The sequence below is a fragment of the Gracilibacillus timonensis genome (assembly GCF_900086715.1).
Taxonomy (GTDB): Bacteria; Bacillota; Bacilli; order Bacillales; family Amphibacillaceae; genus Gracilibacillus; species Gracilibacillus timonensis.
Map to the genome: position 1 here is coordinate 403,700 of NZ_FLKH01000012.1, position 115,343 is coordinate 519,042.

114 protein-coding genes, 3 tRNA genes and 1 pseudogene (2 of these 118 running past the window's edge) are annotated in these 115,343 nt (G+C 40.7%); 93 read left to right on the forward strand and 25 right to left on the reverse strand.

Annotation, left to right across the window (positions count from 1 at the left end; all coding sequences use genetic code 11):
- Both dhaL and dhaM read left to right on the forward strand, forming a co-directional pair.
- Positions 1–542, forward strand: partial view of a dihydroxyacetone kinase subunit DhaL gene (dhaL, locus tag BN6556_RS12925; protein WP_066192182.1) — the 3' portion only. Its footprint begins 79 nt before the window's first position; 542 of the gene's 621 nt are visible here — the last part of the coding sequence; the start codon falls outside the window, past its left edge; its stop codon occupies positions 540–542.
- 2 nt (positions 543–544) lie between these two features.
- Positions 545–934: a dihydroxyacetone kinase phosphoryl donor subunit DhaM gene (dhaM, locus tag BN6556_RS12930; protein WP_066192184.1), complete on the forward strand. Its 390-nt coding sequence runs from the start codon at positions 545–547 to the stop codon at positions 932–934.
- Positions 935–972: 38 nt separating this feature from the next.
- On the opposite strand, the gene BN6556_RS12935 is transcribed toward dhaM, so the two are convergent.
- Positions 973–2,157: a Gfo/Idh/MocA family protein gene (locus tag BN6556_RS12935; protein WP_066192186.1), complete on the reverse strand. Its 1,185-nt coding sequence runs from the start codon at positions 2,155–2,157 to the stop codon at positions 973–975.
- 166 nt (positions 2,158–2,323) lie between these two features.
- On the opposite strand from BN6556_RS12935, the gene BN6556_RS12940 reads away from it, so the two are divergent.
- The 4 genes from BN6556_RS12940 (at position 2,324) to BN6556_RS12955 (ending at position 6,416) form a co-directional block, all read left to right on the forward strand.
- Entirely contained in the window at positions 2,324–3,136 is an 813-nt protein-coding gene (locus BN6556_RS12940; RefSeq protein ID WP_066192187.1) for a helix-turn-helix transcriptional regulator, read from the forward strand.
- Positions 3,137–3,252: 116 nt separating this feature from the next.
- Entirely contained in the window at positions 3,253–4,404 is a 1,152-nt protein-coding gene (locus tag BN6556_RS12945) for a Gfo/Idh/MocA family protein (RefSeq protein ID WP_066192189.1), read from the forward strand.
- Between the two features lie 12 nt (positions 4,405–4,416).
- Positions 4,417–5,595, forward strand: a complete 1,179-nt coding sequence (locus tag BN6556_RS12950; RefSeq protein WP_066192191.1) for a dihydrodipicolinate synthase family protein — start codon at positions 4,417–4,419, stop codon at positions 5,593–5,595.
- Positions 5,592–6,416, forward strand: a complete 825-nt coding sequence (locus tag BN6556_RS12955) for a sugar phosphate isomerase/epimerase family protein (protein ID WP_066192193.1) — start codon at positions 5,592–5,594, stop codon at positions 6,414–6,416. The genes BN6556_RS12950 and BN6556_RS12955 overlap by 4 nt, the downstream gene beginning before the upstream one ends.
- A 633-nt stretch (positions 6,417–7,049) precedes the next feature.
- Here the strand turns inward: BN6556_RS12955 and BN6556_RS12960 are convergent.
- The gene (locus tag BN6556_RS12960) at positions 7,050–7,577 is read right to left on the reverse strand and encodes a GNAT family N-acetyltransferase (RefSeq protein ID WP_066192194.1); all 528 of its coding nucleotides are present in this window, start codon (positions 7,575–7,577) and stop codon (positions 7,050–7,052) included.
- 224 nt (positions 7,578–7,801) lie between these two features.
- Between BN6556_RS12960 and BN6556_RS12965 the strand changes: the two genes are divergently transcribed.
- The 3 genes from BN6556_RS12965 (at position 7,802) to BN6556_RS12975 (ending at position 9,703) form a co-directional block, all read left to right on the forward strand.
- On the forward strand, positions 7,802–8,320 hold the full coding sequence (locus tag BN6556_RS12965; RefSeq protein ID WP_066192196.1) for a DoxX family protein: 519 nt from the start codon (positions 7,802–7,804) through the stop codon (positions 8,318–8,320).
- Between the two features lie 62 nt (positions 8,321–8,382).
- A complete protein-coding gene (locus BN6556_RS12970) occupies positions 8,383–8,901 on the forward strand; it encodes a DoxX family protein (protein WP_066192200.1) in 519 nt (172 codons plus the stop codon).
- 328 nt (positions 8,902–9,229) lie between these two features.
- Positions 9,230–9,703, forward strand: a complete 474-nt coding sequence (locus BN6556_RS12975) for a hypothetical protein (RefSeq protein WP_066192202.1) — start codon at positions 9,230–9,232, stop codon at positions 9,701–9,703.
- Positions 9,704–10,005: 302 nt separating this feature from the next.
- Here the strand turns inward: BN6556_RS12975 and BN6556_RS12980 are convergent, their stop codons facing one another.
- Positions 10,006–11,181, reverse strand: a complete 1,176-nt coding sequence (locus BN6556_RS12980) for an ROK family transcriptional regulator (protein WP_066192205.1) — start codon at positions 11,179–11,181, stop codon at positions 10,006–10,008.
- Positions 11,182–11,719: 538 nt separating this feature from the next.
- Here BN6556_RS12980 and xylA point away from each other — a divergent pair.
- From xylA to BN6556_RS13005, 5 genes are all read left to right on the forward strand, one after another.
- Positions 11,720–13,039 carry a xylose isomerase gene (xylA, locus tag BN6556_RS12985; protein ID WP_066192207.1) on the forward strand — a complete coding sequence of 440 codons (1,320 nt, stop codon included), beginning with the start codon at positions 11,720–11,722 and terminating at the stop codon, positions 13,037–13,039.
- Positions 13,040–13,135: 96 nt separating this feature from the next.
- Positions 13,136–14,635, forward strand: a complete 1,500-nt coding sequence (gene xylB, locus BN6556_RS12990; RefSeq protein ID WP_066192209.1) for a xylulokinase — start codon at positions 13,136–13,138, stop codon at positions 14,633–14,635.
- 202 nt (positions 14,636–14,837) lie between these two features.
- Positions 14,838–15,854: a Gfo/Idh/MocA family protein gene (locus BN6556_RS12995; protein WP_066192210.1), complete on the forward strand. Its 1,017-nt coding sequence runs from the start codon at positions 14,838–14,840 to the stop codon at positions 15,852–15,854.
- 142 nt (positions 15,855–15,996) lie between these two features.
- Positions 15,997–16,650: an SGNH/GDSL hydrolase family protein gene (locus BN6556_RS13000; RefSeq protein ID WP_066192213.1), complete on the forward strand. Its 654-nt coding sequence runs from the start codon at positions 15,997–15,999 to the stop codon at positions 16,648–16,650.
- Positions 16,651–16,802: 152 nt separating this feature from the next.
- Positions 16,803–17,432, forward strand: coding sequence for a hypothetical protein (locus tag BN6556_RS13005; RefSeq protein ID WP_066192214.1), 630 nt, complete (start codon positions 16,803–16,805; stop codon positions 17,430–17,432).
- A gap of 24 nt (positions 17,433–17,456) precedes the next feature.
- On the opposite strand, the gene BN6556_RS13010 is transcribed toward BN6556_RS13005, so the two are convergent.
- Entirely contained in the window at positions 17,457–18,422 is a 966-nt protein-coding gene (locus BN6556_RS13010) for a LacI family DNA-binding transcriptional regulator (protein WP_066192216.1), read from the reverse strand.
- A gap of 172 nt (positions 18,423–18,594) precedes the next feature.
- On the opposite strand from BN6556_RS13010, the gene BN6556_RS13015 reads away from it, so the two are divergent.
- The 4 genes from BN6556_RS13015 to BN6556_RS13030 all read left to right on the forward strand — a co-directional run bounded on the left by BN6556_RS13015 (position 18,595) and on the right by BN6556_RS13030 (position 23,254).
- Entirely contained in the window at positions 18,595–21,696 is a 3,102-nt protein-coding gene (locus tag BN6556_RS13015; RefSeq protein WP_066192219.1) for a glycoside hydrolase family 2 TIM barrel-domain containing protein, read from the forward strand.
- A gap of 62 nt (positions 21,697–21,758) precedes the next feature.
- A complete protein-coding gene (locus tag BN6556_RS13020) occupies positions 21,759–21,941 on the forward strand; it encodes a cold-shock protein (RefSeq protein ID WP_066192221.1) in 183 nt (60 codons plus the stop codon).
- 195 nt (positions 21,942–22,136) lie between these two features.
- The gene (locus BN6556_RS13025; RefSeq protein ID WP_161485707.1) at positions 22,137–22,778 is read left to right on the forward strand and encodes a DUF624 domain-containing protein; all 642 of its coding nucleotides are present in this window, start codon (positions 22,137–22,139) and stop codon (positions 22,776–22,778) included.
- 188 nt (positions 22,779–22,966) lie between these two features.
- Positions 22,967–23,254, forward strand: coding sequence for a hypothetical protein (locus BN6556_RS13030; RefSeq protein ID WP_066192224.1), 288 nt, complete (start codon positions 22,967–22,969; stop codon positions 23,252–23,254).
- A 124-nt stretch (positions 23,255–23,378) separates the two neighbouring features.
- On the opposite strand, the gene BN6556_RS13035 is transcribed toward BN6556_RS13030, so the two are convergent.
- Genes BN6556_RS13035 through pxpB form a run of 3 tightly spaced genes read right to left on the reverse strand, consistent with a single transcriptional unit; the run spans position 23,379 to position 25,745 of the window.
- Positions 23,379–24,113 carry a 5-oxoprolinase subunit PxpA gene (locus BN6556_RS13035; RefSeq protein WP_066192226.1) on the reverse strand — a complete coding sequence of 245 codons (735 nt, stop codon included), beginning with the start codon at positions 24,111–24,113 and terminating at the stop codon, positions 23,379–23,381.
- A complete protein-coding gene (locus BN6556_RS13040; RefSeq protein WP_066192227.1) occupies positions 24,110–25,072 on the reverse strand; it encodes a 5-oxoprolinase subunit C family protein in 963 nt (320 codons plus the stop codon). Before BN6556_RS13040 ends, BN6556_RS13035 begins: the two co-directional genes overlap by 4 nt.
- The gene (gene pxpB, locus BN6556_RS13045) at positions 25,062–25,745 is read right to left on the reverse strand and encodes a 5-oxoprolinase subunit PxpB (protein ID WP_066192229.1); all 684 of its coding nucleotides are present in this window, start codon (positions 25,743–25,745) and stop codon (positions 25,062–25,064) included. Before pxpB ends, BN6556_RS13040 begins: the two co-directional genes overlap by 11 nt.
- 221 nt (positions 25,746–25,966) lie before the next feature.
- Here pxpB and BN6556_RS13050 point away from each other — a divergent pair, with 221 nt between their 5' ends.
- On the forward strand, positions 25,967–27,664 hold the full coding sequence (locus BN6556_RS13050; RefSeq protein WP_066192231.1) for a methyl-accepting chemotaxis protein: 1,698 nt from the start codon (positions 25,967–25,969) through the stop codon (positions 27,662–27,664).
- A 57-nt stretch (positions 27,665–27,721) separates the two neighbouring features.
- On the opposite strand, the gene BN6556_RS13055 is transcribed toward BN6556_RS13050, so the two are convergent.
- Positions 27,722–28,783, reverse strand: coding sequence for an FUSC family protein (locus tag BN6556_RS13055; protein ID WP_066192233.1), 1,062 nt, complete (start codon positions 28,781–28,783; stop codon positions 27,722–27,724).
- A 322-nt stretch (positions 28,784–29,105) separates the two neighbouring features.
- Here BN6556_RS13055 and BN6556_RS13060 point away from each other — a divergent pair, with 322 nt between their 5' ends.
- The 4 genes from BN6556_RS13060 (at position 29,106) to BN6556_RS13075 (ending at position 30,706) form a co-directional block, all read left to right on the forward strand.
- Positions 29,106–29,549: an IDEAL domain-containing protein gene (locus BN6556_RS13060; RefSeq protein ID WP_066192234.1), complete on the forward strand. Its 444-nt coding sequence runs from the start codon at positions 29,106–29,108 to the stop codon at positions 29,547–29,549.
- A 70-nt stretch (positions 29,550–29,619) separates the two neighbouring features.
- Positions 29,620–30,369, forward strand: a complete 750-nt coding sequence (locus BN6556_RS13065) for an SDR family oxidoreductase (RefSeq protein WP_066196374.1) — start codon at positions 29,620–29,622, stop codon at positions 30,367–30,369.
- 112 nt (positions 30,370–30,481) lie between these two features.
- Positions 30,482–30,554, forward strand: a tRNA-Thr gene (locus BN6556_RS13070).
- A gap of 59 nt (positions 30,555–30,613) precedes the next feature.
- Positions 30,614–30,706, forward strand: a tRNA-Ser gene (locus BN6556_RS13075).
- Positions 30,707–30,734: 28 nt separating this feature from the next.
- Here BN6556_RS13075 and BN6556_RS13080 read toward each other — a convergent pair.
- From BN6556_RS13080 to BN6556_RS13090, 3 genes are all read right to left on the reverse strand, one after another.
- The gene (locus BN6556_RS13080; protein WP_066192237.1) at positions 30,735–31,247 is read right to left on the reverse strand and encodes a hypothetical protein; all 513 of its coding nucleotides are present in this window, start codon (positions 31,245–31,247) and stop codon (positions 30,735–30,737) included.
- A gap of 234 nt (positions 31,248–31,481) precedes the next feature.
- A complete protein-coding gene (locus BN6556_RS13085) occupies positions 31,482–33,485 on the reverse strand; it encodes a penicillin-binding transpeptidase domain-containing protein (protein WP_066192240.1) in 2,004 nt (667 codons plus the stop codon).
- A 72-nt stretch (positions 33,486–33,557) separates the two neighbouring features.
- Positions 33,558–34,133, reverse strand: a complete 576-nt coding sequence (locus BN6556_RS13090; protein ID WP_066192241.1) for a class D sortase — start codon at positions 34,131–34,133, stop codon at positions 33,558–33,560.
- A 480-nt stretch (positions 34,134–34,613) separates the two neighbouring features.
- On the opposite strand from BN6556_RS13090, the gene BN6556_RS22140 reads away from it, so the two are divergent.
- Positions 34,614–34,760, forward strand: a complete 147-nt coding sequence (locus BN6556_RS22140; protein ID WP_161485708.1) for a hypothetical protein — start codon at positions 34,614–34,616, stop codon at positions 34,758–34,760.
- Between the two features lie 151 nt (positions 34,761–34,911).
- On the opposite strand, the gene BN6556_RS13095 is transcribed toward BN6556_RS22140, so the two are convergent.
- Positions 34,912–35,553 (reverse strand): YigZ family protein, encoded by a 642-nt coding sequence (locus BN6556_RS13095; protein WP_066192245.1) that lies wholly within the window; start codon positions 35,551–35,553, stop codon positions 34,912–34,914.
- A 180-nt stretch (positions 35,554–35,733) separates the two neighbouring features.
- Here BN6556_RS13095 and BN6556_RS13100 point away from each other — a divergent pair, with 180 nt between their 5' ends.
- The 24 genes from BN6556_RS13100 to pseI all read left to right on the forward strand — a co-directional run bounded on the left by BN6556_RS13100 (position 35,734) and on the right by pseI (position 56,756).
- Entirely contained in the window at positions 35,734–36,879 is a 1,146-nt protein-coding gene (locus tag BN6556_RS13100; RefSeq protein ID WP_066192247.1) for a sensor histidine kinase, read from the forward strand.
- Positions 36,880–36,965: 86 nt separating this feature from the next.
- Positions 36,966–37,667: a response regulator transcription factor gene (locus BN6556_RS13105; protein WP_066192249.1), complete on the forward strand. Its 702-nt coding sequence runs from the start codon at positions 36,966–36,968 to the stop codon at positions 37,665–37,667.
- A gap of 180 nt (positions 37,668–37,847) precedes the next feature.
- Positions 37,848–38,177, forward strand: a complete 330-nt coding sequence (locus BN6556_RS13110; protein WP_066192251.1) for a hypothetical protein — start codon at positions 37,848–37,850, stop codon at positions 38,175–38,177.
- 167 nt (positions 38,178–38,344) lie between these two features.
- Positions 38,345–39,187: a DegV family protein gene (locus BN6556_RS13115; RefSeq protein ID WP_066192253.1), complete on the forward strand. Its 843-nt coding sequence runs from the start codon at positions 38,345–38,347 to the stop codon at positions 39,185–39,187.
- Positions 39,188–39,246: 59 nt separating this feature from the next.
- Positions 39,247–40,581, forward strand: coding sequence for a DEAD/DEAH box helicase (locus BN6556_RS13120; RefSeq protein ID WP_066192255.1), 1,335 nt, complete (start codon positions 39,247–39,249; stop codon positions 40,579–40,581).
- On the forward strand, positions 40,581–41,279 hold the full coding sequence (locus tag BN6556_RS13125; RefSeq protein ID WP_066192257.1) for a ComF family protein: 699 nt from the start codon (positions 40,581–40,583) through the stop codon (positions 41,277–41,279). The genes BN6556_RS13120 and BN6556_RS13125 overlap by 1 nt, the downstream gene beginning before the upstream one ends.
- Positions 41,280–41,321: 42 nt before the next feature.
- Positions 41,322–41,729 carry a TIGR03826 family flagellar region protein gene (locus BN6556_RS13130; RefSeq protein WP_066192259.1) on the forward strand — a complete coding sequence of 136 codons (408 nt, stop codon included), beginning with the start codon at positions 41,322–41,324 and terminating at the stop codon, positions 41,727–41,729.
- 149 nt (positions 41,730–41,878) lie between these two features.
- The gene (gene flgM, locus BN6556_RS13135; RefSeq protein ID WP_066192261.1) at positions 41,879–42,133 is read left to right on the forward strand and encodes a flagellar biosynthesis anti-sigma factor FlgM; all 255 of its coding nucleotides are present in this window, start codon (positions 41,879–41,881) and stop codon (positions 42,131–42,133) included.
- A gap of 59 nt (positions 42,134–42,192) precedes the next feature.
- On the forward strand, positions 42,193–42,678 hold the full coding sequence (locus BN6556_RS13140) for a flagellar protein FlgN (protein WP_066192263.1): 486 nt from the start codon (positions 42,193–42,195) through the stop codon (positions 42,676–42,678).
- Positions 42,679–42,693: 15 nt separating this feature from the next.
- Entirely contained in the window at positions 42,694–44,355 is a 1,662-nt protein-coding gene (flgK, locus tag BN6556_RS13145; RefSeq protein ID WP_066192264.1) for a flagellar hook-associated protein FlgK, read from the forward strand.
- Positions 44,356–44,359: 4 nt separating this feature from the next.
- The gene (gene flgL, locus BN6556_RS13150) at positions 44,360–45,259 is read left to right on the forward strand and encodes a flagellar hook-associated protein FlgL (RefSeq protein WP_066192269.1); all 900 of its coding nucleotides are present in this window, start codon (positions 44,360–44,362) and stop codon (positions 45,257–45,259) included.
- Between the two features lie 59 nt (positions 45,260–45,318).
- On the forward strand, positions 45,319–45,909 hold the full coding sequence (locus BN6556_RS13155) for a DUF6470 family protein (RefSeq protein ID WP_066192270.1): 591 nt from the start codon (positions 45,319–45,321) through the stop codon (positions 45,907–45,909).
- A 13-nt stretch (positions 45,910–45,922) separates the two neighbouring features.
- Positions 45,923–46,369 (forward strand): flagellar assembly protein FliW, encoded by a 447-nt coding sequence (fliW, locus tag BN6556_RS13160; protein ID WP_066192272.1) that lies wholly within the window; start codon positions 45,923–45,925, stop codon positions 46,367–46,369.
- Between the two features lies 1 nt (position 46,370).
- Positions 46,371–46,601 carry a carbon storage regulator CsrA gene (csrA, locus tag BN6556_RS13165; RefSeq protein ID WP_066192275.1) on the forward strand — a complete coding sequence of 77 codons (231 nt, stop codon included), beginning with the start codon at positions 46,371–46,373 and terminating at the stop codon, positions 46,599–46,601.
- Between the two features lie 127 nt (positions 46,602–46,728).
- Positions 46,729–47,562: a flagellin N-terminal helical domain-containing protein gene (locus BN6556_RS13170; RefSeq protein WP_066192277.1), complete on the forward strand. Its 834-nt coding sequence runs from the start codon at positions 46,729–46,731 to the stop codon at positions 47,560–47,562.
- Between the two features lie 70 nt (positions 47,563–47,632).
- Positions 47,633–48,700 (forward strand): DUF2920 family protein, encoded by a 1,068-nt coding sequence (locus BN6556_RS13175; RefSeq protein WP_066192279.1) that lies wholly within the window; start codon positions 47,633–47,635, stop codon positions 48,698–48,700.
- Positions 48,701–48,831: 131 nt separating this feature from the next.
- Entirely contained in the window at positions 48,832–49,431 is a 600-nt protein-coding gene (locus BN6556_RS13180) for a hypothetical protein (RefSeq protein WP_066192283.1), read from the forward strand.
- A complete protein-coding gene (locus BN6556_RS13185) occupies positions 49,421–51,268 on the forward strand; it encodes a motility associated factor glycosyltransferase family protein (RefSeq protein WP_066192286.1) in 1,848 nt (615 codons plus the stop codon). The genes BN6556_RS13180 and BN6556_RS13185 overlap by 11 nt, the downstream gene beginning before the upstream one ends.
- On the forward strand, positions 51,268–52,239 hold the full coding sequence (pseB, locus tag BN6556_RS13190) for a UDP-N-acetylglucosamine 4,6-dehydratase (inverting) (protein ID WP_066192287.1): 972 nt from the start codon (positions 51,268–51,270) through the stop codon (positions 52,237–52,239). The genes BN6556_RS13185 and pseB overlap by 1 nt, the downstream gene beginning before the upstream one ends.
- An 8-nt stretch (positions 52,240–52,247) precedes the next feature.
- Positions 52,248–53,429, forward strand: a complete 1,182-nt coding sequence (gene pseC, locus BN6556_RS13195; RefSeq protein WP_066192289.1) for a UDP-4-amino-4,6-dideoxy-N-acetyl-beta-L-altrosamine transaminase — start codon at positions 52,248–52,250, stop codon at positions 53,427–53,429.
- Positions 53,426–54,160 carry a cytidylyltransferase domain-containing protein gene (locus tag BN6556_RS13200; protein WP_066192291.1) on the forward strand — a complete coding sequence of 245 codons (735 nt, stop codon included), beginning with the start codon at positions 53,426–53,428 and terminating at the stop codon, positions 54,158–54,160. Before pseC ends, BN6556_RS13200 begins: the two co-directional genes overlap by 4 nt.
- 16 nt (positions 54,161–54,176) lie before the next feature.
- A complete protein-coding gene (locus BN6556_RS13205; RefSeq protein WP_066192294.1) occupies positions 54,177–55,145 on the forward strand; it encodes a PseG/SpsG family protein in 969 nt (322 codons plus the stop codon).
- 14 nt (positions 55,146–55,159) lie between these two features.
- On the forward strand, positions 55,160–55,636 hold the full coding sequence (locus BN6556_RS13210) for a GNAT family N-acetyltransferase (RefSeq protein ID WP_066192296.1): 477 nt from the start codon (positions 55,160–55,162) through the stop codon (positions 55,634–55,636).
- Positions 55,637–55,712: 76 nt separating this feature from the next.
- A complete protein-coding gene (gene pseI / locus BN6556_RS13215; RefSeq protein WP_066192299.1) occupies positions 55,713–56,756 on the forward strand; it encodes a pseudaminic acid synthase in 1,044 nt (347 codons plus the stop codon).
- Positions 56,757–57,167: 411 nt separating this feature from the next.
- On the opposite strand, the gene BN6556_RS13220 is transcribed toward pseI, so the two are convergent.
- Entirely contained in the window at positions 57,168–57,596 is a 429-nt protein-coding gene (locus tag BN6556_RS13220; RefSeq protein ID WP_066192301.1) for a hypothetical protein, read from the reverse strand.
- Positions 57,597–58,056: 460 nt separating this feature from the next.
- Positions 58,057–58,512 carry a DUF2188 domain-containing protein gene (locus tag BN6556_RS13225; RefSeq protein WP_066192303.1) on the reverse strand — a complete coding sequence of 152 codons (456 nt, stop codon included), beginning with the start codon at positions 58,510–58,512 and terminating at the stop codon, positions 58,057–58,059.
- A gap of 718 nt (positions 58,513–59,230) precedes the next feature.
- On the opposite strand from BN6556_RS13225, the gene BN6556_RS13235 reads away from it, so the two are divergent.
- The 4 genes from BN6556_RS13235 to BN6556_RS13250 all read left to right on the forward strand — a co-directional run bounded on the left by BN6556_RS13235 (position 59,231) and on the right by BN6556_RS13250 (position 61,996).
- A complete protein-coding gene (locus tag BN6556_RS13235; protein ID WP_066192312.1) occupies positions 59,231–59,755 on the forward strand; it encodes a hypothetical protein in 525 nt (174 codons plus the stop codon).
- Between the two features lie 56 nt (positions 59,756–59,811).
- A complete protein-coding gene (gene tnpA / locus BN6556_RS13240) occupies positions 59,812–60,282 on the forward strand; it encodes an IS200/IS605 family transposase (protein WP_066192315.1) in 471 nt (156 codons plus the stop codon).
- Positions 60,283–60,461: 179 nt separating this feature from the next.
- Positions 60,462–61,367, forward strand: a complete 906-nt coding sequence (locus tag BN6556_RS13245) for a hypothetical protein (protein WP_066192317.1) — start codon at positions 60,462–60,464, stop codon at positions 61,365–61,367.
- Positions 61,368–61,387: 20 nt separating this feature from the next.
- Positions 61,388–61,996 (forward strand): hypothetical protein, encoded by a 609-nt coding sequence (locus BN6556_RS13250; RefSeq protein ID WP_066192319.1) that lies wholly within the window; start codon positions 61,388–61,390, stop codon positions 61,994–61,996.
- A gap of 25 nt (positions 61,997–62,021) precedes the next feature.
- On the opposite strand, the gene BN6556_RS13255 is transcribed toward BN6556_RS13250, so the two are convergent.
- On the reverse strand, positions 62,022–62,780 hold the full coding sequence (locus BN6556_RS13255) for an EAL domain-containing protein (RefSeq protein WP_066192321.1): 759 nt from the start codon (positions 62,778–62,780) through the stop codon (positions 62,022–62,024).
- A gap of 187 nt (positions 62,781–62,967) precedes the next feature.
- On the reverse strand, positions 62,968–64,029 hold the full coding sequence (locus BN6556_RS13260; protein ID WP_066192323.1) for an NAD(P)/FAD-dependent oxidoreductase: 1,062 nt from the start codon (positions 64,027–64,029) through the stop codon (positions 62,968–62,970).
- A gap of 238 nt (positions 64,030–64,267) precedes the next feature.
- On the opposite strand from BN6556_RS13260, the gene BN6556_RS13265 reads away from it, so the two are divergent.
- The 9 genes from BN6556_RS13265 to BN6556_RS13300 all read left to right on the forward strand — a co-directional run bounded on the left by BN6556_RS13265 (position 64,268) and on the right by BN6556_RS13300 (position 72,967).
- Positions 64,268–65,224 (forward strand): AAA family ATPase, encoded by a 957-nt coding sequence (locus tag BN6556_RS13265; protein ID WP_066192325.1) that lies wholly within the window; start codon positions 64,268–64,270, stop codon positions 65,222–65,224.
- 7 nt (positions 65,225–65,231) lie between these two features.
- Positions 65,232–66,335 (forward strand): DUF58 domain-containing protein, encoded by a 1,104-nt coding sequence (locus BN6556_RS13270; protein ID WP_066192327.1) that lies wholly within the window; start codon positions 65,232–65,234, stop codon positions 66,333–66,335.
- Positions 66,325–67,626, forward strand: a complete 1,302-nt coding sequence (locus tag BN6556_RS13275; protein ID WP_066192329.1) for a DUF6042 family protein — start codon at positions 66,325–66,327, stop codon at positions 67,624–67,626. Before BN6556_RS13270 ends, BN6556_RS13275 begins: the two co-directional genes overlap by 11 nt.
- 85 nt (positions 67,627–67,711) lie before the next feature.
- Positions 67,712–69,778, forward strand: a complete 2,067-nt coding sequence (gene fliD / locus BN6556_RS13280) for a flagellar filament capping protein FliD (RefSeq protein ID WP_066192331.1) — start codon at positions 67,712–67,714, stop codon at positions 69,776–69,778.
- Between the two features lie 19 nt (positions 69,779–69,797).
- On the forward strand, positions 69,798–69,974 hold the full coding sequence (locus BN6556_RS13285) for a YjfB family protein (RefSeq protein WP_066192333.1): 177 nt from the start codon (positions 69,798–69,800) through the stop codon (positions 69,972–69,974).
- An 82-nt stretch (positions 69,975–70,056) separates the two neighbouring features.
- Positions 70,057–70,197: a hypothetical protein gene (locus tag BN6556_RS22145; RefSeq protein WP_161485709.1), complete on the forward strand. Its 141-nt coding sequence runs from the start codon at positions 70,057–70,059 to the stop codon at positions 70,195–70,197.
- A gap of 147 nt (positions 70,198–70,344) precedes the next feature.
- Positions 70,345–70,998, forward strand: coding sequence for a hypothetical protein (locus tag BN6556_RS13290; RefSeq protein ID WP_148436783.1), 654 nt, complete (start codon positions 70,345–70,347; stop codon positions 70,996–70,998).
- Between the two features lie 192 nt (positions 70,999–71,190).
- The gene (locus tag BN6556_RS13295; protein WP_066192337.1) at positions 71,191–71,439 is read left to right on the forward strand and encodes a type II toxin-antitoxin system Phd/YefM family antitoxin; all 249 of its coding nucleotides are present in this window, start codon (positions 71,191–71,193) and stop codon (positions 71,437–71,439) included.
- A 355-nt stretch (positions 71,440–71,794) separates the two neighbouring features.
- Positions 71,795–72,967 carry an IS256 family transposase gene (locus BN6556_RS13300; RefSeq protein WP_066190544.1) on the forward strand — a complete coding sequence of 391 codons (1,173 nt, stop codon included), beginning with the start codon at positions 71,795–71,797 and terminating at the stop codon, positions 72,965–72,967.
- A 129-nt stretch (positions 72,968–73,096) separates the two neighbouring features.
- On the opposite strand, the gene BN6556_RS22150 is transcribed toward BN6556_RS13300, so the two are convergent.
- Positions 73,097–73,270: a hypothetical protein gene (locus tag BN6556_RS22150; RefSeq protein ID WP_161485710.1), complete on the reverse strand. Its 174-nt coding sequence runs from the start codon at positions 73,268–73,270 to the stop codon at positions 73,097–73,099.
- Positions 73,271–73,457: 187 nt separating this feature from the next.
- On the opposite strand from BN6556_RS22150, the gene flaG reads away from it, so the two are divergent.
- The 11 genes from flaG (at position 73,458) to BN6556_RS13355 (ending at position 86,230) form a co-directional block, all read left to right on the forward strand.
- The gene (flaG, locus tag BN6556_RS13305; RefSeq protein WP_066192338.1) at positions 73,458–73,817 is read left to right on the forward strand and encodes a flagellar protein FlaG; all 360 of its coding nucleotides are present in this window, start codon (positions 73,458–73,460) and stop codon (positions 73,815–73,817) included.
- A 28-nt stretch (positions 73,818–73,845) separates the two neighbouring features.
- Complete coding sequence (gene fliS, locus BN6556_RS13310; RefSeq protein WP_066192339.1) at positions 73,846–74,244, forward strand: flagellar export chaperone FliS; 399 nt, start codon at positions 73,846–73,848, stop codon at positions 74,242–74,244.
- Positions 74,241–74,597, forward strand: a complete 357-nt coding sequence (locus BN6556_RS13315) for a hypothetical protein (RefSeq protein WP_066192341.1) — start codon at positions 74,241–74,243, stop codon at positions 74,595–74,597. Before fliS ends, BN6556_RS13315 begins: the two co-directional genes overlap by 4 nt.
- 156 nt (positions 74,598–74,753) lie before the next feature.
- The gene (hpf, locus tag BN6556_RS13320) at positions 74,754–75,314 is read left to right on the forward strand and encodes a ribosome hibernation-promoting factor, HPF/YfiA family (RefSeq protein ID WP_066192343.1); all 561 of its coding nucleotides are present in this window, start codon (positions 74,754–74,756) and stop codon (positions 75,312–75,314) included.
- Positions 75,315–75,720: 406 nt separating this feature from the next.
- Positions 75,721–78,228 carry a preprotein translocase subunit SecA gene (gene secA / locus BN6556_RS13325; protein WP_066192345.1) on the forward strand — a complete coding sequence of 836 codons (2,508 nt, stop codon included), beginning with the start codon at positions 75,721–75,723 and terminating at the stop codon, positions 78,226–78,228.
- A 14-nt stretch (positions 78,229–78,242) separates the two neighbouring features.
- Positions 78,243–79,347, forward strand: a protein-coding gene (gene prfB / locus BN6556_RS13330; RefSeq protein WP_130859715.1) for a peptide chain release factor 2 whose coding sequence is annotated in 2 segments (ribosomal slippage) — positions 78,243–78,314 and positions 78,316–79,347 — 1,104 coding nt in all. Because the reading frame shifts where the segments join, the coding sequence is not laid out codon by codon here.
- Between the two features lie 567 nt (positions 79,348–79,914).
- A complete protein-coding gene (ftsE, locus tag BN6556_RS13335; RefSeq protein ID WP_066192348.1) occupies positions 79,915–80,601 on the forward strand; it encodes a cell division ATP-binding protein FtsE in 687 nt (228 codons plus the stop codon).
- Positions 80,591–81,484: a permease-like cell division protein FtsX gene (ftsX, locus tag BN6556_RS13340; RefSeq protein ID WP_066192349.1), complete on the forward strand. Its 894-nt coding sequence runs from the start codon at positions 80,591–80,593 to the stop codon at positions 81,482–81,484. The genes ftsE and ftsX overlap by 11 nt, the downstream gene beginning before the upstream one ends.
- Positions 81,485–81,520: 36 nt before the next feature.
- A complete protein-coding gene (locus BN6556_RS13345) occupies positions 81,521–83,101 on the forward strand; it encodes a murein hydrolase activator EnvC family protein (RefSeq protein ID WP_066192351.1) in 1,581 nt (526 codons plus the stop codon).
- 169 nt (positions 83,102–83,270) lie between these two features.
- Positions 83,271–84,749, forward strand: a complete 1,479-nt coding sequence (locus BN6556_RS13350; protein ID WP_066192353.1) for a S41 family peptidase — start codon at positions 83,271–83,273, stop codon at positions 84,747–84,749.
- Between the two features lie 323 nt (positions 84,750–85,072).
- The gene (locus BN6556_RS13355) at positions 85,073–86,230 is read left to right on the forward strand and encodes a PDZ domain-containing protein (RefSeq protein WP_130859718.1); all 1,158 of its coding nucleotides are present in this window, start codon (positions 85,073–85,075) and stop codon (positions 86,228–86,230) included.
- A gap of 18 nt (positions 86,231–86,248) precedes the next feature.
- Here BN6556_RS13355 and BN6556_RS13360 read toward each other — a convergent pair whose 3' ends face one another.
- Positions 86,249–89,491: a DEAD/DEAH box helicase gene (locus BN6556_RS13360; RefSeq protein ID WP_066192356.1), complete on the reverse strand. Its 3,243-nt coding sequence runs from the start codon at positions 89,489–89,491 to the stop codon at positions 86,249–86,251.
- A gap of 212 nt (positions 89,492–89,703) precedes the next feature.
- Between BN6556_RS13360 and BN6556_RS13365 the strand changes: the two genes are divergently transcribed.
- The 7 genes from BN6556_RS13365 (at position 89,704) to BN6556_RS13395 (ending at position 98,461) form a co-directional block, all read left to right on the forward strand.
- Complete coding sequence (locus tag BN6556_RS13365) at positions 89,704–91,287, forward strand: peptide chain release factor 3 (RefSeq protein ID WP_066192358.1); 1,584 nt, start codon at positions 89,704–89,706, stop codon at positions 91,285–91,287.
- A gap of 211 nt (positions 91,288–91,498) precedes the next feature.
- The gene (gene uvrB, locus BN6556_RS13370; protein ID WP_066192360.1) at positions 91,499–93,484 is read left to right on the forward strand and encodes an excinuclease ABC subunit UvrB; all 1,986 of its coding nucleotides are present in this window, start codon (positions 91,499–91,501) and stop codon (positions 93,482–93,484) included.
- Between the two features lie 5 nt (positions 93,485–93,489).
- Positions 93,490–96,342, forward strand: a complete 2,853-nt coding sequence (uvrA, locus tag BN6556_RS13375; protein WP_066192362.1) for an excinuclease ABC subunit UvrA — start codon at positions 93,490–93,492, stop codon at positions 96,340–96,342.
- Between the two features lie 467 nt (positions 96,343–96,809).
- Entirely contained in the window at positions 96,810–97,163 is a 354-nt protein-coding gene (locus BN6556_RS13380) for a YojF family protein (RefSeq protein WP_066192364.1), read from the forward strand.
- Between the two features lie 20 nt (positions 97,164–97,183).
- Positions 97,184–97,843: a bacillithiol biosynthesis deacetylase BshB2 gene (gene bshB2, locus BN6556_RS13385; RefSeq protein ID WP_066192365.1), complete on the forward strand. Its 660-nt coding sequence runs from the start codon at positions 97,184–97,186 to the stop codon at positions 97,841–97,843.
- A 76-nt stretch (positions 97,844–97,919) separates the two neighbouring features.
- A complete protein-coding gene (locus tag BN6556_RS13390; RefSeq protein ID WP_066192367.1) occupies positions 97,920–98,120 on the forward strand; it encodes a PspC domain-containing protein in 201 nt (66 codons plus the stop codon).
- Positions 98,120–98,461: a phage holin family protein gene (locus BN6556_RS13395; protein ID WP_066192369.1), complete on the forward strand. Its 342-nt coding sequence runs from the start codon at positions 98,120–98,122 to the stop codon at positions 98,459–98,461. Before BN6556_RS13390 ends, BN6556_RS13395 begins: the two co-directional genes overlap by 1 nt.
- A 105-nt stretch (positions 98,462–98,566) precedes the next feature.
- Here the strand turns inward: BN6556_RS13395 and BN6556_RS22850 are convergent.
- Together BN6556_RS22850 and BN6556_RS13405 are read right to left on the reverse strand one after the other, a co-directional pair.
- A pseudogene (locus BN6556_RS22850) lies at positions 98,567–98,797 on the reverse strand (PH domain-containing protein); the annotation flags it as partial.
- 200 nt (positions 98,798–98,997) lie between these two features.
- Positions 98,998–100,314: a uracil-xanthine permease family protein gene (locus BN6556_RS13405; protein WP_066192373.1), complete on the reverse strand. Its 1,317-nt coding sequence runs from the start codon at positions 100,312–100,314 to the stop codon at positions 98,998–99,000.
- Between the two features lie 237 nt (positions 100,315–100,551).
- Between BN6556_RS13405 and BN6556_RS13410 the strand changes: the two genes are divergently transcribed.
- The 11 genes from BN6556_RS13410 (at position 100,552) to BN6556_RS13465 (ending at position 110,692) form a co-directional block, all read left to right on the forward strand.
- Positions 100,552–101,532 carry an aromatic ring-hydroxylating dioxygenase subunit alpha gene (locus BN6556_RS13410; RefSeq protein ID WP_066192374.1) on the forward strand — a complete coding sequence of 327 codons (981 nt, stop codon included), beginning with the start codon at positions 100,552–100,554 and terminating at the stop codon, positions 101,530–101,532.
- Positions 101,533–101,696: 164 nt separating this feature from the next.
- Positions 101,697–102,659 (forward strand): HPr(Ser) kinase/phosphatase, encoded by a 963-nt coding sequence (gene hprK, locus BN6556_RS13415; RefSeq protein ID WP_066192376.1) that lies wholly within the window; start codon positions 101,697–101,699, stop codon positions 102,657–102,659.
- A 20-nt stretch (positions 102,660–102,679) separates the two neighbouring features.
- Positions 102,680–103,522, forward strand: coding sequence for a prolipoprotein diacylglyceryl transferase (gene lgt, locus BN6556_RS13420; protein WP_066192378.1), 843 nt, complete (start codon positions 102,680–102,682; stop codon positions 103,520–103,522).
- 456 nt (positions 103,523–103,978) lie between these two features.
- Complete coding sequence (gene ppaX / locus BN6556_RS13430) at positions 103,979–104,620, forward strand: pyrophosphatase PpaX (RefSeq protein WP_066192382.1); 642 nt, start codon at positions 103,979–103,981, stop codon at positions 104,618–104,620.
- A 2-nt stretch (positions 104,621–104,622) separates the two neighbouring features.
- Positions 104,623–105,150, forward strand: a complete 528-nt coding sequence (locus BN6556_RS13435) for an acyltransferase (RefSeq protein WP_066192383.1) — start codon at positions 104,623–104,625, stop codon at positions 105,148–105,150.
- Between the two features lie 83 nt (positions 105,151–105,233).
- The gene (locus BN6556_RS13440) at positions 105,234–106,229 is read left to right on the forward strand and encodes a tetratricopeptide repeat protein (RefSeq protein ID WP_066192384.1); all 996 of its coding nucleotides are present in this window, start codon (positions 105,234–105,236) and stop codon (positions 106,227–106,229) included.
- 78 nt (positions 106,230–106,307) lie between these two features.
- Complete coding sequence (gene trxB / locus BN6556_RS13445; RefSeq protein ID WP_066192386.1) at positions 106,308–107,258, forward strand: thioredoxin-disulfide reductase; 951 nt, start codon at positions 106,308–106,310, stop codon at positions 107,256–107,258.
- A gap of 293 nt (positions 107,259–107,551) precedes the next feature.
- Positions 107,552–108,433: an RNase adapter RapZ gene (gene rapZ / locus BN6556_RS13450; RefSeq protein WP_066192388.1), complete on the forward strand. Its 882-nt coding sequence runs from the start codon at positions 107,552–107,554 to the stop codon at positions 108,431–108,433.
- Between the two features lie 2 nt (positions 108,434–108,435).
- Positions 108,436–109,392 (forward strand): gluconeogenesis factor YvcK family protein, encoded by a 957-nt coding sequence (locus BN6556_RS13455; protein ID WP_066192390.1) that lies wholly within the window; start codon positions 108,436–108,438, stop codon positions 109,390–109,392.
- A 21-nt stretch (positions 109,393–109,413) separates the two neighbouring features.
- Positions 109,414–110,361: a DNA-binding protein WhiA gene (gene whiA, locus BN6556_RS13460; protein ID WP_066192393.1), complete on the forward strand. Its 948-nt coding sequence runs from the start codon at positions 109,414–109,416 to the stop codon at positions 110,359–110,361.
- Positions 110,362–110,437: 76 nt separating this feature from the next.
- Positions 110,438–110,692 (forward strand): HPr family phosphocarrier protein, encoded by a 255-nt coding sequence (locus BN6556_RS13465; RefSeq protein ID WP_066192399.1) that lies wholly within the window; start codon positions 110,438–110,440, stop codon positions 110,690–110,692.
- A gap of 359 nt (positions 110,693–111,051) precedes the next feature.
- Here the strand turns inward: BN6556_RS13465 and clpP are convergent, their stop codons facing one another.
- Positions 111,052–111,648 carry an ATP-dependent Clp endopeptidase proteolytic subunit ClpP gene (gene clpP / locus BN6556_RS13470; protein WP_066192401.1) on the reverse strand — a complete coding sequence of 199 codons (597 nt, stop codon included), beginning with the start codon at positions 111,646–111,648 and terminating at the stop codon, positions 111,052–111,054.
- A 396-nt stretch (positions 111,649–112,044) separates the two neighbouring features.
- Positions 112,045–112,117, reverse strand: a tRNA-Arg gene (locus tag BN6556_RS13475).
- Positions 112,118–112,277: 160 nt separating this feature from the next.
- Here BN6556_RS13475 and BN6556_RS13480 point away from each other — a divergent pair.
- Positions 112,278–113,315, forward strand: a complete 1,038-nt coding sequence (locus tag BN6556_RS13480; RefSeq protein ID WP_066192402.1) for a tyrosine-type recombinase/integrase — start codon at positions 112,278–112,280, stop codon at positions 113,313–113,315.
- Here the strand turns inward: BN6556_RS13480 and BN6556_RS13485 are convergent.
- The 3 genes from BN6556_RS13485 to BN6556_RS13495 form a co-directional block, all read right to left on the reverse strand.
- The gene (locus BN6556_RS13485) at positions 113,240–113,890 is read right to left on the reverse strand and encodes a DUF3102 domain-containing protein (RefSeq protein WP_066192404.1); all 651 of its coding nucleotides are present in this window, start codon (positions 113,888–113,890) and stop codon (positions 113,240–113,242) included. The two genes, BN6556_RS13480 and BN6556_RS13485, sit on opposite strands and share 76 nt — an antisense overlap.
- Before the next feature lie 161 nt (positions 113,891–114,051).
- Positions 114,052–114,300 (reverse strand): hypothetical protein, encoded by a 249-nt coding sequence (locus tag BN6556_RS13490; RefSeq protein ID WP_066192405.1) that lies wholly within the window; start codon positions 114,298–114,300, stop codon positions 114,052–114,054.
- A complete protein-coding gene (locus BN6556_RS13495; protein WP_078060099.1) occupies positions 114,297–114,614 on the reverse strand; it encodes a helix-turn-helix domain-containing protein in 318 nt (105 codons plus the stop codon). Before BN6556_RS13495 ends, BN6556_RS13490 begins: the two co-directional genes overlap by 4 nt.
- 155 nt (positions 114,615–114,769) lie before the next feature.
- Here BN6556_RS13495 and BN6556_RS13500 point away from each other — a divergent pair, with 155 nt between their 5' ends.
- Together BN6556_RS13500 and BN6556_RS13505 are read left to right on the forward strand one after the other, a co-directional pair.
- Positions 114,770–115,039 (forward strand): hypothetical protein, encoded by a 270-nt coding sequence (locus BN6556_RS13500; protein ID WP_066192407.1) that lies wholly within the window; start codon positions 114,770–114,772, stop codon positions 115,037–115,039.
- Positions 115,040–115,133: 94 nt separating this feature from the next.
- Positions 115,134–115,343, forward strand: the 5' portion of a protein-coding gene (locus BN6556_RS13505) for a hypothetical protein (RefSeq protein WP_066192409.1). It continues 18 nt past the right edge of the window; the window shows 210 of its 228 coding nt (coding positions 1–210); the start codon lies at positions 115,134–115,136; the stop codon falls past the right edge of the window.

The following is a 115,343-nucleotide window of genomic DNA, read 5'->3' on the forward strand; positions in this document are numbered from 1 at the left end:
TAACGTCCTTGGATCAGGCCATCGGAGACGGGGATCACGGGACGAATATGGTGAGAGGTTTCCAAGAGGTAGTGCATAAAACGGAAGACACCGATTATGAGAATGTAGCAGATGTTTTGAAATCAGCTGCCATGACATTAACGGCGAAGGTAGGAGGAGCATCAGGACCGCTATATGGTACGGCTTTTCTTCAAATGGCTATGTCATTGCAGGGCAAGGATGTGACAGACAAGGCATTTATCGAGGCCATGGACGCTGCTACAGAAGGTATTCAATCGAGAGGGAAAGCAGAATTTGGAGACAAGACGATGTATGACGTCTGGTTTCAGGTTGCCTCTTTTCTCCATTCGGAGCCTTATGAGACATGGAGAGATATGCTGGAAGTATGTCAGGCTATGATTGAAGATACCCGTGAAATGGTCGCCAAACGCGGTAGAGCTTCTTATTTGAAGGAACGCTCTAAAGGTCATATTGATCCGGGCTCCATGTCTTCTTTTTATATTTTTGAGGCGTTAGTTGCCGTACTAGATTTGGAGGGATAAAGGTGGCAGACAAAGTAGGGATAGTCTTGATTTCCCATAGTGCGCAGATTGGGCAAGGTGTATTTGATCTTGTTCAGCAAGTAATCACAGAGGTACCCATTGCAGTAGCGGCAGGTACAGATGAAGAAGAGATAGGCACAAGTATGGAAAAAATTCAACAGGCCATCGAGCAGGTGGATCAAGGGCAAGGCGTGTTATTGCTTTATGATTTAGGCAGTGCGAAGATGAATGCCGAAATGGCGATCGAGTTTACGGAAGTAGAAAATGTCCAGATCGCTGAACACGTCGCGCTTGTAGAAGGAGCATATATTGCCGCGGTGGAGGCGAATATGGGGAAATCACTGGCGGAGGTCCGCCAAAGTCTGCGTAAATTAGAAATAGCTGAAATGTGAAGGAATCAGGGGGGCCTGATTCCTTTGTGTTTTTTCATTTAAAAGGTGATTGTTTTCCCTGCTGAACTCCAAGGCACATCGAGTTCATGCGGTAAGCAGAATTGTAAATAACAGTTCTTCCACAACCCTTCCAGACCATCAACGGTTGTTAACTTATTGGAGGGGTGATAATGAATCAAATGATCCGGAAAGCTTGGTACATTCGGTACGGACTGGTGCATGGCATAAATGGCCTCCACGTGAGTGCTTGCAGCTTCAGGTCCACATAATATCGAATCATCATCATTTTTCATTGCACTTAACATCACGTCCAGCTTGGCCAAATGGTCTTTTTCTGGATCCTCATAGGTTGTTTCCGTGCCATCTTTCCACTGAACAACGATTTGATCATCTTCTTCAACAGGTTCATAGTGTATCACTGCCTTTTCAAATACAAGCTTGTATCTCGGTCGATGCTCGTTGGCTACGGCATGGGAAGCAAGATAAAGGATATTTACGTGATTGGTTGTTTGTATTTCTACAGCGCACGTGTCAAAGGTCTCAATTGGATTGGCACGATAAAGCTCGCATGTCAGTTCTTTGATGGAGGCACTTGTTTCCATCGTGTCACCAGCTAAATAGAATAAGTGGTGCAGGAAGTGTGCCGTGGCATTGTTCGCTACACTATCAAAAATCCAGTCCCCATCAGAGCTATATTGTTTACCTGCCCAGCTGGAACGATTAAAATAGTCCGCGTTGCGAGGCCATAATACTAGGCTTTTCATGCTGATCGCACGCCCGAACGTCCCTTTTAGAATGTCGTGTTTTAATTGCTGTATCGTGTTGGTAAATGACCAATTAAAGCCAATCGCCAGTTTTTTTCCTGTACGATCTCTTGTCTGGATCATCTCTTGCAGTTGTTGAGGGTTGCCTGTTGCTGGTTTTTCACACAGGACATGGCTTCCTTGTTCCATCGCTAAACATGCTTGACTTTTATGTAAATGAATCGGTGACGCAATAATGGCCAAATCAGCCGTTTGTTCTTGGTAAAAATCTTCTAGTGTGTGATAAATAGGTATTTCTTGATTCATAACCTCTTGATAAAAACGAGATCGCTCAGGGGCTATATCTACAAGACCTGTAACGTATACGTTTTCATAATGTCCGGAAAAAATTCGCTCCAAGTAAATTTGTCCATAGCCACCCATGCCTACAAGCACGATCGATATTTGTTGATTAGTCATTCATTTGTCCTCCCTTTTGCTTTTTAGAAAAACTATATCATATAATATGACTATAGCAAAATAAATCTATTTATCTGGCTTATAAGAATACTAGTATGTATTTTCCTATTACTGTAAAAAGCGCAGCCGCTTAACGATATGAAAAAAAGAGAGGGATGGTTCACCGATGCTTAAACCTATTAACTTAGATCCCTTTGGTGTACAGCTGTACGAAAGCAAACACCATGCAGGAAATCGAATTGATGAACACCATCATGATATCTATCAACTGATCTATACACTGGAAGGAAGCGGTAAGATCATGTTGGATGGCGAGGTCTACCAATTAAAACAGGATCATCTAACCTTTATTACCCCATTCACACATCATGCGATTATAGCAGATCACAAATTGACGGTTTTGGTATTGGCCTTGGATCACCGAGCCATCAACGTTAGTACCGAAAAGCTATTTGAACACTCGTTGTCTGAGTCGAAGTTGATCGGGTTAAACCCATTTATTAGCAGTGAGGTGCGCCCATTGTTACGTACCATGTTATATGAGCAAGCCCATGCAACTCTCTATCAAGAATCGGCGTTACATATTTATTTGTCGCAGTTACTGCTATTGATTTCCCGAAGCGAACAACATCAAGAAAACTTTGATGCGAATTCTCTGCGTGCGGAAAGATTAAGGGAATATATCGATACACACTATTATAAAGCCTTACACGCGGAGAATCTGGCTGCCAAATTAGCGATTAGTACACGGCATATGAACACCATATTCAAAGAGACGTTTCATATGACGCCTATGCAATACTTAACCGAGATACGTATTCAGCTATCAAAAAAAATGCTCATGGAAACAGATAAAGAAATCGCCGTTATTTGTTTTGAAGTCGGGTTTGAATCGTTATCCACTTTTTATCGCACATTCAAACATCATACGTCGCTGTCACCTCATAAATATCGAATCAATCAAACGGGAGTATCTTGATAAAAAGAAACAGTATTCAAATTCCGAAATTGAGAATTTTATTCTTAGATTAATAAGACAATTTTTTTTCAATGCCTTAGAATAGAAATATCTAAAGAAAAGAGAGGAGAAAGCAGATGGCACAGCATAAAATAGGAATCATTATGAATGGGGTAACCGGCCGAATGGGGACCAATCAACATCTCATTCGTTCCCTTAAAGCGATTAGAGAGCAGGGAGGGGTCTTGTTACAAAACGAAGATACCTTAATGCCAGATCCCATTCTGGTAGGGAGAAACGAGAAGAAATTGAAAGCGTTAGCAGAGGAGCATGGAGTAGAGCGCTATACAACAGACCTAGAGGCTGCCTTAGCAGATGAATATAACGAAATTTATTTTGATTCACAGACCACCGTACGCAGGGCAGAGGCAATCAAACAGGCAATTGCTGCTGGCAAGCATATCTATTGTGAGAAGCCTACTGCAACTAATTTAGAAGGTTCCATTGAATTGGCAAGATTGGCAAGAGAGGCAGGAGTGAAAAACGGAGTTGTCCAGGATAAGTTGTTTTTACCAGGATTACTTAAGTTGAAGCGATTGATTGACTCAGGCTTTTTCGGGGAGATGTTAGCTGTCCGCATGGAATTTGGCTATTGGGTATTTGAAGGTGATTGGCAAGAGGCGCAACGACCTTCATGGAATTATCGTAAAGAAGATGGCGGTGGAATTATTGTCGACATGTTTGCCCATTGGCGTTATGTGATTGACAATTTATTCGGTAATGTGAAGGCTGTTTCTTGTATTGGTGCCACCCATATTCCCGAGCGTATCGATGAACATGGCGAGCCTTATCAAGCAACAGCGGATGATGCGGCTTACGGCACTTTTGAATTAGATAACGGTGTGATTGTACAAGCTAACTCATCCTGGGCTGTAAGGGTCAATCGCGATGATTTATTGACGATTCAAGTCGATGGTACGGAGGGAAGTGCCGTTGCCGGTTTAAGAGATTGTAAGGCACAGCACCGTGTTCATACGCCGAAGCCAACTTGGAATCCTGATATTGACAATCCTTTTGACTTCCAAGCACAATGGCAGGAAGTACCAGCTAACGATGTGTTCGATAACGGATTTAAAGTACAGTGGGAATTATTCCTAAAACATGTCCATGCCGATGAGCCATTCCCGTGGGATTTATTAGAAGGGGCGAAAGGAACACAACTATCTGACCTTGGTTTGCAATCATGGGAAGAGCGTCGCTGGATTGATGTACCGGAGATAAAATTGTAGGAGGTATGCGGTTTGACTAAATTACTTTTACCAAGTCAAGAAGGGAAATTGTATAGCTATCAGCCAAGTGCGGCAACCTCATTCCATATACCTGAAAATCGACCTTTTTCCAGCCGTATCGCTTATTCGGCTGCACATGTGGTAGCTGATCCACTTGCCAATGTGGATCCAACATTAGAGGTCGCCATTGATTGGGACAAAACAATGGAGTATCGTCACTATTTATGGTCGCTAGGTCTATCGGTTGCCGAGGCAATGGATACGGCGCAACGTGGAATGGGATTGAATTGGGAAGGGGCTAAACAGCTTATCTCGCGCTCGATTCAAGAAGCGAAAACAGTTGGCGGTCAAGTTGCTAGTGGAGTAGGTACGGATCATTTAGCACCTTCTGCTGATGTAACCTTAGCAGATGTCGAGCAGGCGTATGAAGAGCAAGCGGCATTTGTTGAAGGGGAAGGCGGCCGGATCATTCTGATGGCAAGCCGTGCATTGGCTGCTTGTGCTCAAGGACCTGAAGATTATCAACGTGTGTATAATAAGATTTTAAGTAGTGTTTCCCAGCCTGTTATTCTCCACTGGCTTGGGGATATGTTTGACCCTGCTTTAAAAGGTTACTGGGGCTTCACGGATCTGGATCAAGCCATGGAAGTATGTCTGCAGATTATTCGTGATAATGAAGATAAGATTGATGGTATAAAGATTTCATTGCTGGACGATCAAAAAGAAATCGACATGCGCCGTATGCTGCCTGACAGTGTGCGTATGTATACTGGAGATGACTTTAATTATCCGGATTTAATCAAAGGCGATGAACAAGGATACAGTCATGCCTTACTAGGAATCTTTGATGCGATTGCGCCAGCTGCCTCTGCCGCCTTGCATGCCTTAGATCAAGGGGATGAGGCAACATATGATCAATTATTAGAGAAGACCGTGCCATTATCACGCCATATTTTCCAAGTACCTACTTTTTCTTACAAAACAGGCGTCGTCTTTATGGCCTATCTAAACGGTCATCAAGACCATTTTCGGATGATCGGTGCAAAAGAAAGTGCCCGTTCGATTACCCATTTATCTGATTTATTTGTGATGGCTGATCAAGCAGGTTTGTTAAGAAATCCTGAGCTGGCGACAACACGTATGCAACAAGTGCTTGCTTTATCAGGTATCAAACAGGAGGGGATGAGATGACGGTAGATAGATCCTTATCCGATCGTCTAAGCTTGAATCAAATTACGACCGATCAATGGAATCTGGAGCAAGCCGTTGATGGTTGCTTAAGACATGAGATACCGTGGATATCGGTATGGCGACATAAAATAGAAGAGATAGGTTTAAAGCAGGCAAAAAAACTGATTCAGGATGCCGGTTTGTCAGTCTCCAGCATCTGTCGTGGCGGGATGTTCCCCGCTGCCACCGCTAAGGAAAGAGGAGAGCGATTGGATGATAACAAACGTGCCATTGAAGAAGCCGCTGAATTGGGAACAGACACCCTGGTTTTAGTATGTGGCCCAAGTGCAGGCCGCGATATCGCAACTGCTCGCCTCCAGGTGGCCGAAGGAATCGATCATTTAGTACCTTATGCAAAGGATTATGGGGTAAAGCTTGCGATCGAGCCATTACATCCTATGTTTGCTGCCGATCGATCGGTGATTAATACGTTGAATCAAGCATCGAATATTGCTGAAAGATATCAACCTTCTGAGGTAGGGGTGATTGTCGATGTGTACCATGTCTGGTGGGATCCCCAGTTATATCAAGAAATGGATCGCGCCAAGGGGAGAATTCTAGGTTTCCACGTTTCCGATTGGAAAGTGCCAATGCCAGATATGTTCAAGGGGCGAGCAATGATGGGAGACGGTGTCATCGAAATTAATCGCATGCGTCAAGCTGTTGAGCAAGCCGGTTACCACGGCCCGATTGAAGTAGAAATTATTAATCAGTCACTTTGGGATCGACCAGGTGATGAGGTATTAGCCGAAGTAAAGCAGCGTTTTTTAGAACACGTGTAAAACGTAAAACTCTCAGTGATCTGGGAGTTTTGTTATGTTTTAATGGAAAGAATCAGTCGAATCGTGAAATATTGTCCATAAGAATGAATGTCGCGGACTGAGGAGAGAAAGTCTCATTCTTGGGTCCATAAGAATGAATCTCGCGGACTGAGGAGAGCCAGTCTCGTTCTTGGGTCCATAAGAATGAATCTCGCGGACTGAAGAAGAGCAAATCGTATTCTACAGTCTGTAAGAACGAATCTCACGGACAAAAAAACGCCAAATCACGAAATACTGTCCGTAAGAATGAATCTAACGGACAAAAAACCGTGGAATCGCAAAATTATGTCCGTAAGAACGAATCTCACGGACAAAAAAACGCCAAATCACGAAATACTGTCCGTAAGAATCTAACGGACAAAAAAACGCCAAATCACGAAATACTGTCCGTAAGAATAACCCTAAACAGTAAAAAAGATCAGCTAAAACCACTTCATTTTACCCACTAGATTGGATGACTACCCGTATGTAATAGTTATGAGAGGGAACTATTGGATCAGCGCAAAGCAATCAAACTGTGTTCCAGAAAAATAAGCTATCATTGTTTTCGCTACAATCTTCAAACTAGTTACCCATTTTATCTTGCGCCTCAGGTTATTCAGCTAAATATTCCGCTCTACCAATGGAGAAACCGTAATGGGGCATATCCATTCCATAGTAATGACGAGTGAATCTTCCTTTTATTGTCATGCCATTACGGATGGCGACATTCATGGAAGCAATATTGTTGTCACGAATAATAGAATAAACTTCATCCACATCCAGTGATTCAAAGGCATATTTTTTGGTAGCTTTCGCCGCTTCAACTGCAAATCCCTGATGCCAACAATCCCGTCTTAGCAGGTAACCAATTTCCAATACAGACTCTCCAGCGAAATCTTGATAAGTTAAGCCGCATTGACCAATCATTTCATCCGTATCCTTGTGTATCAATGCCCATAGCCCATGGCCATCTTTTCGGTAGCGATCGATTTGACCATCCAACCACTCGATTGTTTCTTCATCACTAAACGAATGTTCATAGGCGTACATCGTTTGTGGATCTTGCAGAATCCTGGATAAAGCACGCAAATCACTTGCTGCCATTTCTCTTGTGTATAATCGTGTGCTTTCAAAAATCATTGATCATTCCACCTTTCTATACTAGAATATCATGGCTGGAGAATCACCAGAAGTGATAAGAACTGTATAAAACCTATCCATTCACAATTCAGACACAATTATATGTGAAAATATACACAAACTTATTGACGTATTAAAAAGGGGATGATATGATATACATGTAATAGTTAATAACACATTAAAAACTATTATGTGAATAATTGAACAAAAGGGAGTGGGGAGAAATGTTTGTACAGTTTTTAAGGGGTAATCGTTATGTAGCAGCAGTCTTGGCGGTGATTCGAGTGTATTTGGGGTATCAATGGCTCACGGGGGGCTGGCACAAAATAACCGGAGGGTTTGACGCAAGCGGCTATCTACAAGGGGCAGTAGCCAATGCTGGCGGCGAGAATCCAACCGTGCAAGCGTGGTGGGGTGTTTTCTTAGAAAAAGTAGCCTTACCTGGCGCTGATATCTTTAGTATTTTGGTAATGTGGGGTGAATTTCTTGTTGGTATAGCATTAATCTTAGGTTTATTCACTAATTTTGCAGCACTAATGGGAATCATGATGAATTTCGCTTTCTTATTCAGCGGTACCGTCAGCACCAATGCTCAAATGGTATTATTGACCGTCTTCTTATTAGTGGCAGGCTATAACGCTGGCAGATATGGACTAGATCGCTATGCTTTACCATTTTTGAAAGCAAAACTATTTCACAAAGATCCAAAAGAACCGTTCCAAAAACCAGTTATTACTCATTAATAGACGGAATCGTTCACCATTTTATGTGAAGTATTGAACAAAAATAAAAGGGAGTGGGAGAAATGTTTGTACAATTCTTGAGGGAGAACCGTTATGTAGCTATCGTGTTAACTTTTATTCGAGTATATTTGGGGTATCAATGGCTCACAGGGGGCTGGCACAAAATAACCGGAGGGTTTGACGCAAGCGGCTATCTACAAGGGGCAGTAGCCAATGCTGGCGGCGAGAATCCAACCGTGCAAGCGTGGTGGGGTGTTTTCTTAGAAAAAGTAGCCTTACCTGGCGCTGATATCTTTAGTATTTTGGTAATGTGGGGTGAATTTCTTGTTGGTATAGCATTAATCTTAGGTTTATTCACTAATTTTGCAGCACTGATGGGAATCATGATGAATTTTGCTTTCTTATTCAGCGGTACCGTCAGCACCAATGCTCAAATGGTATTATTGACCGTCTTCTTATTAGTGGCAGGCTATAACGCTGGCAGATATGGACTAGATCGCTATGCCTTACCATTTTTGAAAGCAAAACTATTTCATAAAGATCCCAAAAACGTCGTTCCTAACACAGTAGAAGCACATTAAATATAAATAAAGTAAAGCACCTCTTTCCATTAGGAAGAGGTGCTTTTTGCATAAAAAAAGACACCCTATTATTAAATAGGATGCAAAGGGGGACAATCTATTTTGAATCAAAACACTGTACACTTTGTTCATCAGATGAAACAAAGTATGTACAAAACAACTAATATTGCAACTGAATTTATTATATAAAATAAAGAAAGCGATTACAATAGGTAATTAGAACTATTTGTATAAAAAATGAATAACATGAAGATTAATAAATGAACATGAATTGGAATATAGTGTAGAAAACCCGCTTTTTTTACTTTGAAATTTATTAGGTGATGACATGCGTAGAAGAAGGCTAAACAAACAATCAAAAAGGCTCATCCTGCTATCTATTGTGCTGGTTATATTGATCTTGTTGTTCGTTTTTTTGCTGTTATATCTTTTTTCTGATGAACGGCAGGCGGTCAAGGTAGCTGACACCTTTTATCAACATGAACAGCAGGGCGATTTTGGTGACTCTTGGGGATTGTTCCATTCATCCATGAAGGAGCGGTTTAGTAAAAGTGAGTATGTGCAAGATCGTGCCCATGTGTTTTTAGAGCATTTTGGGGTGACCGCTTTTGATTATCAATTGAGTGAAGCGGAAAAGGTAAAGGATTATCAAGTCAATGAGAACACCTCTTTACAAACGGCCTATCGTCTGACAGCTACCTACATATATGAGAGTAAATATGGGTATCTAGAAATAAGCCAGCCCGTTTTTTTGGTGCAGGAAGAAGGGGAATGGTGCGTTACTTGGGAGTATAATCAATAACCAATGACTGATGTTTTTTTAATGAACGGAGGAAGGGAATTCGCTCCTCCGTTCGCAACCAATCTTATGGACTGAAGAATTGAAATGGCGTTCTCCAGACCGAGAGAATGAATCTGATTCATTTCATCATCCTATTTCTCCATGAAGGGTAGTTCCTGTATCTAGAACTGTTCATTCTAAAATGTTGTTGTACGGTTGTACAGTTTTGATGTAGCATATTCCCTTAGCCTCCTATCGTCCATTGTAAGGCTAGCAGATAGGCCATTATGGCTCGTTATAAGTGACTAATCCACCTGTTCTTTCTAACTAGTGACAACCTGGTCACCAGTTGTTTCAAAAAACTTTTCAATCGTAAAGGCTGCCATTCCTAGTACGGTAGAATGCTTGGTCAACTGGGCACTATTGATATGCACATCATCTTTATTAAAGCCGATTGCATTTTGTTCAATTCTTTTCTGAATGGCTGGAAAAATATATTTCTCCGCTTTTTGTAAAATATTTCCGATAATCACTTGTTCTGGATTGAAAATATGAATAATATTAGTGATACCAACACCCAAATAGTCGCCAATCTCCTCAAACAATGACAATACATTGGCATCACCTCGATCGGCGTCTGCAATGAGTTGTTCGATGGTTGGATGGACATATCCAAGGGCTTCAGCCTTATTAAGCAAAGCCTGCTGTGAGGCATATAATTCCCAACAGCCTTGATTACCACAACGGCAGATCAGTCCATCCTTTTCAATGGTCATATGCCCTAATTCACCAGAAAAACCTCGTAATCCTTTATAAAGCTTACTGGCTAGAATAAGCCCTACTCCAATTCCGATGCTGGCACTGATATAAACGATCTCATTGGATAGCCTGCCTGCACCATAAACCCTTTCTCCATAAGCACCTGCATTGGCTTCATTTTCTACAATAACCGGTACTTGATAACGTTCGAGCAGTTGTTGCTTTAACGGTACTTGTTTCCATCCTAAATTTGGCGCCAAAAGAATTTCTCCCTCATTGGTAACCACCCCAGGAACTCCAATACCAATCCCCACAATGCCATAAGAAGAGGCGGGAGCCTGACTCTTTAATTGATCAATGCATTCAAACAAAAGTTTATGTACAACTTCCACCTCACTGTTTTCGAACTCGACTCTTTGTTCGGCAATGAGTTGACCACGTAAATCAGTGAGTACCGCTAATATACTATGTACCCCTAAATCAACGGAAATCGTATAACCGGCTTTTTCATTTAGTAACAGCATGACGGGTCTTCTGCCACCGCTGGACTCTCCCGTGCCAGATTCATAAATAAAATGTTCTGTGATTAACTCACTAATCAGGGAAGAGACAGTTCCTTTATTTAAACCGGTGACCTGAGCAATCGAGGCCCGTGAGATGGGTGCCTTCTCTAGCACGGTTTGTAAAACAAGTGCTTTATTCTCTTTTTTTACGACGTATTGATTCCATGTTTGATTCAATCATTTCACTTCCTTCTATCATAGTTAGATGCGACCGGGCAGGCTAACGTCGCAATGTCTTGCGCACCTCTGAACCTCATTTATTGCACCGCCTGCATGTCGGGATGTGTAGGTGAAATCGAATAAGTAGGGGGGCGCTAGCATTTATGAACTTACGTTTTTGTTAGGTAATATATCTTGTAAAGACATTGAATATAGAACATTGTAATAAGATTGGTAACTTTGTCTCCCGTATAATATTCCAGTCCAATATGTCACCCTAGGTACATCAACGTGTCAATTCTAATGATGATTCATTATCATGTTGTAAAAAGTTGATACTCAAGAAAACGTCACTTCCCCATTTTTTGATAAATGTTTATCCAGCTTCTAGGATCTTCCTTCTATTGTAGCATACCGTGGAATGAATTTCTATTTCCTTAGTTTATCCGCTAGACAAACTAAGGAGAGATTGCTATACTAAAGGCAAGGTGTTGAAACAAAGCATGATGTTGGACACCGTATTTCAAATGAATGATTTAAAGATGGAGGGAATAAAATGGTATGGTTTGAAAACGTTAACAAGATTAAATATGAAGGAGCGACTTCATCCAATCCGCTTGCATTCAAATTTTATAATCCGGAAGAAAAGATCAATGGTCAAACGATGGAGGAATTTTTGCGCTTTGGAGTGGCTTATTGGCATACGTTTACCGAAGATTTGAGCGATCCATTTGGTACAGGGACAGCCATTCGTAATTGGGATACATATGGCGGCATGGATCGAGCCAAGGCAAGAGTGGAAGCGGCATTTGAATTATTTGAGAAGCTTGGAGTGAAATATTTCTGTTTTCATGATGTCGATATAGCACCAGAAGGCGATACATTAAAGGAAAGTAACGATAATCTCGATACGATCGTTGCTATGATCAAAGAATATATGAACACGAGCGATGTGAAATTGCTTTGGAATACGGCCAACAACTTTACGCATCCGCGTTTTGTGCATGGTGCTGCCTCTTCCAATAATGCGGACGTATTTGCTTATGCAGCAGCCAAAGTAAAAAAACAACTGGAAATAGGTAAAGAATTAAATGGAGAAAGCTATGTGTTTTGGGGAGGCCGTGAAGGATATGAAACGTTACTAAATACCGATCTAGGCTTAGAACAAGATAATTTGGCACGCTTTTTCAACATGGCGGTTGATTATGCCAAGGAAATTGATTTTGGCGCTCAATTCTTACTGGAGCCAAAACCGAAAGAGCCAACCACACATCAGTATGACTTTGATGCGCAATCATCGCATGCCTTTTTGTTGAAATATGGTTTGCAAAATGATTTCAAACTAAATATTGAAGCCAATCACGCTACATTGGCAGGACATACCTTTGAACATGAATTGCGTTATGCACGTGTCAATGGTATCTTAGGATCCGTTGACGCCAATCAAGGGGACCCATTGCTAGGCTGGGATACCGATGAATTCCCTGCTGATATTTATTCTACGACATTGGCTATGTATGAAATAATCAAAAATGGTGGACTTGGCGCAGGTGGTTTAAATTTCGATGCCAAGGTAAGGCGCGGTTCCTTTGAACAAGACGATTTATTCCATGCACATATTGCCGGGATGGATCACTTTGCGATTGGATATCGTGTCGCTAGTAAATTAGTCGAGGATCAAGTATTTGAAAAACTGATCGATGAACGCTATGCAAGCTTTAAAGAAGGAATTGGCAAGGATATCGTAGAAGGAAAAGCAGATTTCAAGTCATTAGAAGAGCATGCCTTGAACCTGCGAGAAATAAAAAATAAATCTGGTCGTTTAGAAGTTATTAAAGCAACGATTAATCGATATCTCTTAAATATGAATGCCTAAAAACGGCAGAAGGAATGGCTTAGTTGATTAAGCTCGACTAGGCCTTTCTTGTAGCTTAACACTGCATTTCAATGAAACGGAAGGATGAGTTGAATAGTGAGTTACGTAATAGGCGTAGATTTAGGCACTAGCGCAGTAAAATTGTTGTTGGTGAATAAATCAGGAGAAGTAGTAAAGGAAATAGCCAAAGATTATCCGCTATATCAGGATAAAACGGGGTATTCCGAACAGGAACCAGAGGATTGGGTGCGTCAAACGATTGCTGGTGTTAAAGAGCTGGTTCAATCATTTGATGGAGAAGTCAAAGACATTGAAGGGATTAGCTTTTCCGGTCAAATGCACGGGCTAGTATTATTAGACAAAGATAATCAGCCTTTACGTCGAGCCATTTTATGGAATGATACAAGAACAACCAAACAATGTCAGGAAATTTATCAAAAGGTAGGCAAGGACCATTTTATTGAGTTGACCAAAAATTTGGCCTTGGAGGGTTTTACTCTGCCCAAGCTGTTGTGGGTGAGAGAGCACCAACCGGCATTATTTGATCAGGCGACGACATTTGTATTGCCGAAAGATTATTTGCGGTACCGGTTAACGGGCAAGATACACATGGATTATTCGGACGCTGCGGGAACTAGTCTGTTGGATATTGCAAAACAAGATTGGAGTCAAGAAATTTGTGATTTGCTTGATTTAGACGTTTCGCTTTGTCCTCCATTAGTAGATTCTCATGCGAATGTGGGATCAATAATGCCAGCTATCGCTGATGAGATGGGGCTTGATCCAGCTACCCAGGTATTTGCCGGTGGTGCTGATAATGCCTGTGGCGCTATTGGGTCCGGTATTTTATCAGAAGGGAAAACCTTTGTCAGTATTGGTACATCTGGTGTGATATTATCTTATGAAGCGACAGGTGATAAGGATTACCAAGGAAAAGTGCATTACTTTAACCATGGGGAGTCCAATCGTTATTATTCCATGGGCGTTACATTGGCGGCGGGATATAGTCTTGACTGGTTTAAGAAGACCTTCGCCCCAGAAAAAGGATTTGATGAATTGCTAGCAGATGTAGGTGACATATCAGTTGGTGCCAATGGATTACTATTTTCTCCATATATTGTTGGAGAAAGATCACCGCATGGGGATTCGAGTATTCGCGGCAGCTTTATCGGGATGGATAGCTCCCATACCCTTAATCATTTCACCCGTGCGGTGCTAGAAGGAATCACCTTTTCTTTAAACGATTCCCTGGCCATTCTGCGCGAAAAGGGAAAACGCATTGACGCCATTTATTCAATTGGCGGTGGTGCGAAGAATACAACTTGGTTGCAAATGCAAGCAGATATATTTAATGCAGATATTATCCGATTAAAAAGTGAGCAAGGACCTGGTATGGGAGCGGCGATGCTAGCCGCATATGGCTCAGGCTGGTTTGATTCATTACAGGCGTGTGCAGATGTCTTTTTAGAAGAAGCTGATACCTATTATCCGATCCCAGAGAATGTCGAAGCCTATCAGCAATTGTTTCCTTTATACCAGGGTGTATATAACCAAACCAAGCAATTAAGCCAACAGTTGATGGCATTTCGTCAGTGAAAATGAATGTGAACGGACAAACTCGGAACCGTTGATGCAGTCAGAGGTTTCGAGTTTTGTGCGTAGGAAAGGAATGTGCAATTACTATCTATCAGATGTTTACCATCCTTTTCTGATTCCCCTATTTCTTTTTCCAGTTTATCAGAAAAACATTGGAAATTGACCAATTAATCCGCTATCATAAATAAAGGGGTGAAGAAATATGAATATACATAAAGTGATCATGGTTGGCTGTGGTGGCATGGCTAATATTTGGCTGGATTATGCAGACCAGCAAGAAACTATAGAATTAGCAGGTCTGGTTGATGTAAAGAAAGAGGCTGCTCAGCAAAAGGCAGAAGAAAGGGAATTACAAGTCCCTATTTTTACAGATTTACAGGTAGCTATCGAGACAACAGGGGCAACGATTGTTTTTGATGCAACGATCCCCGCTGCTCATCCACACATTGTTTCTACTGCGTTACAGGCGGGCTGTCACGTCTTCGGAGAAAAACCGATGGCCGAGAGTTTAACAGATGCAAACCAAATGCTTGAATTGGTAGTGAAAACAGACAGAGCCTATAATGTCATGCAAAACCGTCGTTATCTGCAGGAAATCAGGACATTGCGTGCTGCTGTGGAACAAGGGCTGTTGGGCGAGGTTCATACGATCAACAGCGATTTTTATTTGGGTCCCCATTTCGGTGGATTTCGAGAAAAGATGGAGCATCCGCTGCTGGTGGATATGGCGATTCATACGTTTGATCAGGCGAGGTTTATTTCAGGATGTAATGCTACCTCTGTCTATTGTCATGCCTTTGATCCGGCTGGATCTTGGTATGATGGTTATGCCTCGATGACTTGTATATTTGAAATGGAGAATGGTTCTGTTTACACTTATCGAGGTTCTTGGGCGGCAGAAGGCTTGCGCACGTCATGGAATGGAGATTGGCGCATTATTGGCACAAAAGGAACGGCTACGTGGGATGGTTTTGATAAGGTAGAGGCAGAAGTAGTTCAAGAAAAGAAAGACATGCAATTTTTGCGGGAAATGGAAAGATATTCGTTGCCTAACAGCTGGCAAGGTCGCGAAAGTCATTTTGGCTGTTTGGATGAGATGTTTGCTGCCTTGGATCAAGAACGTTCAGCCGAAACGAGTTGTTTCGATAATATAGAAAGTATGAAGATGGTATTTGCGGCGATGGAAAGTATAGAAACAGGTAAGAAAGTAAACCTGTAAGAAGTTGTTTAAAGCCGGTATTTAAAAGAGGAATCTCTTTGAATTTTCGACGTACAAGACGTTACAGTATTAGCCGGCGAGACCTTTTATCAGGATTGTGAACACGCACTATAAGAAAAAAACGATAAAAAGGATGAAAACAATGGATATTCCAGCAAGGAAAAAATTGTTGTTTATTGGCGATTCGATTACAGACTGCGACCGGGAAAAGCCAGTCGGTGAGGGGTTATTTGGTGCGTTGGGAAATGGCTATGTTTCTATCGTTGATGCCTTTTTGCAAGCGAGCTATCCAGAATTAGGTATTCGCGTTGTGAACAAAGGATTGTCAGGTAATACGGTAAGGGACCTGAGCGAGCGTTGGGAAATAGATGTCATGGAACAACAACCGGACTGGTTGGTGATCATGATTGGTATTAATGATGTGTGGCGTCAATTTGACTCGCCGTTTATAACGGAGAAGCATGTGTATCTTGACGAATATGAGCGGACATTAAATAGGCTTATCGAAGAAACGAAGTCGAAAGGAACAAAAATCGTTTTGATGACCCCGTTCTTTATCGAAACCAATTCAAACGATGCCATGCGTGCTGCAATGGATCGTTATGGGAAAGCGGTTGTACGGTTAGCGCTTGCGCATCAATTAACCTATGTGGACAGCCAAGCGGCGTTTAATGCCGTATTAGAGCATACACATCCTACTTTTCTAGCTTGGGATCGTATCCACCCTGGGGCGACGGGTCACACCGTACTGGCGAAGGCTTTTTTAAATAGTATAGGATTTGATTGGAATAAATAAAGCAGACCCAATCTTATTTTATCATGGTGGAAACTCTCATTCCTAGACAGGAAGAGAAATGAATGTAACGTCCCTAATAAGTCTCGCTTGATTCTATCAAACTATGTTATACTTGATTATCAGAGACAGAAACAAGGGGATGAGACAGGCGTATGAAGAAATTATGGGAAACATTGAAAACGATGTCTTTTAAGGAAGCGGTTGATTACATATGGGAATATTATAAACTACATATTATTGGTACCATATTGGGAGTGGCGTTTTTATGGTCGATCTTAGGAACGGTATTTGGCGAGAAAGAAGAAACCTTTCAGATCACTGTACTGGGACAGGTTCCTTATGATACTGCCGAGGCCTTTTCAACCGATTTAAATGATCATTATCTGAATGATTTTCGCGTCATAACAGATAGTATGATCACAGAAAGTGGTTCCCTGGAGGATGTGGACTACGCTCAGGTACAGAAATTTTGGGCAAATATGGGGGCAAATATGATCGATGTGATTATTGCTAGTGAGTCTTTGGCCGATCAATTTCAAGGAGAACAAGGATTAATGCCTGTCGATCAATATGTTGATCTTCCTTCGCTAGAAGAGCAGGAAGCGACATTATACCGTTTCGGCACCGAAGATGTATATGGCATAGCGACCGAAGATATCCCCATGTTTGAGGCTTACCCTGCCTTTCATGACCTGATTATTATGTTCCCCGTTAATTCAGAAAATCATGAAAGAACCGAGGAAGTTATGGACATATTAATGTCCGAGCCTCCATCCGAATAGGAAACAGAAATCACCTGATTGCACTCAGGTGGTTTCTCTTATGATCAGCTCCGTATCAAGATAGACCTTTTTAGCTACTTCCCGGTTATCCTTTATCCTTTCCATCATCAACTGCACGGCGGTTTTTCCCATCCATTCCTTTTCGATCCTTACACTTGTTAAGGCAGGATAGACATATTTCGATACGCTAATATCATTGATCCCAATCAGCTTTATTTGATGAGGGATGTCGATATCGGCTTGATGCATGGCCTTGAGGGCGCCGATCGCTAACGGGTCATTGGCCGCAATAAAGCCAAGTTTAGCAGGGGGAGTTTTTGTTAAGAACTGCTGCATAGCTTGATAGCCATCATCCACACTAAACGGTGTCTTTATGATCAATTCTTCTTTTAACAGATGATGGGCTTGTAAGTAGTCACGAAAAAACTGCTCCCGGATATCGATCTCGTCTTGCAGGTTACCTCCAATGAAACCGATCGTTTTGGTCTCATGACTAAGTAAATAATCAATCGCTTGCTTCATCACGGTTTGAAAATCAACCAAAACGGCATCACAGCCTGGATGCTGTACATCTGAGTCAATCAAAATAACATGTTTTGTAATTTTCTGCAAACGGTCCACTTGCTCTGCACTAAATCTACCCACAGCAATAACACCATCGATTTGTTTAGGTATTTTATTGATTTCTTTTACCGTATATTTTACTAAATGTAAATGTTCCTCTTTGGCTTGTTGTTCTACCCCATGTCGAATGCCCATATAATATAAATCCGTTAATTCCTCTTCCTCGGTTACCCAGTGAACGAAAGCAATTCTTCTCGTTATTTTTTTACGTGCGGCATTTTTTTGATAGGAGAGTGATTCCGCGATTTCAAATATTCTTTTTTTCGTTGCTTCACTGACGGATAAGCTGGGGTCATAGTTTAAAACACGGGACACTGTAGCGATAGAAACATTTGCCTTTTCTGCTATATCTTTAATTGTCGCCATTTATCACACTACCTTAAAGTAAAATTTAACTTGACTATTTTTACTCGTTATTTTATGATGCTATCAAAGAAAAATCAATCTTTTATCTCGATGTAAGCGTTTGGTATTTTTGGAGATTCACAGACACAGGCGCTAGTATCAGATAAATCATGCAGGAAGGGTGGTCAATATAATGTTAAACAAAGAGAAGTTAAATTACAAGCGTCCCGTCAATGGATACCCGGAATGGAATAACAATCCAGAGATTTTTTCATTGAATCGCTTACCACAGCATGCCCTAGCAATTCCATATCTTCATAAGCAACAAGCTTTTGAAAGAAAGAAAGCGGATTCGCCATTTTACCATTCCTTAAATGGACAGTGGTTTTTCCATTTTTCAGAGAGACCGGATCAGCGAATCCCTGATTTCTATCAAACCACATATGATCATACGGACTGGAATACAATCAAGGTGCCTGCCCACTGGCAGTTAGAAGGTTATGATTATCCGCAATACACCAATGTGACCTATCCATGGGTAGAACATGATGATATCAAGCCACCATTTGCGCCGACTAATTATAACCCAGTCGGTCAATATGTTACTCATTTTAGCATCACAGAGGCATGGGAGGAACTGCCTGTCATCCTGCATTTCGCTGGTGTGGAAGCGGCCTTTTATGTTTGGTTGAATGGAGAACTAGTAGGTTATAGCGAAGATAGTTTTACCCCTGCTGCCTTTAACATTACCCCATACCTTGTAAAAGGGGAGAATAAGCTGGCGGTAGAGGTGTATCGTTGGGCAGATGCCAGCTGGTTAGAGGATCAGGATTTTTGGAGAATGAGTGGCATTTTCCGCGATGTGTTTCTCTATGCCTTGCCCGATGTCCACTTGTATGATCATCGTATTAGAACAAATTTGGATAAAGATTATCAGCATGCAGCGTTAGAGGTGCAAGCAGAACTAGTAAACTATCATAAAAAGTCCATTGCGGCTTGTCGTTTGGAAATTGAATTGTTATCAGAAGAGCAAGAAACGGTCATCAAGCAATCCATTGATTTGGATATTTCTGATCAAGAAAAGATGGAAATAAAAACAACCGCAACCGTGGAGAACCCAAAGAAATGGAGCGCAGAAACTCCTTATCTTTATACCTTGCAGTTTACTATTTTAGATGAAAACCTCCAAATAATCGAAACATATTCGACAAGAATAGGTTTCCGTCAATTTGAATTAATCGACAACATCATGCACATTAACGGAGAAAGAATCATCTTTAAAGGGGTGAATCGTCATGAATTTACTGCAGATCATGGACGGGCGGTGACCGAAACAGATATGCTGGCAGATATTACTCTGATGAAACAATATAATATTAATGCTGTACGGACATCACATTATCCTAATCATCCTTATTGGTATGAACTATGCGATCAATATGGGCTGTACGTGATTGATGAGGTGAATTTGGAGACACATGGGACGTGGCGATATGGGCAGCAGGAGTTGGAGGATACAGTGCCAGGCAGCAAAGCGGAGTGGACGGCCAATCTACTGGATCGTTGCCAATCGATGTTTGAACGCGATAAAAATCATCCGTCTATCCTGATTTGGTCTTTAGGCAACGAATCGTTCGGCGGAGATAATTTCTTGCGGATGGCAGACTATTTTCGTGAGCAAGACCCTACACGCCTGGTACATTACGAGGGAACCTTCCATTACCGGCCTTCGGATGCGGCAAGCGATATTGAATCAACCATGTATATTCCGCCACACCGGGTAGAAGCGTATGCCAAACAACCTGGTGAGAAAAAACCGTATATTATTTGTGAATACAGTCATGCGATGGGGAATTCAAACGGAAATCTCCATAAGTATACCCGTCTGTTTGATCAATACGAGGTACTACAAGGCGGTTTTATTTGGGATTGGAAGGATCAGGCGTTAAGACATCAAATGGAGTCAGGCGAGTCGTTTTTGGCTTATGGTGGTGATTTTGGCGAATCACCTCATGATGGGAATTTTGCTGGTGATGGCCTTATTTTTGCAGACGGTCAGATTTCACCAAAATTAATGGAGACGAAGGCCTGTTATCAAAACGTCGATTTTCACTGTGAAGATAAAGAAAAAGGCAGATTTGTTATTCATAACAAGCACCTTTTTCAATCATTGACAGATTACCGGTTGATCTGGCTGGTGGAAGAAAATGGGGAAGAGCTCAAATCTGGTACCATGGTATTACATACAGCACCAGGGCAAGAAGAGAGCATTTCATTGGACTATGACACTTCAACATTTGCCGTGGAAAAAGAACAAGTGATTACCCTGCGCCTGGTATATCAGGAATCTCCAGTGTGGGCAGAGACGGATCACGAAATTGCCTTTGCACAGTTTTTTATTCCGGCAGCTAAACAGCGACCACTGGCAACAGGCACCATCCAATTAAACGAAACAGATCAAGCCTACTTGGTGCAGGCGGGAGATGCTTGCATCCATTTTGATAAGGAAATGGGTTGTTTAACGAACTACAGCCAAAAGGGGCAGCCTCTTGTTTCTACACCGCTTTTGCCTAATTACTGGCGAGCTACTACGGATAACGACCGTGGCGCTAAGATTGATCAAACGAGTCAAGAATGGTACCAGGCTAGTCTGTCAAGAGAATTGGTAAACATGCAGGCCAGTCAAACCGGTACAGAAGTAAAGATTACCGCCCATTTTCGAATGCCGACAGAGCCCATTTCAACAGCGCGTTTGACCTATTTGGTGGATAGTCAAGGAGAAGTGGAGATCGAACACCAGCTTATCCCTGGAGAAGGAACATCATTTATTCCTGAAGTAGGTCTGCGCATGGAGATGCCCGATGATTTTCAGACGTTAACATGGTTTGGTCAAGGCCCGCATGAGACCTACTGGGATCGGGAGACTAGTGGTAAAGTAGCGATTCATCATGCCGATGTGGCAAGTCAGCTACAGCCTTATTTGAAGCCACAAGAGAGTGGTAATCATCGCGGTGTTCGCTGGTTCCGCATCATCGATTCAACTGGTAAAGGACTACAAATTACGGGAGACCCTGTGGTGGACGTGAGTGCCGTACCATATAGCCCGTTTGAATTAGAAGCCGCCAGTCATCATTATCGCTTACCAAAAACAGATAAGGTATCGATCCGAATTAACGGTTGGCAAACTGGTGTTGGCGGAGATGATAGTTGGGGCCAGCTGCCACACACCGAGTATCGCTTGCATTCAAATCGAAGCTACCAATATCGCTTCTATTTAAGAGGTGTTTCGGAATAACTTTGAATTTAATGTCCAATAGGCGTATAATAAAGGTATCACCCATTGAAAGGGAGTGCCAAATGGCTTATTTTAATAATCAAAAAGAGCCTGTCAAAAATGTAGAAACCAATGTATGGGTTTGCGAAAGCAATGATTGCCAAGGCTGGATGCGGGAAAACTACTCATTCGATGAGAAACCAAAGTGCCCGATTTGCCAATCCAACATGGAAAAAGAAGTTAGGGTATTACCTGAAATGAAGTAGGGCTTTATAGAATAAACAAGCAAGCCGCTGGAATGTTTAGATTCCAGCGGCTTATTTGTGAGAGTGATTTGTGTAAGATGGAAAACAGCCAACCAAATAAGGAGGCTTTTTTTGATATGCTTCGCTGCGTTTAATCTAGCTACAAACGGATATACTATAAATAACGAATGATGGACAATGGGAAGGAGTGAGATAGTGATAAATTTGGATCAACCAGAATCCCCTCTGTTTCGTGTGCTGCAGATTATCGCAGCTTTCTTAGCGTTACAACTGTTGTGGCTGTTCTTTTCCTTAGGTGTGGTAACGGTTATTCCTGCAACCCTTGCCTTGTATACGGTAGCTTTGGATTGGTCCAAGCATGGCATAAACTTAAGAATTTGGAAGTCCTTCTACTATGCTTTCGTTAGTTATTTTAAAAGGACGATTTATGTAACCTTATTCATCCTTTCAATTTTGACTGTCTTTGGTTTGAAGCTGATAGTGCTTCCTCCATTTCTAAACAACGAATCCATTCTTTTTCAAGCAAGTGAGATATTTATAGGTATCGTCTTTTCCATGGTATTATTGGCTATGCTCCCATTATTAGTCAGCACCCATTTAAAAGGGAGGCTGTTATGGAAGAACGCGTGGGTCATCTCCCTAGCGGCTTTACCTGATTTATTATTGATTGCCTCATTTGCACTCGTGCTTTCACTGGTTATCTTTTATCTACCAGGTGCTTTAATGGTGGTGTTGTGTCCCTTTGTGTTTATTCATGTCAGCCTGTGGAAAAAGGCAGTAAATAAATTACCTCAAGATTTTTTAGATCGCTGCCTGCTCAAATATCATTATCGTTAAAACCCTTATCTGCATTTGGATAAGGGTTTTTTATAAAGGGAGTTTTTTGACGGATAGGGTAGGGGGTGAGTCTTAGTAGGGAGGCGGCTTATTTTTTCACAAGAACGTGGGCCGATCTAACAGACAAAAAAACGCCGAATCGTGTAATACTGTCTGTAGAATCTCGCGGACTGAGGAGAGCAAATTGCGTGCTACAGTCCGTAAGAACGAATGAATCTAACGGACAAAAAACCAGCGAATCACAAAGTTTTGTCCGTAAGAACGAATCTAACGGACAAAAAACGGCCGACTCACAAAGTTTTGTCCGTAAGAACGAATCTAACGGACAAAAAACGGCCGACTCGCAAAGTTTTGTCCGTAAGAATGAATCTAACGGACAAAAAACGGCCGACTCGCAAAGTTTTGTCCGTAAGAATGAATCTAACGGACAAAAAAACACCGAATCCCAAAATACTGTCCGTAAGAAACGAATCTAACGGACAAAAAACCACCAAATCGCAAAATGTTGTCCGTAAGAATCTCGCGGACTGGAGAAAGCAAAATCCGCCCCTGCGCCCATAACAATCCCAGCAATCCGCCTTTCATATCTGTGTAATGAAGTTAACGTGACGTCAGAATGGTTCGGATCTGCTTAACTAATTCCAAGGCGGCAGTATTGTCGCCATGTACACAGATAGTATCGGCTATAATAGGGATTTCGTTGCCTTCTTGTGTCATCACGGTTCCATTGTCAAGCATCTGCCTTACTTGTTGTATAACGCTTTCGGTATCATGGAGCAGCGATCCGGGAGTTCCACGGGCGACGAGTCTGCCATTGTTATGATAACGTCGATCAGCAAATACTTCATTGACAACGGCTAATCCCACTGTTGAACCCGCATGGATCAGCTCACTTCCCGATAGTCCAACTAATCGAAGGGATGGGTCTAGATCAAAAACAGCTTGAGCAATTGCCAGGGCTAACTGCTGATCTTGGCAAGCCATATTATATAAAGCTCCATGCGGTTTGATGTGGTGTAGTTTCACATGCTGGATCTCGGTAAATGCCTTGAGCGCCCCAATCTGATAAACGGTCCAATCGTAGACCTCTTGCGCCGTTACTTGCATCCGTCTCCGGCCAAAGCCTTGTATGTCTGGCAAGCCGGGATGCGCTCCGACTTCCACATGATGTTGTTTAGCAAGCCTTATCGTTTGGTTCATTGTATGTGCGTCACCGGCATGAAAACCACATGCCACATTGATTTCATCAACTAAGGGAATAATAGCCTGATCATTTCCTGTTTGGTAAACCCCAAAGCTTTCCCCAAGGTCACAATTTAAGCTAATTCTCCTCATAAGTGCTCTTCCTTCCATTTTTCGCGAATCAGCTTTTGTCTGACTCCCAAACTATATTGTCGTTGTTTCCATTTTCTAATGGCCTCTGCTAAGGAAACCTTCTTGAAATAAAAAGGACATCCGGGTTGAATCTGGCTTAGAGTGGCCAAATCCGTCCGAATCACTTGTCCAATTTTTGGGTAACCGCCCGTCGGCTGCCCATCCGCCATTAGAATAATCGGTTGTCCATTGGCAGGGATTTGAATTGCCCCAAAGCTGGTTGCCTCTGTTGCTAGTTGTTTTTGTTCATTTGCTGCAATGGCTTCTCCTTGTAAACGATATCCCATCCGGTTAGAAGTCGTGGAGATCTTCCATGGCTTATTTTCCAAAGCAGAAGGAGGGAACCAATCTGTTTGTGCACCCTCAAGGTAACGGATAACCTGGGGTTGGTTAGTTATATAAGAAAAAAACGAGGAATCCATTCCCCAATGAAAAGGGCATTTCCCTTTGTCCTGTGGAAGACAAGGAATCATATCACCGACAGCCAGGGGGCTGCCCAATAAACCTGTAATATTTGTACGCACTACCATGCTTTTGCTTCCTAAAACGGTCGGTATTTCGAAGCCATTTTTAACAGCGATATAACTGTATGTCCCCACTTTTGCGGTGCGAAGTTGTAAGGTATCACCTGCCATTATTTGAATGGGGCGCCCTAATTGAATCGGCTGTTGATTGAGATTAGCTGACATATCAGCACCAGTAATAGCGATAATCGCTGGATGATGAAATTGTAATGTTGGTCCAATAAAACTTAATTCCAACAGTTCCTGTTTCATTGGGTTACCTACTAGTATATTAGCTAATTGAGCAGCATATTCATCCATCGGACCGCTGAGCGAAAAGCCATAGGACTGGTAACCACTTCTTCCCGCATCTTGAATGGTACTATGTAAACCTGCCTCAATCACTTCAATGGTCACGGCTATCTCGCTCCTTTTTTTGGATGTTATGGTAGTCCTCGCTGCTGATAGCATAGAATTGTAGTTGATCACCTGGCTGCAGCAGGGTGGGATGTTCTGTATCCTCGAGAGTAAGTAAATTGATCGGTGTTTGTCCGATAATTTGCCAGCCACCAGGAGAAGAAGCTGGATAAATACCCGTTTGATGACCGGCAATTCCTACTGCACCTGTTGGGACATGGGTTCTAGGCGTTTCTTTCCTTGGGGTAGCCAATTCAGGATTTAACCCAGACAAAAAAGGAAATCCAGGAGAAAAGCCGAGAAAGCAAACATCGTATGTCGGCGTAGTATGCAGCCTGATGATTTGTTCAAACGTTAATTGATGGTACTCACTAAGATGTTCTATATCAATACCATAAGCTTGTTCATAACAAACAGGTATGCGATGGAGCACGCCTTGAACCGGCTTCTCCTTTTTTTGAGAAAAAAGGACTGTCAGCTCTTGCTTTAAGCTCGCATGATCGGACTGATCAATCCTGAAATAGACGGTGATGCTTTGATATCCTAATATGACTTCAGTTACGGCTGGGTGTTGACGAAGCTGTTGTCGGCAATTGAGCAGCTGGTTTACATCCGTTTCTTGTTCTGAGAAGACAGCCATTACGGCATATTCTGAAATATCGAATAGTTTCATAAGATTTCCTGCCTTTATGAGTATACTATCTATATTGTAACGAAAAAGCCTTATTTAGCACAATCATTTACCAGATTCATTGAGTTGAATTATAAAAATCACTTTCTAAATGTTACAAAATATTCACACCAAAAATAGGACAAAAGTATCTGTTGATGTTACAATGATTATGAGTTTTTACCTAAAAATATAGAAAAACAAGTACATCAAGGGGGAAACAAATGAAAATATTTAATAATTTAAAGCTTGGCAGAAAATACGGAGTCATACTTAGCGTTGTATTACTATTATTTTTCGCCTCGTCTATTATGGTTGGTATATTTCTAAATAATATGTATCAGGAAATTGACGTTATGGAGAATCGTGGGGAAAAGTCTGTTCAAGTCACCGAGTTAGGTTCTTTGATCCGGGCAAAGATGATCTGGATTTCCCAGTATAAGGATAACCCATCGTTAGAAACGGAGGCGGATTTTTCTGAGAGAAATGACAGATTCGAAAAAATAAAAGAGACACTAGAGCAGAACATCACGGATGCAGAACAAAAGAATCTGCTTCAAAGGGTAATTTCATTAAATTATGCCTTGAATGAGAGTTTTACCAATATTGTGTCTTATATGAATCAAGACGATCTGGAAATGGCAGAGGGGGAAGTTCAAAATGCTACTGCCTATCAATTGGAGGTGATCAATCAATTAGAAGAGCTGGAAGACATGGTTAACATGGAATTTATGGCTGCTTCCGAGCATGCCAAAGATAGTCAAAGAGAGGCCATGGTGACATTGGTCATTACGATTAGTGTTTCTGTTGTATTGAGTGTTCTCTTGATTTATGTGGTTACCCGCCGCATTTCCCGTCCTTTATCTCAGCTGCTTTACGTCAGTGAAGAGATTGCAGATGGAAACTTACAAGTAGAGCCAATTGATTATTCGTCAAAAGATGAAATTGGCCAATTATCCACCGCCGTTAATGTAATGAGTAATAACCTGAGAAATATACTCCAACAGGTAACATCGGTTTCGAATACCGTTACCAGTCAAAGTAATCAATTAAACCAGTCTGCTAATGAGGTGAATGCTAATGCACAACAGATTAGTGTTACCATGGAAGAGATAGCTTCTGGTACGGAAACACAAGCAAACCACGCTGGTGACGTCGCAAGCAAGATGGGAGATTTTTCTCAGAAATTAAAAGCTGCCAGTGAAGATGGGGAGAGTCTTGGCAAAACGTCAGCTCATGTATTAGATATGACGAAGGACGGCCAGAAAATGATGCGTTCATCGGTTGAACATATGGAACAAATTCATCATGTAGTTCACGAGGCCGTTGATAAAGTAAAAGTTTTGGATGCTCAGTCTCAAGAAATATCGAAGTTGGTTGCTGTTATTCGTGATATTGCGGAACAAACGAACCTGCTGGCACTAAATGCAGCGATTGAATCGGCTCGAGCGGGGGAGCATGGTAAGGGGTTTGCTGTGGTAGCAGATGAGGTTAGAAAACTTGCTGAACAGGTAACTGCATCGGTCAGCGACATTACGGGGATTGTCACGAATATTCAAACGGAATCATCAAATGTGTCTCAGTCATTGGAAGAAGGATACCAATCCGTTGATGACGGATCTGTTCAGATTGAGAAGACAGGATCGACCTTTGAATCGATTAATGAGGCGGTCAATGAAATGACTATGCACATTAAACATTCAACCAGTAATCTAACGTCTATTGCCCGTTCCAGTGAGGAAATCAATACCTCCGTGGAAGAAATTGCTTCTATTACCGAGGAATCAGCGGCAGGTGTGCAACAAACGTCAGCTTCAGCGGAAGAAGCCAGTGGAGCAATGGAAGAAATAACATCAAACTCCAAAGAACTGACCAGCCTGGCAGAACAGCTTAATGGTTTAGTAGGCAAATTCCGACTGTAGTGTGTCATTAACAGACAAACAGCGCCATGCCTATTTAAGGATTTGGTGCTGTTTTTATTAAGCTTTATCCTCGTCTTCGTAATAATGATATCTTTGCTCGCTAATCAATATCGCTTCAACAATGTTATAAATAGACACTAATTCATATAAAATGATGACCTCTGGTGTAAACATCGAGGTATGTGATTGTTCAGGCTGCTTGCTTTCCCAGAACTGCTCCATAAGTGCTTTTAACTGAAGCTTATAATCACTTGCCTTATAATGGTCTGGGTGTTTCATAAAATCAGTTAATGTTTCGACCATATTTGAAATATCTTCACATTGCTTATCGGACCAACATACATTATTAATAGACGTGTTAACCAAATTACCTATGTGATAATGAATCAGCCTTAATCGGGAGAGATTCTTTTTTTCAAAAGCAAACATTTTCTGCATCTCTTTCGAATGACGATGATATTTCGCTTCTTCCTCCTGAAACTGAAGCAGTCTCTCTGTTTGATCTAAACTTTTTTTCAATGTGTGAAATCGCCGAACCATTTCTTCTTTCTGTTTAGATTCATTATTTGTATGCAGCTTCTGTTTAATAATAATATCCAATTCTTCACCAATTTTCTGCAAAAGGTCATGGATATTTGTCATAATCTGTTTAGAATAATTCGGTGGAAAGACAAACATATTGACAAGCGTTGAAACGAGTAAACCAATGGTGGTTGTTCCCAATCTGGTAAAAAATGATATAAATAAATTCGTATCGATTACCTCAATCATCGCAACGGAAGTCAAGGTTGCCACCAACAGACCTGCATGCAGCTTTAATCGATAACAAGTGATGATCGTAAAGAAGGCTGCTAAGGCATAGGTAAGTGGTGAATTCTCAAATAAAAAGATAAATAATACTGCAAAGGCAGATCCAATGGCAGAGGCAGGGAAGCGCACGATCCCTTTTTTTATAGAAGCTGCCGCAGTTGGTTCAATCGTAACAATAGCCGTAATCACTGCAAAGACAGGGGGCCACCCTATCCATTGACAGATTAATGATGTTAAAAAAACCGCTAAAGCCGTTTTGATGACACGCCGCCCAAATAATTTTCGATTACGCCATATCTTCGCTTTCATGTTAAAGACTCCTTCAAATGATCTAAGGCTTAGTATACCGCAGATATCATACACTTTCCAATCCTTTTTTTGTTAGCAAAAGGAGTGCGATCTGTTTCATCAAAATAAGCTCTGCTTCATAAGATAGGAGAAAAAGGGGAGGTGGCCGTTGTAGTCATACGGTCTGTTAGAATATGATCCATTTCATTTTCTAAAACGTAATGATTGCAATCTGATGAGAAATTATATAAAATTGTCTGCAAACGCTTTCTTATTTTCGGTATATCATGTAAAATAAGAAGTATAGTAAAGTGCGTTGTGAATTCTTGAGGAGGTGCTCCATATGTTTTCAGTGAAAATGTTAAAGCCATATTACATTAAGGAAGAGCAAGAATATATAAGAGTGGTATTAGCATATCAATATTTTTCCCTGCTGATGGATGAGGAAGTTTATCATTTCGTCCCGCTTGAAGCACGAGAAATCCGAATCAAACGTGATACACAACAGATTGAGAATAAAGAGGCTGTCTTTGTTTTTCAAAAAGGAAAGCAGTTTCATCGAATTCATTTAGCTGATCTAATGAAAGTGAAGGACTTCCAGCAGCATTTATCAACGATTCTAAGCCCCTATATGATGCTCCCTAAACCAGAGGAGAAAAAGGATAATATTGATCAAGTCATCATGGAATTAGAACGCACCAATTTATTACGCTTAGTGGATCAAGCATTAGATGAGCAAAATGAAGCCCATTTTTATTTATATACAAATAAACTAACAGAAATGTAATATAATACATGATAGTCCCGTGTTACACTTTTGTGGCGCGGGATATACTTTGATGATGATAGGTGATGGAATGGATTTGCAGCTAAAAGGCAAGAAAGTTCTTGTAACAGCAGCAAGTAAAGGATTAGGTATGGCTTGTGCCCAATTATATGCGGAAGAAGGGGCACAGGTTTGGATAGCAAGCCGCAATAAACAACAGCTGGAACAAGCGAAACAAACAATCATTCATCAGACAGGCAATGCACAGGTTGAGGCTGTCATGTGTGATTTAACGAAAGAAGAAGAGATCAAGCAATTATTCGCTGAGACTGGTTCTATCGATATTTTGATTAATAATATTGGTGGGCCACCAGCGGGTGCATTTGATGAATTTGCTGATCAAGATTGGCAGCAAGCGTTTGAGCGCTTACTGATGAGTGTGATCCGAACTGTACGCGCAGCTGCACCTTCCATGAAGGACAGGCAGTTTGGCCGGATCGTGACAATCACCTCAAGCTCGATGAAACAGTCGTTAGATGGACTGCTTTTATCGAATACGTTTCGTCCTGCGATTGTGGGTTTATCCAAAAGTCTATCTCAGGAATTAGCGGGCGACGGCATTTTGATTAACTCAGTTGGCCCAGGTACGATGGAGACTGATCGCATCCGTGATCTTTATCAGCCAGCACAAATCCAACAGCTTGGCGAAAACATTCCCATCGGCAGAATAGGTCAGCCAGATGAATTTGCAAAGGCGGTTGTATTTCTTGGATCAGGTGCCAATACTTATATCACGGGACAGACATTAGTTGTAGACGGTGGTTCCATGAAAGCTTTGTAAGGATAAGGAAAACCATCCGTATGTATGGCGGATGGTTTTTGTGTGTTTTTTAATTCACAATGGTTGAAAAATCGTGTCATTCGTATTATGATATTTCTTGTGGTTAAAACATGCTGGTGTAGCACAGTTGGCAGTGCACTTCTCTCGTAAAGAAGGGGTCGGAGGTTCGAGTCCTCTCATCAGCATTTGGCTAACCAAGCTTATATTACCGAAGTGCGGTGATAAGCAATGACCATCAATAATTGGAGAAGTACCCAAGCTCGGCTGAAGGGGGCGCACTCGAAATGCGTTAGGGCGTGCAAGCGTCGCGTGGGTTCGAATCCCACCTTCTCCGCCATACATACCTTGCCGCATTTTTTATCCCTCTATTTCTTTGTAAAACATAACCTTATTTTTTCGCCGATCTTATCACTTTTTTCTTCATCAAGATAAACCTCCCAAGGCTCTGCAATTTCCAATGTGAATTTCTTTGGTACTTTTTTATTCATTGGAATGAGAATAAATGCCTCGACTACTTCATCAGGTGCCGATTCTTCAATCGCATAGGCTAAGTCTGTTTCTGTCTGTTCTTGTCGCTTTGTTATGATTTTTACGTCTCCGTTGAAATGAATGTTTGTCGCTGTGAGATTGATCGTTTCTCCTACAAGGGTGATATGATTCTTTTGGTTATGTAAGGATCTTACGGCAAGAACCGAAAATTGGAATGCATAGTGATCAAAATAAACGCAATTAAAACCATTTTCATCAGTGATGTTCGTTTGATAAGTATGAACGATTTTATACTTGTCCTGCCATTCATCCACAAAGTAATCGTACTTGTTCTTGGTATGCCCAAATTCCATGGTGGAATCGGTCACCCATTTTTTTTGGAATAACATTGGTATATCCTTTCTTTAATAAAATACACATAGGAAAATTGTATCATATCAATAGATAAAAAAACAGCTGTCTATTTATGCAAGAAGAAGGCATCAAACCAACCTTTATTGCAAAATCACGCTTGTTATGAAACTGCCGATAGTTTGCATGACGTAAACGATCCGGATTGTTACCAAAAAAAGCTACTTCATGGCAGCGATCATGCCTGCCATAAAGCAGCTTTCTACTTTTCTTTATTCACTTAATACCCGACCGACCTTTTCGGCGACGTAACCACTGCCGCCATTTTGATTTTCGATATGTTCTACCATCATTGCAACGATCAGGTTTTCATCTTCAGGATAACCGACAAACCAGCCATTCTCTGCTGCGCCTTCTTCATCCAATGATTGCTTCAATTCAGCCGTTCCCGTTTTGCCTAATATTGTTTTTTCTTCTATATTTGCTGGACTCCCTGTTCCTTCAGTGACAACACCACGCAGGGCATCATTCATAAGTGCGACATTGTCTTCTGATAGAAGATTCTCTTTCCAATTTACCCCTTGCTCCTCATCGGATAACAAGGTCGGTTGAATCATGTTCCCGTTATTTTTAAAGATCGAATAACTAGTGGCCAAGTGCAAGGCACTCATTTCAATTTGACCTTGACCATAGCTTGTATCTGCGAGCAATACTTCATTATCCAAGCTTCCATCTGCAGAGATGGTGCTAGAGGTGATCGGATAGGTGTAAGGCAGATCTTCTCCAATACCAAACTGTTGCAATCCTTCTACAAAAGTTTCTGCCCCCATGTCAATCGCCTGCATAGCAAAATAGATATTGTCTGAACGGACCAGTGCGTCCCTTAAATCAACAGGACCGTTTGATTCAGAAACACGACGTACGGAGTAATCACCCCAGTTTTCTTTCTGCCAAGTAAGTCCATTGATGGTGATTCCTTCATTTGGGTCCAGACTGCCATTCTGTAAACCGATTGCACTAGTAACAGGTTTAAAGGCAGACCCTGGGGCGAATGTAGCAGCAAAACGGTTCAATAAAGGGTTTTGCTCATCATTTTGCCATTCTTCCCATTGTTCATTGCTTAATCCATATAGAAAGGCATGCGGATCAAAGGCGGGACTGCTAACTAATGCGAGTGTTTCTCCGGTAGTAGGATCAATTGCCGCTGCAGTTCCAGCATCATCGCCTAACGACTCAAAGATTTGCTGTTGGCGGCTAGCGTCGATGGTAAGTTGAACATCCTCACCGTCTTGCACTTCTTGCTCCGCCAGCACAATCGGATCTTCGCCCTCTTTGTTCACTACGATTTGCACGCCATTTTGTCCGTGCAGTTCTTCTTCAAATAATTCTTCTAAACCTCGATAGCCGACTAAATCATTTTGCGAATATATACTAGAATCAAGTTCCTCCAATTTTTCAGCTGTTACCGGTGCGATATACCCGGTTAAGTGGGCGGCTGCTTCACCTAAAGGATAAACCCGGCCAGTTGTTGATTGGTAGGTGAGGGCCTCGACAGATTGTATAGCTTCCTCCAAATTTTCCCCAAGCGACGGGAATACCTTCAATGGAACGAACGTATCGGAAGTAACCCAATCAGCACTCAAGGCCTGATCGATCTCGTCCACGGAAATATCCAGCGCTTCAGCGATGGTCTCTTTTTCTGCTACTTCATCACTGAAAAGGCCAGGCTGTACCCCTAATTCATAGACCTCATCATTGATAGCTAGCCCTTCTTGATTTCGGTCGAAAATTTCACCCCGAGTAGCCTCTATGTTATCGATGCCGATCTCACCACCATCTGCCAGCTCTGGAAAAATCAAACCCGGGTTCCAGTTGACGACCCAATCGATTTGTTCCTCACCGTCAATCGTTTCGGTCGTTTTGACCATCTCCACATCTGTTTCAAAAGAAATCGGACCGGCAAATGTATCCATGCTGACTTGTATAGGGAAAGCCTGCGATTCGATTTCCTCTAAATCGCGTTCTTCCTCATCGACTTCTGCCTCAAAGGAAACGTCTAGATTTTCTACCTCCACATCCTGATAAATCTTTTCATAACGATTGAATGCTTCTCCCTCGACATCTTCTGGAACCATCGTATACATTTCCGTAAAATCTTGTTGATTCCAAAGATCTACATATTCTTGCAACTTGTCTTCCGGCTTGGCGATATCGTCATTGGAACAACCAACTAACGCTACCAAACCGAGGATGATAAGCCATGCTATTTTTTTCATATGTTTTCCCCCTCATCTGTCTATTCAAAAGAAAAAGCGTATTGCTTCATTTGATCAATACGCTTTTTACCACTAAATTGGTTTTGCATAAATAATGTATCGGTCCGGTGCATTCCCAACAAAGGAAAAAGGATAGCAGGTAGTGATTACAAGTTCTTCATCTGGGGCAGTAGATTTAATGATGGAAGTATCCTCCGCGTCAACGATTTTGGAGTCGACCATCTCATATTCAAAGGATCCGTATTCTAAATGAACGATAAAGGTATCGCCAACCTCTACGTCCCCCAAACTGCGAAAAACGGTATCCCGATGTCCAGATAAGACGATTTGATCATTTTGTTCAGGATATGCAGAGCCGAGATAGTGCCCCACTCCTTTGTCTAAATCATCTGGGTCGGTGCCCTCAACAATAGGTAGTTCTGCCTCTAATGTTGGGATTTCCAATATACCTACTGTTTCATTCATATCAGGTTCAAATTCCTCTGGTGTGGTTCGTTCGGCTTCATCCTGTTTGGAGGAGCGTTCGATCAGAGACTGAGCTTCTGTCATCGCTTGCTTTTCGGCTGCTTGTATCTTGAAATACTGATAGCCACCAACGCTTAACAAAACAACGCCAACTAACATCAACAAAAATGCCAACTTTTTCATATGTACACCTCATTTAGTCTAATCATGCACAAACTTATCCTTATTTTATCAATGACTAGCGTTTTTTTCAATCTCGACTAGGGAAAAAGTACAATATTTTACTTTCGAATTCCCTTGAGAAATGGAAGACAATTTGTTCAATCGGGAACTAATTTCAAAATAAGGAACAGAAATGACGGACAAAATCCAACTGCTTTCTATCGTATTACTATCTTGTCGCTAAAAAATAGAAGCTTATACTGGTGTAGAGGCTGCCTGGAATGGTTGTGCAGCACCAAAGGAGCCAGGAAATTCGCTTGCTATAAGCGTATGAACATATCTTTTTGCATCCTCTATTAAAATAGTGTATAGTTTTCTTTGTGCGTAAATGTGAAAAAATTATCATGTTTTAATAGAAAATGAAGTGGTATAACTAGAGTAGTTACGAAAAGGACGCGACGGACATAATATATTCATAGAACAGCTAAGGAGATGAGGAATTTGACAGAACAAGAGGTGTACCGTTCCATTTTGCAAAGGATGTTAGATCAAACCGAAGAGCAATTAATCGATAACCCCAAAGATTTTCTTCATCAATTAACGCAAGAGATTAAAGCGACGAGTACGTTTACAACTGAAAAGCATTAATTCATTAAACATGCTATCCAGATGAAAGAACGAGACGTTTTTCCATTCTGTATAGCATGTTTATTTTGAACAAAGCGTGGGCTGTGGGTTTACATTTGATTAATTTTCCTCTTCCGAAATGAGGCTTCACGTTATTTCCCGGGGAATAAAATCAGGAGGTCGGAACGTCTATTTCGACATATGTAGCTCCTTCTTCTTGTATCTCCTGTTTTCCACTTGTCTGGTTCATGATCCAGTCTTGGAAGCTATCTTCCTCTCCAGCTTGCACACGGACATGAAAGGTTACTTGATCGGTATAGTCAATATCACCTAACAAATAATGGGCTTGACGTAATTCATTTTCGATTTTGCCAAGCAATGTGTAATCTACAGTTACTGCAAAGCCGGACATTTGTTTTCTTTCAACGATTCCAGTTTGGTTGATCGCTAACGTAGTTGTACTGGCATATGCGCGTATTAAACCTCCGGCACCAAGTTTAATACCGCCAAAATACCTGGTTACCACCACGACTGTATCCTTTAACTGGCGCTTTTTAAGGACTTCCAAGATGGGTACTCCTGCTGTTCCGCTTGGTTCTCCATCATCATTTGCCTTTTGAATCTGATCATGTTCCCCAATCATATATGCCGAACAATTATGAGTGGCATCGGCATGCTTCTTTTTAATCTCTTGGATAAACTGTTGTGCTTCCTCTTCAGATGTCACTCGCTTGACATATCCAATGAATCTGGATTTTTGGATAACTTGTTCCTCTGAACCTTGTGTCTTCACCGTAAAATAATTTGCTAGCATCGGCACTTCCTCCTTTTATTTTTGAGAAATATGTGTAAACTATTATTGAATGAATTTTTAATTTATAGACAGTCAGTGTACAATGTACCTAATAGGAAGTAAAGAATATTGTAACGCACCCCTAAAAAGGAACTAAACATTTCGTATTGTATGAATGACATTAGATAGAGAGGTTTTCTTATGGTAAATAATGACCGTAAACTAGACTATATAATAGATGAGATGGTGAATACAGTAGAAAACAGTAAGGATGAAGTTTTTGGTATTGCGGAAGAGTCTAGAAAAGAATATGAATTATTAACGGAAGAGCTGGCAAGTTTGAAACATTCCGTGCTCGAAAAAATCCGAGAGAATGAACAACTGGATAAACAGTCTGCCTTATCCAGACAACATCTGGCAGAAGTGAGCAAGAATTTTCGTGACTATTCAGAGGATACGATTAAAGAAGCATATGATAGGGCCCACAAATACCAAACCGCCTTACAAGTCAATCGTGATAAGGAACAAATCTTGCGAAAGAGAAGAGATGAAATTGAATTACGCCTCAAATCTATGGAGCACATGGTGGAACGTGCCGATGGTCTAGCAGGAAAAATCTCCATCGTGTTGAATTATTTGAATGATGACTTTAAGCATGTGTCCGATATCATTCAAGACGCCCATGCCAAACAACAATTTGGTTTGAAAATTATTGAAGCACAAGAAGAAGAGAGAAGAAGGATTTCTCGAGAAATTCATGATGGGCCGGCCCAAATGCTTGCTAATATTATGCTGCGATCGGAAATCGTTGGTCGTACATATAAAAAAGGAGACGTGGAAAGTGCCGTTTCTGAAATGCGTAATGTCCGTTCCTTAATCAAGGATTCTTTACACGAAGTAAGGAGGATTATTTATGATCTTAGGCCAATGGCATTAGATGACCTTGGCTTAATCCCAACGATCAAGAAATATATATCTACCTTGCATGATCAGCACGCAAACATCCATTTTTCATATAATGGCTCTTCGGACAGATTGGATAGTCAATATGAGGTAGCTCTATTTCGCTTAATACAAGAATCGATTCAAAATGCTATCAAACATGCAGAAGCGGATCAAATCAAGGTGCTTTTAGAGGTTTCTGCAGAAAAGGTGATTGTATTAGTAGAGGACGATGGGGAAGGTTTTGATCAAAATCAAAAAAAAGAAAAATCTTTTGGTTTAATAGGTATGCAAGAACGGGTAGAAATGCTTGAAGGCGAGATTAGAATCAAGAGTCAAATCGCAAAAGGGACAAAAATCATGATAAAAATCCCGATTAAACAAAATATTGATACAGATATTTAATATTTCGTGTATAATATAAGAACAAATCACAGTGAAATACAGAGAATAAACGCGAAAATTAAATATGAAAAGAGGAGGCTGTACACATGACAACAAATATTGTTTTGATTGATGACCACAAATTATTTAGAGAAGGCGTAAAACGTATTTTAGAACTCGAAAATGACTTTACGATCTTGGCTGAGGGTGATGATGGCCATATGGCTGTGGAGTTAGTAAAAAAATATAAGCCGGATATTGTCTTAATGGATATTAATATGCCAGGCGTTAATGGTGTAGAGGCAACGGCAGAATTGTTGGAGCGTTATCCTGGCGTAAAGGTAATCATTCTGTCTATTCACGATGATGAGAATTATGTGACGCATGCATTAAAGTCAGGGGCTCAGGGATATTTGTTAAAAGAAATGGATTCTGATGCACTTATTGACGCCATCACCGTTGTTTCAGAAGGTGGATCATACTTACATCCGAAAGTCACTCATAATTTGGTAAAGGAATACCGCAGACTTGTTTCAGAAGAAGATTCATTATACGAAAATGATGATTCAGTAAACAAACTTAAAGAAATCGAGCACCGTAAGCCATTACACTTACTGACTAGACGTGAATGCCAAGTCTTGCAGTTATTGGCAGAAGGAAAGAGTAATAAAGGAATCTCTGAATCTTTATACATCAGTGAGAAGACGGTAAAGAACCATGTGAGTAGTATTTTACAGAAAATGAAGGTGAAAGACCGGACTCAGGCCGTTGTCATCGCGATTAAACAGGGCTGGGTAGAAATTCTATAAGATGAATGTACCAAAAGCAGATCAGTGCACCACGTGGTCCCGATAATATAAGAAAAGACTCGGACCACCAGTACCTGACCAGATTACGCTCGTCGTTGTGATAGATATAATCAGCTTCCTGAATATTTCTAGAATATATGTAGAAAATAGCTCTTCGCTTTATGGAGGGCTATTTTTTTCGTGGTGTGTAGTTGTCATCTCGGGAATGACGGCCAAAATAAGAGCGAATCTCGAAAAAACGCCGTCAATTTGGGAATGACGGCCAAAATAAGAGCAAATCTCGAAAAAACGTCCGTCATTTTGGGAATGACGGCCAAAATAAGAACGAATCTCGAAAAAACGTCCGTCATTTTGGGAATGACGGCCAAAATAAGAGCAAATCTCGAAAAAACGTCCGTCATTTTGGGAATGACGGCCAAAATAAGAGCGAATCTCGAAAAAACGTCCGTCATTTTGGGAATGACGGCCAAAATAAGAGCGAATCTCGAAAAAACGCCGCCTCCTCAGTAAACACCATCTCTCAAATGTTTACATCATCGCCCACATTCCCCAAAAATTCTATGCCATTCACGCAACATGGAAATAAACCATGCACGAAAGACTAGGCAACGGAGAGAATATTAGGTAAAATAAAGAGAGAGAGTCTGACAAGTTCATAAAGGAGAGGTAGGTAGCTTATGAGAGTGGCTGTTATTACGGACAGTACATCGTACATACCCGAATCAACAAGACAGGAATTAGACATCCATATGATTCCGTTAAGTGTGGTATTTGATTCGGAATCGTTTCGTGAAGAAATTGACATATCGACAGAAGATTTTTATCAAAAAGTAAGGGAAAGTGAACAACTGCCCAAGACATCCCAACCTGCCATTGGTGAAATGACGGATAAGCTCACACAATTGGCTGCGGAATATGATCAAGCAATATTTATTACCCTTTCGAGTGGTATAAGTGGAACCTATCAATCAGCAGTTAGCGCCGGAGCGGCGATGGAAGATATAGAAGTCGTGACGTTTGACTCGGAAATCAGTTGCTTGGCACAAGGTTTTTATGTGCTGGAGGCAGCCAGGCTTGCGAAACAGGGACAAGATATCCAGGCGATGGTGGCAAGATTGGAGCAGATGAAAAAATCCTTGCGTGCCTATTTTATGGTGGATGACTTAAATAATCTTCATCGCGGCGGACGACTGAATGGTGCCCAGGCAATACTCGGTAGTATGCTACAGGTCAAACCCATCCTTCATTTTGAAAATACCAAGATTGTCCCCTTTGAAAAAATCCGCACTAAGAAAAAGGCAGTAAAACGGATGTTGGACTTATTCGATGAAGACGCGAGAACAGGTGCTGTGATAGAGGCATCGGTGATTCATGCCAATAGAAAAGATGAAGCGGAAGCCCTACGACAGCAATTAATGGAACAATATCCACATGCCACTATTACGATTAGCTATGTCGGTCCAGTTATTGGCACGCATCTAGGTGAAGGTGCCATTGGCCTGACGTGGTATCAAAAATAAATCCTGATATACTCGCAAGTTCACGGCTTGCGAGTATCATTGAGCTAGGAGGAGTGCCCATGAATGTTGCTAGTATATTAGATGGAAAAGTATTATTATCCTCAGAAATCCCCCTGTCAAAGCCTACGATAGCGTATCTTCAACGCACTGAACAATTACTTCCCATTCGCTCTATCGAACACAATTTAACAGGTATGCAATGCAAACGATGCGGTAACCAAAAGCGGAACCTTTTTGCCCAGATAGATTGCGGCAGATGTGGTCACACCCATTTGTATTGCCGACAATGTGTGGAATCAGGCCGAGTGTTAGCCTGTGAACCGCTCTGGCTTTGGCAAGGAAATCAGGCAAGCTGGCTTTGGCAAAACGAACCATGTCATTGGCAAGGCAGCTTAACCCCAGCGCAGCAGCAAGCGGCTGACGTGATTACGCAGGCTGTGGCAACGCAGCAAAAAGAACAACTGGTTTGGGCCGTTTGTGGCGCAGGCAAAACGGAGATGCTCTTCCCTGCTATCACAAAGGCGATCACAAGCCAGAAGCGAATATGCTTGGCAACTCCGCGTGCAGACGTAGTAAGAGAGCTTTTCCCCCGTTTTTGTCAGGCTTTTCCTGAGACCGCAATGGAGGCACTTTATGCAGGAACAGAGGATCGAACAGGCGTCGGCCAATTGGTGATTAGTACCACCCATCAACTGATTCGCTATCAGCAAGCCTTCGATGTTATGATCATTGATGAAATCGATGCCTTTCCCTTCCACCATGACCCAACACTACCCAAATTAGCAGCTCGTGCCTGCAAGGAATATGCCACCAACATCTATTTGACCGCAACTCCTCGTCCAAAGCAGCGCCGGCTTATCCGTCAGAAGAAACTGCCCGTCACCTTTGTCCCATTGCGTTTTCATGGTCATCCTTTACCGGTTCCTCAATTAAAACAAGAATTTAACCTACGTAAGAAATACAAACAACATAAGCCATCTGCCGCACTAGAACAATTGCTGCATGCACATAACCAAACCCGCCAACTATTGATTTTTGTACCAACAATCGAATGGGCAATTGCTATCGCTTCCGATCATAAGGCTACTTTTGTACACGCAGAGGACACTAACCGCAAAGAAAAAATTGATCAGTTTCGTCAAAAAAAACTACAGCGATTAGTCACTACTACCATTCTAGAACGAGGTGTTACCTTTCCATCTGTTGATGTGATTGTGTTAGATGCTGGTCATTCCGTCTTTGACGAGGCAGCCCTAGTCCAAATCGCCGGACGTGCCGGCAGAAGTCCAGATGATCCAACCGGCAATGTCTGGTTTATTCATCAAGGCAAAACAGAAGCAATTAAAGAAGCGATCCGACAAATAAAAAGTATGAATAAGAAAGGAAGAAAATAATGGACCATTGTTTATTCTGTCATCAACTCATCCACACCGACATATCATGGCGCAATCTCTTTGTAGCCGATTCATCAATACCGCTTTGTGCTGCTTGTCAAGCACGCCTGGAGATCATTGGAGAATCGATTTGCAGGCAGTGCGGAAGAAAAACCGAACAGCAAACGCGATGTCCGGATTGTGAAAACTGGCAAACGACGGAACCATATGCCGGATTATTACAAATGAATCGCTCGTTATTTACTTACAATTCATTTATGCAGGAGGTGATGACCAAATGGAAATACCGTGGTGATTATATCCTGAAACAATTATTCACCCCTTATATCAACAAACGTTTTCCTACACTTTTCCCAATAACGGATTATACGATTGTCCCGGTTCCGTTGACCCAAGCAAGATTCGAGGAACGCGCCTTCAATCAATCGCAAGAAATTGCTAGGATGATCGCCAACAAGAACAAAAAACCAATTGTGCCCGCTTTATCTAGGTATGAACAACGATCGGAGAAACAATCAAAACGGACAAAAACAGAACGAATGGCAACAGCAAATCCATTTTTCTTTAAAAAAATGGTTGAAACAGACGTCTTATTGGTCGATGATATATATACAACCGGTATGACATTACATCACGCGGCAGCGGAATTAAAAAAAGCAGGCGTCAAACAAGTATATAGTTTTACCTTGATTCGATAACCAGATAGGATAGACATAACAAAAAAGCGGGGAGGACATACAATGGGGGAATTAGCCAATTGTATCAAATGTGATAAAATATTTATTAAAACAAACAAAACCATTTGTCCGGATTGTATACAGAAAGAAGAAAAACAATTTCAATTAGTCTACCAATTTTTAAAAAAACGAACGAACCGACAAGCAACCATACCAGAGATAGCGGAGGGGACAGGTGTTGAAGAAAAAGTGATTCTTCAGTTCGTCCAAGAAAAAAGATTAAATCCTGTCCATTTTCCTAACCTAAACTATCCGTGTGAACGCTGTGGGCAGCCGATCGTGACAGGCACCATCTGTACTAGCTGTCAGACTGAATTAAAGGAAGACATTCAAAAGCATGACGATAGAAAGCGATTAAAAGAAGAACTAGAAAAGGCGGAAAGGAAAAAAACCTATTTTACAAGAGATTGAAGAAAGTTGATCAAAATCAGATTAAACATTTCTGATTAGCCGCCGATATAATAAATAAAGCATTACTGTCATATGACAACGAGAAGTATCAAGGTGATCAGTGTATCAGGATGAAAATTCGTGTCATTACAGGAAAGAGGTGAACGGTTTTGAAAATTAACGGAACAAATCAGACAAATGTAAATCCTTATCATAAACAAGCACAAGCAAACCAGAAAATAACAGAGCAGATAAAAAAACAGAAACCGGATCAACTGGAAATTTCAGATCAGGCATTGAAATTGCAGCAATCCTCTACACGAAAGGCTTATGTCAATGAAATCAAACAACAAATTGACAACGGCCAGTATGTTACTAATTCTCAAGAGACAGCGAAGAAGATTTTGAATTTTTGGAAAGTATAACGAAGGCTGGCACTGGGACAATGGTCAAAGGCAAATCGTTAGCAAAGGGGCAAAACTAAATGCCGGTACAAACCATCATTAAACAACTAAACAAACTGATAGAGCTTCACGACAGTCTTATTGGCATCTCGAAACAAAAAACGGAAATCGTTAAGGCAGGAGATACCCAATCCTTGCAAAATTTGTTGATTAGGGAACAGAAGCATGTACAGGCGATTAATCAAATAGAAGAACGACGGATAGCATCTGTGCAAGCCTGGGCAGCAGCGGAAAATATGGATCCGAAGACCGTTACGGTAGCAGATATTATTGAAGAACATGCGCAAGGAGTAGAAAAGATTCAATTAGAAGAGGTGACGGTGGCCTTGGCGAGTCAGCTTATGGAACTGCGACGTCAGGAAGACTTAAACAAGCAGTTAATTCAGCAGTCACTTCAATTTATCCAGTTATCATTGGATATGATGCAGCCGTCTATCACCAATATGAATTACGGGAATACGACACAATCGGGTCCGAAACGATCGGTGTTTGATTCGAAAGCGTAAGAAGGAGTTGACATAATGGGATCAACATTTAATGGGCTTCAAGTAGCTAAACGAGCTTTACATACTCAACAGTCTGCCCTGTATACGACGGGGCACAATATTGCCAATGCAAATACAGAAGGTTATACGAGACAAAGGGTAAACATGCAACCAACTGCCCCCTATCCATCCATGGGAAGAAATCGGGCAGAAATACCTGGACAGGTGGGTAGTGGTGTAGAGGCAGGTTCGATTGAACGAGTGCGGGATAGTTTTATTGATAAACAATATCGGCAAGAGAATGCCAAGGTTGGTTTTTATGACACAAGGGCCGATATGATGTCAAAGATGGAAGCGATTCTCAATGAGCCAACTGATGAAGGATTATCGGCTATTATCGGTGAATTTTGGAAATCGCTACAAGATTTATCTGTTAACCCGGAAGATGCAGGGGCTCGTGTGGTGGTCAAGGAGCGCGCAAATGCGGTTGCAGAGTCTTTTCAATATGTACATACATCGCTGGAGCAAGTCCGTACGAATTTACAAAACGAAATTGGTGTCGACAATACCAAGGTGAATTCCTTAGTGGATCAGATTAATCAGCTCAATGCACAGATTAATAATGTCGAACCGCACGGCTATTTGCCGAATGATTTATACGATGAACGGGATCGATTGGTTGATGAATTATCCGAATATGTCGATATCAAGGTGGATTATCGGAAGAGCTCTGGAGATCCCAGCCCAATGGCACAAGGGATCGCAACGATTACGCTGGTAACCGATCAAGACAATATTGAAAATGGTGAAGGGGAACCAATTACCCTGGTCGATGGCAGTGAAGGAGTAATACCAGGTAGTAATGAGGCTGTTAATCATGTGTTTACCTCCTTCAATGAGGATAATAACGTACAAGCCATCTTTTTTGCCTCACCGGATGACAATAGAAGTAAAGAAGAGCAGCTTGCTGATTTAGTGGAAAACCATGGTGATGAGGTGCACATTTATGCCGACCATTTTGATGTGCAAGGGAAGTTGCGGGCATTGATGGACGGCGCTGGATATGTCAGTGATTTTGCCTTTGATGGAGATCCTGGAACTGCAAAAGGAAGCTATAATGATATGCTGACTAACTTGGACCGACTGGTAGAGAATTTTGTCACAGAATTTAATGCCGTCCATCGTCAAGGATACACCTTAGCTACGGATGACAATGGTGATCCGATCCAAGGCAGTGACTTTTTTACCGGAACAACGGCCGATACGATTGCCCTATCCGAAGCAATCGACAATGATCCTGATTTAATCGCGGCAAGTGAGTCAGGTGCTGCCGGTGATGGGGAACATGCCACCACCTTAGCGGATGTTTATAGCAAACGGGCGGAAAATTATTTATCTTATGACCCAGACAATCCCAATCAGTTAGATGACAAAGCTTCGGTGAAGAGTTTCTTTGAAGGGGTTATCGGAGAAATGGGTGTGATGGGAGAGGAATCGCAGCGTATGCAAAATAACTCCCAGGTGCTTCGTCAGCAAATTGAAGAAACAAGACATTCGATCAGCTCGGTATCATTAGATGAAGAAATGACCAACTTAATTCAATTTCAGCATGCCTATAATGCGGCAGCTCGAAATATGACAGTAGTGGACGAAATGCTCGACCGGATTATTAATAATATGGGATTAGTAGGGAGGTAAGTAAATGCGTGTCACACAAAATATGCTAACGAGTAACATGCTTCGTAATATCAGTAACAGTTACAGCAATATGGGCAAGTATATGGATCAGCTGTCAACTGGTAAGAAAATTAACCGTCCTTCCGATGATCCTGTTGTTGCAATGAAGGGAATGGACTATCGCACCCAATTAGCCCAAATGGAACAATTTGAGCGTAATATTGGTGAAGTACACAATTGGATGGATAACTCGGATTCTGCTTTAGATAAGGTGGAAAAGGGATTGGAACGTCTTCGTGACTTAGCCGTACAAGGTTCCAATGGCACTTATGAAGACGGGCAGCGTGGTAATATGGCTGAGGAAGTAGAACAGATTAAAGAACATCTTGTCGAATTAGCCAATACCAAAGTGAATAATAAATATATTTTTAACGGTAAGGCCACGACAGGTAATAATGGCGAAGCACCGTATCAATTGAATGAGGATGGAGAACTGATCGCACCGATTAATACCGATGATGTCAACATTGAGGTATCCAGCGGTTCTAAGCTCCGCGTCAATGTCAAACCAGACAGCGTCTTTACCGAGCAGTTATTCACCGATCTCACCGAATTTGCCAATACGTTAAGGGACTCAGATACCGAAGATGAGGAAATCAGCGAATTTATCGATCGCATCGATACACATATCAATAATAACGTGAATGCTCGCGCCGATCTTGGTGCTCGACAGAACCGCATTGATTTAGTTGAAAATCGTATCAATCAGCAATTAGTGACAGTAGAGGACATGAAGTCACGAAATGAAGACGCCGATTTCGAAGAAGTGATTATGAACTTGATCTCGCAAGAATCGGTACACCGAGCAGCTTTAAGTGGAGGATCCCGGATTATCCAGCCTACTTTATTAGATTTCTTACGCTAATCAATATCCGCCTTACCTAAATTACGGGTAAGGCTTTTTTCAAAAAAAGGAGGATAGCGATGCAACTCCCACAAATTCGTATCCAACAACAAGCTGCACAAATAGGTCTGAACATTCAGTCAGCACAGCTCACGATCGAGCAAACACCTGCTCAGCAGACGATCGAACAGCAGCAGCCGGAAGTACATATTACCACCAGACCCGGACGATTGACAATTGATCAGTCGAAGGCATTGGCCGATGTCGGTATCATGCCGGTCAAACAATCGATTCAAAATTGGGCCAATAATGCCATGCAAGCAGCGATCTCCGGAAGCAGACAAAAACAGCAGGAAGGTGATCGGCTGATGAAGATTGAGCATGGCGGCAGCCCGCTAGTAGATTTTGCTAAACAGATCGGATTTTCGCAACAAAAGCAACTTGGCATCGATTGGATTCCTTCCGCCGATGGGGTAGAGATTAACTATGAACCAGCTGAAGTGCATATCGAGGCAGAGGTCCGTCCACCTGTCATTCAAGCAGCATCAACACCTACCCAGTTTCATTATCAACGAGGTGGTGTCGAAACCTATCTCGAACAGCAAAATTGGCTAGAGATCGATATCGCTGATTTAACATTCCAAGGCTATCAGTTTGAACTAGAAATATAAGAGGGTGATCAGCATGCAAATACAGACAAAATATTTTGGAGAAACAATGATTAAGCAAGAGGAAATCCTCACATTCCTTCAAGGGATCCCTGGATTTCCCCAAGAAAAGCAATTTGTTCTGCTTCGCTTTGAAGAGGCCGGTCTATTTCAAGTATTGCAATCTACTAATTCGGAGACGTTAGCCTTTGTCGTTGTCAATCCTTTTTTATTCGTGGAAGATTATCAATTAACACTAGATGACACGATTCTGGAACAACTGGCTATTACAAAGGAAGAGGATGTCCACACTTTGGCGATCGTCACGGTCAAAGATCCATTAACGAAGAGCACGGCCAATTTACAAGCACCGATTATCATCAATCACTCCAATCAGTTAGCCAAACAATATATCACCAAAAGCGAGCAATATACACCACGTGAACCAATCTTTCAAACACCTTCTCAGAAAGAGGTGGATTAAGATGCTAGTGTTAACAAGGAAAAAGAATCAAGCGATCCAAATTGGCGAGGATATTGAGATCAAGGTGATTGGCATCGATGGCGATCAAATCAAGCTAGGCATTTCCGCACCAAAGGATGTCGAGGTGCACCGCCAAGAAATCTATCAGGCGATTCAAGCGGAAAATAATACCGCCGCTAATCTCTCCGAAAATATTTTCGATATCCTAAAAAAAAATCAACAAAATGACTAAACATTCTAGAAGCGTGAGCCGATAGTAATAGTAGGAGCTAGTTCTAGTGATCGGCGGCCGCTTTCACTACAACTAGTACATACCACAAGGATGTGGAAATTGAACTTACTCAAGGAGGAAATTTATTATGATTATCAACAATAATATCCCTGCGTTAAACACACACCGTCAGCTAGGGATCAACCAAGGCAACATGCAGTCTTCAATGGAGAAATTGTCTTCAGGTTTGCGTATCAACCGTGCTGGTGATGATGCGGCAGGGCTTGCGATTTCTGAGAAAATGCGTGCGCAAGTTAAAGGTTTAGATCAAGCTAGTCGAAATGCACAAGATGGTATTTCTATGATTCAAACGGCTGAAGGTGGACTAGATGAAGTACATTCTATTCTACAACGCATGCGTGAAATTGCCGTTCAATCATCGAATGATACCAATGTTGAAGTCGATCGTGGAGAATTACAGAAAGAATTTAATCAGCTTAGAGAAGAAGTAAGTCGTATCAAAGATAAATCACAATTTAATACCCAAAATTTATTAGATGGTACTGCTGGTAATAGTGGAACAGTTAAATTTCATATCGGCGCAAATACAGGAGACGGTATTGATGTTGATTTTACTACTGAGGGTGTGAATTTATCAGGTGTAGTATCTGAATTAAGTGGTCTTAGTATCTCTGGGCAAGCAGATGCAGATACTGCAATAAGCGGAGTTAATGCAGAGATTGAAAAGGTTTCTGCTGGACGCTCTTACTTAGGTGCAATGCAAAATCGTTTAGAGCATACAATAGCTAATCTAGACAATTCTTCTGAAAACCTATCTGCTGCAGAATCTCGTATTCGTGACGTAGATATGGCAAAAGAGATTATGGAGATGACTAAATCGAATATTCTTTCTCAAGCCTCTCAGTCTATGTTAGCTCAGGCTAACCAACAGCCACAAGCTGTGTTACAGTTACTTGGATAATAAATGGTTATAAGAAGGAGACTCTAGCTTTGCTGGAGTCTCTTTATTTTGTGGAAAAGAAGGTGAGAGAATGACATTCGATTATAATATTACGATTCCAGCACATTATAATATATATACTGGAAATTATAAAAGAGAGCTACGAGTTGATTTTTCTATTCCAGAAAATGATAAAGGCGAAATTACTGGGATATTACTATTGGTACCTGGATTCGGTGCCACTATTGATTCAAACGTTTATAAAAAAATGAGAGAAAAGTTCTCAGACGATTATAATGTTGTCGCTTTGCAATGTGAATACTTTGGAAGTAAATATATGCAAACAGCAGAGAAAGTGATGGGTAAAAAAGATAGTAATGATAAAGAATTAGCTAATCAAGAAATGGAACAAGCTAGTAAAGACTTAAAAAGGCAGATTCCAGTAAATATAAATGGACCATTTAAGGCAAAGATAGATGAAACTATAGAAGATTTCAATGATATGGGGTATATGCAAGCAATTGATTTAGTAACGGCAATTGAAGTAGTAAAGACTATCTTGAAAGAAAACCAAATCGTTTATAATGAAACAAGAGTAATAGGATATGGCCATTCTCATGGAGCGTATTTATTGCATTTAAGTAATAGATTAGTTCCTAATTTATTCTCATACATAATTGATAATTCTGCATGGATAGAACCCATTTATCTAACTTATAATCGATACCTTAATCAGAGAATCAATAATACTATTGTAAATGTGGAGTTCGATTACTTAGCCAAAAAAATTATTAAAGAAAAGAAAAATCTTAATCTAAACATAATTTACAAATATTATAAACCTAGCACACAGATCATTTGTTTTCAGGGAGATAATGATCTTTTGGTTGCCTATACCGATAAAGAGAAGTTGATTGCAACGTTAAAGAATGCAGAATTTGTATTAGTGAAGAAAGAAAATATTGACAATGAAAAGTATTATTCCAATTCTCATGGTTTAGCAGCGGACTTTTTAAAGCTATTTGATTACGCTATGACATTTGAACAACCTATATCCAAAGTAGAAGAAAGAAATGTACAATATAAAGTTAAATTTGGATCCATTATGTTTGAAGTGGATTATAGCAATGGTTTGCCAATTTTTTTATGCATAAAGTAATATTTTTATCTTACAGTATACAAGTTAGTAAAGTTCTGTTGATATATTATCTTATTTTATTACAAGTGTTACTTTAATATTTATAAAATAATCCGATATATGTGGTAAGATATTTAACTGGGGGACTTACGATGAAACTAATTGTAAATGAAAAGAACATTGATACAAAGGAAATAACAACAGCAACTCAAATGGTTGAAAAAATTCAAACATTAGCAGATGACGATATAATTAATCAGGTAACAATTAATGCTCAAGATGTATATGACGATTTTGAAGCTTATTTGGAACAGCATTGGCAAAGCATTGAGTATATAAAAGTAATAACACAGTCAAAGAAGCAGTTTATCAATGATACATTATTGACAGCAGAGAATTATTTAGATAATGCAGTGGATTTAGTACAAGAACTTTCTAATAATTTTTATCAAAAGCCAGGAGCAGAAGATTGGAATCAGTTTCAATATTTCACAGAAGGAATTACATGGTTTTCAAATATACTAGTAACTATCGATTCTTTAAAAGAGCGTCCTAATAATTGGAAATGTTATGTTGACCAATATCATAAATTGGAGGACGGAATTAAAGAGTTAGCAGAGGCTGTAGAAGCTGACGATGAAACTTTAATAGCTGATATTATTCAATATGAAATGATTCCAATTTATCAGAATTTAAAAAAATTAATCTCAAATACAATAGATACTGAAGGATGTCGACCTCATGCTCATTGATAATAAAAACTATTTAAGTGTCAAAAATCGTCCGTTATTACAGTTGCTGAATGAAACTACCACTGATGAAGAATTTGTAGAAATAGAGATGGCCAAGTCTGAGCAGTTAACCTTAAAAATAAAACAGAATGACTCCTACAAATATGTACATAGTAAATATAACCCACTAATAGAGATAGATAAATTAGTTAACCAATTTGACTTGATAGAAGGTAAATCACATATTTTATTATTTGGTTTGGGAATGGGTTATCATTATACGGCACTTAAAAAGAAATTTCCGCATGCCACTTTTTCTATCTATGAACCGGATTTGTTAGTGTTGAAAAAGTTATTATCGCATATTTCATTAGAAGAATTATTTGGTAAAGATAATGTCACCATAGTGGTAAAGGAAACAATGGAATCTAGTATTCAACATTTATTACAGTCACATCAAAATAAAATAGAAGTCTTTGCACTTCCGTATTACCAAAAGAATTATCAAGTGGAACTAGATAAATTATATGCGCTTTTAGTAGATCAATTAAAAAATACAAAAAGTAGATTAGTAACTAATTTATCATTCCAAAAACGTTGGACAATTAACGCAATTAAAAACTTTCCAACAGTATTAAAAACACCAAATATATTAAGGGATATAGATGAATCAGTTTTTAAAGGAAAACCAGCAATTATTGTATCGGCAGGTCCAAGTCTGAATGAAGAGTTTGAGAATTTAAAGTATATAAAAAAGCATGGTTTAGCTTATATCTTTTCGGTAGGATCGGCGATTAATGCGTTGATTGAAAATGATATTTTACCAGACGCCATATGTACCTATGATCCACAGGCTCACAATTATAAAGTTATTCAGAAAGTGAAAGATCGGAACATAGCTACTATCCCATTGATTTTTGGAAGTACCGTAGGGTATGAAACCCTATTTGATTATCAAGGCCCCTTGTTGCATATGATCACTACTCAAGACACCATTGCACCTTATTTGTTACAAGATGAAAAGGAAATAGATATGGTTAATGACGCCCCTTCGATAGCGTTAGTTACTTATCAATTGTTATCTAAATTAAAGGTGAAAACCATTTATTTAGTAGGACAAAACTTATCTTTTAAAGATAGGTATCGATATGCAGCAGGGGTAGAATACCAAACTGATCAGGTTAGTGAGGATAAATTAATACCTGTAAAGAGCGTGAGTGGTAAAACCGTATGGACGGAAGATGGGTATAATAGGATGCGACAGACACTGGAATTATATATTAAGCAGACTACTAGCGTAAATGTATACAACACAACGAAAGATGGGGCAGCAATTGAAGGTGCTTCATTTATACCGCTCTCTAAAGTAATCAATATGCATTTTACTAACCAATCTGAAGTATCTGATCAATGGTACCATGCAGAACCGCATTATGAACGTAATCATATATTAGATCATATGAATAATCTAGCATATTATAAAAATATATTTATGCAAGACCTAACAGATACAATGAAAATGATGCGTCATATCTATCAATCAAAACACCACTATCGAGGTAATAATGGAAAATTGGAAAAACAGCTTGCCAAATTTGATAAAAAATTTAAAAAAATTAAGAAAAATAGATTTAATCAAACTTTTTTGTCACCTATGCTTAGAGTACAGCTGGAAAATTTGGTAGCATCATCTCAAGAAATCAAACAAGAATCAGATAACATGAAAAAAATTGATCTGTTTTACAATCGATTTGGTTCATTTTTATCTCAATTAAATCATTTAATGCATGAAGTAAACGAATACTTTGAAGAATTAAGAAACAACGAATTGTTCGTAGAGAAAGAAGTGAGCAAATAATGCAATTTGAAAATAAAACGATACTTATTACCGGTGGAACAGGATCATTCGGAAAAAAGTTCACCAAACGAATATTAGAAACAAATGTGAAAAAGGTTATAGTATTTAGCCGTGATGAATTAAAACAATATGAAATGAAGCAAGAATTTGATGATGATCGGTTGCGTTTTTTTATCGGCGATGTCCGTGATACAGATCGACTATATCGTGCCTTTGATGGAGTAGATTATGTCGTACATGCGGCTGCGATGAAACATGTGGAGGCATGTGAATATAATCCCTTTGAGGCAGTTAAAACCAATATCAATGGTGCTCAAAATATTATTGAGGCAGCAATAGATAAAAAGGTAGAAAAAGTTGTTGCATTAAGTACAGATAAAGCGGCTGCTCCTGTTAATTTGTACGGAGCGACAAAACTTGCTTCTGATAAATTGTTCGTCGCTGGTAATTCCTATGCAGGGGATAAGAAGACACGGTTTTCCGTTGTAAGATATGGGAATGTGGTGGGAAGCAGAGGTAGTGTAGTTCCTTTTTTTAAAAAAGTGAAAAGTGCTGGGATTCTTCCTATTACAGATGAAAGAATGACACGATTCTGGATCACGCTAGATCAAGGAGTGCAGTTTGTCATAGAAAGCTTTTATAGAATGCAAGGCGGAGAGATTTTTGTTCCGAAGATTCCTAGTATGTCTATCATGAATCTAGCAAAAGCAATTGCGCCTGAATGTGATTTGAATTTTGTAGGGATTCGACCAGGTGAAAAACTTCATGAAGTGATGATTACTGAGGACGATGCAAGACGAACACTTGAATATGATAATTATTATGTGATTCAACCTGAATTTCCATGGTGGGGGAAGGAAAATGGCAATAATGGTCAGAAGTTGCAAAATAGTTTTAGGTATAGCAGTGAAACAAATCAAGATTGGTTAACGGTAGAGGACTTACGAGAACTTGTATATGATAAGGAGTAATGTTCATCATGAGTGATCATTCATTTATTCCGTATGGAAAACAATCATTAGACGAAGAAGATATTCAGGCAGTGGTTAATGTGTTAAGAAGTGATTATCTAACTACGGGACCAGCAATTAATCAATTTGAGGAAGCCATCGCTGCATATGTTGATTCTAAGTATGCTGTCGCTTTTTCTAGCGGTACAGCTGCGTTACATGGTGCCTGTTTTGCCGCTGGTATTACAGAAGGGGATGAAGTGATTACCACCCCTATGACATTTGTAGCTAGTAGTAACTGTGTTCTATATCAGGGGGGGACACCGATTTTTGCTGATATTGACCCTGTTACGTATAATATCAATCCCTTAGAAATTGAAAAGAAGATTACGAATAAAACAAAGGCGATTATACCAGTGGATTTTACCGGACAGCCATGTGAATTAGAGGAGATTATTGAAATAGCTCGCCGTCATAAGCTTATTGTCATTGAGGATGCTGCTCATGCACTTGGTGCCACTTATCGCGGGCAGAAGATAGGATCAATTAGTGATATGACCATGTTTAGTTTTCATCCAGTTAAACATATCACAACAGGAGAAGGCGGGGTTATTACAACCAATAATAAAGTATATTATGAGAAACTCTTGGCATTCCGCTCACATGGGATCACTCGTGACCGTTCTCAAATGATGGATGATCATGGACCGTGGTATTATGAAATGCAGTTTTTAGGATATAATTATCGGATGACGGATATTCAAGCAGCTTTAGGAATTAGTCAGTTAAGGAAATCAGATCAATTTTTAGAACGACGAAAAGAAATTGTGGAGAAGTATAATTGGCATTTTAAAGATATAAAAGAAGTTGTTATACCTAAACAAAGCGCATTTGTTGAGTCTAGCTGGCATATTTATGTTCTCCGTTTTTGTTCGAATGTATTGCAGGTAAGTAAAGCTAAATTATTTAATGAACTTAGGAATTGTGATATAGGGGTGAATGTGCACTATATTCCTGTTCACAAACAGCCATATTATAAAAATTTAGGTTATAATCAATGTAATTATTTAGAAGCAGAGCACTTATATGAGGAAGCAATAACTCTGCCATTATTTCCAAGTATGACTGATCAAGAAGTAGAGTATATTATCCAAACGATTAAGCGGATAATTTCGACCAATAAACGAACCAAAGTAGGCGATGAGGAATGAAAGTCGTTGCAATCATACAAGCAAGAATGGGATCTTCGCGACTTCCCGGAAAAGTAATGAAAGAATTACAGGATGATACGGTACTTTCTCATGTTATTCGTCGAGTAAAGCAATCAAAATGGATTGACAAGATCGTAATTGCTACGACCAAAAATCAGCAGGATCAACAAATCGTATTGGAAGCAGTTAAGAATCGTGTAGAGGCATTTCAGGGAGATGAGTCGAATGTCTTGGAAAGGTATTTCTTAGCTGCGAAGTATGCTCAAGCAGATGTTGTTGTAAGAATAACCTCAGACTGCCCATTAATAGATCCATATGTAATTGATAAGCTAGTTAAATGCTTTGATGAAAATAATTATTTGCTTGTAACAAACGCAGGAGCTGATACGACATTGAGAACCTTCCCAAGAGGTTTGGATGTTGAGGTATTTTCATTCGAAGCTTTAGAGAACTCGTATCAAAATGCTAACCTAGATTACCAGAAGGAACATGTGACTCCTTATTTATATGAGAATGAAGATAAGGTATACTATTTTACAAATAAGTTCGACCATTCGGATTATAGGTTAACTTTAGATACATTTGAAGACTGGAAGCTTATTGAAGAAATATATCATGAACTTTATCACGGTAACCATAATTTTTATATGAAAGAAATTATAGATTTATTAAAGAGAAGACCATTGTTAAACTACATAAACAAACATGTAGAGCAAAAGAAATTAAAATAATTGGAGCTAAAATGTAATGCGAATTTTAATATTCACAGAAGCAAGTTCAAAAATTGGTCTAGGTCATTTTATGCGTTGTAGTGCTTTATATGAAGAGGTTTTGAGCAGAGGAATAGAAACAGAAATCATACTAAATGCTGATTATGATTTAGAAATTTTTAGAGATCAGAATATTAGTCTGTTTGATTGGTATGATATCAATGTTTTAAAAGAAACGTTAACGGAACAAGATCTTTGTATTATTGATTCCTATACGGCTTCTCTAAAGATATATAAGTATATTGCTAAACATTCTAGTTTAATCCTTTCTCTAGACGATTTTAATAGAATAGATTATCCAAATGGAATTATAGTACAACCTAGCATAGAAAACGAATTTGTTAATGATGACGGATATCTTCAAGGGTTAGACTATACGATACTTAGAAAAGAGTTTAGGCTTATTGAACAAATAGAAAGAAAACAAAAAGTAACAAGAGCTTTAGTCATGTTGGGTGGTACAGATATAAGGAATATGATTACAAGTGTTGTTGAATTCCTGTGTACTAATTATCCATATATTATTTTCGATGTTGTTAGCAATACGGAAGCAACCTTGGAGTCTTTATATCATAAATCGTATGATAATTTAAATATACATAGTGATTTGCAGGCAAGTGAGATGAAAAAATTAATGGGAGAAGCGGATTTTGCAATTAGTGCTGCTGGACAAACGCTATTTGAACTGATAGCAACACAAACACCATTCATTCCAATTAAAATGGCTGAGAATCAACAGAATAATATAAACTTATTAAAAAACAATTCGATTATAGATGATTATTTAATTTTTGACGAATCATGTTTTTTTAATGGCTTAAGAGATCAAATTAAAAAAAAATTAGATATAAATTTACTTAATCAAGAAATAAATAAATTACATTCTAAGGTTGATGGTAAAGGTAGTAAAAGAATTATTGATCATTTGTTAGCTAAAATAAGGTGAGGAGTATAATTCTTTTGAGAGTAAATAAAAAATGTAAATTCAAGTTAATCTCTGTAACAATGGACGATTGTCTCCTTTTATACAATTGGGTTAATGACAAGGAAGTTAGAAAAAGTGCTTTTAATACAGACAATATTTCATTAGTTAACCATATAGAATGGTTAAAAACGAAATTGCATTCTGACAATACTTATATGTATATCTTATATGGCGATCAACAACCAATTGGTCAGATTCGGCTTGACACTGATTTTGATAAAACAATTATTAGTTATAGTATTGATTTGAAATATAGAGGGCTGGGTTACGGTACTCTATTACTTAAAGAAACAATAAATAAAATTAAACGTGATAATTTACCTGTCAGATCACTGATTGGAAAAGTGAAAAAAGATAATATTGGATCTAGAAGAACCTTTATGAAAGCAGGCTTTATCGAAATTGAAAAAGAATATTATTTTGAATATTCATATATGATGGAACACTTTTAAAACATATTGTCTCGTTTTAAAAGTGAAAGTTTTGAAATGTATACTCACTCACATTATAGCTAAAGAAGGGAATTACATGATAAAAATTGACAAACACTTAATACATAAAAAATCTTCTGTTTTTATTATAGCTGAGTTATCAGCGAATCATGGTCAGGATATAGATATAGCCAAAAAAACAATGGAAGCAGCCAAAAATGCTGGAGCAGATGCAATTAAATTACAAACTTATACTGCAGATACAATGACTATTAATTCAAATTTAGATTACTTTAAAATAAACACAGGTACATTGTGGGATGGTAGGACCTTATATGATTTATATAAAGAAGCATATACTCCATGGGAATGGCATCAAGAACTATTCGAATATGCAAAAGAAATAGGCATAGTAATATTTTCTAGTCCATTTGATTACACCGCTGTAGATTTGCTAGAAGATTTGAAGACTCCAGCATATAAAGTAGCTTCTTTTGAAATAACAGATATACCGCTAATTAAATATGTTGCCTCTAAAGGGAAACCAGTAATCATTTCTACAGGGATTGCAACGCTATCTGAAATAGAAGAAGCTGTTCTTGCATGTCGAGAAATGGGAAACAATCAAATTATATTATTGAAATGTACTTCTGCATATCCTGCAAAAGTTGAGGAAGCTAATCTGCTAACCATGCAAAACTTGAAGGAAACGTTTGATGTGGAAATTGGCTTGTCAGACCATACTTTAGGTCATTCCGTACCGATTACATCTGTTGCACTAGGAGCAAAAGTAATCGAAAAGCATTTTATTTTGGATAAAAGTATTGGAGGACCAGATGCTGCTTTTTCTTTAGATCCAGAAGAATTTGCAGAAATGGTTCAGTCTGTCAGAGAGGCAGAGAAAGCGGTCGGAAAAGTAGATTATACATTAACTAAAAAAAAGATTAATAATCGAAAGTTCTCTCGTTCATTATTTGTGGTGAAAGAGATAAAAAAAGGTGAGAAATTTACTGAGGAGAATGTTCGATCTATTCGACCAAACGATGGTATTGAACCTAAATATATCAATGAGATCCTCGGTAAGCAGGCGACAACAGATATATCATTTGGTACTCCTTTGACGTGGGATAAAATAAAGTAATGATAGATGTAGAACTTAACTATGTTTTTGGTATTTATATATAGATAATTACACCTCCCAATTCCTGGCTGAAAAGCATTATTTATTTGTAATTAATAATTTATTCGATTGTTCATAATAGTTAATTCAGAAATCTGAGTCGAAAACTAAAATGATATGAATTGCTGAAAGTAGTGAAGTGCATAGAGAGTCTACTCCAACAGAGAATGGCTTTAAGAATGCCAAATTTAGAGCGAAAATCCAGAAATATAAGTAAGTGAATTCCTATCGTATGTAATGAAGAGAACATTAATTTTGAAACCAAAATAATGATCACATGTAACACATCATTTTCTTATACAAGACTACAGGTTCATAATGCAAAGCACATTTCACCTGTAGTTTCTCCGCTATAAAAGTATTCCTTTTCAGTCACAAACAAACTGCATTTTGCTTGCGAAACCACGCTTGAAATCTTGCCCGAGTAAGCGGATAATCCTCTGTCTCCACACGATTCTCCGTAATATTTGTTACCTTCATTAGCAACACCTTATCCTCATGCCTGGTTCCTTTTTTGGCATAATTGACAAGATACAAGATGGCGTTCAAATCCTGTGTCACGCTCCAAAGGCTGGTGAACTTTTTCTTGTTTTTGTGCATATAGCGATTGGGATGGCTGGTATGCGGGTTTACCGTTTGCGATTCTTCACAGAGTAAATATTCGAAAATGATATACGTTCCATCTCGTTTTTGCTGAATCCTATCAAAGTTAATTGCGGCGGTTACATCGCCATTCAGCATCTCTTGGGCAAAATCAAACCCGCTAGTATCATCCATGCCTAAACGTTTGCTTGTGGACAAATGATCATTCCTTTCTTGGTGAATGGTATACAATAAAGTAAAGGTTTAAGCAGTGGAAATTTCTTTTAATTTCACTGCATGTTAGTTAAACGAATAAAATAGTTAATGGTTATTTCATTTTCGAAAATTTCAAGTTTATTCAAATTTCGCATTGAGAGTCTTACAGCTAGTTACACTGTGATAAAATGATGGTTACACCTGATTGATTAGGTAGGCGTACTTTATTTGTAGAGTATAATCATTTTAATATTTATACGATTAACGATATCATTTTGTTTCATTTCATTACGTCTATCCTGTTAAGCCTATTAATACACTAGGCAACGTGTTAGGAAAGCTTTCAACAGAGCGGTCACGGCTTAGGTCTATGCTAAATCGTCTTAGCACAAGTGGCTCAGGCTATATATTAGCTCAAGCCAATCAAGTGCCACATAGGATATTACAGTTGTTTCGTTGGTAGTTAGTTTTGCTTATCGATTCGTCGCTCAATCGTTCCGTCTTTACGATGAATGATCACTGCCGTTTGTTTATTGTTTGCAATTTCTTCAGCACGCTGGATTGCCTCATCTTTTGTTGATAATACATCTGAGGCTTGCTTGGCGTCTTGTGCCTTGACTGCCCAGCCATCGGAATGGGGAAGGACATGCTCGCCTTTTTCTAATAGTTCCGGTCGACTGCTTGGCCGATCCTCGTCTGTCTCTTCTAGCTCTTGATCACTCATTTGTAAAACTTGGTTGCGCTCGTGCTCGGAGGCGTTATCGTACCATTTTTTTGCTTGTTCTGTTGCAATCGGGATCGCTTGTCCTTCTTTGTAGCCGTCTTCGATCATGGCATTGGCAATATCGATTGCTTTTTTCCTTACCTCGGTCTCTAGGTTTTTAAATGAATCAGGATAGTCTTGTGTATTCCAAGGCATATGGGTGCCCTCCTTTTTTGGATTACTTATTCTTTATATAACCGAAATTTGGGAGTTGTAATCTCAGAAACAAAAATACGCTGCCTCGTACATAAGAAACCGATCTCGCGGACTGAGGAAAGCAAAACACGTTCCAGGGTCCGTAAGAATGAATCTCGCGGACTGAAAAAAGCCAATCGCGTTCCACAGTCCATAAGAACGGATCTCGCGGACTGAAAAAGAGCAAATCGCGTTCCACAGTCCATAAGAACGGATCTCGTGGACTGGAAAAAGCAAATCACGTTCCACAGTCCATAAGAACGGATCTCGCGGACTGAAAAAGAGCAAATCTCGATCTACAGTCCATAAGAATGGATCTCGTGGACTGGAGAGAGCAAATCGCGCTCCCGGGTCCCGTAAGAATCTACTGGACTAAGAATCAAAAAACTCTCCGCAATCCCAATCCACAAGGTGACAATGATAGTCACACTTCGTCGTTTCCCCAAGGCATTCCTTTTGACGATTAGAATATTTTCCATAAAGTGCTGTATCATGATACCATATCCTTTGTCCTATCATTAGCTTTAATGATGATAAAGAAGGGAATATCAAACCAATGGATACCTACATAAACAGAGGTGAGAAACAATGACTGTCATCGCAAAAAAGCCCAATATACGTCCTTATTTCCGTGAATATGCGGCACCGGCCATCGATTTCGTTGATGGTGAAGGGAAAGATGTATGTCACCGTGGGTCAGAAAGAGCTGCATGCCCCCGTTTTTTCTCATTTTGATGTGTTGGATCATACCGGAAAGCGTGCAGATCACCAAACGGCGGAGACGATGTATACCTATGTATCGATGCTGCAGTCAACTATTTATTTAGAAAAGCTTAAGGATCGCTTAGTCAAGTCGGCGACCAATGAAAGAAAATCAGATAACACCCATTGGATGGATGGAGATAGTGGGGAAATGACTCGTTTGAAGTTTCAATCAGAATATGGAGTCGATATTAACGAGCTGCAACGTGATCAGGAGCGGATTGCCGCCTTATTAGAGGGCTTGTCGATCCAAAAGGAGTATCTAACCAAGCTTGATCATTGGTATGTAGCTGATTTTCAAGCTTTTCAACATGCATGGGATGCGTTTTGGCAGGTTTATCAGCAGCGCATGTCCCTTTTATTATGGTCTTTGAAAACCCCTGGCTATGCCGGGGGTTCCATAGAGCTTCAAGCGTGGGGGCAAAAAAGCCTCTCTTCATGATAAGATAAGGTTGGTTTCCCGACCACCAAATCTCATCAAAGAAGGAGGCATGTCCAATGCAGGACAAGAATAGTTTAGCACATACGCAGTGGAGATGTAAGTTCCATATCGTTTTTGCTCCAAAATATAGAAGACAAATTATTTATGGGAAATATAAAAAAAGCATCGGAGAAATAGTAAGAGAGCTTTGTGAAAGGAAAGGGATTGAGATACACGAGGCAAATGCATGTAAAGATCACATTCATATGTTAGTAAGTATTCCACCAAAACTAAGTGTATCTCAATTCATGGGCTACCTAAAGGGCAAAAGTAGTTTAATGATATTCGATCGACACGCTAATTTAAAGTACAGATATGGTAATCGTAAATTTTGGTGTCGAGGCTACTTTGTAGATACAGTGGGCAGAAATAAAAATCAAATTCAAGAATATATTAGAAATCAGCTTAAAGAGGATTACATGAGTGATCAGTTAACATTATTTGAAGAATTTGATCCGTTCACTGGAGAGAAAAATAAGAAGAAATAAGAGATTCTTTTAGAATCAGTGAGTGAGTGTGGTGCAAAAGGAAAACCATTCAGTGGGCCTTTTAGGCCGAGGCCGGTAACATAGGCTTTCAGCCGCAGAGCAAACCACCAGTTCACACTGGTGGTTTTGATTTTACGTTTCGGGAATTTTTGCTGGGGAAAAATATAGTAGAACGGACGATGACGGGGACAGGGTTACGTCAGTTGTATGAAGAAGCGAATGCCTTGCACCAGTTATTCGCAGAAAGTATCGCAGTGAATAAACCGTTGATTACCGATATAGATGACTGGATTACCTGTCAGTTTCAGCTGGGGCGTATGGAACCTAACAACCAGCATGCGCCCCTTGTTTCTGATCGTTGGTATCGTTTCGTCCAGTCAGTGTTTCGCTTGTTATGGTGGGGGATTTTTCCTGTTGCTTTGATACTGACTGCGACAGGCGTATTTTCCAGAGGTCAGTTGATCTGGACAGGAGTTCTTCTCTTGGTATGGTTTCTTGGATATCGGATACATCAATCGAAACTAAAAAAGATGATCAGAGAACGTCGTCTAGCGCGAAGCAAGGATCAGTTGGGGAGTCAGCCCATAATTAAAGAAACATATCAACAGACATTTACCCAATGGAAACAGGCAGAAGAGGAGCGGCTTCAAACAGAAAAAATCTATCAATTTCGCGCCAAGCTTACCGCTTTACAGAATATAGCGGTAGGGGCTGGATTGCTGCTGTTCCTTTTTGGTATCCTGGTGAGATTAACGAACGTCGAAGCTGCTATGTGGTGTATGGGGATAGCAATTGGATTGATTGTACTCGGCATCTTTTTGGGAAAATGGTGCTGGATGGACGTTCAGATCTGGGCGGATAAGCTTATGCTCGGTAAATTAAAGGTATCTGGCCGTTCTGTTGTCTACATTGATATGAAGCGGCGCAGGAATAGATTTTCTGTCAGCACGTTGGGAGATCCAACGCGTCCGCTAGTCTGGAAGATTCGCAAAGGAGATCGTGCCGAGGCAAGGAAGCATTTGGAAAAATGGTGCGATGCCAATTATACATCGTTTATCTGGCGCGGACGTAAGAAAAAGGAATAACAAGAGTAAGGAGAGGTAAGATGGGAGTAGGAGATCACATTCCTTTTTATGTAGAAACACCTCGCGATCGAATGGGGCATAGTTTATACATGGATCGGAATACCAAGAAGCTTTACCGAATATATAATGATAATCATCGTATTTTTAATAGTGCGCAATATTGGATCTATGTCTTTGCCGGTTATTCCGTGCTTCGCATGATTGGGGATATTCGCATTCCTATGAATGGCTTTGTCAGTGTGATGGCGCTGCTTATCTTGGGAGGGTTGTCCTTTTGGTTAGAGAACAACTATTTGTACAAAAGGTCCATGGAGAAAACAGAGTGGAAGGATGTCTATTTGAGGAAGGAAGAATTCAAGGATTATGTCAGAGATGGCTGGCGAAATGCACGTTTTACCGTGATTGTCTTTGCCGTTTGTCTTCTTCTCTCACTGATTTTTTTATGGATTTACCTTTCGTCGCCTTCGATTGAATTATTATTGATCGTAACCTTGGGTATTTTCCTTGTTGGCATCTTGATGCGCTCTGTCCCTATTACTCGGATGCGACTGCATTATCAAGAGAGCTATTTGGAGCAAATGGCGACAGAGGTGGAAGATCAATTGTTACATAAGGATCAATCATCTTAAAAACAGGTGGGTAGTCTCCCCACCTTTATTCATTGCTGGCCATGTCATCTGCCTGTTTCGTCTCATATTGTTGAATAACCGATAATGGCTCAGGCCGGGCGAGCAGGTAGCCTTGAACAATCGAAATACCGATTGATTTTGCCATTTCTAAGTCTTCGGGAACTTCTATTCCTTTTAACACAAGCTTGGTGTTGGTGTGGAAACAATACGTCACAATGGAACGCACCATTTCCTGCTTTTGACTGGATTGGGCAAGGTTTTTGGCAAAAAAACGATTCATTTTAATGAAATCTGGTTTTAATTCGACAATAGCGTGTAAGGAAGAGGCTTGTTTTCCCACATCATCAAAACCAATCAAATAACCAGCATGTTGTATAGAGCGGAGTGAATCCACAAAAGAAGGGGAGTACTTTGTAATATCTGCCTCCTTGACTTCCAAGACAATCTGATCAGGGGCTACCCGGGTCTTCTTTCTAAAGTGTTCTAAATACTGCAGCATCGAGCTGTGCATTAAATTGATCGGGTAAATATTGACGAACAGTTTTTTTTCTGTGGAAAGCCGATCATAGCTTTGGATCGCCTTTTTAATTGAACGCATTTCCAATTCAAAAAAACGCGAGCTGTTACTTGCTTTCTCAAAAAGGATCTCTGTATTTTTAAATAAATCGGACGTTATAAATGCCTCATAACCAATCGTACTAAGTGTTTGAAGGTCAAACAATGCTTGGAATTGATGGGTGAATTTTTCGTTATCAATGAGGTCGTTTAATTTGGCAATCGACATGGTATCTCCCCTTTGTTTCTACATGCGTCCGAGAATAATGTGTACTTATTTTATAATAAAATGATTTTTTAATCTACAAATATACCGTTTCTCACACTAAAAAAACAGACACATTTCAGGAATGGTGTCTGTTTGACAGGTGGAGAAATGAAAAATGCTTGGTTTTATGGCGCTGTAGGATGCTTTATTAATGCCGTTTGTTAAGCCACAACACACCAGACTTGGCTAATCGTGGTAAAAAACCGGTGAATGCACGCCGATACATGTTGCCAAACCCATCTGATTTACCGAGTGAACCTAACTGTCCCTTCAATTTGATCGGTTTTGGTTTCTCTGGCTGCCGACCTCGGATCACGTTGGAAAGGGCATCGCCGATTTGTTCTCCTTGAATACCTGCAAGCTGTGCGCTTGGAGAGAACTCAGAAGCGGCACAATCTCCAACAACATAGACATTGAGATGGCTGGGCACCTGATAGAAATCATTTACGATAATCTTCTCATGCCGATCCTTTTCAAAAGGGAGGGTACGCACGAGATAGTGGGGACGAACACCTGCCGTCCAAATAATCACATCGCTTTCGATCCCTTCACCATTATTATAGAAAATGCCTTCATCCACTGCCTCCACGTTACTATGGTGCAGAATACTAACGTTGTTATCCCGAAACCAATCCTCCACATATTTTTGAATTTTATCATCAAATGCAGAGAGGACAGAGGAGCCACGATCTAATAAACGAATCTTCAAATCTGCTCGGCTTTCTCTTATTTCTGATGCCACCTCGATTCCGCTTAATCCAGCCCCAACAACGGAAATTTGACTGTAGGCAGGCAGGTTGTTGACTTTGTTGCTTGCCTGACGCGCCTTGAAGATACTTTGCACACTTTCTGTATATTCCATCGCCCCGGGAATACCGTGATAATTATCTTCACAGCCGAGACCGATTAACAGGTAGTCATAGGATACCATTTCTTCCCTGTTGCGTAAGCGAATATGTTCTTCCTCCGTGTTTATTTCTACTACTTCACCAAATATATAAGAAATTTGTGGATGGTCTGGGAATTCGAGGCGTACTTCTTTATCTGCCTTCGTTCCTGCTACAATCGCGTAGAATTCCGTTTTTAAGGCATGATACGGATTACGGTCAATTAATATGACCTCTACATCGTCTGCAATTCCATTGTTGATTAATTGATGCAGGGCGTTCATTCCTCCATAGCCGCCACCAACCATTACAATTCTCTTCATCTTTCACAGCTCCTATCTTATCTATAACCTATTATCCCCCAAATAAGCGAATGTTCAAAAATAAATGGTTTAAACATCCCTTATTAAGACTAACAAAAATCGTTGCAGAAAACTATACAAAAGTATCACTTTCTGATCGAATATTCTTTGCGGATAAGGGATAATGTTTTACTTCCTTTCAAGATACATGATATAAAGAATATTGAAAGCGCCAACAAAAATGAAAAGGAGTTTTCTAATGGAATTAACAGAGATACCATTACTAACCAAAAAGGTAAAAGATAATATCAATCAAGTGGTCGTAGGGCAAGAGGAAACGGTTGATTTATTATTGGTTGCCCTGATTTCCTCCGGTCACGTGTTACTAGAGGACGTGCCTGGAACGGGAAAGACATTGATGGCGAAATCACTGGCAACTTCCTTAGCGGGAGATTTTAAACGAATTCAATTTACACCAGACTTGCTTCCTACTGATATTACGGGAATTCATTTCTATCATCAACAGCAAGGGGAGTTCGAGTTTCGAGCTGGCCCTGTTTTTACTAATGTGTTATTGGCAGATGAGATCAATCGCGCCACACCGAGAACACAATCCAGTTTGCTGGAAAGTATGGAAGAGAGACAGGTTACGATAGATGGCAATACCCATATGTTGGCACAGCCTTTCTTGGTGATTGCTACACAAAATCCGATTGAGAGTCAGGGTACTTTTCCACTGCCAGAGGCACAATTGGATCGCTTTATGCTGAAAGTACATATGGGTTATCCGTCAAAAGAAGAGGGACTAACGATCCTCCAGCGTTTTAAGCAAAGCAATCCGCTGGATACATTATCAGCAGTGCTTTCGATTGATGAAATCGTTACCATGCAGGGCTTATACAGTCAGGTGACGATTAGTGATGATGTGTTGAGCTACTTATTAGATGTAATTGAGAAGACGCGTACGCATGAACAGATTGCATTAGGTGTCAGCCCAAGAGGGAGTCAGGCTTTGTTAAAGGCGGTACAGGTCTATGCCTTGTTACAGGAACGTACTTATGTAATTCCTGATGATATCAAGCAAATGGCTAAACCGGTACTAGGACACCGTATTGTGCTTGCGAAGCGGATTGGTGTCAAGCAAGGAGATACGGATGAAGTCATTGAAAATATCCTGGGCCTAGTACCGGTACCGACAGAGCCAGAAAAGGAATGATCGCCCTATGAATATAGCATGGATTATCGTCGTGTTATTAGCTGTTATTTTTTTGCAGGGGATGCTGTATAGTAAATTCGGTTTGCGTGGAATTAGTTATCAGCGTCAGTTCAAACAGGAGTCTGTATTTGCTGGTGAGCCGATTGAAATGGTTGATCAAATTACCAATCAAAAGCTGCTGCCACTGCCTTGGCTGCGTTTAGAGGTGAAAATGAGTCCCTATTTAATGAAAGAAGGGGAGAAAATAAAGGATGGTGAAGTATTCCATCGCACCTTGTTCAGCTTAATGCCCTATCAAAAAATCACCAGGAGACATCGACTAATTGGGAAGAAGCGGGGTTACTACCCCTTGCATACGGTATCTGTGACAACAGGAGACGGGATTGGCTTTGGTGAGGTATTTGATTCGTTTGAAGCGGCTACTGCCGTTACGGTATATCCTGAACTGGTTCCCTTGGATGAGATCCCGCTTCCTTCCCATAGCTGGTTGGGAGATGTTACGGTTCAACGATGGATTATCGAGGATCCATTTCTTTACGCTGGGGTACGCGAATACCAGCATGGCGATACCTTGCAAGCGATTAATTGGAAAGCAACAGCAAGGACACAAACCTTACAGGTCAACAAAAAAGATTATACGGCAGATCATCATTTATTGATTTATGTTAATTTTGATATAGATGAGGATATTCGCTTGCCTATCCGACAACCGGAATTAATCGAGAGGGCCTTGTCCTATGCCGCTTCCTTGGCGCAATATACCTTAGAAAATGGCATTGCGACCGGATTTGGTTGTAATGGTTATTTTGTGGAACCCTTTACCAATACGGTGGAGCGGATTAAGCCATCGGTACGGGTGGAACCAGCTAACAGCGCGCAACAAGGCTATTATATTTTGGACGCGATTGCCAAATTAAAAATGGATCGCAGTCGTAATTTTCGTGCTTTTTTGCAGGAGGATGTGGATGCTGGCCTGACCAAACATGATGTGCTCATTTTTACTGCTTATTTAACGGAACGTGTCAGTCAGCAAATCACGGCGATAGAACGGCTAGGCAACGCTGTGAAGATAGTCGAATTGGGAGAAGAGGTGGACGAAGATGCAAGCTGATCGCATGTTATCGGTAGGCATTATCTGGCGTGCTTTCTTGGAAATGCTTTGCTTCTTTCCAGTAATTTTCGTGCTTGGTCTGACAGTTTTTCCGGGGAATAGTTTATATTATTGGCTACTTGCCTTGTTGTTCATCTTCTTTTTAGGTTATGTGCTGGCTGCCGTCAATCGTTATCATTGGCTGACGATGGTATTACTATTGATTGCAGCAGGAACGCTAGGCTGGTGGATTGCCCCGGGTATTTGGCAGGCAGCAGTCATGTTCTTGGTGCTATTACTGGCTGCTTTTCGTGGCATTCAGTATGCGGTTATCAGTTGGATAAGAGCATTACCAAGAATGGTGATGTGGGCTGCTGGGTTACCATTGTATTTTGTGGGTTATTTGGCTTTTCATTTTATAGAGAATTTACAGCCTTATCAGCATTGGATCAGCATCATGGGCGTTCTATTTATTATCATTCTGCTCTTTATGACAAACGAAGATCACTTACAAAAGGAGTCGCTGGAAAAAGGGAAAGTACGGTTATCAACGGGAATGAAATCGTTAAATCGGACCTATATGCTGGTGACATTTTTGCTAGTGATAGTGATTACTAATTTTCAAGTGGTGCAATCTGCTGTTTATCATACGGTTCGAGCGATTGCGCAATCCGTCATCTGGTTTGCTGGTTTGTTTGGGGGAGAGGAAAGTGAACCAGCCGAAGAGCCTCCACGTGAAATGGCTCCGATGTTTCCTGAGGAAGAGCCACAAGAACCATCTCGTTTCGCGGAATGGACAGAGCTATTTATGCAGGTGGTGGCGATCTTATTATTAGTGATCGGTGTTGCCTTCCTCATCGCCATTTGTTTCAAAAAATTTCGCCGTCTGTTAAAAAGATGGTTTTTAGCTGTTTGGCGAACGCTGACTAAGATTTTTATTAGACAAACCGGAGTGGAAAGCGATACGGATTATGAAGACACGAAAGAGAATTTGTTTGATTGGCAGGCATGGCGGAAAAGACAACAGGCGAAATGGGGCAAAGTCTTTTCAAGCCGGTCGAAACCCCGGCCAGAGACGGCTGAAGAGAAAGTCCGACTGCTTTATCGAATCATTGCCCATGAGGTAAAACAACGGGAAAAATGGAGTCATGCCCTCACTGCCCATGAGGTTCTGTCATTATCCGACGAACAGGCACAATTGCAGCAGCTGGAGGCATGGTATGACGATATTCGCTACGGTAATCAGCAGTTAACCAAAGCACAGCAGGATCAGATCGATCAGCTTTGGCAGGCATGGCAGGAGAAAAAATAACCGAATTCTTCTCATTTGGCTAAACATTACCATCAGGCATCCGATAATATGGATAATAAGACTAGTGAAAGAGGACGTGATCCAGATGAGAATTTCAGGTATGGCCAGTGGGATGGATATTGATCAGATGGTCAAAGACTTGATGAGAGCGGAAAGTATCCCGTTGCAAAAGATGGAGCAAGAAAAACAGGTTTTAGAATGGCGTCGTGATGATTATCGTGCCATGAACACCTTATTATTAGATTTTCGCACCAAGCTAGCCGAAATGAGAATGCCTAGCACCTATCGAGCTCGCCAGGTTGCCTCAACAAACGAAAATCTGATAACCGCAACCGCCAGCAGTGCTGCCTCCCAGTCATCCTTTGAAATTTCCAGGGTGGAGCAACTAGCCAAGTCGGCTTCTTGGGTGAATGGTGGGGGGATTGCTGGAGATGATTTTGATGCTGGTGGCCGGTTGATCGATCAGAAAGACTTATTAGGAAATGAGGGAGACTGGAAAAAGGGTGCTATTAAGCAGTTTAATGGTAGAGGTAATGAGGCTATCGAATTAGGCGAAGGTGTGGTAGCAGACGGAGTCAATGTTCGAGTGAATGGTAAGGGGTATGAAGTGGTAACGGATGAAGATGTTGAGTTAAACGACAATCAAGTATTATTAACCTCTGATGGTAAATTAACATTTAAAAATAATTTATCGGCAAATGATCGTGTTTCTGTTGATTATGTTACGACTGGTGAGAATATTGATGAAATCACCTTAACTGCAGAGAAGACATCTGGTATTACTTTAGGAGGACGTTCGATCGTTGCGGATAATGGATTTGAATTAACAGTGGATGGTAAGGAGTATAAAATCGACTTAAACAGTGAAAATGATGGGGTTTATCAGTTGGTGAATGCTGAGGATGAATCCGATGTGCTTGGTAGTATTAATGTACATACTGGTAGAGTAACGTTTGAAGAACCCATGGAAAAATCAGACGAAGATGCTGATATCGAAATTAAGGCATCTTATCAACAAAACTACACGACATTTTCAGTAGGATCCAATACTTCCAACGGAGAAACCTACCAAAGCTTTATTGTGCAAGGTAATGAATCGTTAAATCAGGTGGTTCGTCGTGTCAATGATGCCAATTTGGGTGTATCGATGACTTTTGATTCTTTCACTAACCAGCTTTCTATGCGCCGGACGGAGACGGGGATTTTTAGTGATGATGGCCAGGATATCAAGGTCAGCGGAAATTTTATTGAAAATACGCTTCGATTTAATAGTGAAGAGTCTTCCTTTCAAGCAGGCCAAAATGCCAAGTTCACCATCAATGGTTTAAATACCGAACGCACATCCAACAGCTTTCAAATGGATGGTGTGACCTTTCAATTAAGGCAAACTTTTAATAATACCGATGAGACTGACCCTATTCAGCCGGTTACCATTAATGTTACCAATGATGCCGAGGCCGTAGTGGAGCGGATTACAGAGTTTGTGGAGACCTATAACACCTTAATCGATTCAATCAATGGCAAGGTGAATGAGACCTTTCATCGTGACTATGATCCATTAACGGATGAAGAGCGGGAATCGTTATCGGACCGACAGCAAGAAGACTGGGAAGAAATGGCTAAGAGCGGTTTGTTGCGCCATGATTCGTTGCTTCAAAGTACCTTATCCAGTATGAGGAACGATTTTTATTCGCCTGTGGATACAGGAGAAGGGGCTGCTTATAATCAGCTTGCCCAAATTGGGATCACCACGACAAGGAACTATATGGATGGTGGTAAACTAGAGATCAATGAAGCAAAATTAAGAGAAGCGGTTGAAACCGATCCGTCAGCAGTAGAGGATCTCTTCCGTGTAGATGGCGAAACGCAGAGTGAAAAAGGAATCACCCAACGTCTTACCGATTCGGTTAATCAGTCCATGGATCGCATTTATGAACGTGCGGGAAGAGCAACCTATACCAATCAACAATTCACGATTGGACGAAACCTGGAGGATATGGAAGATCGCATTGCCAATTTTGAACGCAGATTAGAACAAACCGAACAGCGTTATTGGCGTCAATTCACAGCAATGGAGAAGGCGATGCAGCAAGCCAATAGCCAAGCTGCCTATATGATGCAGCAATTTGGCGGTGGAATGGGAATGATGTAAACAAAGGAGGCAGATAGGAATGGATATTGCAGCCTTATCTATTTTAATGAATCAGTCGCAAGTTCAGCAGCAGAAAGATATAGCCTTGATGAGTAAGGCGATGGATCAGGTAGAAGCTCAGTCCAATGACATGATCAAGCTGATGGAAAGCTCTGTCCAGCCTCACTTGGGGGGGAATATCGATCTGCAAGGATAAGATGGATAAAAAAGGGTCTCATCAGGACTCTTTTTTTGTTGGGACTATATAATCCCGTAGCATAGCAAAAAGATTGCTACTTGTGACTCTAGAGGCGAATTGTCTTCTGAATGATGGATGGAATCTGTTTCGTCAACAAAAAATGACGGCTAAAATCGGAGAGGGAAGCGCTGAAATGGGCGTCATCTCAGAAATGACGGCCAAAATCGGAGGAGAATCATGAAAAATGGGCGTCATCTCAGAAATGACGGCCAAAATCGGAGGAGAATCATGAAAAATGGGCGTCATCTCAGAAATGACGGCCAAAATCGGAGGAGAATCATGAAAAATGGGCGTCATCTCAGAAATGACGGGGGGGGGGGGGACGTATATGAAAAAGGTTCCACTGATTTTTTTACTAAGCATAGCTATGTTTTTAATGGCGTGTAGTGAGGATGAAAACGACAGTAATGAAGCCGAGGCAGAAAATGAGGCTCCAGTTGAAAGCGAAACAGATGAAGAAGAACAAGCAAATGATGCGGAAGAGCAGCCAGATGAGGTGGACAATAACGAAGGCTCAGCTAGTGGAATATTTGAAGTAACGGAAGAAGATCAAGAAGATCTTACTATCGGAGATACTGGCACATTCCAAGCAACATTAGGTACTTACGAAGTGACGTTGAAATCAGCAGAAATGGTTGGTGAAGAGCTTGATGGGGAGCCGTCTTTATTGGATGAATTGATCGTTTTAGAATTAAGCTTTAAAAATATTGGTGATAATGTATTACAAGCAGAAGAAGTCATGGGTAATATGGAGATCACCGAAGATCTCATGGGATCAGGTTTCTCAAATGGTGCTTCAGAATTTGAAACGATCGATGAATTCGAAGGCGAAATTCAACCAGGAGAAGAGAGAACAGCAACGTTTATTGGTGATGTGTTAACCGCTGATGAATACTACTTCAGAAAGGATCAAGGAAACGTAGAAGCGGGCACAAGTAATCAAGTTATTTGGACGATTACAGATGAAGAAGCAAGGGAGTAACGTTTTGAATATTCACTATTAATGATTTTTTCTGGTGACAGTCTATTTGACCTATAAAAAATGAATATGGTGGCATCAACGGTGATATGATAATGAATACAATGATGAAAATAGACATCTATAACTTGGTGTACATGATTACGTATGCTATACGATGGATAGTGATTAATTATAAAAGAAAGGGGATTTGAATTGTTAAGTTTTGACCCAGCTAATGCAAGACAAAACCTCTACCAATTGATTAAACAAGTTAATGATGATAACACGCCGATTGAAATTACAAGTGCAAAAAATGACGCTGGTGCTGTACGGATTAGCAAAAGAGATTGGGACGCTGTACTGGAAACGCTTTATTTGCAAAATGCCGGAGTCCTTGATCGAATAAAACATTTTGAAAATGAAGAGACAGAGGATTTATTAATGAACATCATCGAATGTTAGAGGCCTTCTTACGGACAAAACTTCGCAGTTCGGCGATTTTTTGTCTGTTAGATTCATTCTTACGGACAGAATTTTGCGAATCGGTGATTTTTTGTCTGTTAGATTCGGTCTTACGGACAGAATTTTGCGAATCGGTGATTTTTTGTCTGTTAGATTCATTCTTACGGACAGAATTTTGCGAATCGGTGATTTTTTGTCTGTTAGATTCATTCTTACGGACAGAATTTTGCGAATCGGTGATTTTTTGTCTGTTAGATGATTAAGCCCATATAATTGTGTAAAAAGGAAAAGGCCTCGTTCATTTCCTGTTATAATGTTTTTATCCCACTAAAAACTTATAAAGGAGAAATGAACGATGACCCATATCCATTTTAAACTGAATTTTGAAGAATTAAAAGAAAAAGTATTAGGATCGGATTTAGAAGATGTGATGAAATCAGCGTTAGTGATTGTGCTGAATTCGTTCATGGAGAAAGAACGGGATGACTACCTAGAGGCAGCATCTTACGAAAGAACCGAAGGGCGTAAGGACTATCGCAACGGTTACTATGAGCGCGATTATAAAGTACCTGTGGGAACCTTAAAATTACATGTTCCCCGAACGAGGAAAGGGGAATTTTCCCCATCCTTGTTTGAAAAATATACACGCTCCGATCAATCCTTGGTCTTATCGATGCTGGAAATGGTGGTGAACGGGGTATCTACTCGAAAGGTCACCAATATCATGGAAGCGCTCTGTGGAGAAGGGGTGTCTAAATCCATGGTATCGAATATCACCAAGAAATTGGATCCCCTGGTCATGGAATGGGCCAATCGCCCGTTGAATGTGAAGTATTATCCCTATATCTATACCGATGCCATGTATATCAAGGTAAGAGAGCATCATAAAGTGGTCTCTAAAGCGGTGTATATTGCGGTAGGGGTCAACGAAGAAAAGAAACGGGAAATCATCGGGATGACAGTTCAGCATGCCGAGTCGAAGGAAAGCTGGAGCCGTTTCTTGGAAAGTTTACAATCGAGAGGTCTCCAGTCGCCCAAACTGGTTATTTCGGATGCCCATGAAGGGTTAAAACAAGCCATTCAACAACGGTTCATTGGTACGAGTTGGCAGCGTTGCACGGTCCATTTCAAACGGAATCTGTTCGATACCTTGCCGAAAAAAGGGAGAGAGGAGGCCAAGAGATGGATCAAACGTGTATTTAACGCGAGCAGTGTAGAGGAAGCGCGAGCGTTAAAAGATCAGTTTTTGAAGGCGTATGAAGATCAGCCAAGATTTACGAAAGTAGGAGAATTGTTAGAAGAAGGATTTGATGATGCGGTTCAATTTATGAACGAACCCGTTGATTATCACGTGCAGTTACGGACCACCAACAATGTGGAAAGAATCAATGGAGAAGTCCGAAGAAGAGAACGAGTGATTCGCATATTTCCTAACACTCAATCCGCTTTTCGGTTAATTGGGGCCGTCCTCATGGATATCGAAGAACAATTAGACCGAGGCAATCGAATATACTTGAAAGGTACCTAAAAGCCCGCCAGCGTCGGCGCGAAAATGTGTGGAGGAAGGAGGGGGTACCCCCTCCTTCCTCCACACATTCACCATACCCTAACCGGATAAAAACATGTAAATGTATTTTACACAATAATATGGACTTGACTAAATGACGGCCAAAACCGGAGGGGAATCATGAAAAATGGGCGTCATCACGGAAATGACGGCCAAAACCGGAAGGGAATCATGAAAAATGGGCGTCATCACGGAAATGACGGCCAAAACCGGAGGGGAATCATGAAAAATGGGCGTCATCTCAGCAATGAAGACCAACACCAATGCAAAACCACATAAAAACCCGAATACACCCCATATTGCTACATCACAAGTTTCACCACTACATTGTCAATGAAAAGTTAGTACCTCATCTCACTCGTAAACCACCTCATTTATCCAAAAACTATTAAACATTTTATAAAAATGCCGATAATAGGAATAACAATAGAATGAGGAGCTGAGTTTTGTCATGGAAATTGGTAAAATGATCACTGGATCTCCACTCATGCAAACTAACACGACGATTGAGGCATCCAAATCTGCAAGAGAGCGATCCAATAACCATCGGCAAACGATCGAAACAAACATCAATGATATTGACATATCTAGCGATCAATTAAATGGAATGGTGGAAGGGCTGAATTCTTTTCTGGAATCAACCCAAACGAGTATTAGATATGAATTACATGAGAAATTAGATAGGTATTTTGTCAAAATTGTTGATCAGGATACCGAAGAAGTCGTCAGGGAAATACCACCTGAAAAAATGCTTGATGTCTACGCCTCCATGTTTGAATACATGGGTTTTATTGTAGATAAGAAAATATAGGAACTTGAACAGAGGGGGAAATGGCTTTATGGCTTATCAGCAGTATCAAACATATCAGCATAATTCTGTGAATACAGCTACACCAGGGGAATTAACGCTGATGTTATATAATGGGTCCTTGAAATTTATCAAACAAGCAAAAAAAGCGATAGAAAATGGTGATCATGCAAAAAAGAATCAAATGATTCAAAAAACACAAGATATTATTCGTGAATTAATGGTTACTTTGGACAGCGAGGCAGCAATTGCCAAACAGATCATGCCACTATATGACTTTGCCTATCACGCCCTTACACAGGCCAACATCAAGAATGACCTGGAACAACTGGATCAGGCTTATACCATCATGGAGGATTTTCGTAACACTTGGAAAGAAGTCATTAAAAAAGAACGTCTCCGTCAGCATGGGAAAGGTGTAAATGCATGAATGCCAGTATTCAAGCGTATATCGATGTCACGAAACGCATGCTTGTATTATTGAAGGATTCCAAGTCAGATAAGTCACGGGAAGAGCGAATCAAGCAGGTGACAGACTTGCTTACGGATCGCGATCAATACAAAGAGCAAATACGTCCTCCTTTTTCTGAAACGGATCAACAATTAGGTACGCAAGCCGTTGCATTGGATAAACAGCTACAGCAGAACTTAACACAAATGATGCAGCAGATTAAACAAGATATGCGTAACACAAAGAAGCAGACACGCTCCAACCATCATTATTTGAATCCATACAAAAATGTGGCCAATTATGATGGCAGATTTCTCGATTCCAAACAGTAGTCATCTATCGTGCGACCCGGTAAATCAGCGCTTATTCGATATGTAAAGAAATTGTTAAATAATTATGAATATTACTCGTTTATATATGCGAAAGTGTGGTATTATAGAATTATAAAGCGATCACAAGCTTTATAGTTTGAAAGGAGGACACTTTTTATGAAGTACAACATCCGAGGAGAAAATGTAGAAGTAACAAACGCAATCAAGGAGTACGTGGAACGCAAAATAGGGAAACTAGAAAGATATTTTGATACACCTCCCACTTCTGATGTAAATGTAAATATAAGTGTCTATAATGAGGAGCAGCAAATAGAAGTGACGATCCCCATGTCTAATCTACTGCTAAGAGCAGAGGAGCAACACCTCGATTTGTATGCTGCAATTGATCTTGTTGTTGACAAACTAGAGAGACAAATCCGCAAACACAAAACAAAAGTTAATCGTAAATTCCGTCAGCAAGGTGCGCCAAAGCATGTATTTGCTGAGATGGAAAAAGAAATTGCTGAAGCTAGGCAAGAAGACGAATTTGATGATAGCGAAATTGAAATTGTCAGGACTAAACGTTTTGACTTGAAACCAATGGATTCGGAAGAAGCAGTATTACAAATGGATATGCTGGGACATGCTTTCTTCGTATTTGAAAATGCCATAACCGGCAATACAAATGTCGTTTATCGACGCCGTGACGGCAGATATGGTTTAATTGAACCAAGTTAATATATACTTACGACAGAAACGACCAACAAAAGCTGGTCGTTTCTTTTTGATCGTAGAATGTAATCGCTTTTTAAAGAGAGTACACATCGATTGTAATCTTTCATAAAAAAACATAAATTCTCATTTTCACTTCAAACAACCGCCATAAAATTCCTTTTCACTGATGAAATAATCTTGTTTTCTTGCTGTTACCTTGCATGAAAATACGATAATGCACAGTTGGCACTGTTTATAGGCTATGGTATAAATAATATAGGGGGCGGGAAATCCACATCCTTTCAACTTTTATCTTCTCGCTTCCTTTTTTTGCGGAATATTTTCCTTTTTTTCATCCAAGTGTTATGATAAGGAATGGACAAATAAAAATAGTACAAACGGATCTTATGAAAAAAGAGGAGCGGCTAGAATGCGTGGATTATTGAAAAAAGTATTCGGTGATGGAAATCAACGACAGCTGAAAGGGCTAGAAAAACTTGCAGATGAAATAGAAGCGTTAGAGCCAACAATACAACTATTATCAGATGATGAACTAAAAAATAAAACAGACAGTTTTAAACAAAGATATGGGCAAGGCGAAACAGTTGATGATCTATTAGTAGAGGCCTTTGCAGTAGTGAGAGAGGCGGCCAAACGAGTGTTGGGTATGCGCCCTTTTTATGTTCAATTAGTTGGTGCTATTGCAATGCATAAAGGTAATATTGCGGAGATGAAGACGGGGGAAGGAAAGACCTTAGCTTCCACCATGCCCGCCTATTTAAATGCCTTGACAGGAGAAGGGGTCCATATCATCACTGTGAATGATTATCTGGCAGATCGTGACGCCCGTGAAATGGGAGAATTATATCAATTTCTTGGCCTATCGGTTGGCTTAAATCAAAATGGTATGGATAAAGATGCCAAGCGCGAGGCTTATGCGGCAGATATTACCTATGGTACGAATAATGAATTCGGCTTTGATTATTTACGAGACAATATGGTGTTATATAAGGAACAAATGGTGCAACGTCAACTGCATTTTGCCATTATTGATGAGGTTGACTCTATTTTAATTGATGAGGCTAGAACGCCTTTGATTATTTCAGGAACTGCACAAAAGTCAGCTACTCTCTATCAACGAGCAAATATGTTTGTAAGGACGTTAAGCCAAGATGATTATACGTATGATGAAAAGACAAAAGCGGTTCAGCTGACCGAAGAAGGAATGAACAAGGCTGAAAATTTCTTTAATATCGATAACCTGTTTGATTTAAATAATGTGACATTAACGCACCATATTAATCAAGGCTTGAAGGCGCATATCGCTATGCATAGAGATACGGATTATGTGGTGGAAGAGGAACAAGTGGTGATTGTCGATCAATTCACCGGCCGTTTAATGAAAGGACGTCGCTATAGTGATGGCCTGCACCAGGCAATTGAAGCAAAAGAAAATTTGCCAATCCAAAATGAAAGCATGACATTGGCGTCTATCACCTTCCAGAACTTTTTCCGGATGTATAATAAATTAGCGGGGATGACGGGTACGGCAAAAACAGAAGAAGAGGAATTCAGAAACATTTATGCCATGGATGTCATTGCGATCCCGACTAATAAGGAAATTATTCGTGAAGACCGCTCCGATCTAATCTTTAAATCAATGGATGGTAAATTTCAGGCGGTTGTCAATGAGATTAAACAACGCTATCAAATTGGACAACCAGTACTGGTAGGGACAGTGGCGGTGGAAACATCAGAAATTATCTCAAACTTGTTGAAAAAGGCTGGGGTAAAGCATAATGTGTTAAATGCCAAAAACCACTACCGAGAAGCTGAGATTATTGAAAATGCAGGTCAACAGCATGCCGTAACGATCGCAACCAATATGGCAGGTCGTGGTACGGATATTAAACTAGGAAAAGGAGTCACCGAATTAGGTGGTCTTGCCGTTATTGGCACCGAACGTCACGAGTCTCGTCGGATTGATAATCAATTACGTGGTCGTTCAGGACGTCAAGGTGATCCTGGTATTACGCAATTCTATCTATCGATGGAAGATGAGCTAATGCGTCGTTTTGGTTCTGATAATATGCGTAATATGATGGAGCGAATTGGTATGGATGATACACAACCAATTGAGAGTAAAATGGTTTCAAGGGCAGTAGAATCGGCACAAAAACGAGTAGAAGGAAACAACTTTGATGCACGTAAAACCGTCTTGTCCTATGACGATGTATTACGTCAGCAGCGTGAAATCATCTACAAACAACGTTTTGATGTGATAGATTCTGAAAACCTTCATGATATCATTGAGCAGATGATTCGCACAACCTTAGAAAGTACTGTATCTTCTTATGTCTCAGACGAAAGCGAAGAGGATACCAACTTGTCTGGTTTAGTCGAATATTTGCATGGTAATCTTTTAGAAGAGGAATGGGTAACAGAATCAGATCTGCAAGGGAAAGATAAAGAGGAAGTTATCGAATGGCTGATGACGAAAATCCAAGAGAAATATCAGCAAAAAGAAGAGGAATTTACTTCTGAGAAGATGCGTGAATTTGAGAAGGTTATCCTGCTGCGTACCGTGGATACCAAATGGATGGACCATATCGATCAAATGGACCAGCTTCGTCAAGGAATTCATTTACGAGCTTATGGACAAAACGATCCTCTTCGTGAATATCAGATGGAAGGCTTTGCGATGTTTGAGCAAATGGTCATGACGATCAATGAAGAAGTTGCCCGCTATGTCATGAAGGCTCAAATCAAAGATAATGTAAAACGTGAAGCAGTAGTGAAAGATACCCAAGCAGTATCTGGCGATGGTGAAAAGAAGAAAAAAGTGAAAAAACCATTTGTAAAGGCACAAGAAGTTGGACGGAATGATCCATGTCCTTGTGGCAGTGGGAAAAAATACAAAAACTGTCATGGAAGATAAGATGAGGTGGAATAATGGAATTAGTAGAAGTAAAACAGCAATTAAACAAAATGGCTAATCGTTTAGCGGACTTCAGGGGGTCTCTTTGACTTAGAAGCAAAGAGAGCTCGAATCGCTGAATTAGACGAGGAAATGACAGACCCCAATTTCTGGGATGATCAGCAACGTGCCCAGAAATTAATTGCCGAATCCAATGGCCTAAAAGAATTAGTCGAGAGTTTTGATGAAAATGAAGAATCCTTGGAGAATGCAGAGGTTTCTTATGAGTTGGTTAAAGAAGAGAATGATGAGGATTTACGAAATGATCTCGAGCAGGATGTGCAAGCGCTGGGTGAGGCATTAAATCGATTTGAATTGTTTATACTCTTGAGCGAACCATATGACAAAAACAATGCCATGTTAGAACTCCACCCAGGTGCTGGAGGTACGGAATCACAGGATTGGGCTAGTATGCTGTTGAGAATGTATACCAGATGGGCAGAAGCAAAAGGGTTTAAGGTAGAAACATTGGATTATTTACCTGGTGATGAAGCTGGTATAAAAAGTGTAACCTTATTAATTAAAGGTCATAATGCCTATGGTTATCTAAAGGCAGAAAAAGGAGTACATCGTTTGGTTCGAATTTCCCCTTTTGATTCTTCTGGACGGCGCCATACCTCGTTTGTTTCTTGCGATGTGACACCAGAATTAGATGATGATATTGATGTGGATATTAATCCTGAAGATATTAAGGTGGATACGTATCGTTCTAGTGGAGCGGGTGGACAGCATGTCAATACGACCGATTCAGCCGTCCGTATGACGCACCTCCCTACGAACACGGTGGTCACCTGCCAGTCAGAACGGTCCCAAATCAAAAACAGGGAACAAGCACTAAAGATGTTAAAGGCAAAGCTATACCAACTGGAAATGGAGAAACAGAGGCAAGAAAAGGAAGCTCTCCGCGGCGAACAAAAAGAAATTGGCTGGGGAAGTCAGATTCGCTCGTATGTATTTCATCCGTACTCGATGGTGAAGGATCATCGCACTGACCACGAAACAGGTAACACCCAAGCTGTGATGGATGGCGAGCTCGATCATTTTATTGATGCCTATTTACGCATTTCTATGAATAAATAAGAATAATATAAAAGCGGCAAGTAACATGATCTGAATTCAGGTTACTGCCGCTTTTGTTATACCCCTAGAGCACATCTCTCCAAAGCAAGACATGTATAAACCGCATGATATATGAGAGTTAAGGATTCACTGAAGTATAGTGAATAATAACCACTCCACTTTAAAAGCCGTGTCCACATTTTTCTAAAGAAATCCTCGATGCACCACTTATTTTTTCCTATATGCTCCAATGTTTATTCCTTCTGATTATAATGAATTATTTTGACGAAATATGCTTGCTTAGGAATCACGAAGGTGTTAATATGCTGGAGTGATAGGCGGAGCATTTGTCAAAAAACTCCTTCCTGCGACACGCGAGTTTTAGTTAGCAAAAAACGTGCTAATGACTTATCCCCCTTTACCCGATTATTACAAAATCAAACATTTGAAATGAAATTGTAATATAATTTTCGTCAAAAAAAGGTGTAATTAATGTTATAATGTAAAAAGTGTGAGGGAATTCTGTCGATATTTTACATATTATGACACTAGCTTTATAAATCTATTACAAACAAAGGTGATATATATATGATAGAAATGAAAGATGTCCATATGACATATCCAAACGGGGTCATTGCTCTGAATGGAATCAACGTGAAGATTAAACAAGGGGAATTTGTTTATATTGTTGGTCCGAGTGGTGCCGGAAAATCTACATTTACCAAGATGTTATTCCGCGAAGAAGTACCCGATAAGGGTAAGGTGACCATCAACCATACCGATACCTCGAGTTTGAAATGGAAAGAAGTCCCTTATTTCAGAAGAAATGTAGGGGTTGTATTCCAAGATTTTCGATTACTGCCAAGGATGACGGTTTATGAAAATATTGCATTTGCCCTAGAGGTGATAGAAGAGTCGCCACGTAGTATTCGTAAACGAGTGATGGACGTCTTAGAGCAAGTAGGATTGAAAAATAAGGCGCGCTTTATTCCAGATGAATTGTCTGGTGGGGAACAGCAGCGGGTGACCATCGCACGGGCTGTTGTTAATCGTCCTTCTTTATTAATTGCGGATGAGCCAACTGGAAATCTCGATCCTGAGACATCTTGGGAAATTATGCGTATTTTGGAAGAAATAAATGCAAGTGGCACGACCGTGTTAATGGCCACACACAGTAAAGAAATCGTAAATGCGGTGAAAAAGCGAGTCATTGCAATAGAAGATGGCGTCATTGTCCGTGACGAGCATCGAGGAGAGTATGGATATGAAATTTAGTACGTTAAAGCGACACCTAAAAGAAGGAGCCAAGAATACTTGGCGTAATGGCTGGATGACAATAGCTTCGGTAGGGGCGGTTACAACAACCCTGATACTAGTAGGCGTATTTTTAGTATTAATGCTGAACTTAAACCACATTGCCGACGAACTGGAAGAAGATGTGCAGATCAAGGCATTAGTGGAGTTAACGACAGAAGAGGAAGATATTGATGAAATAGAGGAAGGAATTGACCAAATTTCGGGGATTGAGAGTGTAGAATTTCTTTCCAGAGAAGAAGAATTAGATAGTTTAATAGAAAGTTTCGGTGAGCAAGGTCAGGCATGGGGATTGTATGAACAAGATAACCCATTGAATGATGCCTTTGTCGTCAGTGCGACAGATCCGCAAGAAACAGAGAGAATAGCAGAAGAAATTGAAGAAATTGATTTTGTCGATAGTGTTAATTACGGTCAAGAATATGTGGATACACTGTTTGAATTCAATAATTATGCTAGAAATATAGGTTTGGTATTAATTGTCGCATTGGTGTTTACGGCTATTTTCTTGATATCTAACACGATCAAAATAACCATTATGGCTAGAAAGAAAGAGATAGGAATTATGAAATTGGTAGGTGCAACCAATAACTTTATTCGCCTTCCATTCTTTGTAGAAGGATTATTGTTAGGAGTCCTGGGAAGTCTTATTCCGATAGGGATCATTCTTGGGGGGTACTATTATTTGACCCAAAATATCGTTGTTTTCCAAGAATTTAATTTTATAAAGATACTCTCATTTTATCCATTTGCCTTCCAAGTTGCCGGTATTATTCTAGCAATTGGTGCCATCATTGGTGTGTGGGGAAGCTTGATGAGTGTTCGGAAGTTTTTAAAAGTATAGACACAGAAAAGATCGACGAGAGGGGAATCGTGATTTATGCGAAAAAGAATGCTGACAATGGGAATGACTGTACTACTTACTGGTTTTTTTACTTTCCAAACCGTCTCTGCTGAATCATCAGAAGACGTACAGCAGGAAATTGACTCATTGCAACGAGAGCAAGAGGAATTAAATCAAAAATCGAACGAAACACAACAAGAAAAACAACAAACAGAAGAAAAAATTTCCGAAAATCAATCGAAGCAATCATCAACAGAAAGTGAACTTGACAATATTAATGCTGACCTCGAAGAGACGCAAGCGGAACTAGAAGCAAAACAGGCAGAGGTTTCTGAAACAAATGGCAAGATCGCTGATACAGAGGCAGATATTACAGCAACAGAAGATGAAATTGCACAAGTGAAAGAAGAAATTGAACGTTTAGAAGAAGAAATTAAACAATTAGAAGAAGAGATTGTGGAGTTAGAAGAAAAAATTGCTTCGCGTGAGAAATTATTAAAAGAAAGATTACGATCCATGCAGCAAAATGGCGGGAACACCAATTATTTGGAAGTATTGCTTGGTGCAAAGGACTTTGGTGATTTCATCAACCGTGCCACGGCTGTGAATAAGATAATGGATTCCGATAAGAAAATTATGGAAGAGCAAGAAGCGGACAAGAAGAAGTTAGAAGAAAACAAAACCAAAGTTGAGGCAAATAAACAAGCGGTCGAAGAGAATAAACAATCATTAGAAGACAAGCAAGCTTCTTTAGAGGAAAGCAAAAGTGCCCTAGAGGATGAGAAAGGACAGCTGCTTTCTCAAGAAGAAGAGCTAGAAGGTATCCAATCTACTTTAAATGATCAGGTGTCCGAAAAAGAAGCGATCATGGGTGATCTTGAAGTAGAAGAAGAAAGTTTACAAGAAGAACAATTAACACAGGAAGAGGAACAGCAATTAATCAATGCACAGGCAGCAGCAATTGAACAGGCAATGGCTGATGCAGAATCAGAAAAACAACGTCTCGAGCAACAAGCAAAAGAAGAAGCAGAGCGTAAAGAAAGAGAAAGAAAAGAAGCGGAACGTAAGGCTGCGGAAGAAAAACAAGCGAGTGAATCAAGTAGCGATCAAAGCAGTGGAAGTGATCAAAGCACTAGCGGTGGTAGCGACGATGGTGATGAGGAAGAACCATCTACACCATCAACGACACAAACTGCGACTCAATCAGTAAGCAGCAGTGGTTTTATTCGTCCGACAAATGGCTCGATTTCTTCACCTTTTGATCCTAATCGACTACATCCTATTCATGGAGTGGTAAAACCACACAATGGTACAGACTTCACCTCTTCAGCTGGATTGTCGATTAAGGCAGCGGCAAGTGGTACAGTCTCCTTTGCAGGTTGGATGAGTGGTTACGGAAACACGATTATGATTACACACTATATTGATGGCAAGGCCTATTCCACCTTATATGGACACTTGGCAAGCATAAACGTTTCAAACAATCAATCGGTCAGCCAAGGGCAAAACATTGCAGTTATGGGGAATACTGGTGGTTCAACGGGTGTACATTTACACTTTGAAATCCATCCAGGCGGTTATAAAAACCCAGTTGATCCAATGCAATACCTTAACTAATAGTGATTCGTAACTGACATTTACATAAAAAGACATCACAAAATACTTGTGATGTCTTTTTTAAACCTTCATAATATAGAAGTAGAGGCGTAGATTTATAATAGAGATAAAAGTAATAAAAAGGAAGTGTGGACAACGGCCTCATTTTCTAATATAACGAGGTGGAGCAATGAATATGAACAAGAAAAAATTTGTTTTAATAATGGTTTTATCTGCTTGCTTGGGAGCCGTCATTACTTTTGCTGGTATATCGGTATTTAGCAGTGGCTTGTTGACGGACAACAATCAAGGCAGTGTGGCAGGCTCAGATAGCGGCTTATCCTTAGGCGCGCAGCAAGGCGAGGAAGTCAGTTCTGGCGAAATGGAAAAGGTGGCTAATGCATTTTCTGTTATTAAGCAAAATTATGTGGAAGGTGCAGAGGATGACCAATTGATTGAAGGGGCGATTCAAGGAATGCTTGAATCACTGGATGATCCACATAGTGTTTATATGGATCAAGAAACCATGGAGCAATTTAATGAGCAGATTGAATCGTCCTTTGAAGGTATCGGCACAGAGGTATCTATGCAGGATGGTAAGGTCACCATTATTGCTCCAATCAAGGATACACCTGCGGAAAAAGAGGGCTTAAGGCCAAATGATCAAATTCTAGCGGTGGACGGCGAAAGTATAGAAGGTCTTGATTTATATGAAGCGGTTAATAAGATCCGCGGAGAAAAAGGAACGGAAGTAGTCTTAGATATCCAACGTCCAGGCGTAGAAGAAACCTTGGAGGTAGAGATAACCAGGGATTCCATCCCGATTGAAACGGTATATTCAGAGACAGAAGAAGTGGATGGTAAATTGATCGGTGTGTTACAGTTAACCTCTTTTGCGGAAGATACTGCCGCTGATATCGAACAGGAGTTGACCAATTTAGAAGATCAAGGCATTGAAGGGCTTGTGATCGATGTGCGTGGTAATCCAGGTGGTTTACTGCCTGCCGTACAGGATATATTGAAGCAGTTTATCCCTGAAGACAAGCCTTATATGCAGACAGAGGATCCGACTGGTAAGAAAACCAGATATTTCTCCGATACGGATGAGGTCAAGGATTACCCGATTGTCACTTTAATTAATGAGGGAAGTGCTTCGGCTTCTGAGATATTGGCAAGTGCGCTAAATGAAACACAAGGCTATGATATCGTAGGAGAAACATCCTTTGGAAAAGGAACGGTGCAACAAACGGTTTCGATGGGGGATGGCAGTACGATAAAAATCACCACACTTAAATGGTTAACACCGGATGGTAATTCTATCAATGAAGTAGGTGTAGAGCCAACCATTGAACAAAAAATGCCTGATTATTATTACACAAGTCCGATTCAAATTGATCAACCGCTAAGCTTTGATCAAAGTGATAGTAAAATTGCCAATGCGCAAACCATGTTGGATGGCTTAGGCTATTCCCCTGGACGAACAGATGGTTATTTTAATGAGGAGACGCAACAGGCTGTGGAATCATTCCAGTCCGACCATGATCTATCTGCCAACGGAGAAATCAATGAAGAGACAGCAGAAGTGTTACAGACCGAGATCATTGAACATGTAAGAGAGGGGGAAGACGACCTGCAGCTGGAAAAGGCATTAGAAGCAGTTACGCAATAAGGCTCATTGAATAAAAGGGAGGGGATTCATTCTCTTCCTTTTTGTTTGTTAACTTTTAAGCTTATGGACAGAGGACCGAGATTCGCTCTCTCTAGTCCGTAAGAAATCCTATTTCCTGGTGCTGCCTCTCCTTGAAGTACTCGTCAGGCATAGCAAAACAAACAAACTTTTCACTAGGGAATTCAAATAATGGAAAGCCACATTTGCGTTTCACCGCAATTAATAGTAAAGTATGAATAGATTATCTTGCAAACTAATAAGCTATTAAAACGTAATGAAGCGTCATCGTACAAAATGAACATAGTCAGAAGGGATTGTTTAAGGTGGAATGGTTGACAGAGATTGGCTTAACAATTGGTCGTGCTTTTATACAGCCGTTTATCTATTTATTTTTTCTATTGATTTGGTTAAGTGGATACCTGCGAATGAAAAAAGATAGAAAAACGACAGGTGCTAGGGTTTCTCCCTTTTTTTATGAAACAAGACATACTTGGTCAATCTCCTTGATCGCTGGTTTATTATTGTCTATTCTGGCGATTCTAAGCGGCTTCATTTTTACCGTGCCGTTTGCGCTTCTCGTTGGAGCAGTGATGTTACTGGTTGGCCTTGCTGGAAGATTCAGCTGGCTGTCGGCGGGATATGCTTTAACGATTGCCTCCTTGTTGCTAATTGTTATTCAAATGTATGGAGAGCCTTATCTGCCAGCATTTATCATGGAATATGCCCAAGAGATAGATGTGTTTTTTCTCCCGTTCTTGATCGGCTTATTATTATTAATAGAAGCTTGTCATTTATGGAGGATTAGGAGTGAAGACAGTTTTCCTGAATACATAAAAAGTGTCAGAGGTAAAAGGATAGGACAGCATCGTATCAAAAAAATAACCCTTATTCCGATTCTGACGCTTTTACCTGGAGGGTGGATCGAACCATTTGCCGATTGGTGGCCGTTGATTCCCATTGGTGAACAGTCTTATGCCCTGATTCTGGTTCCTTATTTATTGGGTTTTGAATATGTGGTGAAGACAAGCTTACCTCAAACGGCTGGTAAGTGGCTGGGCAATCGCCATCTTTGGTTAGCTTTAGTCGTGCTTCTGCTCTCTGCTGGCAGTTATTATATTGACTGGGTCGGCTATATTGCTTTAGCGGTAGCCTTGTTTGGAAAAGAGGTTATTTACTATTTCCTCCGCAGACAAGAGAAGAAACAACGTATGTATTTCCAACCCCATGAACAGCATTTGCTTGTGCTGGGCATCTTAGCGGACACACCAGCTGTTGATTTAGGTTTAGTACCGGGGGAACAGATTATTAAAGTGAATGATCAAAATGTCAGCACAGAAGATGAATTTTATCAGGTCATCAATCAAAACCGTGCTTACTGTAAGCTTAGTATTAAGGATTTAGATGGGGAAATTCGTTTTGCGCAGCGAGCTTTATATGATGGAGATCACTATAAATTAGGGATTTTATTTGTTTCCCAATGAAAAAACAGGAGGGCCCGATTAAAGGCTCTCCTGTTTTTCGTTAAACTGTAATAGCTCGCGAATCTCTTCCTCTGATAATTTAGATAACAAGGTTTCACCAGGCTGAATAATTTGATCAACCAGCTCTCTTTTTTTGTGCTGGAGTTGATAAATTTTCTCCTCAATCGTTCCTTCTGTAATAAAACGAATAACCTGCACGACATTTTTTTGTCCAATTCGATGGGCCCTTCCAGCTGCTTGCTCTTCAACGGCAGGGTTCCACCATAGATCATATAAGATTACGGTGTCTGCACCGGTTAGATTCAATCCAGTTCCCCCAGCCTTTAAGGAGATCAAAAAGAAACCACGTTCGCCGCTGTTAAATGCCTCGACCATTTCCAAGCGTTGAGAGGAAGGAGTAGAGCCATCTAGATAGAAGACATCCTTTCCATTGGCTGTTAAGGTGTCACGAATCATGGACAGCATGCTGGAAAATTGGGAAAAAATCAAGGTCCTTTTTCCGTTTGCTTCCAGCTCGTCAGTCAGGCTGACTAATTGTTCCAACTTACCAGATTTGCCTGTGTAGTTTTCTAAAAAGAGGCTGGGGTGACAACAAATTTGCCGTAACCTCGTTAATCCGGCTAAGATTTGCAGCTTGCCTCGCTCAAAGCCGCTGGAGGCGATCGTTTCATCCAGTTCTGACTGAATCCGCTGTAGGTAACCAATGTAGACTTCTTTTTGTTCTTTAGTTAACTCCGAGTATTGCACGGATTCGATTTTATCCGGTAATTCATCTAATACTTCCCGTTTGATTCTTCGTAAGATAAAGGGACGGGTGATTTTGGCGATATAATCAGGGTGCATATTGCTAAAGGATTTCTTATTGCCAAACAGTCCAGGCGAAATCGTATAAAAAATCGACCATAGCTCATCTAATGCATTCTCAATCGGCGTACCACTTAAGGCGAAAAACTGTTTGCCTTGTAAGGCGCGTACCGATTTAGCGGTAAGTGTTAAATGATTTTTAATCGCTTGCGCTTCGTCCAAAATAATACAATCAAAAAGGTGCTCTTCGTACATGGAATAATCTTTGCGCAGGATCGGATAGGATGTAATAATCACATCTGTCTCCGTGAGTGTTTCTAATAATTGTTCCCGTTCTTGCTTATTGCCGATCATCACCGCTGATGATAAACTTGGCGCAAATTTCTCGATTTCCTTTTGCCAATTATATAATAAGGAGGCAGGGGCAACGACAAGTACCTGGTAATTTCCCTTGCTTTGACTAGCTTCAGAGAGTATATAACTAATCGTTTGCAAGGTTTTTCCCAGCCCCATATCATCGGCCAGAATGCCGCCTAAATGATAATGGGAGAGTGCCTTCATCCACTGATATCCCGTTACTTGGTAATCCCGCATGTCAGCCTGGAGTTGGTCTGGTAAAGCAAATTGCAACTTTTCAGGGTGTTTTAATTCTTCCAGCATCGTTTGAAACGCCTGACTATAACGGAGATCTGTTTTATTTAGCGCTTCTTCTACTTGAAAGGTACGGGCAGCAGGTACTTTCACCTCTCCGTCTTCCAATTGACCTTTGCTTAATTGCAAGGCCTCCTGTAATTGATGAAAGGAGGAGAAATCTTCCCTGTCCAAATTGATAAGCGTGCCGTTCGGGATGCGATAATACCTTTTTTTCTCGATTAAGGCTTGAAGAATCTGCTGAACATCTTGGTCAGAGATACCTTCAATGTTAAAAGAGATGTCTAGCATGCCCTCGATCGATTGATAATCAACCGATGATTGCAGTTGGATATCGTCTAACCCACTGGCCATTTGTTTCACACTTTGTGCCAAGTAAATCGTAGCGATCTGTTCCAGTTGTTCCACGCCATCATGAATAAAATGAAAAATCGCATCATCGTTGAACAGATAATAGGTTTGATTCATTTCCATAAAGGCTTGCTCATGGATGGTTTCAATGACCTGATTTTCTCGATAGGTATCCCGTTTCACAATTTTTCCAGAGTATCGGTTATCGGAAAAAGGGGTGAACACCTCGCTACCATAGTGAAATTCCACTACAGCTTTTAAGGCACCTTCCACTTCATCGATATATACCTTTGTTTCCAAGGGTTCCGTATTGATTTGTTCCTTCATTGGTTCGGACAGCTTGATATTTCCTACTTGTTCGAACTGTGGCAGGACATTCTGGACAAACTCATTCATTTCATCCGCCGATATTGTCTGTTTTGCCTTATTTGAAAAAGGAATCACCCGAAATAATTTATCCATGATTTGTTTTTGTTCGTAGGTGATTTTGTAAAAATATTGATCATGAATCACATAGTAATAACTTTCTAAAAAAAAGTAATGAGATAGGTCAGTTATCTCCAGAGTGTAACGTTTGGAAGCCTGGTAATCCAAGTGAAATTGTAATTGTTCATTCATATTTTCCACTTGAATGGCGCTATATTCTTTATTCGACGCAGAGCGAAAGGTGTAGTTCATCCCTGATAGCTGTTGTAACAGCTGATCTGTTAAACTTGGCGGGATTAATATGCTGCGCGGTTGTTCCATCTTTAGGACATAATTAGTACCTAACAGCTTTTCTTGCTCCCAACAAGCCACTAACATTTCCAGCATTTGTTTATCTTTTATCGAAAAATAATCGGTATTAGGTTGAAAGGTATAGCTCTGATTGACTTTATAAGGCTGATTTTTTTGAAATGCCTTGATAAATTCTCGGATATCACGAATGACATAAGGCCGTTTGTGTCCAAGCTTGAGTTCCATACTTAAGACATGTTGCCCTGTTTTATTTGATTTATGGAGGCATAAGATATATTCCGTTGTTACCATTAATGACTCCTGATGGGATTCTTGACTCGCTTCCTGTGGAGATCGAAAGCTATGCAGCAATTGTTTTGCAAATAAATCGGTCTCTTGCGTTGGCAGCGGGGAGGTTCCTCGATCCACTGCGAACCGTTTGCGATTGGAAGAATCCTGCTGCGTGATGGCTAGTAGAACCGCCGCAACATGCTTACACGTACCATGTGTAGCAAAGGCGGGACAGTTGCAGGTGGCGTCTGCACGTAAATCATTATTAAAATAAATTCTTACCGTGTAAATCTTCGACCCCTTGACTAGTCCGCGCCAGGAGTTAGCTTCTGGATTATAGGAAAGACCATAGACCTTTCCATCTTCAAAATAGCTTTTCCCTCGCCGATAGAAGCGATCACCGGTGAGTTCGCGAATTGATTGTTTCGACATGTTGATCTTTTGCAAAACGATCCCATCCTTATTAAAAGAATTCATCATTCCATTATAGCAGATTCTGCAAGTAATCACGAGCTTGTTACTGTTTTTTTCAAAAATAAATGTTAAAATAAAGAAGGTTATCAGAAAATCATTTTAACTATTTAAAGTAAGTGTTCCAATCAATGCATGATTGGAGCAACCTCTATAAAGGGAATGTGACATAGAAAGAAGGTAAATGAATGGAGCTACAGGAACAAGTGCAAAAACGCAAAACCTTTGCGATTATTTCTCACCCTGACGCTGGAAAAACGACGATGACAGAAAAATTGCTGTTATTTGGAAACTTAATTCGTTCAGCTGGGACTGTGAAAGGGAAGAAAACAGGAAAGTATGCCACATCTGATTGGATGGAGATTGAGAAACAACGTGGTATCTCTGTCACCTCTAGTGTGATGAATTTTGATTATAAGGGGCATAAGGTCAATATTTTGGATACGCCTGGTCACGAAGACTTCAGTGAGGACACTTACCGCACCTTAACTGCCGTGGATAGTGTGGTTATGATTATTGACGCAACAAAAGGGATCGAAGCGCAAACGATTAAGCTGTTTAAGGTTTGTAAAATGAGAGGTATTCCGATTTTTACCTTTATTAATAAATTGGACCGTGAAGGCAGGGAACCGCTTGATCTATTGGATCAGATTGAAGAGGTATTAAATATTGAAACTTATCCGATGAATTGGCCGGTAGGAATGGGCAAGCGGTTCTTAGGCATTTTGGATCGCTATCATGACCGGTTTGTCCAGTTTAATGGTAATGAGGAAGAATCCTATATTCCAATGGATGAGGTTAGCTCACTTGCCGTGTCTGAGGATCCGACATATCAAGAGACAGTCGAAGAATTGGCGTTATTGGACGAAGCTGGGGATCAATTTTCTTTAGAACGTGTATTAGCAGGGGATCAGACACCTGTATTTTTCGGCAGTGCGTTGGCCCCATTTGGTGTGCAGACCTTCTTTGATACCTTTATTCAAATGGCACCGTCACCAGGCCCTCGTCGCACGGTGGAGGCTGTAGTTAGTCCAGACAATCCCGATTTTTCTGGGTTTATTTTTAAGATTCAAGCGAATATGAACCCACAACACCGTGATCGGATTGCCTTTTTACGGGTTTGTTCCGGCAGGTTTGAACGTGGTATGAATGTAACACTTGCCCGCACCGGAAAGTCGATTCGATTAGGACAGACGCAGCAATTTGTTGCTTCTTCTCGTGATACCGTGGAGGAGGCTTATGCCGGGGATATTATTGGCGTTTATGACCCAGGCTCTTATCGTATTGGTGATACACTTCTGGAAGGGAAATTGAAGGAGTCCTATGATGAGCTGCCACAGTTTCCGCCTGAAATGTTCCAACGTGTTACCGCAAAAAATGTAATGAAGGCCAAACAATTCAGAAAAGGGATCGAGCAGCTTGTGCAAGAAGGGGCCATTCAACTATTCCGCGGTTATCCGATGGACTCGATGATTATCGGTGCTGTTGGACAATTGCAGTATGATGTATTCCAACACCGCATGAGAAATGAATACAACGTGGAGGTATTACTAGAATCCATTGGTGACCGCATTCCACGTTGGCTTCGGTCAGAACAGGTTGACCCAAGTTTATTTGATGAACGAAATATGTTAGTGAAGGATCGTGAAGGCGATTTTTTGGTGTTATTCAAAAATGATTTCGCCCTGCGCTGGTTTACTGATAAACACCCTGATATCGAGCTGATTGATTTATATGAGGTCAATCAATATGATCAAACAACCCACAGCTAATGTGGGTTTTTCGTTCATTCATCCAGACCACGTAATAGCCGTTGAATGGAATAATAATCTTATCTTTTTCACAATAAAAGGGAATTGGGTATAATGGAGAGAATCAACGTCTAACATGAAAATAAAAAATACAATAATCAACGAATATTTGTTCGCTTTTTGTTGAGAAGTAGTGTATACTATTTACTAGGATAGAGAACGGAGGGACAGAATGGATCAGCATACTTTTTCACTACAGTCACCATACCAGCCACAGGGCGATCAGCCAAGGGCGATTAAAGAGCTGGTGACGGGATTAGAAGAGAAAAAGCGTCACCAGACGTTGCTAGGAGCCACCGGTACGGGTAAGACATTTACTGTTAGTAACGTGGTCAAGGAAGTCAATCGCCCAACCTTGGTGATTGCCCATAATAAGACGCTGGCAGGTCAATTGTATAGTGAGTTCAAGGAGTTTTTTCCGGATAATGCCGTCGAATATTTTGTTAGTTACTATGATTATTATCAACCAGAGGCCTATGTACCTTCGACCGATACCTTTATTGAAAAGGATGCCAGCATTAATGATGAAATAGATAAACTCAGACACTCGGCTACGTCATCACTTTTTGAACGTAATGATGTCTTAATTGTGGCCAGTGTGTCTTGTATATATGGTTTAGGTTCGCCAGAAGAATATCGCAGTCAAGTGCTGTCTCTTAGAGTAGGTATGGAGAAGGATCGAGATGAACTGCTACGGGGATTAGTTGCGATCCAATATGCACGTAATGACATTGACTTTCAGCGTGGTACCTTTCGGGTACGTGGAGATTCCGTGGAGATTATCCCTGCTTCAAGGGAGGAGCAGTGTATCCGTGTGGAATTTTTTGGTGATGAAATTGATCGTATTCGTGAAGTGAATGCCTTAACAGGAGAAATTATCGGGGATCGTGAGCATATTGCGATCTTCCCAGCTTCCCACTTCGTTACTCGTGAAGAGAAATTAAAAATTGCGATGGAGAATATCAAAAAAGAATTGAATGAACAGCTTGCCCGTTTTCGCGAAGAGGATAAACTATTGGAAGCACAGCGTATCGAGCAGCGTACCAATTACGATCTGGAAATGATGGAGGAAATGGGCTTTTGTTCCGGTATCGAAAACTATTCCCGGCACTTGGCTTTACGCGAACCTGGTTCTACTCCATATACCTTGCTTGATTATTTTCCAGATGATTCATTAATTGTGATTGATGAGTCCCATGTTACCTTACCGCAGATTCGTGGTATGTATAATGGAGACCAGGCTCGTAAAAAGGTATTAGTTGATCATGGTTTTCGTCTGCCGTCCGCCTTGGATAACCGGCCATTAACTTTTCAGGAATTCGAATCGAAGTCTAATCAATTAATATACGTGTCTGCCACGCCAGGGCCGTATGAACTAGAGCACACACCACAGATGATTGAACAAATTATCCGGCCAACAGGATTATTGGATCCGGAAGTAGATGTGCGACCGATTGACGGACAGGTGGATGATCTAATTGGTGAGATTAATAAGCGTACCCAGCGTAATGAACGAGTACTAGTCACTACCTTAACCAAGAAAATGTCAGAGGATTTAACCGATTATTTAAAAGAAGTCGGGTTGAAGGTGGCTTACTTACACTCGGAGATTAAGACCTTGGAACGAATTGAAGTCATTCGTGATTTGCGTGTGGGCAAGTATGATGTGCTAGTAGGTATTAACTTGTTACGGGAAGGTTTAGATATTCCAGAGGTATCCTTAGTTACCATTCTGGATGCCGATAAAGAAGGCTTCCTACGCTCAGAACGTTCATTGATCCAAACGATGGGACGAGCGGCCCGTAATGAGAATGGTCTGGTTATTATGTATGCCGATAAGATGACGGATTCGATGCAACACGCGATTGATGAGACCTACCGCCGCCGGGAAAAACAAATGGCCTACAATCAGCAGCACGGCATTATTCCGCAGACAATTAAAAAAGACGTGCGTGATGTAATTCGGGCGACCGTTGCAGCGGAGGATCAAGAAGGTTATGAAACAAAAGCAGAAGAAATTAGTAAAATGACGAAGAAAGAAAAGCAAAAGGTTATCGAAAACATGGAACAAGAAATGAAGGATGCCGCAAAGGCGCTTGATTTTGAGCGTGCAGCAGAGCTTCGTGATCTTGTTTTAGAATTGAAAGCAGAAGGGTGAAAGCAATGGCACAGAAATCCATTTCTATAAAAGGCGCTCGCGCACACAATTTAAAAAATATATCTATAGATATTCCGAAAGATAAATTAGTAGTTTTAACTGGACTTTCTGGCTCTGGTAAATCCTCTTTGGCATTTGATACGATATATGCCGAGGGGCAACGACGCTATGTCGAGTCTTTATCAGCTTACGCGCGACAATTTCTAGGACAAATGGACAAGCCGGATGTCGATTCAATCGAAGGGTTGTCACCGGCCATTTCAATCGATCAGAAAACAACGAGTAAGAACCCTAGATCTACCACAGGAACCGTCACCGAGATTTATGATTATATGCGTTTATTGTTTGCTAGGGTGGGGCATCCTATTTGTCCGAAGCATGGGGTGGAAATCACTTCACAAACGGTCGAAGAAATGGTCGATCGTGTAATGGCATATCCAGAACGAACGAAATTACAGATTTTGTCACCCGTAATTTCAGGCAGAAAAGGTACACACGTCAAAGTGTTGGATAATCTGCAAAAGGAAGGCTACATCCGTTTACGTATCGATGGCGAAATGCGGGAGATCACCGATGATATTCAATTAGATAAAAACAAGAAACACTCGATTGAAGTAGTGATTGACCGTATTGTTGTGAAAGAGGGGATCACGGGTCGCTTATCCGATTCTTTGGAGACGGCATTAAGACTAGGAGAAGGCAAAGTGATTGTCGATATTATCGGAGAGGAAGAGCTATTATTTAGTGAGAATCATGCTTGTCCGATTTGCGGTTTTTCGATTGATGAATTAGAACCACGCCTGTTCTCCTTTAACAGTCCTTGGGGAGCTTGTCCTACATGTGATGGTTTAGGTTCCCAATTGGAAGTTGATATGGATTTGGTTGTGCCTAACAAGGATTTGTCGTTGAACGAAGGAGCAATTGTGCCGTGGGAACCGATCAGCTCCCAATATTATCCACAACTTTTAAAAAGCGTTTGTGACCATTATCAGATTGATATGGATACACCAGTCAAGAAACTCCCGAAAAAACAATGGGATAAAATCCTTTACGGAAGTGGGAAAGATCGTATCCATTTTCGTTATGAAAATGACTATGGTATGCTCCGCGAAAATGATATTCACTTTGAAGGTGTGATCCAGAATATTTCCCGTCGTTATCATGAAACGTCTTCTGATTTTATTCGTGAGACAATGGAGAAATACATGACGCAAAAACCATGCCCTACTTGTAAGGGATATCGTTTAAAAGAAGAGGCATTAGCCGTTAAGATAAACGGCAGACACATTGGGGAAGTAACCGATTTGTCGATAGCGGATGCCTTAGATTTCTTTCGCACAATGGAATTAACAGAGAAGGAAGAGCAAATTGCACACATGATTGTGCGTGAATTAGATGATCGTTTAAGCTTTTTAATCAATGTCGGGTTGGAATATCTGACGCTTTCTCGATCGGCAGGTAGCTTATCGGGTGGCGAGGCACAGCGTATTCGTCTGGCAACTCAGATAGGCTCTGCCTTAACAGGGGTTTTATATGTACTGGATGAACCTTCCATTGGTCTGCACCAACGTGATAATAATCGTCTAATCCAAACATTGGAACGAATGCGAGATTTAGGAAACACCTTGATCGTCGTAGAACATGATGAAGATACGATGTTGGCAGCGGATTACTTAATTGATATTGGTCCTGGTGCTGGTGAGCATGGCGGTGAGGTAGTGGCACAAGGGACACCAAAACAAGTGATGAAGAAAAAGAAATCTCTCACTGGTCAGTACCTATCTGGTGAGCAGTTTATTCCGGTACCTGCTACTCGTCATTCAAACGATGGTCGCTACCTGGAAATCAAAGGAGCGGAGGAAAACAATTTAAAAGATGTAGACGTGAAAATCCCTATCGGTGTGTACACCGCTGTAACAGGTGTATCTGGTTCAGGTAAGAGTACATTAATTAACGAAATTCTTCATAAAAGTCTTTCCATGCAATTACATCGAGGGAAACGCAAACCAGGTAAGCATAAGGAGATTCGTGGGATCGACCAGATTGAGAAGGTCATTGATATTGATCAGTCACCGATTGGCAGGACACCACGTTCTAATCCGGCAACCTATACAGGTGCTTTTGATGATATCCGAGATGTCTTTGCCCAGACCAATGAAGCGAAAATTCGTGGCTATAAGAAAGGCCGTTTTAGTTTCAACGTAAAAGGCGGCCGTTGTGAAGCGTGTCGTGGCGATGGTATTATCAAGATTGAAATGCACTTTTTACCTGATGTCTATGTCCCGTGTGAAGTATGTGACGGGAAAAGATATAATCGGGAAACACTGGAAGTGAAGTATAAAGGGAAAAATATTGCGGATGTATTGGATATGACAATCGAAGAAGGATTGAAATTCTTTGAGAACATTCCCAAAATCAAACGTAAGTTAGAAACCATTTATGATGTCGGGTTAGGTTATATTCGTCTCGGCCAGCCAGCAACTACCTTATCCGGAGGAGAGGCGCAGCGTGTGAAGCTCGCCAGTGAACTCCATCGTCGTTCCAATGGGAAGTCATTGTATATCTTGGATGAACCAACGACTGGTCTTCATATTGATGATATTTCGCGACTGTTGAGTGTCATCCAGCGCTTGGTAGATAACGGAGATACTGTGATTATCATTGAGCATAATTTAGACGTAATCAAGGCAGCCGATCATATTATCGATTTAGGTCCAGAAGGCGGCGATGGTGGCGGCACGATTGTTGCCACCGGAACCCCAGAAGAAGTCGCCGAAGTAGAGGCTTCACATACCGGTTTGTATTTAAAACCGATTTTGGAAAGAGATAAAGCTAGAATGGCAGCAACCATTCAATAAGTAAAAAGTCGCTCCAGCAATATGAGTTATTGCTGGAGCGACTTTTGGTTGTTGCGAAGGTGATGGCATGCCAAATCAATGACTAAGGAACAGGATTTGCTCTCTCCAGTCCGTAAGAATCTAACGGACAAAAAACGACCGAATCGCGAAATACTGTCCGTAAGAATGGATCTCACGGACAAAAAAACGTCAAATCGCGAAATACTGTCCGTAAGAATGAATCTCACGGACAAAAACCCGTCAAATCGCAAAATACTGTCCGTAAGAATAGCATCCATTGCGCTAGGAAGCAGCTAATTCGCAACCCAGTCCCGAATAAGCGGCAAAGACACAGCTCAACCATCCTATTTACGAACGCTTAAAAGTTGATTTCGTTCCTTTTCACTTTGCATATCAAAAGCACTTAGCACGGTTCTATGCTAAAATAAGAAATGCGTCTAGTAAACAGAGGGGGAAATGATGTTGTTATGGAACCAATTGAAATAGGACAGTTACAACAACAAATTGATGCACTGGCAAATAAGGAAGTATATGTTCACTTAGAAACAACTAATGGTGCCTATGCCAATCATTTTAATAAAGATGCCTATAATGTCGGGGCCTTTATTCGTAATGCTAAGGTATCCTATCAACGTGGAAAGGTAGTCGGAACAGGCACCACCTATCGTGTTGGCTTAAAATTAGATATTGGCTGGATCTATGCCGAAGGAGTAAGCCAATATGAAATAGATGAACAAAACCGTCTGCTGATGGCCGGACATGATCGCGAAGGTCGATTGATGGTGGCCCTGGAGATTAGTGAAACACCATTTAGTCATTAGAAAACAAAGGAGGAATAACCATGGCAGAACATGTAGTAGTCATTTATCCACATCCTGACGATGAGGCCTTTGGAGCTTCGGGTACCATTACTACCTTTCGTCAAAAAGGGATTCCTGTTACTTACTTATGTGGTACTTTGGGTGAGATGGGTCGAAATATGGGGAATCCCACTTTTGCCAATCGCGAAACATTACCGGAAATCCGCAAAAAAGAATTAATCAAGGCCTGCAAAGTGATGGATATTCAATTAGAAATGCTCGGCTATCGTGATAAAACACTGGAGTTCGAGTCGCGAGAAGAGGTAGCAAACAATCTTTATCGTTATCTAAAACAAATGAAACCATCACTTGTTATCACACATTATCCGGGTCACGCCGTTCATCCCGATCATGACGCTTTTGGAGCTGCGGCCATTAGGGCAGTAGAAATGTTGCCAGAAGAAGATCGTCCTACCGTATGGGCACAAGCAATCAGTAATACCCATGTGGAAGAATTAGGAGGTCCTGATATTGAGAACGACGTATCAGATGTATTTGCCAAAAAATTAGAAACCATTATGGCGCATAAATCACAGGCAGATGGCATGTTACAATCAGTAAAAAATGAGGCAGATGATGTGGAGGCAGCCACCAGACAATGGTTAGGTGTAGAATCCTTCTATACGTGGAATGATAAATAATAACAGAATGCCAATGGTAGCACAATGAGTTCATAAAGCATAGACTTATGGCAGGTAAATGATAGGAGGATTCATCATGAACAGGAAATTATATCGTTCGATGACCAATCGTATGTTAGCTGGAGTACTAGGTGGAATGGCAGATACCTTCCGCCTAGATGCGACAATTTTGCGTTTGTTCTATGTTATACTCCTTATTTTTTCTGCAGGCCTTCCATTTATACTGCTCTATATTGCTGCTGTTATTATTATTCCAAAAGAAGGGGAGTCGGTCTAATGCGATTAATTTTATCTCTTGTATTAAATGCTTTAGTGCTTATGTTACTGGATTATTTGTTTGAAGGATTTATGATCAACGGTTTTTGGATGGCATTGCTCGCCGCCGTGATTTTATCGGTCCTCAATGTGATTGTAAAGCCTATTTTGGTTGTTTTAACCTTACCAATCACCATTGTTACACTGGGGCTGTTTTTATTAGTAGTCAATGCGATTACCTTATGGCTTACCCAAATGTTACTGGGATCAAGCTTTATCATCGATGGCTTTGGGGTCGCCATTATATCCGCTATCCTTATCTCCATTTTAAATGCCTTCATCAATCGGATCGTTGATGCATAGAAAAAAGCCGTTATGAGTTATCATAGCGGCTTTTTCTATGCAAGGCAAGGGGGAGCGTAAGAAGATAGAACGGAACATTCATTGGAGGGCGGTCCACCCCTACTCTTATTCACTTATCTTCACTTCTTCTTTTAAATCATTTGATAACACGATTTTAGGGTTTTGCTTCATCCATTCACAAATACATTCCCTGCGATTCCTAGGTGTAACAATAACAGAGCTGTGTTGGTTGAAAAATATTTCGATTCTTTCTGCTATTGGTCCGGCAGCAGGCGCTGTTAATCCACTGTCTATACGGTTCAAGGAAGTGATATTGGAAATAGCTATTGTTTTTTGAAAAGGACCGCTTGGATCAAAAGCATTTCATTTTCTATTGTATAAGTAATCATATACGGGATAGCACAAATGATAATAATCAACATAACCCAATAGTCACCTGAAGTATAGCTGATGACAAGTAAAAACATTCCTGTGATGATTATGAGGTAGTTCAAAGCCTTTGCATAACTAGTTCTAAAGCGCATTTTCTACCCCAGCTATTCATTATTTTTCGCTAATTTATTCGGTAAGATTAAATGTAGCAGCACCGTCGCCAATGCACCAACCGCTGCACCAGAGGAAAGGATATAACCAACAAAATCCGGTGTAGACTCCAAAGCCTCAGCTGGCAAAATCACGGTAGCAATGGTTAATAAAATCGGAATGCCGATAATCAACATATTTCGATCATCAATCATAATCGGTTGAATAACCTTCATTCCATTTGCCACAATTGCTACACAAACAATACCAAAAATCCCATTAATCACTGGTTCAGGAATACAAGTAATGGCAGTGGACAGCTTAGGAATCAATCCCAAAGCAATCAAGATAAAACCACCAGCCATAATGGCTGTACGACTCGCTACCCCAGTGATGGCCAGCAAACCGGCATTGGATGAATAGCCTGTCATCGGTGTACTTCCAAAAAGGGAACCGACAAAACAGCCAAGACCTTCACCAAAGGAAGCGCGATTTAAACGTTCTTCATTTAATTCTTTTCCCGTAACCGAAGAAACGACAAACCAAGTACCGGTCGTTTCAATTAAAATAATAAAATAAACAAATACCATCGTTAAAATGGCACTGATATCAAACACAGGTGCACCAAACGGAAAGAATTTCGGCAAAGAAAACCAAGCAGCATCCTTTACAGGTGAGAAATCTACCTGCCCAAAGAAACTCGCCGTAACCGTACCAATTAGAATGGCAATTAATACAGATATGATGCGAATCGTCGTACCAAGCTTGCCTTTATTTCTCCCTAACATGATACATAGCATTAATATACCGGCAGTCACCCCGGCAATCAATATATTATGCCAGATGTTCCCTGGTGAACCATAAATATTATTCATTCCAATTGGCATGAGGGAGATGCCGACAATAATAATCACCGTCCCGCCAACTAATGGTGGAATAATCTTTTGTACGACTTTGGCAAACCATTTTAGCGGATAACCGATCAAGGCAATGATAAGGGCCCCTGGGATCAAGCTTCCAGCGATGGCGCCTAATCCTAGCTTACTCCCAATTGCGCCAATCGCACCAATTGGTACATAGGATGGGCCTTGCACCACAGGTAGTCGAATCCCGAACTTCGTTTGAATAATCGTTCCAATTCCTGTCGCAAGGAAACACATTTGAATAAAGAAAGACATATTGGCAGTTGATAAGGAAAGAATGCCGGCAATGATAATAGGTGCAATATATAAGTCCATAGCCAGAACGTGTTGCAGACCTAGCAAAAAAGCTTTCTTTACCCCGATTTTTTCATCGATTCCGACGACGATATTTGTTTTTTGTGTTTGCACATGTTAGCCCCCTTTAATAAATACTTCCCGATGTTACTTTGTCGTTGTCCGAATCGCTACACGGAAGGAAAGTGAACATCCTAATAAGTCTCATTTCATTATAGCGTCTTTTGGCTATAATTCAACAGAAAACGAATAAAAATATAAATTTCTTATAAAATGTTCGTATTATATTGCGAAAAGCTGTCGATTAACGTAAAATGGGGATAAATATGCGTGAAAGAAGGGTGTGTAACGATGCGTTTAACAGAAGAAGTGTTGGAAAACGATTGGGTGGTTGCTTGTCCAGCCGCGGATGTGCCTGAAGAGCCAATCCAAGTCGTTATTCTCAATGAGAGAGTGGTTATTTTTAGAAATGAAAGTGGGGTACATGCATTTAAAGACTTGTGTATTCACAGGGGAGCCGCCTTATCACAAGGAAAGGTCAAGGACGGTTGTTTGGTATGTCCCTATCATGGCTGGGAGTATGATGAATCAGGTAACTGTGTACATATTCCTCAATTGCCAAAAGATCGGCCGATTCCGAAAAAGGCGAAGGCCATCAAATATGCATGTAAAGAGGCATATGGTTTTATTTGGGTCAATCTTAATGACAACCAACCGAACTTATTCGAATATCCGGAATATAGCAATGCTAATTACCGTAATATTATTTGGGGCGGTCACACGGTAGAAGCAAAACCACCACGTATCATCGAAAATTTCTTGGATGTGGGTCACCTAGCTGTATTGCATGGCGGCTGGTTGGGTGATGAAGAACATACCGAGATTAAGCCTTACAAAATGAATACGCAGGAGGATGGTTCGATTTTCTCTGATGAAATTCCGATCTTCCAGCCCGATCCAGATGGGTCTGGAACAGCAAAGGATGTCTACTACACCTATGGTATCTATCGTCCGCTTGCCGTTCGGTTTACCAAACGCGATCCAGATACGGATCAAAAGTTTACGATCTTATTATTAGTCCGTCCGATTGATGAGGAACGTTCGATGGTATATGGGATCATGTCGTTTAATTACGATAATGGGCAGACTGATGAGGAGGCAATCCAATTCCAGGATGTTATTTTTGGTCAGGATCAGCCGATTGTGGAAAATCAAAAACCAGAAGACTTACCACTTGATTTACAAGTAGAACTGTCATTGATCAGCGACCGAGTAAGTATTGCCTATCGCCGTTACTTAACGGATATGGGTTTTACATTAGGAACAGCATAATCTATCATTAGGAGGTTAACCTAAACCAACAGGTTAACCTCTTTTACTTTTCATCAAGAAACGATGCGATAACTAGGAAAAGATGGTATAATAAACAGTGTAAGTAGGATAGTATGGTATTTAGAGAAACGTATAAATGGTTTGAAAAAAGGGGATGTTGTCGTATGGTGAAAGTACGGACACAGGATTTGTTAGACCGTTTTCATTTGGAATTGGTGGCTGGCTCTGAAGGAGTGCACCGAGAGATTTTTATGAGTGAAATGGCTCGTCCAGGTATTGAATTAACTGGTTATTTCAAATATTATCCAAAAGATAGATTGCAGTTATTTGGAAAAACCGAGCTTTCTTTTTTTGCGGAATTAACGAGCGAAGAGAAAAAGGATCGCTCTTATCGTTTGTGTACAGATATTACGCCAGGAATTGTCGTGACACGAAATATGGATATACCCGACGAATTAAAGGAAGCCTGTGAGAAATCAGGAGTACCTCTATTACATTCGAAACATAAAACGTCGCGAGTAATCAGTCGGATTACCAACTTTCTTGAAGCGAAGTTTGCCCCTTTCACCGCTATTCATGGCGTGTTAGTGGATATCTACGGTGTGGGTGTCATTATAACCGGTCAAAGCGGTGTAGGTAAAAGTGAAACAGCGCTTGAACTGGTAAAACGCGGCCATCGATTGGTGGCAGATGATAGTGTAGAGATTCGCCAAGAGGATTATGATCGTTTAATTGGTTCTTCTCCTCCATTAATTGAACACTTGTTAGAAATACGAGGGCTTGGTATTATTAATGTGATGACCTTGTTTGGGGCAGGTTCCGTCCGCTCCCATAAAAAGATCTCCCTTGTGATCAATTTAGAGACATGGGATGCCAAAAAGCAGTATGATCGCTTAGGTATCGAGGAAGAAACCATGAAAATCATTGATGTTGATGTTCCTAAGGCGACCCTTCCAGTAAGACCTGGTCGTAATTTGGCAGTTATTATTGAAGTGGCAGCCATGAACTTCCGTTTGAAACAAATGGGGGTTAATGCCGCTGAAGAATTTTCCCAACGATTGACGCAAATGATTCAAAAAGGCGGAGCCGAAGAAGTGGAAATGGAAACCCATTTAGATAGGGAATAGCAGATTGGAGGAAATAAATTTTGTCTTGTGAAGCACCTGCATTAGATCCTGTCTTTCTGCAACTGGGGTCATTATCCATTTATTGGTATGGTGTCATCATTGCTAGTGGTGTGTTTTTGGCATTATGGATGGCGACTAGAGAAGCAGATCGATTAGGTTTAAAAAAAGATTACATAGTGGATTTAGTGATGTTCGCTATCCCGATAGCCATTATCTCTGCAAGATTTTATTATGTTGCCTTCGAATGGGATAATTACGTAGGAGAGCCTTGGTGGAAGATATTTGCTGTCTGGGAAGGCGGGATAGCTATCCATGGAGCGTTAATTGGTTCGGTGTTAACGGCGATTGTTTATACCAGAGTGAAAAAATTATCATTTTGGCAGATAGCAGACATTATGGCACCCAGCCTTCTTGTTGGTCAAGCCATCGGACGCTGGGGAAACTTTATGAACCAAGAAGCGCATGGCGGTCCTATTTCCGAAGCAGCTTATCAAAATTTTCATCAATATTTGCCTGATTTTATTATGAACCAAATGTGTATAGATGGCACGATGTATCATCCAACCTTTTTATATGAATCTGTTTGGAACATTTTAGGATTGATACTGTTGCTGGTATTAAGGAGAAATTCGATTCGTCGCGGCGAATTATTCTTATCTTATGTTATTTGGTACTCTATTGGTCGTTATTTTATTGAAGGTATGCGTACAGATAGTTTGTATGTGAGTGAAGCCCTTGATCTAAGAGCAGCCCAGCTTATTTCTATTTTGTTAGTGATTGGTTCGGTGTTGCTGATGGTATATCGTCGTAAGAGGGGTTTAGCGGATCATACGTACCAAGGAAAACAGGTGAAAAACAAGTAGCTTGAACAGAAAATCAAGGTGTAGGAAAAAAGAGGGGGAGTACTCCCCTCTTTTTGTTGGTTAGGATGTGGTATGCAGAGAAGATATACTTCGGTATAATAAGGTTTGAACCGATTTTACCTCGATCGACTTTTAGTAAGAAACAGAATGGTGATGATAATACACGAAAGCCAGTCTATATGTTTAATTTTTCGATGAAGCTAAGAAACGAACCTCGCTTCATCATAGACGTTTGGGTCATAAGAATGAATCGATAAGTAATCTTTTTCTTCTAAGAACTGTTGCTTCCAATATAAAAGTCATATGGTGATGAATACCATTGTAGTACGATTTTCAGAGCGATTACTCATCATAAGAACGGTTAAACTCACTGCTAGCGATAAAGCTATCCGACGAGTTTCAGCCCGATTTATCTAATGGACACGTGAATAAACAAAAAAACAAGGAGGAAATATAATGAAAATAGAGACACTATTATTCGATCTAGACGGCACATTAATCAATACCAATGAGCTAATTATTGCTTCATTTGCACACACGTTGGAACAATATGAGGATCGCTCTTATACTAGAGAGGAAATCATCGAATTTATTGGACCGCCTTTAATCGATAGCTTAGGCAAAATAAATCCAGATCAGGCGGAAGAAATGATGAAAACCTATCGCGAGTTCAACATTGCCAATCATGAAAAATATGTAGAAGCATACCCAACGGTTGTAGAAACCATTCAAACATTAAAGGAAGCAGGCTATAAGTTGGGAGTGGTCACTACCAAACTTCACGATACCGCGAAATTAGGCCTGAAAATGACTGGACTTGCAGAATATTTTGATATCGTCATTGGGTTAGACGACATTACCCATGCCAAACCTCATCCCGAGCCTATCTTAACGGCAATGGATGCATTACAGGCTAATCCGATGACTACTATGATGATTGGTGATAATTATCATGATATCGAGGCAGGCCATAATGCAGGTGTACAAACAGCAGGAGTAGCCTGGTCTATCAAAGGGAAAGCAATCTTAGAACAATATGATCCAGGGTTTATCTTAGAAGAAATGCGAGATTTGCTAAGTATTGTTGGAGTGGAATAACTATGCGAAAAACCAAACGCTATCGTGTCTATAATGGAAATAGCCTGCATCAAGTGTATCAAACCGTTTCTTTTTGGAAGGTAATGAAGAATTTTATCATTATTCAAATAGCACGTTATACCCCATTTCTCTCTGTAAAGAATTGGCTGTATCGAACATTTCTAAGAATGGAGGTCGGGAAGCAGACAGCTTTTGGCTTGATGGCCATGCTAGATATCATGTTTCCAGAGAAAATTCATGTTGGAAACAATACGATTATCGGTTATAATACAACGATTTTGGCTCATGAATATTTAATTGAAGAATACCGGTTAGGGGATGTTAGCATCGGTGACGAGGTCATGATTGGTGCAAATAGTACCGTGTTGCCAGGTGTGACGATTGGAGATCGTGCCGTAGTGGCTGCTGGAACTGTTGTTCATCAAGATGTGGAACCAGGCACATTTGTGGCAGGTAATCCAATGCGTCTGATCTACACGGCCGAACAGATGGAACAAAGACAACGTGAGGACCTGTTTTTACAAGGGTAAAAAGAAGGTACCAATATCAAGAACAATTATGTTATAATGCATGAGTTACTGCATTTGCAGGAGAAGGGAGGAGCGAATACGGTATGTCTAAGAATCAACTGCTGCAAGATAACCTAATACCATTCATTCCGGATGGAGAGTTCTATTTCACGAAGGGAGTAGAGGCTTATCAAAAACGGAAATTCGACCTCTCTTTAAAGTGGTTTCAAAAAGCGGTAGAGCAGAAGCCTACCAACCCGTTATATTTGTGCCAGGCCTCGATTGTGCATACCGAGGTAGGGGAATATCATCTCGCTAATCAGTTGCTAACTAAAGTGCTGGCTCATCATGGTGAGGAATATGTAGACTGTTATTATTTATTAGCAAACAATTATGCTCACCTGGGACTGATACAAGATGCCATCAAATACACCACCTTATATTTAGAGCATAACACGGATAATGAGTTCGAAGAAGAGGCAGAAGAATTGCTGCACATGTTGGATGGTGTGGAGGAAGAGACGGATGAGGATTGGCTGTTAGAGGAAGAAGATGATCTGCTTATGTATCAGGAGACGGCCTTTTATCATCTGGAACGTGAGGAATGGGCAGATGCGATTGCGATACTGGAAGAAATGATCACCCTTTTTCCCGAATTCCCACAGGCAAGACAGGAGTACCATTATGCCTTATTTTATGCAGGGGAAAGAGACAAGGCGATTGCTTTGGAAGAAAACTATTGGCAAGAGCATCCCAATACCTTATTTAGCTGTATGAATTTAACGGTTTTTTACCATGATATAAAAGAGCAAGAAAAAACAGATGGCTTTATCGCATTATTGGATAATATTTATCCTTTGCATGAACAGCAAAAGCTAAGGATGGCTGTTACTTTTGCCCATGTGGGGCTTTATCAAAAGGCGTTGCAGCGTTTTAAATTACTGCATAAATCTAAATTAAAGGGTCACCCTTCTTATTATAAATGGTTTAGTTTATGTCACTATCAAGCAGGTACCTCTGTAATGGCCGATCGGTTATGGGAAGAGGGCTGTCGTCAACATCAAGTATTGGCTGACCAGCGTCCCCCATGGCAAAAATGATGATTGAGCAAATTAGTAGACCTTTTGCCATAAAGGCTTGATAATAAAAGCTAAGAAGCGGAAGAGAGGATGACGAAAATGACAGAGGAAAGAATATATGATGTGATTATTGCAGGTGCAGGGCCAGCAGGGATGACCGCTGCGGTTTATACGTCACGTGCAAATTTAGATACATTAATGTTGGAACGAGGAATTCCGGGCGGACAGATGGCCAACACAGAAGATGTGGAGAACTATCCAGGTTATGACCATATCCTTGGTCCGGATTTATCGACTAAAATGTATGATCATGCTAAAAAATTTGGTGCGGAGTATGCTTACGGTGATATCAAAGAGGTAATCGATCATGGCGATTATAAAACAATTATCGCTGGGGCGAAAGAATATAAAACAAAGGCTTTAATTATTACAACTGGTGCGCAATACAAGAAATTAGGTGTGGACGGTGAAGAAGAATTAGGCGGTCGTGGTGTATCTTATTGCGCCGTTTGTGATGGGGCCTTCTTTAAAGAAAAGGAACTATTCGTTATCGGCGGGGGAGACTCGGCTGTAGAAGAAGGCGTCTATTTGACAAGGTTCGCCAGTAAAGTAACGATCGTTCACCGCCGTGATGAATTGCGTGCACAGAAAATTTTACAAGATCGTGCCTTTAATAACGATAAAATCGACTTCATCTGGGATACGGTGGTTAAATCCATTAATGAAAAAAATGGCAAGGTGGGCAGTGTCACTTTGTATAACAAAAAAACAGGTCAGGAATATGATCAAGAGATCGATGGTACTTTCATTTATATCGGTATGGTACCACTAAGTGAGCCGTTCCAATCGTTAGGTATTACCAATGAAGAAGGTTATATTCCTACAAATGAAAATATGGAAACCAGTGTACCAGGTGTATTTGCGGCTGGAGATATCCGTGAAAAACAACTGCGTCAAATTGTTACTGCTACAGGTGATGGCAGTATTGCCGCACAAGCAGCGCAGGCTTACATCGAGAATTTGGAAGAAGCGGTACAGACGCTGGGCTAGTCTTGTAATGGTTTAGACATATAACGTTACTGGAAATTAATCCGGCTGTAACACGGACGAAATAAAAAGGTGATACAATGTAGTTAACTAATTGACCCCCTTTTTAATAATATAGAAACGTTGGACGGCATAGGTTTTCATACCTATGCCAATTTTTTTGTTGGTAGAGCGCTTCTACTCTGTGTATAATAGATGTAGAAGTTGTTCAAAAAGAGAATTGCTTTTTTGGACACGCACATATACATAATCATCGTTATCTAACGTATGAATAATAGAGTGAGGAGTGTGCGTTTATGGGGAGACAATCAGAGGAGATACAATTAGTTGTGATCACCGGGATGTCTGGTGCAGGGAAGACGGTAGCTGTACAAAGCTTTGAAGACTTGGGTTACTATTGTGTAGATAATCTCCCGCCAGCTCTTTTACCCAAATTTTTGGAGTTAATGAAGGACGCAACGAATAATATTCAAAAGGTAGCCCTTGTGATGGATTTAAGAGGAAGAGAATTTTTTGACAGTTTATTTGAGGCATTGGATAAGCTTGGTCAAGAAGAATGGCTGGAGGAACAGATTCTGTTTCTAGACGCGGAGGACAATGTACTTGTATCACGCTACAAGGAATCACGCCGGTCCCATCCATTAGCACAAGACGGTCTGCCCTTAGAGGGTATTCATGCCGAGCGGAAAATCCTTAGTGAACTGCGTGGACGCTCGCAACATATTATTAATACATCTAAACTAAAGCCAAAAGAATTACGTGAAGAGATTGTCGAGCGATTTAGTAAAAAGGATCAAGAAATATTCTCTGTTCATACCGTTTCCTTTGGATTTAAATATGGTTTGCCAATTGATGCCGATCTTGTTTTTGATGTGCGTTTTTTACCTAACCCACATTATATTGAGCATATGCGTCCATTAACAGGATTAAGCACGGAGGTATCCTCTTATGTATTTAAATGGTCAGATACACAGAAATTTTTAGAAAAAACGGTTGATTTATTGCAATTTATGCTTCCACAATATAAACGAGAAGGGAAAAGCCAGCTCGTTATTGCGATCGGTTGTACAGGCGGACAGCATCGATCGGTAGCTATTGCAGAGTATCTAGCAAAACATTTCCAAAAAAATTATGTCACACATGTAAGCCATCGTGATATAGACAAACGGAAGGGATAAATATGGCACAAACGAAACAGAAAAAAGTCGTGGTGATTGGCGGAGGGACAGGAATGCCTGTTGTCTTGCGCGGTTTGAAACAACATCCGATTGATTTATCAGCGATTGTTACCGTGGCCGATGACGGAGGCAGCTCTGGTCGATTACGCACAGAACTGGAGATGCCTGCACCAGGAGATATTCGCAATGTGATTGCCGCCTTATCTGATGTAGAGCCGATGTTGATGCATCTATTTCAACACCGATTTACTAAGGGCAATGACTTGTCAGGACATTCGATGGGAAACCTGTTATTAGCAGCAATGACTTCAGTAACAGGAGATTTTTATACAGGAATCAAAGAAATTTCACGCGTATTAAATGTGAAAGGCAACATCTATCCGATTGCAAATCAGAATATGTTTTTACATGCAGAATATGAGGATGGTCAAATTGTGGTTGGGGAATCCAATATTCCTAAAGAAAACAAGCGGATTAAGCGCGTTTTTTTAAAGCCTAATCCCGTTTTGCCATTGCCGGAGGCGGTCACGACAATTCGTGAAGCCGATTTGGTCGTTATCGCCCCGGGAAGCTTGTACACCAGTATATTGCCGAACCTGATTGTTCCGCAGATTGGCAGGGCTTTGTATGAAACAAAGGCAAAAGTGGTGTATGTATGTAATGTGATGACACAGGCAGGAGAAACAAATGATTATACAGCATCCGATCATGTCCAAGCGATTATGGATCATATTGGGGATGGCTGTATTCAATCCGTTGTTGTTCATAATCAATCGATTGATCCTAGTTTAAAGTTAGTATATGCAGAAGAAAATGCTGCACCGGTACGATATGATTTAGAGCGATTAAGATCGATGGGATTAGAGGTGATTGAAGAGGATATTGTAAAGGATCTGAACCAGTCATTACGTCATGATACGGATAAAGTAGCGAAGGTGTTGTGCTCGTTAATGGAATAAAAAGAGAGAGGAGGGAATACGTTGTCATTTGCCGCAGATATCAAGAAGGAACTGACGAATGTAGAAAGTGAAGACTGCTGCAAGCAAGCCGAACTTGCTGCATTAATCCGCATGAATGGAGCGATTTCTTTCTCCAGAAATCACTACTCATTAGACGTGCAAACGGAAAATGCCGCCATCGCCAGACGGATTTACACCTTAATTAAGTCGATATACGAGCTTCCTGTAGAATTACTAGTTCGTAAAAAAATGAAATTAAAGAAAAACAATGTGTATATTGTACGAATGAAGCAGGGTGTTAAGGAGATGCTGCAGGATTTAGAAATTTTGCTAGAGCCTTTGCAGTTTATTCATACGATCTCGGATAAATATACCAAACAGGAATGCTGTCGCAGGGCTTACCTCCGGGGTGCTTTTTTGGCAGGAGGATCGGTTAATAATCCAGAAACCTCGTCCTATCATTTAGAGATTTATAATTTCCACGAACAACATAATCAATCCTTATGCGATCTTCTCAATGAATATGGCCTGCATGCACGTGTATTAGAACGGAAAAAGGGATATATTGTGTATATAAAGGAAGCCGAAAAGATCACCGAATTACTAAACTATATGGGGGCACACCAGGCGCTGTTTAAGTTTGAGGATGTAAGAATTGTTCGCGATATGCGGAATTCGGTGAACAGACTCGTTAATTGTGAAACGGCAAACTTGAATAAAACAATTGGTGCAGCCTTTCGTCAAGTGGAAAACATTCGATTTATTGATCAAACGGTAGGATTAGAGGCCTTGCCAGATAAACTGCAAGAAATTGCACGATTACGAATCGAACATCAGGATGTTACCCTGAAAGAACTGGGGGAGATGTTGTCAGGTGGTAAAATAAGCAAATCTGGTATTAACCATCGACTGAAAAAAATTGATCAATTTGCAGATCAGTTGCGTGGCGAGGCTTTGCCGATAGAATAAGCAGCGATAGGGAGATTACTCTTCCTATTGTTTGTGGATTATAATGATAACGGTTACGAAAAGGAGGAGTTTAAATATGGTAGAACAAGAAGTGGTTATTGCAATAGAGCCGGGTTTACAAGCAAGACCTGCAGCACAATTTGTCCAAATGGCAAATAACTATACATCAGATATTTATATTGATAAGGATAATAAGAGGGTAAATGCCAAGAGTATTATGGGATTAATGAGCCTTGTGCTGACAAAAGGAAGCAGTATTAGAATCGTTGTAGACGGCAATGATCAAAAAGAGGCCTTAAATGATTTGGTGAAATTTGTTGAGGCTGGATGATCGTTATGTAAAGATCTTTGGGAAAGAATGGAGTCTCATTTTTATTTGGTGGATTGAACGTCGTGTATGTACCAAAATGAAGTAACAAAAAAGATGGATGATTTACTTGAATAATTTCCTAATGGTTTTACCTGCAGCATGTCCTGTAATATGTCGGCCGATTCGTTTGCCGGCTTTTCCTTTTCTAACGGCGTCTACATCATTCCACACACGTAATATTTTTTAAATAGTGGATTTAAGGCTCACTTTTTGCCTGCTTTTATTCATTAAATTGACATGATCATTCCGTTTAATTTTATCATCAAAAAGTGGTGTTGCAAAAAGCAACACCACTTTTGGGCTGTAGGTTAATCAACTACTTATTTTGAGTTATCTGGTTTTTTCTCCATCACTTGGTCGATTAAACCATATTCTTTTGCTTCTGCAGCCGTTTTGAAGTTATCGCGATCGGTATCTTGCTCGATTACTTCTAATGGTTGACCGGTGCGATCAGCAAGGATTTGGTTTAATTTCTTACGCATTTCGATGATGCGGTTGGCATGAATTTGAATATCGGATGCCTGACCTTGTGTACCACCCAATGGTTGGTGAATCATCACTTCACTATTTGGCAGGGCAAAACGTTTTCCTGGTGCACCTGCTGTTAATAAGAAGGCACCCATCGAAGCTGCCATACCGATACAGATGGTAGAGACATCTGGTTTAATAAACTGCATCGTATCATAGATAGCCATACCTGCTGTGATAGATCCCCCAGGTGAATTAATATACAAAGAAATATCTTTGTCTGGGTCTTCTGCTGCTAAGAACAGCATTTGTGCTACAATGCTGTTGGAAACATTGTCATCAATACCGCTTCCCAGCATAATAATCCGATCTTTTAATAGGCGAGAATAAATATCATACGCGCGCTCGCCACGATTCGTTTGTTCAATAACTGTAGGTATTAAATTCATAAAAAGGTTCCTCCTTTAAACACTTACTTGGTTCACATTTCTTTTGTGACTATACTTATCATAACGCATTGGTCAAAAAAGGTCAAAAGATTTGTATGCCTATTGCAAAACAACTATTAGTCACACCTATAAGAAGCGGTTACAGTGCTGTTCTTCTCGTATAACGACCATCCGCTATCTTGATTTTCTATCTTCATCCTACCCTTAACGGCTTTACTTTAAACATTGGATTGTGAACCTTCGGTGATGTTTATTTTTTAGTCAAAACCATTCAAATGCCTGAGGTGATGAAGTCTACACTTTCTGGAATCTAAAAAACACCTGTAGTATGAACAGGTGTTAGGTGTACAAGATATTACAGATCATTGTTATATCAATGATCTGTGTTAAAGCAGACGCGCCCGGAGGGATTCGAACCCCCGGCTCATGGTACCGGAAACCATTGCTCTATCCCCTGAGCTACGGGCGCAAATGTTCGATTGCAAAACGTTGATTTGACGGGGGTTATAGGCGTTTTCTGAAAAAGTGCTCACGGTGTTTTTACTCGGTGTCGGGACTGCGCTCACGGTGTCGGTAGAAACGTTCCTAATAGTTTATGCCTTCATTTTAACGAAGGAGGCGTTATTTTTATGGCGACATTTAGTAGAAAATTCAACCGAAACACTTTCGAAGGGGAGCGTAAAGATGTCCCCGGAAAAGACCGCAAAATGAGAGTGGACGAAATGGCTTCGGAAGTTGTACGGCTAAGGAAGTCGGAAGGAGCTAGAGAACGGACGTTGACAGATTATAAGAAGTTTTTCGAAGAGTTTCGGGAGGAGGCGCACCCCCTACCTAAGTATGCGGACGAGCTTACAGCGGACGATTTTCGTAAATTCATTAACCGTTTATTAGAGCGAGGTTTAGAGCCAGCTACCGTCAATATCCGAATGAATGCCGTTCGATCTGTCGTCAATCATTTATTCAAGAAAAAGCTGATCGGCGAAAGTAATCCGGTAGAATCCGTCAAGAAGTTGAAAGTCGATCAGAACGCAAGTCAACCGTTAGAAGATAACCAGATACGGAGAATATTCTCTGTCGTTGACAAAAATTTATTTTCCGGCTATCGGGACTATTGCGCTATGCTGCTTATGTTAAAAAGTGGGCTTCGGATTAACGAGGTGAATGCCTTAGATGAAACGGACATTAACTTTGACCAACGTTATATCTTACTTCCGGGGTCGAAGAACAAGAACCGCAAAACGAGAATTGTCCCTATAACCGAACAGGTTGCGGAAGAGCTTCGAACTTTAATAGAAGAGCAACACTATTACTTCGGAGATGTAGAGGACGTGGATACCGTCGAAGAAAATGAAGAAGAAGGCAGCAAGGAAGTTACGAACGTATTCCGAAATACCGACGGAAGCCCTATTTCCGAAAACGGGATTCGCCGAAACATGTACCGTTATAAACAGCGGGCAGGCTTGCCGAGTAGTTGTAAGGTTTCTCCGCATACGCTTCGTCACACTTTCGCCGTTAATTTTATGCGATTAGGCGGAGACATCCGGGCGTTAATGGAGATTCTAGGGCATACTTCGCTAGAGACAACGCAGGTTTACTTGAAATATTCGAAGGATACTATACTTGATCGATACAGGATCGTGGAGGAAAAGGACGATTTTTCTTTGTAGACGAAAGAGGGCGTATTAAGTTGCGCTCTTTTTTCTATATACACGTACTCCGTCCTCACCTCCGGTTCCTTCTGCTCCAACTTTTCCGCTTTTGCATTCGCTAACCTTTCTCGGTCTTGTGCGGATTCCGCTTGTTGCTCGGCTTTCTCTTTCGCCTGCGTTTCCGCCTTTAACTGGCGTTTTAATTCCCGAAGTTCTTTTACCGTCATTTCGTCCGGCGTTTTTTCTTCGCCTTTGGCGGTTGTGTGAGTGGCGGTGCGTTCGGATTCCGGCAAAGTTGCGATAAGGTGTAAGGCATTTAAACCGAAATGTGTATACGTAGACACATCGTCTTGCTTTAATTCCTCGTATACCTTAATAAACTTCGCCGATACCGACCTGTCAATCTCAACCTCCTCCAACCACTTCCCGAACTCTCCATGCGCTAAGTCACTCTCCTTAACGTGCTTCAAGCGCCTTCCAATCTCGAAAATAGCTTCGCCTGCAATTCGCTTGTACGTAGTTATTTCCGTTGTGATGACGTTTAAGTCCGTCGATAGCTCTTGCTTCCGCTCTTGTTCGGCTATTTCAGTCATAACGTTAACCTCCGTCCTTCTAGTCGGTCTTTTTCCGCCCTCTCTTCATCGAGCGTGACTTCGTTGAAGTAGGAACGGAATAGGACTCGTACATCTCGCGTGCATAAAAAAAACGCAAAGGAAGCAAATCCTTTACGCTTTTCGTATTTATTCCGCTAAACTTACTGCAAACCTCGTACCTTGTCGGAAGTTTCCTGTACATTCCGGTTAACCTCCGCAAACCCTTTGCGCATTTCTTCTCGCAAGGAATCCTGCCCGGCGCTCAATTCTCTTACCTGCTCCGTTAAGCTGTCCACTCGCTCCCTCCCCAAGCCGTGCTGTCCTTGCGCTAGCTTGCCTACTTTGTCGATTAGTTGCGCTTGCCCTTCGGCTATTTGGCGCAGTAGTTCTCCGTGTTCCTTTTCGCTCATGATTCTTCGCTCCCTTCGGAGTTTGGTCGTTCCGCTACATAAAGCGCTGCTTGATTCGAGTCCTCTTCCTTATATTCAACCGTTACAATATCCGTTATTTTAAACTGCTTCCCCGTCAATCCGTTCATAACTTCGATAATTTTTAGCAATGTACTATATTTAATCGCCTCCGTTCTTCCATTACAAATATCGGAAAGTGTAGCAGGTCTTATCTTTCCTTCCACGGCTATTTTATTCCGAGTTAACCCGTTTGCTTTTAACGTTTCATCAAGCGTTACTTTAACCATTGGAGTTGTGTTTTTAAAATTCGCCATAAACCTTCCTACTTTCGTTTATTATTACGCTTAATTATACATTAAAAATAGCGCCAAGTAAATTTTATAGTATTACGGCTTGACGTAATGTGATGATTCGTGTATATTTATTACTGTAAATAGTATTACTATAAAACGAAATGGAGCGATTACTTATGACTAACTTAGTATGGATTCAAGGCAACGCAGAAATGACCGAACCAATCGAATGGAACGAAGAAACCGACCCGGTAACGTATGGAACGCCCGCAGAAAAAGCGGAACTCGAAGCAGAGGCGGAGAGAGAAACCAAGATCATCGCAGCATGGGCACACACTCAGATTGAATACGTCATTGCCCGATTCATTGAGGAAGCAGAGTTCACGCCTCGGGAATTAGAAGCAATGGAGGCGGAGCTTGCAGCGAAAGGAGTACGATTTGAATGAGGCGAAACTTCCCGACGTTAGTTAACCTTTATTACGCCGCTTTATTTGTAGGCGGGCTAATCTTTATCATTATTTGCGCAGGAGGGGCTTAGTTATGCAAGTTATTGTACCGGAGTATATGCACGACAAAATAGGCGAGGTTATCAAGCTAAACATGCAAGCGGTCGAGTTAGGAGCGAATAGGCTGCACATGTCCGATAAAATATCGGAGGAGTTGGGGCAGAGCAACCAAAAGGCGTTTGAGTTCGTTTTATGGCAGGCGCTTCATGACCGAGAGGCGTTTCTAAGGGAACGGATATCGAGC

What these genes read in the sequence shown, in the direction of transcription:
- BN6556_RS12935 (WP_066192186.1), bottom strand. Translation starts at nt 2,157, where the DNA reads ATGACTAATCAACAAATATCGATCGTGCTTGTAGGCATGGGTGGCTAT.
- BN6556_RS12940 (WP_066192187.1), top strand. Translation starts at nt 2,324, where the DNA reads ATGCTTAAACCTATTAACTTAGATCCCTTTGGTGTACAGCTGTACGAA.
- BN6556_RS12945 (WP_066192189.1), top strand. Translation starts at nt 3,253, where the DNA reads ATGGCACAGCATAAAATAGGAATCATTATGAATGGGGTAACCGGCCGA.
- BN6556_RS12955 (WP_066192193.1), top strand. Translation starts at nt 5,592, where the DNA reads ATGACGGTAGATAGATCCTTATCCGATCGTCTAAGCTTGAATCAAATT.
- BN6556_RS12960 (WP_066192194.1), bottom strand. Translation starts at nt 7,577, where the DNA reads ATGATTTTTGAAAGCACACGATTATACACAAGAGAAATGGCAGCAAGT.
- BN6556_RS12965 (WP_066192196.1), top strand. Translation starts at nt 7,802, where the DNA reads ATGTTTGTACAGTTTTTAAGGGGTAATCGTTATGTAGCAGCAGTCTTG.
- BN6556_RS12970 (WP_066192200.1), top strand. Translation starts at nt 8,383, where the DNA reads ATGTTTGTACAATTCTTGAGGGAGAACCGTTATGTAGCTATCGTGTTA.
- BN6556_RS12975 (WP_066192202.1), top strand. Translation starts at nt 9,230, where the DNA reads ATGCGTAGAAGAAGGCTAAACAAACAATCAAAAAGGCTCATCCTGCTA.
- xylA (WP_066192207.1), top strand. Translation starts at nt 11,720, where the DNA reads ATGGTATGGTTTGAAAACGTTAACAAGATTAAATATGAAGGAGCGACT.
- BN6556_RS12995 (WP_066192210.1), top strand. Translation starts at nt 14,838, where the DNA reads ATGAATATACATAAAGTGATCATGGTTGGCTGTGGTGGCATGGCTAAT.
- BN6556_RS13000 (WP_066192213.1), top strand. Translation starts at nt 15,997, where the DNA reads ATGGATATTCCAGCAAGGAAAAAATTGTTGTTTATTGGCGATTCGATT.
- BN6556_RS13005 (WP_066192214.1), top strand. Translation starts at nt 16,803, where the DNA reads ATGAAGAAATTATGGGAAACATTGAAAACGATGTCTTTTAAGGAAGCG.
- BN6556_RS13010 (WP_066192216.1), bottom strand. Translation starts at nt 18,422, where the DNA reads ATGGCGACAATTAAAGATATAGCAGAAAAGGCAAATGTTTCTATCGCT.
- BN6556_RS13015 (WP_066192219.1), top strand. Translation starts at nt 18,595, where the DNA reads ATGTTAAACAAAGAGAAGTTAAATTACAAGCGTCCCGTCAATGGATAC.
- BN6556_RS13020 (WP_066192221.1), top strand. Translation starts at nt 21,759, where the DNA reads ATGGCTTATTTTAATAATCAAAAAGAGCCTGTCAAAAATGTAGAAACC.
- BN6556_RS13035 (WP_066192226.1), bottom strand. Translation starts at nt 24,113, where the DNA reads ATGAGGAGAATTAGCTTAAATTGTGACCTTGGGGAAAGCTTTGGGGTT.
- pxpB (WP_066192229.1), bottom strand. Translation starts at nt 25,745, where the DNA reads ATGAAACTATTCGATATTTCAGAATATGCCGTAATGGCTGTCTTCTCA.
- BN6556_RS13050 (WP_066192231.1), top strand. Translation starts at nt 25,967, where the DNA reads ATGAAAATATTTAATAATTTAAAGCTTGGCAGAAAATACGGAGTCATA.
- BN6556_RS13055 (WP_066192233.1), bottom strand. Translation starts at nt 28,783, where the DNA reads ATGAAAGCGAAGATATGGCGTAATCGAAAATTATTTGGGCGGCGTGTC.
- BN6556_RS13060 (WP_066192234.1), top strand. Translation starts at nt 29,106, where the DNA reads ATGTTTTCAGTGAAAATGTTAAAGCCATATTACATTAAGGAAGAGCAA.
- BN6556_RS13065 (WP_066196374.1), top strand. Translation starts at nt 29,620, where the DNA reads ATGGATTTGCAGCTAAAAGGCAAGAAAGTTCTTGTAACAGCAGCAAGT.
- BN6556_RS13080 (WP_066192237.1), bottom strand. Translation starts at nt 31,247, where the DNA reads ATGTTATTCCAAAAAAAATGGGTGACCGATTCCACCATGGAATTTGGG.
- BN6556_RS13085 (WP_066192240.1), bottom strand. Translation starts at nt 33,485, where the DNA reads ATGAAAAAAATAGCATGGCTTATCATCCTCGGTTTGGTAGCGTTAGTT.
- BN6556_RS13090 (WP_066192241.1), bottom strand. Translation starts at nt 34,133, where the DNA reads ATGAAAAAGTTGGCATTTTTGTTGATGTTAGTTGGCGTTGTTTTGTTA.
- BN6556_RS13095 (WP_066192245.1), bottom strand. Translation starts at nt 35,553, where the DNA reads ATGCTAGCAAATTATTTTACGGTGAAGACACAAGGTTCAGAGGAACAA.
- BN6556_RS13100 (WP_066192247.1), top strand. Translation starts at nt 35,734, where the DNA reads ATGGTAAATAATGACCGTAAACTAGACTATATAATAGATGAGATGGTG.
- BN6556_RS13105 (WP_066192249.1), top strand. Translation starts at nt 36,966, where the DNA reads ATGACAACAAATATTGTTTTGATTGATGACCACAAATTATTTAGAGAA.
- BN6556_RS13115 (WP_066192253.1), top strand. Translation starts at nt 38,345, where the DNA reads ATGAGAGTGGCTGTTATTACGGACAGTACATCGTACATACCCGAATCA.
- BN6556_RS13120 (WP_066192255.1), top strand. Translation starts at nt 39,247, where the DNA reads ATGAATGTTGCTAGTATATTAGATGGAAAAGTATTATTATCCTCAGAA.
- BN6556_RS13125 (WP_066192257.1), top strand. Translation starts at nt 40,581, where the DNA reads ATGGACCATTGTTTATTCTGTCATCAACTCATCCACACCGACATATCA.
- BN6556_RS13130 (WP_066192259.1), top strand. Translation starts at nt 41,322, where the DNA reads ATGGGGGAATTAGCCAATTGTATCAAATGTGATAAAATATTTATTAAA.
- BN6556_RS13140 (WP_066192263.1), top strand. Translation starts at nt 42,193, where the DNA reads ATGCCGGTACAAACCATCATTAAACAACTAAACAAACTGATAGAGCTT.
- flgK (WP_066192264.1), top strand. Translation starts at nt 42,694, where the DNA reads ATGGGATCAACATTTAATGGGCTTCAAGTAGCTAAACGAGCTTTACAT.
- flgL (WP_066192269.1), top strand. Translation starts at nt 44,360, where the DNA reads ATGCGTGTCACACAAAATATGCTAACGAGTAACATGCTTCGTAATATC.
- BN6556_RS13155 (WP_066192270.1), top strand. Translation starts at nt 45,319, where the DNA reads ATGCAACTCCCACAAATTCGTATCCAACAACAAGCTGCACAAATAGGT.
- fliW (WP_066192272.1), top strand. Translation starts at nt 45,923, where the DNA reads ATGCAAATACAGACAAAATATTTTGGAGAAACAATGATTAAGCAAGAG.
- csrA (WP_066192275.1), top strand. Translation starts at nt 46,371, where the DNA reads ATGCTAGTGTTAACAAGGAAAAAGAATCAAGCGATCCAAATTGGCGAG.
- BN6556_RS13170 (WP_066192277.1), top strand. Translation starts at nt 46,729, where the DNA reads ATGATTATCAACAATAATATCCCTGCGTTAAACACACACCGTCAGCTA.
- BN6556_RS13175 (WP_066192279.1), top strand. Translation starts at nt 47,633, where the DNA reads ATGACATTCGATTATAATATTACGATTCCAGCACATTATAATATATAT.
- BN6556_RS13180 (WP_066192283.1), top strand. Translation starts at nt 48,832, where the DNA reads ATGAAACTAATTGTAAATGAAAAGAACATTGATACAAAGGAAATAACA.
- BN6556_RS13185 (WP_066192286.1), top strand. Translation starts at nt 49,421, where the DNA reads ATGCTCATTGATAATAAAAACTATTTAAGTGTCAAAAATCGTCCGTTA.
- pseB (WP_066192287.1), top strand. Translation starts at nt 51,268, where the DNA reads ATGCAATTTGAAAATAAAACGATACTTATTACCGGTGGAACAGGATCA.
- pseC (WP_066192289.1), top strand. Translation starts at nt 52,248, where the DNA reads ATGAGTGATCATTCATTTATTCCGTATGGAAAACAATCATTAGACGAA.
- BN6556_RS13200 (WP_066192291.1), top strand. Translation starts at nt 53,426, where the DNA reads ATGAAAGTCGTTGCAATCATACAAGCAAGAATGGGATCTTCGCGACTT.
- BN6556_RS13205 (WP_066192294.1), top strand. Translation starts at nt 54,177, where the DNA reads ATGCGAATTTTAATATTCACAGAAGCAAGTTCAAAAATTGGTCTAGGT.
- pseI (WP_066192299.1), top strand. Translation starts at nt 55,713, where the DNA reads ATGATAAAAATTGACAAACACTTAATACATAAAAAATCTTCTGTTTTT.
- BN6556_RS13225 (WP_066192303.1), bottom strand. Translation starts at nt 58,512, where the DNA reads ATGCCTTGGAATACACAAGACTATCCTGATTCATTTAAAAACCTAGAG.
- BN6556_RS13235 (WP_066192312.1), top strand. Translation starts at nt 59,231, where the DNA reads ATGTATGTCACCGTGGGTCAGAAAGAGCTGCATGCCCCCGTTTTTTCT.
- tnpA (WP_066192315.1), top strand. Translation starts at nt 59,812, where the DNA reads ATGCAGGACAAGAATAGTTTAGCACATACGCAGTGGAGATGTAAGTTC.
- BN6556_RS13245 (WP_066192317.1), top strand. Translation starts at nt 60,462, where the DNA reads ATGACGGGGACAGGGTTACGTCAGTTGTATGAAGAAGCGAATGCCTTG.
- BN6556_RS13250 (WP_066192319.1), top strand. Translation starts at nt 61,388, where the DNA reads ATGGGAGTAGGAGATCACATTCCTTTTTATGTAGAAACACCTCGCGAT.
- BN6556_RS13255 (WP_066192321.1), bottom strand. Translation starts at nt 62,780, where the DNA reads ATGTCGATTGCCAAATTAAACGACCTCATTGATAACGAAAAATTCACC.
- BN6556_RS13260 (WP_066192323.1), bottom strand. Translation starts at nt 64,029, where the DNA reads ATGAAGAGAATTGTAATGGTTGGTGGCGGCTATGGAGGAATGAACGCC.
- BN6556_RS13265 (WP_066192325.1), top strand. Translation starts at nt 64,268, where the DNA reads ATGGAATTAACAGAGATACCATTACTAACCAAAAAGGTAAAAGATAAT.
- BN6556_RS13270 (WP_066192327.1), top strand. Translation starts at nt 65,232, where the DNA reads ATGAATATAGCATGGATTATCGTCGTGTTATTAGCTGTTATTTTTTTG.
- BN6556_RS13275 (WP_066192329.1), top strand. Translation starts at nt 66,325, where the DNA reads ATGCAAGCTGATCGCATGTTATCGGTAGGCATTATCTGGCGTGCTTTC.
- fliD (WP_066192331.1), top strand. Translation starts at nt 67,712, where the DNA reads ATGAGAATTTCAGGTATGGCCAGTGGGATGGATATTGATCAGATGGTC.
- BN6556_RS13285 (WP_066192333.1), top strand. Translation starts at nt 69,798, where the DNA reads ATGGATATTGCAGCCTTATCTATTTTAATGAATCAGTCGCAAGTTCAG.
- BN6556_RS13290 (WP_148436783.1), top strand. Translation starts at nt 70,345, where the DNA reads ATGAAAAAGGTTCCACTGATTTTTTTACTAAGCATAGCTATGTTTTTA.
- BN6556_RS13300 (WP_066190544.1), top strand. Translation starts at nt 71,795, where the DNA reads ATGACCCATATCCATTTTAAACTGAATTTTGAAGAATTAAAAGAAAAA.
- flaG (WP_066192338.1), top strand. Translation starts at nt 73,458, where the DNA reads ATGGAAATTGGTAAAATGATCACTGGATCTCCACTCATGCAAACTAAC.
- fliS (WP_066192339.1), top strand. Translation starts at nt 73,846, where the DNA reads ATGGCTTATCAGCAGTATCAAACATATCAGCATAATTCTGTGAATACA.
- BN6556_RS13315 (WP_066192341.1), top strand. Translation starts at nt 74,241, where the DNA reads ATGAATGCCAGTATTCAAGCGTATATCGATGTCACGAAACGCATGCTT.
- hpf (WP_066192343.1), top strand. Translation starts at nt 74,754, where the DNA reads ATGAAGTACAACATCCGAGGAGAAAATGTAGAAGTAACAAACGCAATC.
- secA (WP_066192345.1), top strand. Translation starts at nt 75,721, where the DNA reads ATGCGTGGATTATTGAAAAAAGTATTCGGTGATGGAAATCAACGACAG.
- ftsE (WP_066192348.1), top strand. Translation starts at nt 79,915, where the DNA reads ATGATAGAAATGAAAGATGTCCATATGACATATCCAAACGGGGTCATT.
- ftsX (WP_066192349.1), top strand. Translation starts at nt 80,591, where the DNA reads ATGAAATTTAGTACGTTAAAGCGACACCTAAAAGAAGGAGCCAAGAAT.
- BN6556_RS13345 (WP_066192351.1), top strand. Translation starts at nt 81,521, where the DNA reads ATGCGAAAAAGAATGCTGACAATGGGAATGACTGTACTACTTACTGGT.
- BN6556_RS13350 (WP_066192353.1), top strand. Translation starts at nt 83,271, where the DNA reads ATGAATATGAACAAGAAAAAATTTGTTTTAATAATGGTTTTATCTGCT.
- BN6556_RS13365 (WP_066192358.1), top strand. Translation starts at nt 89,704, where the DNA reads ATGGAGCTACAGGAACAAGTGCAAAAACGCAAAACCTTTGCGATTATT.
- uvrB (WP_066192360.1), top strand. Translation starts at nt 91,499, where the DNA reads ATGGATCAGCATACTTTTTCACTACAGTCACCATACCAGCCACAGGGC.
- uvrA (WP_066192362.1), top strand. Translation starts at nt 93,490, where the DNA reads ATGGCACAGAAATCCATTTCTATAAAAGGCGCTCGCGCACACAATTTA.
- BN6556_RS13380 (WP_066192364.1), top strand. Translation starts at nt 96,810, where the DNA reads ATGGAACCAATTGAAATAGGACAGTTACAACAACAAATTGATGCACTG.
- bshB2 (WP_066192365.1), top strand. Translation starts at nt 97,184, where the DNA reads ATGGCAGAACATGTAGTAGTCATTTATCCACATCCTGACGATGAGGCC.
- BN6556_RS13390 (WP_066192367.1), top strand. Translation starts at nt 97,920, where the DNA reads ATGAACAGGAAATTATATCGTTCGATGACCAATCGTATGTTAGCTGGA.
- BN6556_RS13395 (WP_066192369.1), top strand. Translation starts at nt 98,120, where the DNA reads ATGCGATTAATTTTATCTCTTGTATTAAATGCTTTAGTGCTTATGTTA.
- BN6556_RS13410 (WP_066192374.1), top strand. Translation starts at nt 100,552, where the DNA reads ATGCGTTTAACAGAAGAAGTGTTGGAAAACGATTGGGTGGTTGCTTGT.
- hprK (WP_066192376.1), top strand. Translation starts at nt 101,697, where the DNA reads ATGGTGAAAGTACGGACACAGGATTTGTTAGACCGTTTTCATTTGGAA.
- ppaX (WP_066192382.1), top strand. Translation starts at nt 103,979, where the DNA reads ATGAAAATAGAGACACTATTATTCGATCTAGACGGCACATTAATCAAT.
- BN6556_RS13435 (WP_066192383.1), top strand. Translation starts at nt 104,623, where the DNA reads ATGCGAAAAACCAAACGCTATCGTGTCTATAATGGAAATAGCCTGCAT.
- BN6556_RS13440 (WP_066192384.1), top strand. Translation starts at nt 105,234, where the DNA reads ATGTCTAAGAATCAACTGCTGCAAGATAACCTAATACCATTCATTCCG.
- trxB (WP_066192386.1), top strand. Translation starts at nt 106,308, where the DNA reads ATGACAGAGGAAAGAATATATGATGTGATTATTGCAGGTGCAGGGCCA.
- rapZ (WP_066192388.1), top strand. Translation starts at nt 107,552, where the DNA reads ATGGGGAGACAATCAGAGGAGATACAATTAGTTGTGATCACCGGGATG.
- BN6556_RS13455 (WP_066192390.1), top strand. Translation starts at nt 108,436, where the DNA reads ATGGCACAAACGAAACAGAAAAAAGTCGTGGTGATTGGCGGAGGGACA.
- BN6556_RS13465 (WP_066192399.1), top strand. Translation starts at nt 110,438, where the DNA reads ATGGTAGAACAAGAAGTGGTTATTGCAATAGAGCCGGGTTTACAAGCA.
- clpP (WP_066192401.1), bottom strand. Translation starts at nt 111,648, where the DNA reads ATGAATTTAATACCTACAGTTATTGAACAAACGAATCGTGGCGAGCGC.
- BN6556_RS13480 (WP_066192402.1), top strand. Translation starts at nt 112,278, where the DNA reads ATGGCGACATTTAGTAGAAAATTCAACCGAAACACTTTCGAAGGGGAG.
- BN6556_RS13485 (WP_066192404.1), bottom strand. Translation starts at nt 113,890, where the DNA reads ATGACTGAAATAGCCGAACAAGAGCGGAAGCAAGAGCTATCGACGGAC.
- BN6556_RS13490 (WP_066192405.1), bottom strand. Translation starts at nt 114,300, where the DNA reads ATGAGCGAAAAGGAACACGGAGAACTACTGCGCCAAATAGCCGAAGGG.
- BN6556_RS13495 (WP_078060099.1), bottom strand. Translation starts at nt 114,614, where the DNA reads ATGGCGAATTTTAAAAACACAACTCCAATGGTTAAAGTAACGCTTGAT.
- BN6556_RS13500 (WP_066192407.1), top strand. Translation starts at nt 114,770, where the DNA reads ATGACTAACTTAGTATGGATTCAAGGCAACGCAGAAATGACCGAACCA.